The organism is Mycobacterium paraffinicum (assembly GCF_001907675.1).
GTDB classification, from domain to species: domain Bacteria; phylum Actinomycetota; class Actinomycetes; order Mycobacteriales; family Mycobacteriaceae; genus Mycobacterium; species Mycobacterium paraffinicum_A.
This window is the reverse complement of record NZ_MPNT01000002.1, coordinates 224,373-335,501: the sequence shown is the minus strand read 5'-3', so window position 1 is coordinate 335,501 and position 111,129 is coordinate 224,373. Positions and strand designations below refer to the sequence as shown.

116 protein-coding genes, 3 tRNA genes and 3 pseudogenes (2 of these 122 running past the window's edge) are annotated in these 111,129 nt (G+C 69.2%); 63 read left to right on the top strand and 59 right to left on the bottom strand.

The window, feature by feature from the left end:
* Positions 1-1,407, top strand: the 3' portion of a protein-coding gene (glpK, locus tag BRW65_RS04375) for a glycerol kinase GlpK (protein WP_244167983.1). It extends 60 nt beyond the left edge of the window; the window shows 1,407 of its 1,467 coding nt (coding positions 61-1,467); its start codon lies off the left edge, out of view; the stop codon is at positions 1,405-1,407.
* 26 nt (positions 1,408-1,433) lie between these two features.
* Here the strand turns inward: glpK and BRW65_RS04370 are convergent, their stop codons facing one another.
* Entirely contained in the window at positions 1,434-2,141 is a 708-nt protein-coding gene (locus BRW65_RS04370; RefSeq protein WP_073871648.1) for a PadR family transcriptional regulator, read from the bottom strand.
* A 194-nt stretch (positions 2,142-2,335) separates the two neighbouring features.
* Here BRW65_RS04370 and BRW65_RS04365 point away from each other — a divergent pair, with 194 nt between their 5' ends.
* A complete protein-coding gene (locus tag BRW65_RS04365; RefSeq protein WP_073871645.1) occupies positions 2,336-2,737 on the top strand; it encodes a hypothetical protein in 402 nt (133 codons plus the stop codon).
* A gap of 8 nt (positions 2,738-2,745) precedes the next feature.
* Here BRW65_RS04365 and BRW65_RS04360 read toward each other — a convergent pair whose 3' ends face one another.
* Positions 2,746-3,645: an RDD family protein gene (locus tag BRW65_RS04360; protein WP_073871643.1), complete on the bottom strand. Its 900-nt coding sequence runs from the start codon at positions 3,643-3,645 to the stop codon at positions 2,746-2,748.
* 36 nt (positions 3,646-3,681) lie between these two features.
* Between BRW65_RS04360 and BRW65_RS04355 the strand changes: the two genes are divergently transcribed.
* Positions 3,682-4,674, top strand: coding sequence for a stage II sporulation protein M (locus BRW65_RS04355; RefSeq protein ID WP_073871641.1), 993 nt, complete (start codon positions 3,682-3,684; stop codon positions 4,672-4,674).
* Between the two features lie 13 nt (positions 4,675-4,687).
* Here BRW65_RS04355 and BRW65_RS04350 read toward each other — a convergent pair whose 3' ends face one another.
* Genes BRW65_RS04350 through BRW65_RS04330 form a run of 5 tightly spaced genes read right to left on the bottom strand, consistent with a single transcriptional unit; the run spans position 4,688 to position 10,099 of the window.
* The gene (locus tag BRW65_RS04350; RefSeq protein WP_073871638.1) at positions 4,688-6,010 is read right to left on the bottom strand and encodes a DUF58 domain-containing protein; all 1,323 of its coding nucleotides are present in this window, start codon (positions 6,008-6,010) and stop codon (positions 4,688-4,690) included.
* A complete protein-coding gene (locus BRW65_RS04345; protein WP_073871635.1) occupies positions 6,010-6,993 on the bottom strand; it encodes an AAA family ATPase in 984 nt (327 codons plus the stop codon). The genes BRW65_RS04350 and BRW65_RS04345 overlap by 1 nt, the downstream gene beginning before the upstream one ends.
* Positions 6,990-8,135 carry a DUF4350 domain-containing protein gene (locus BRW65_RS04340; protein ID WP_073871782.1) on the bottom strand — a complete coding sequence of 382 codons (1,146 nt, stop codon included), beginning with the start codon at positions 8,133-8,135 and terminating at the stop codon, positions 6,990-6,992. Before BRW65_RS04340 ends, BRW65_RS04345 begins: the two co-directional genes overlap by 4 nt.
* A complete protein-coding gene (locus BRW65_RS04335; protein ID WP_073871632.1) occupies positions 8,135-8,788 on the bottom strand; it encodes a DUF4129 domain-containing protein in 654 nt (217 codons plus the stop codon). Before BRW65_RS04335 ends, BRW65_RS04340 begins: the two co-directional genes overlap by 1 nt.
* Before the next feature lie 9 nt (positions 8,789-8,797).
* Positions 8,798-10,099 (bottom strand): hypothetical protein, encoded by a 1,302-nt coding sequence (locus tag BRW65_RS04330; RefSeq protein WP_208611749.1) that lies wholly within the window; start codon positions 10,097-10,099, stop codon positions 8,798-8,800.
* Here BRW65_RS04330 and BRW65_RS04325 point away from each other — a divergent pair.
* Positions 10,098-10,562 carry a GatB/YqeY domain-containing protein gene (locus BRW65_RS04325; RefSeq protein ID WP_067270850.1) on the top strand — a complete coding sequence of 155 codons (465 nt, stop codon included), beginning with the start codon at positions 10,098-10,100 and terminating at the stop codon, positions 10,560-10,562. The genes BRW65_RS04330 and BRW65_RS04325 overlap by 2 nt on opposite strands.
* Here the strand turns inward: BRW65_RS04325 and BRW65_RS04320 are convergent.
* The 3 genes from BRW65_RS04320 to BRW65_RS04310 all read right to left on the bottom strand — a co-directional run bounded on the left by BRW65_RS04320 (position 10,546) and on the right by BRW65_RS04310 (position 13,636).
* A complete protein-coding gene (locus BRW65_RS04320) occupies positions 10,546-12,255 on the bottom strand; it encodes a SelB C-terminal domain-containing protein (RefSeq protein WP_073871627.1) in 1,710 nt (569 codons plus the stop codon). The genes BRW65_RS04325 and BRW65_RS04320 overlap by 17 nt on opposite strands.
* Entirely contained in the window at positions 12,243-13,523 is a 1,281-nt protein-coding gene (gene selA / locus BRW65_RS04315) for an L-seryl-tRNA(Sec) selenium transferase (protein WP_073871624.1), read from the bottom strand. Before selA ends, BRW65_RS04320 begins: the two co-directional genes overlap by 13 nt.
* Positions 13,524-13,541: 18 nt before the next feature.
* Positions 13,542-13,636: transfer RNA gene (locus BRW65_RS04310), tRNA-Sec, on the bottom strand.
* A 27-nt stretch (positions 13,637-13,663) separates the two neighbouring features.
* Between BRW65_RS04310 and selD the strand changes: the two genes are divergently transcribed.
* The 10 genes from selD (at position 13,664) to BRW65_RS04255 (ending at position 25,027) form a co-directional block, all read left to right on the top strand.
* The gene (gene selD / locus BRW65_RS04305) at positions 13,664-14,656 is read left to right on the top strand and encodes a selenide, water dikinase SelD (protein ID WP_073871621.1); all 993 of its coding nucleotides are present in this window, start codon (positions 13,664-13,666) and stop codon (positions 14,654-14,656) included.
* A gap of 50 nt (positions 14,657-14,706) precedes the next feature.
* The gene (gene fdh / locus BRW65_RS04295; protein ID WP_208611748.1) at positions 14,707-17,994 is read left to right on the top strand and encodes a formate dehydrogenase; all 3,288 of its coding nucleotides are present in this window, start codon (positions 14,707-14,709) and stop codon (positions 17,992-17,994) included.
* Positions 17,987-18,958: a 4Fe-4S dicluster domain-containing protein gene (locus BRW65_RS04290; RefSeq protein ID WP_073871612.1), complete on the top strand. Its 972-nt coding sequence runs from the start codon at positions 17,987-17,989 to the stop codon at positions 18,956-18,958. The genes fdh and BRW65_RS04290 overlap by 8 nt, the downstream gene beginning before the upstream one ends.
* Before the next feature lie 7 nt (positions 18,959-18,965).
* Complete coding sequence (gene nrfD, locus BRW65_RS04285) at positions 18,966-20,051, top strand: NrfD/PsrC family molybdoenzyme membrane anchor subunit (RefSeq protein WP_073871610.1); 1,086 nt, start codon at positions 18,966-18,968, stop codon at positions 20,049-20,051.
* Between the two features lie 89 nt (positions 20,052-20,140).
* Entirely contained in the window at positions 20,141-21,127 is a 987-nt protein-coding gene (locus BRW65_RS04280) for an LLM class F420-dependent oxidoreductase (RefSeq protein WP_073871607.1), read from the top strand.
* A gap of 179 nt (positions 21,128-21,306) precedes the next feature.
* Positions 21,307-22,236 (top strand): SRPBCC family protein, encoded by a 930-nt coding sequence (locus BRW65_RS04275; protein ID WP_073871604.1) that lies wholly within the window; start codon positions 21,307-21,309, stop codon positions 22,234-22,236.
* Positions 22,233-23,405, top strand: coding sequence for a zinc-dependent alcohol dehydrogenase (locus BRW65_RS04270; RefSeq protein WP_073871601.1), 1,173 nt, complete (start codon positions 22,233-22,235; stop codon positions 23,403-23,405). The genes BRW65_RS04275 and BRW65_RS04270 overlap by 4 nt, the downstream gene beginning before the upstream one ends.
* A 34-nt stretch (positions 23,406-23,439) precedes the next feature.
* Positions 23,440-23,994 carry a type 1 glutamine amidotransferase domain-containing protein gene (locus tag BRW65_RS04265; RefSeq protein WP_073871599.1) on the top strand — a complete coding sequence of 185 codons (555 nt, stop codon included), beginning with the start codon at positions 23,440-23,442 and terminating at the stop codon, positions 23,992-23,994.
* Positions 23,995-24,092: 98 nt separating this feature from the next.
* Positions 24,093-24,782 (top strand): HemK2/MTQ2 family protein methyltransferase, encoded by a 690-nt coding sequence (locus tag BRW65_RS04260; RefSeq protein ID WP_073871595.1) that lies wholly within the window; start codon positions 24,093-24,095, stop codon positions 24,780-24,782.
* The gene (locus tag BRW65_RS04255; protein WP_073871593.1) at positions 24,779-25,027 is read left to right on the top strand and encodes a CDGSH iron-sulfur domain-containing protein; all 249 of its coding nucleotides are present in this window, start codon (positions 24,779-24,781) and stop codon (positions 25,025-25,027) included. The genes BRW65_RS04260 and BRW65_RS04255 overlap by 4 nt, the downstream gene beginning before the upstream one ends.
* Here the strand turns inward: BRW65_RS04255 and BRW65_RS04250 are convergent.
* The 6 genes from BRW65_RS04250 to BRW65_RS04225 are packed head-to-tail and all read right to left on the bottom strand — an operon-like array spanning position 24,975 to position 30,590.
* A complete protein-coding gene (locus BRW65_RS04250) occupies positions 24,975-25,994 on the bottom strand; it encodes an iron-containing redox enzyme family protein (RefSeq protein ID WP_073871780.1) in 1,020 nt (339 codons plus the stop codon). The genes BRW65_RS04255 and BRW65_RS04250 overlap by 53 nt on opposite strands.
* Positions 25,995-26,037: 43 nt before the next feature.
* On the bottom strand, positions 26,038-28,260 hold the full coding sequence (locus tag BRW65_RS04245) for a SpoIIE family protein phosphatase (RefSeq protein ID WP_073871590.1): 2,223 nt from the start codon (positions 28,258-28,260) through the stop codon (positions 26,038-26,040).
* The gene (locus BRW65_RS04240; RefSeq protein WP_073871587.1) at positions 28,257-28,883 is read right to left on the bottom strand and encodes a SpoIIE family protein phosphatase; all 627 of its coding nucleotides are present in this window, start codon (positions 28,881-28,883) and stop codon (positions 28,257-28,259) included. The genes BRW65_RS04245 and BRW65_RS04240 overlap by 4 nt, the downstream gene beginning before the upstream one ends.
* The gene (locus BRW65_RS04235; protein ID WP_073871584.1) at positions 28,876-29,286 is read right to left on the bottom strand and encodes an anti-sigma regulatory factor; all 411 of its coding nucleotides are present in this window, start codon (positions 29,284-29,286) and stop codon (positions 28,876-28,878) included. Before BRW65_RS04235 ends, BRW65_RS04240 begins: the two co-directional genes overlap by 8 nt.
* Positions 29,276-29,665 carry an STAS domain-containing protein gene (locus tag BRW65_RS04230; protein WP_073871582.1) on the bottom strand — a complete coding sequence of 130 codons (390 nt, stop codon included), beginning with the start codon at positions 29,663-29,665 and terminating at the stop codon, positions 29,276-29,278. Before BRW65_RS04230 ends, BRW65_RS04235 begins: the two co-directional genes overlap by 11 nt.
* A 22-nt stretch (positions 29,666-29,687) precedes the next feature.
* A complete protein-coding gene (locus BRW65_RS04225; RefSeq protein WP_073871580.1) occupies positions 29,688-30,590 on the bottom strand; it encodes an STAS domain-containing protein in 903 nt (300 codons plus the stop codon).
* A 162-nt stretch (positions 30,591-30,752) separates the two neighbouring features.
* Here BRW65_RS04225 and BRW65_RS04220 point away from each other — a divergent pair, with 162 nt between their 5' ends.
* A complete protein-coding gene (locus BRW65_RS04220) occupies positions 30,753-31,121 on the top strand; it encodes an STAS domain-containing protein (RefSeq protein ID WP_139272856.1) in 369 nt (122 codons plus the stop codon).
* Positions 31,122-31,273: 152 nt separating this feature from the next.
* The gene (locus BRW65_RS04215; RefSeq protein ID WP_073871576.1) at positions 31,274-31,774 is read left to right on the top strand and encodes a DUF6328 family protein; all 501 of its coding nucleotides are present in this window, start codon (positions 31,274-31,276) and stop codon (positions 31,772-31,774) included.
* On the opposite strand, the gene BRW65_RS04210 is transcribed toward BRW65_RS04215, so the two are convergent.
* Complete coding sequence (locus tag BRW65_RS04210; RefSeq protein WP_347876614.1) at positions 31,742-32,434, bottom strand: HAD family hydrolase; 693 nt, start codon at positions 32,432-32,434, stop codon at positions 31,742-31,744. The genes BRW65_RS04215 and BRW65_RS04210 overlap by 33 nt on opposite strands.
* 207 nt (positions 32,435-32,641) lie before the next feature.
* Here BRW65_RS04210 and BRW65_RS32135 point away from each other — a divergent pair, with 207 nt between their 5' ends.
* The 3 genes from BRW65_RS32135 to BRW65_RS04195 all read left to right on the top strand — a co-directional run bounded on the left by BRW65_RS32135 (position 32,642) and on the right by BRW65_RS04195 (position 33,701).
* Complete coding sequence (locus BRW65_RS32135; RefSeq protein WP_073871778.1) at positions 32,642-32,953, top strand: hypothetical protein; 312 nt, start codon at positions 32,642-32,644, stop codon at positions 32,951-32,953.
* A gap of 79 nt (positions 32,954-33,032) precedes the next feature.
* Positions 33,033-33,323 carry a hypothetical protein gene (locus BRW65_RS04200; protein WP_073871574.1) on the top strand — a complete coding sequence of 97 codons (291 nt, stop codon included), beginning with the start codon at positions 33,033-33,035 and terminating at the stop codon, positions 33,321-33,323.
* A gap of 75 nt (positions 33,324-33,398) precedes the next feature.
* Positions 33,399-33,701 (top strand): DUF4193 domain-containing protein, encoded by a 303-nt coding sequence (locus BRW65_RS04195; protein ID WP_073871571.1) that lies wholly within the window; start codon positions 33,399-33,401, stop codon positions 33,699-33,701.
* A 44-nt stretch (positions 33,702-33,745) separates the two neighbouring features.
* Here the strand turns inward: BRW65_RS04195 and BRW65_RS04190 are convergent, their stop codons facing one another.
* The 5 genes from BRW65_RS04190 to ponA2 all read right to left on the bottom strand — a co-directional run bounded on the left by BRW65_RS04190 (position 33,746) and on the right by ponA2 (position 39,168).
* Positions 33,746-34,321, bottom strand: coding sequence for a hypothetical protein (locus BRW65_RS04190; RefSeq protein WP_073871568.1), 576 nt, complete (start codon positions 34,319-34,321; stop codon positions 33,746-33,748).
* A gap of 83 nt (positions 34,322-34,404) precedes the next feature.
* Positions 34,405-34,478: transfer RNA gene (locus BRW65_RS04185), tRNA-Pro, on the bottom strand.
* A 61-nt stretch (positions 34,479-34,539) separates the two neighbouring features.
* On the bottom strand, positions 34,540-35,655 hold the full coding sequence (locus BRW65_RS04180; protein ID WP_073871565.1) for a PLP-dependent cysteine synthase family protein: 1,116 nt from the start codon (positions 35,653-35,655) through the stop codon (positions 34,540-34,542).
* Positions 35,652-36,650, bottom strand: a complete 999-nt coding sequence (locus BRW65_RS04175) for a metallophosphoesterase (RefSeq protein ID WP_084187700.1) — start codon at positions 36,648-36,650, stop codon at positions 35,652-35,654. The genes BRW65_RS04180 and BRW65_RS04175 overlap by 4 nt, the downstream gene beginning before the upstream one ends.
* Before the next feature lie 88 nt (positions 36,651-36,738).
* A complete protein-coding gene (gene ponA2, locus BRW65_RS04170; RefSeq protein ID WP_073871559.1) occupies positions 36,739-39,168 on the bottom strand; it encodes a transglycosylase/D,D-transpeptidase PonA2 in 2,430 nt (809 codons plus the stop codon).
* Between the two features lie 363 nt (positions 39,169-39,531).
* Here ponA2 and BRW65_RS04165 point away from each other — a divergent pair, with 363 nt between their 5' ends.
* Positions 39,532-39,882, top strand: a complete 351-nt coding sequence (locus BRW65_RS04165; protein WP_073871557.1) for a WhiB family transcriptional regulator — start codon at positions 39,532-39,534, stop codon at positions 39,880-39,882.
* A gap of 21 nt (positions 39,883-39,903) precedes the next feature.
* Here BRW65_RS04165 and BRW65_RS04160 read toward each other — a convergent pair whose 3' ends face one another.
* Positions 39,904-41,073 carry an ArsA family ATPase gene (locus BRW65_RS04160; protein WP_073871554.1) on the bottom strand — a complete coding sequence of 390 codons (1,170 nt, stop codon included), beginning with the start codon at positions 41,071-41,073 and terminating at the stop codon, positions 39,904-39,906.
* Positions 41,070-42,092, bottom strand: a complete 1,023-nt coding sequence (locus tag BRW65_RS04155; protein WP_073871551.1) for an ArsA-related P-loop ATPase — start codon at positions 42,090-42,092, stop codon at positions 41,070-41,072. Before BRW65_RS04155 ends, BRW65_RS04160 begins: the two co-directional genes overlap by 4 nt.
* Positions 42,093-42,169: 77 nt before the next feature.
* Between BRW65_RS04155 and BRW65_RS31155 the strand changes: the two genes are divergently transcribed.
* From BRW65_RS31155 to BRW65_RS04140, 3 genes are read left to right on the top strand one after another with little or no spacing between them, the layout of a single operon-like run.
* Positions 42,170-42,331 (top strand): DUF4177 domain-containing protein, encoded by a 162-nt coding sequence (locus BRW65_RS31155; RefSeq protein WP_073871548.1) that lies wholly within the window; start codon positions 42,170-42,172, stop codon positions 42,329-42,331.
* Positions 42,332-42,796, top strand: a complete 465-nt coding sequence (locus tag BRW65_RS04145) for a RidA family protein (protein WP_073871545.1) — start codon at positions 42,332-42,334, stop codon at positions 42,794-42,796.
* Positions 42,793-43,587, top strand: coding sequence for an MBL fold metallo-hydrolase (locus BRW65_RS04140; RefSeq protein ID WP_073871542.1), 795 nt, complete (start codon positions 42,793-42,795; stop codon positions 43,585-43,587). The genes BRW65_RS04145 and BRW65_RS04140 overlap by 4 nt, the downstream gene beginning before the upstream one ends.
* Positions 43,588-43,655: 68 nt before the next feature.
* On the opposite strand, the gene crp is transcribed toward BRW65_RS04140, so the two are convergent.
* Positions 43,656-44,330: a cAMP-activated global transcriptional regulator CRP gene (crp, locus tag BRW65_RS04135; RefSeq protein WP_073871540.1), complete on the bottom strand. Its 675-nt coding sequence runs from the start codon at positions 44,328-44,330 to the stop codon at positions 43,656-43,658.
* A gap of 98 nt (positions 44,331-44,428) precedes the next feature.
* Positions 44,429-44,824 carry a hypothetical protein gene (locus tag BRW65_RS04130; RefSeq protein ID WP_244167982.1) on the bottom strand — a complete coding sequence of 132 codons (396 nt, stop codon included), beginning with the start codon at positions 44,822-44,824 and terminating at the stop codon, positions 44,429-44,431.
* A gap of 173 nt (positions 44,825-44,997) precedes the next feature.
* On the opposite strand from BRW65_RS04130, the gene nth reads away from it, so the two are divergent.
* The 4 genes from nth to marP are packed head-to-tail and all read left to right on the top strand — an operon-like array spanning position 44,998 to position 48,385.
* Positions 44,998-45,678 carry an endonuclease III gene (nth, locus tag BRW65_RS04125; protein WP_046182770.1) on the top strand — a complete coding sequence of 227 codons (681 nt, stop codon included), beginning with the start codon at positions 44,998-45,000 and terminating at the stop codon, positions 45,676-45,678.
* Between the two features lie 9 nt (positions 45,679-45,687).
* Complete coding sequence (locus BRW65_RS04120; protein WP_073871535.1) at positions 45,688-46,335, top strand: TlpA family protein disulfide reductase; 648 nt, start codon at positions 45,688-45,690, stop codon at positions 46,333-46,335.
* Between the two features lie 29 nt (positions 46,336-46,364).
* Positions 46,365-47,180: an NUDIX hydrolase gene (locus tag BRW65_RS04115; RefSeq protein WP_073871533.1), complete on the top strand. Its 816-nt coding sequence runs from the start codon at positions 46,365-46,367 to the stop codon at positions 47,178-47,180.
* An 11-nt stretch (positions 47,181-47,191) separates the two neighbouring features.
* Positions 47,192-48,385, top strand: a complete 1,194-nt coding sequence (marP, locus tag BRW65_RS04110) for an acid resistance serine protease MarP (protein ID WP_139272854.1) — start codon at positions 47,192-47,194, stop codon at positions 48,383-48,385.
* Here marP and BRW65_RS04105 read toward each other — a convergent pair.
* Together BRW65_RS04105 and BRW65_RS04100 are read right to left on the bottom strand one after the other, a co-directional pair.
* Complete coding sequence (locus BRW65_RS04105) at positions 48,378-49,331, bottom strand: alpha/beta fold hydrolase (RefSeq protein ID WP_073871529.1); 954 nt, start codon at positions 49,329-49,331, stop codon at positions 48,378-48,380. The two genes, marP and BRW65_RS04105, sit on opposite strands and share 8 nt — an antisense overlap.
* Positions 49,332-49,859, bottom strand: a complete 528-nt coding sequence (locus BRW65_RS04100; RefSeq protein WP_073871527.1) for a phage holin family protein — start codon at positions 49,857-49,859, stop codon at positions 49,332-49,334. It abuts the gene before it with no gap.
* Positions 49,860-50,180: 321 nt separating this feature from the next.
* Between BRW65_RS04100 and BRW65_RS04095 the strand changes: the two genes are divergently transcribed.
* A complete protein-coding gene (locus BRW65_RS04095; protein ID WP_139272852.1) occupies positions 50,181-50,879 on the top strand; it encodes a serine protease in 699 nt (232 codons plus the stop codon).
* 5 nt (positions 50,880-50,884) lie between these two features.
* Here BRW65_RS04095 and acs read toward each other — a convergent pair whose 3' ends face one another.
* Positions 50,885-52,834, bottom strand: a complete 1,950-nt coding sequence (acs, locus tag BRW65_RS04090; protein WP_073871525.1) for an acetate--CoA ligase — start codon at positions 52,832-52,834, stop codon at positions 50,885-50,887.
* Between the two features lie 114 nt (positions 52,835-52,948).
* Between acs and BRW65_RS04085 the strand changes: the two genes are divergently transcribed.
* On the top strand, positions 52,949-53,491 hold the full coding sequence (locus BRW65_RS04085) for a DUF4232 domain-containing protein (RefSeq protein ID WP_084187699.1): 543 nt from the start codon (positions 52,949-52,951) through the stop codon (positions 53,489-53,491).
* Between the two features lie 6 nt (positions 53,492-53,497).
* Here the strand turns inward: BRW65_RS04085 and BRW65_RS04080 are convergent, their stop codons facing one another.
* Positions 53,498-54,334: an LppU/SCO3897 family protein gene (locus BRW65_RS04080; RefSeq protein ID WP_073871523.1), complete on the bottom strand. Its 837-nt coding sequence runs from the start codon at positions 54,332-54,334 to the stop codon at positions 53,498-53,500.
* Positions 54,335-54,409: 75 nt separating this feature from the next.
* Between BRW65_RS04080 and BRW65_RS04075 the strand changes: the two genes are divergently transcribed.
* The 5 genes from BRW65_RS04075 to BRW65_RS04055 are packed head-to-tail and all read left to right on the top strand — an operon-like array spanning position 54,410 to position 60,207.
* Entirely contained in the window at positions 54,410-56,026 is a 1,617-nt protein-coding gene (locus BRW65_RS04075; RefSeq protein WP_139272850.1) for a peptide ABC transporter substrate-binding protein, read from the top strand.
* 4 nt (positions 56,027-56,030) lie between these two features.
* Entirely contained in the window at positions 56,031-56,957 is a 927-nt protein-coding gene (locus BRW65_RS04070) for an ABC transporter permease (RefSeq protein WP_073871521.1), read from the top strand.
* Positions 56,950-57,813 (top strand): ABC transporter permease, encoded by an 864-nt coding sequence (locus BRW65_RS04065; RefSeq protein WP_073871519.1) that lies wholly within the window; start codon positions 56,950-56,952, stop codon positions 57,811-57,813. Before BRW65_RS04070 ends, BRW65_RS04065 begins: the two co-directional genes overlap by 8 nt.
* Positions 57,801-59,426 (top strand): dipeptide ABC transporter ATP-binding protein, encoded by a 1,626-nt coding sequence (locus BRW65_RS04060; protein WP_073871517.1) that lies wholly within the window; start codon positions 57,801-57,803, stop codon positions 59,424-59,426. The genes BRW65_RS04065 and BRW65_RS04060 overlap by 13 nt, the downstream gene beginning before the upstream one ends.
* Positions 59,427-59,448: 22 nt before the next feature.
* Positions 59,449-60,207 carry an oxidoreductase gene (locus BRW65_RS04055; protein ID WP_073871515.1) on the top strand — a complete coding sequence of 253 codons (759 nt, stop codon included), beginning with the start codon at positions 59,449-59,451 and terminating at the stop codon, positions 60,205-60,207.
* Between the two features lie 437 nt (positions 60,208-60,644).
* Here the strand turns inward: BRW65_RS04055 and BRW65_RS04045 are convergent, their stop codons facing one another.
* Positions 60,645-61,490, bottom strand: coding sequence for an HAD-IB family hydrolase (locus tag BRW65_RS04045; protein WP_073871513.1), 846 nt, complete (start codon positions 61,488-61,490; stop codon positions 60,645-60,647).
* 479 nt (positions 61,491-61,969) lie between these two features.
* On the opposite strand from BRW65_RS04045, the gene ssd reads away from it, so the two are divergent.
* A complete protein-coding gene (gene ssd / locus BRW65_RS04040; protein WP_084187709.1) occupies positions 61,970-63,019 on the top strand; it encodes a septum site-determining protein Ssd in 1,050 nt (349 codons plus the stop codon).
* Positions 63,016-63,618 (top strand): annotated as a pseudogene (locus tag BRW65_RS04035) (ATPase, T2SS/T4P/T4SS family); the annotation flags it as partial. The gene ssd and the pseudogene BRW65_RS04035, both read left to right, overlap by 4 nt.
* Before the next feature lie 22 nt (positions 63,619-63,640).
* Here the strand turns inward: BRW65_RS04035 and BRW65_RS04030 are convergent.
* Positions 63,641-64,357 carry a hypothetical protein gene (locus BRW65_RS04030; RefSeq protein WP_139272848.1) on the bottom strand — a complete coding sequence of 239 codons (717 nt, stop codon included), beginning with the start codon at positions 64,355-64,357 and terminating at the stop codon, positions 63,641-63,643.
* 133 nt (positions 64,358-64,490) lie between these two features.
* On the opposite strand from BRW65_RS04030, the gene BRW65_RS04025 reads away from it, so the two are divergent.
* Positions 64,491-64,784, top strand: a complete 294-nt coding sequence (locus tag BRW65_RS04025) for a hypothetical protein (RefSeq protein WP_073871508.1) — start codon at positions 64,491-64,493, stop codon at positions 64,782-64,784.
* A 121-nt stretch (positions 64,785-64,905) separates the two neighbouring features.
* On the opposite strand, the gene BRW65_RS04020 is transcribed toward BRW65_RS04025, so the two are convergent.
* The 14 genes from BRW65_RS04020 to BRW65_RS03960 all read right to left on the bottom strand — a co-directional run bounded on the left by BRW65_RS04020 (position 64,906) and on the right by BRW65_RS03960 (position 74,479).
* Entirely contained in the window at positions 64,906-65,673 is a 768-nt protein-coding gene (locus BRW65_RS04020; RefSeq protein WP_073871506.1) for a phosphoribosyltransferase, read from the bottom strand.
* A 7-nt stretch (positions 65,674-65,680) separates the two neighbouring features.
* Positions 65,681-66,742 carry a DNA-processing protein DprA gene (locus tag BRW65_RS04015; protein WP_208611747.1) on the bottom strand — a complete coding sequence of 354 codons (1,062 nt, stop codon included), beginning with the start codon at positions 66,740-66,742 and terminating at the stop codon, positions 65,681-65,683.
* A gap of 288 nt (positions 66,743-67,030) precedes the next feature.
* Positions 67,031-67,258, bottom strand: a complete 228-nt coding sequence (locus BRW65_RS04010; protein WP_073871504.1) for a hypothetical protein — start codon at positions 67,256-67,258, stop codon at positions 67,031-67,033.
* Positions 67,255-68,034, bottom strand: a complete 780-nt coding sequence (locus BRW65_RS04005; RefSeq protein ID WP_073871502.1) for a hypothetical protein — start codon at positions 68,032-68,034, stop codon at positions 67,255-67,257. The genes BRW65_RS04010 and BRW65_RS04005 overlap by 4 nt, the downstream gene beginning before the upstream one ends.
* A 25-nt stretch (positions 68,035-68,059) precedes the next feature.
* A complete protein-coding gene (locus tag BRW65_RS04000; protein ID WP_073871500.1) occupies positions 68,060-68,539 on the bottom strand; it encodes a hypothetical protein in 480 nt (159 codons plus the stop codon).
* Between the two features lie 20 nt (positions 68,540-68,559).
* Positions 68,560-69,438, bottom strand: coding sequence for a major capsid protein (locus tag BRW65_RS03995; RefSeq protein ID WP_073871490.1), 879 nt, complete (start codon positions 69,436-69,438; stop codon positions 68,560-68,562).
* 13 nt (positions 69,439-69,451) lie between these two features.
* The gene (locus BRW65_RS03990) at positions 69,452-69,835 is read right to left on the bottom strand and encodes a capsid cement protein (RefSeq protein ID WP_073871488.1); all 384 of its coding nucleotides are present in this window, start codon (positions 69,833-69,835) and stop codon (positions 69,452-69,454) included.
* A gap of 3 nt (positions 69,836-69,838) precedes the next feature.
* Positions 69,839-70,423 (bottom strand): hypothetical protein, encoded by a 585-nt coding sequence (locus BRW65_RS03985; RefSeq protein WP_073871485.1) that lies wholly within the window; start codon positions 70,421-70,423, stop codon positions 69,839-69,841.
* 11 nt (positions 70,424-70,434) lie between these two features.
* Positions 70,435-70,809 (bottom strand): helix-turn-helix domain-containing protein, encoded by a 375-nt coding sequence (locus tag BRW65_RS03980; protein WP_167373992.1) that lies wholly within the window; start codon positions 70,807-70,809, stop codon positions 70,435-70,437.
* 11 nt (positions 70,810-70,820) lie between these two features.
* Positions 70,821-71,183: a hypothetical protein gene (locus tag BRW65_RS03975; RefSeq protein WP_073871480.1), complete on the bottom strand. Its 363-nt coding sequence runs from the start codon at positions 71,181-71,183 to the stop codon at positions 70,821-70,823.
* On the bottom strand, positions 71,180-71,302 hold the full coding sequence (locus BRW65_RS32610; RefSeq protein ID WP_279627642.1) for a hypothetical protein: 123 nt from the start codon (positions 71,300-71,302) through the stop codon (positions 71,180-71,182). Before BRW65_RS32610 ends, BRW65_RS03975 begins: the two co-directional genes overlap by 4 nt.
* Positions 71,299-71,496, bottom strand: coding sequence for a hypothetical protein (locus BRW65_RS03970; protein WP_073871477.1), 198 nt, complete (start codon positions 71,494-71,496; stop codon positions 71,299-71,301). The genes BRW65_RS32610 and BRW65_RS03970 overlap by 4 nt, the downstream gene beginning before the upstream one ends.
* A 1,042-nt stretch (positions 71,497-72,538) precedes the next feature.
* Complete coding sequence (locus BRW65_RS03965; protein ID WP_073871764.1) at positions 72,539-72,742, bottom strand: excisionase family DNA-binding protein; 204 nt, start codon at positions 72,740-72,742, stop codon at positions 72,539-72,541.
* A 300-nt stretch (positions 72,743-73,042) separates the two neighbouring features.
* Positions 73,043-74,479, bottom strand: a complete 1,437-nt coding sequence (locus BRW65_RS03960) for a recombinase family protein (protein WP_073871475.1) — start codon at positions 74,477-74,479, stop codon at positions 73,043-73,045.
* 26 nt (positions 74,480-74,505) lie between these two features.
* On the opposite strand from BRW65_RS03960, the pseudogene BRW65_RS03955 reads away from it, so the two are divergent.
* The 9 genes and pseudogenes from BRW65_RS03955 to BRW65_RS03915 form a co-directional block, all read left to right on the top strand.
* Positions 74,506-75,075 (top strand): annotated as a pseudogene (locus BRW65_RS03955) (ATPase, T2SS/T4P/T4SS family); the annotation flags it as partial.
* Positions 75,072-75,875, top strand: a complete 804-nt coding sequence (locus BRW65_RS03950) for a type II secretion system F family protein (RefSeq protein ID WP_073871473.1) — start codon at positions 75,072-75,074, stop codon at positions 75,873-75,875. The pseudogene BRW65_RS03955 and the gene BRW65_RS03950, both read left to right, overlap by 4 nt.
* Positions 75,872-76,468 carry a type II secretion system F family protein gene (locus BRW65_RS03945; protein ID WP_208611746.1) on the top strand — a complete coding sequence of 199 codons (597 nt, stop codon included), beginning with the start codon at positions 75,872-75,874 and terminating at the stop codon, positions 76,466-76,468. Before BRW65_RS03950 ends, BRW65_RS03945 begins: the two co-directional genes overlap by 4 nt.
* A 15-nt stretch (positions 76,469-76,483) precedes the next feature.
* Positions 76,484-76,687, top strand: coding sequence for a DUF4244 domain-containing protein (locus BRW65_RS03940; RefSeq protein WP_073871471.1), 204 nt, complete (start codon positions 76,484-76,486; stop codon positions 76,685-76,687).
* A gap of 23 nt (positions 76,688-76,710) precedes the next feature.
* Complete coding sequence (locus BRW65_RS03935; RefSeq protein ID WP_139272844.1) at positions 76,711-77,013, top strand: TadE family type IV pilus minor pilin; 303 nt, start codon at positions 76,711-76,713, stop codon at positions 77,011-77,013.
* 31 nt (positions 77,014-77,044) lie between these two features.
* Complete coding sequence (locus BRW65_RS03930) at positions 77,045-77,335, top strand: Rv3654c family TadE-like protein (protein ID WP_347876613.1); 291 nt, start codon at positions 77,045-77,047, stop codon at positions 77,333-77,335.
* Between the two features lie 38 nt (positions 77,336-77,373).
* Positions 77,374-78,159 (top strand): prolipoprotein diacylglyceryl transferase, encoded by a 786-nt coding sequence (locus tag BRW65_RS03925; protein ID WP_073871467.1) that lies wholly within the window; start codon positions 77,374-77,376, stop codon positions 78,157-78,159.
* Complete coding sequence (locus BRW65_RS30865) at positions 78,156-78,596, top strand: hypothetical protein (RefSeq protein ID WP_084187695.1); 441 nt, start codon at positions 78,156-78,158, stop codon at positions 78,594-78,596. The genes BRW65_RS03925 and BRW65_RS30865 overlap by 4 nt, the downstream gene beginning before the upstream one ends.
* 5 nt (positions 78,597-78,601) lie before the next feature.
* A complete protein-coding gene (locus tag BRW65_RS03915) occupies positions 78,602-80,140 on the top strand; it encodes a radical SAM protein (protein ID WP_073871756.1) in 1,539 nt (512 codons plus the stop codon).
* Here BRW65_RS03915 and BRW65_RS03910 read toward each other — a convergent pair.
* Both BRW65_RS03910 and BRW65_RS03905 read right to left on the bottom strand, forming a co-directional pair.
* Entirely contained in the window at positions 80,137-81,174 is a 1,038-nt protein-coding gene (locus BRW65_RS03910; protein ID WP_073871465.1) for a PAS domain-containing protein, read from the bottom strand. The genes BRW65_RS03915 and BRW65_RS03910 overlap by 4 nt on opposite strands.
* Before the next feature lie 306 nt (positions 81,175-81,480).
* Positions 81,481-83,823 carry a DEAD/DEAH box helicase gene (locus tag BRW65_RS03905; protein ID WP_073871754.1) on the bottom strand — a complete coding sequence of 781 codons (2,343 nt, stop codon included), beginning with the start codon at positions 83,821-83,823 and terminating at the stop codon, positions 81,481-81,483.
* A gap of 249 nt (positions 83,824-84,072) precedes the next feature.
* Between BRW65_RS03905 and cspA the strand changes: the two genes are divergently transcribed.
* The 3 genes from cspA (at position 84,073) to topA (ending at position 88,000) form a co-directional block, all read left to right on the top strand.
* The gene (cspA, locus tag BRW65_RS03900) at positions 84,073-84,276 is read left to right on the top strand and encodes a cold shock protein CspA (protein ID WP_007772268.1); all 204 of its coding nucleotides are present in this window, start codon (positions 84,073-84,075) and stop codon (positions 84,274-84,276) included.
* A 147-nt stretch (positions 84,277-84,423) separates the two neighbouring features.
* Complete coding sequence (locus BRW65_RS03895) at positions 84,424-85,014, top strand: hypothetical protein (protein WP_073871463.1); 591 nt, start codon at positions 84,424-84,426, stop codon at positions 85,012-85,014.
* Positions 85,015-85,207: 193 nt separating this feature from the next.
* A complete protein-coding gene (topA, locus tag BRW65_RS03890) occupies positions 85,208-88,000 on the top strand; it encodes a type I DNA topoisomerase (RefSeq protein ID WP_073871461.1) in 2,793 nt (930 codons plus the stop codon).
* A 3-nt stretch (positions 88,001-88,003) separates the two neighbouring features.
* Here topA and BRW65_RS03885 read toward each other — a convergent pair whose 3' ends face one another.
* Positions 88,004-89,713, bottom strand: coding sequence for an adenylate/guanylate cyclase domain-containing protein (locus BRW65_RS03885; protein WP_432206394.1), 1,710 nt, complete (start codon positions 89,711-89,713; stop codon positions 88,004-88,006).
* Positions 89,714-89,783: 70 nt separating this feature from the next.
* On the opposite strand from BRW65_RS03885, the gene BRW65_RS03880 reads away from it, so the two are divergent.
* Complete coding sequence (locus BRW65_RS03880) at positions 89,784-91,001, top strand: DNA polymerase III subunit delta' (RefSeq protein ID WP_073871459.1); 1,218 nt, start codon at positions 89,784-89,786, stop codon at positions 90,999-91,001.
* Positions 91,002-91,055: 54 nt separating this feature from the next.
* A tRNA-Thr gene (locus BRW65_RS03875) sits at positions 91,056-91,131 on the top strand.
* 226 nt (positions 91,132-91,357) lie between these two features.
* Here BRW65_RS03875 and BRW65_RS03870 read toward each other — a convergent pair.
* Positions 91,358-93,166, bottom strand: coding sequence for a hypothetical protein (locus BRW65_RS03870; protein ID WP_167373991.1), 1,809 nt, complete (start codon positions 93,164-93,166; stop codon positions 91,358-91,360).
* Here BRW65_RS03870 and BRW65_RS03865 point away from each other — a divergent pair.
* On the top strand, positions 93,132-94,076 hold the full coding sequence (locus BRW65_RS03865; RefSeq protein ID WP_139272842.1) for an NAD-dependent epimerase/dehydratase family protein: 945 nt from the start codon (positions 93,132-93,134) through the stop codon (positions 94,074-94,076). The genes BRW65_RS03870 and BRW65_RS03865 overlap by 35 nt on opposite strands.
* Positions 94,077-94,090: 14 nt before the next feature.
* On the opposite strand, the gene BRW65_RS03860 is transcribed toward BRW65_RS03865, so the two are convergent.
* From BRW65_RS03860 to BRW65_RS03850, 3 genes are read right to left on the bottom strand one after another with little or no spacing between them, the layout of a single operon-like run.
* Positions 94,091-94,450, bottom strand: a complete 360-nt coding sequence (locus BRW65_RS03860) for a DUF2304 domain-containing protein (protein ID WP_073871457.1) — start codon at positions 94,448-94,450, stop codon at positions 94,091-94,093.
* A complete protein-coding gene (locus tag BRW65_RS03855) occupies positions 94,447-95,148 on the bottom strand; it encodes a glycosyltransferase family 2 protein (RefSeq protein WP_073871455.1) in 702 nt (233 codons plus the stop codon). The genes BRW65_RS03860 and BRW65_RS03855 overlap by 4 nt, the downstream gene beginning before the upstream one ends.
* Before the next feature lie 23 nt (positions 95,149-95,171).
* Positions 95,172-96,449 carry a hypothetical protein gene (locus BRW65_RS03850; protein WP_073871453.1) on the bottom strand — a complete coding sequence of 426 codons (1,278 nt, stop codon included), beginning with the start codon at positions 96,447-96,449 and terminating at the stop codon, positions 95,172-95,174.
* A 76-nt stretch (positions 96,450-96,525) separates the two neighbouring features.
* On the opposite strand from BRW65_RS03850, the gene BRW65_RS03845 reads away from it, so the two are divergent.
* Complete coding sequence (locus tag BRW65_RS03845; RefSeq protein ID WP_432206396.1) at positions 96,526-97,626, top strand: DUF475 domain-containing protein; 1,101 nt, start codon at positions 96,526-96,528, stop codon at positions 97,624-97,626.
* Between the two features lie 60 nt (positions 97,627-97,686).
* Here the strand turns inward: BRW65_RS03845 and BRW65_RS03840 are convergent, their stop codons facing one another.
* Complete coding sequence (locus BRW65_RS03840) at positions 97,687-98,175, bottom strand: inorganic diphosphatase (protein ID WP_073871449.1); 489 nt, start codon at positions 98,173-98,175, stop codon at positions 97,687-97,689.
* Between the two features lie 114 nt (positions 98,176-98,289).
* Here BRW65_RS03840 and dacB point away from each other — a divergent pair, with 114 nt between their 5' ends.
* The 4 genes from dacB to hpt are packed head-to-tail and all read left to right on the top strand — an operon-like array spanning position 98,290 to position 102,318.
* Positions 98,290-99,675 carry a D-alanyl-D-alanine carboxypeptidase/D-alanyl-D-alanine endopeptidase gene (dacB, locus tag BRW65_RS03835; protein WP_073871447.1) on the top strand — a complete coding sequence of 462 codons (1,386 nt, stop codon included), beginning with the start codon at positions 98,290-98,292 and terminating at the stop codon, positions 99,673-99,675.
* Positions 99,672-100,715, top strand: a complete 1,044-nt coding sequence (locus BRW65_RS03830) for a zinc-dependent metalloprotease (RefSeq protein ID WP_073871745.1) — start codon at positions 99,672-99,674, stop codon at positions 100,713-100,715. Before dacB ends, BRW65_RS03830 begins: the two co-directional genes overlap by 4 nt.
* Entirely contained in the window at positions 100,694-101,656 is a 963-nt protein-coding gene (tilS, locus tag BRW65_RS03825) for a tRNA lysidine(34) synthetase TilS (RefSeq protein WP_073871445.1), read from the top strand. Before BRW65_RS03830 ends, tilS begins: the two co-directional genes overlap by 22 nt.
* 50 nt (positions 101,657-101,706) lie before the next feature.
* Entirely contained in the window at positions 101,707-102,318 is a 612-nt protein-coding gene (hpt, locus tag BRW65_RS03820) for a hypoxanthine phosphoribosyltransferase (RefSeq protein ID WP_073871443.1), read from the top strand.
* Between the two features lie 9 nt (positions 102,319-102,327).
* On the opposite strand, the gene BRW65_RS03815 is transcribed toward hpt, so the two are convergent.
* Positions 102,328-103,074, bottom strand: a complete 747-nt coding sequence (locus BRW65_RS03815) for an SIMPL domain-containing protein (RefSeq protein ID WP_073871441.1) — start codon at positions 103,072-103,074, stop codon at positions 102,328-102,330.
* A 419-nt stretch (positions 103,075-103,493) separates the two neighbouring features.
* On the opposite strand from BRW65_RS03815, the gene BRW65_RS03810 reads away from it, so the two are divergent.
* Both BRW65_RS03810 and BRW65_RS03805 read left to right on the top strand, forming a co-directional pair.
* Entirely contained in the window at positions 103,494-103,793 is a 300-nt protein-coding gene (locus BRW65_RS03810) for a PE family protein (protein ID WP_073871439.1), read from the top strand.
* Between the two features lie 11 nt (positions 103,794-103,804).
* Positions 103,805-105,049: a PPE family protein gene (locus BRW65_RS03805; protein ID WP_073871437.1), complete on the top strand. Its 1,245-nt coding sequence runs from the start codon at positions 103,805-103,807 to the stop codon at positions 105,047-105,049.
* Between the two features lie 23 nt (positions 105,050-105,072).
* On the opposite strand, the gene BRW65_RS03800 is transcribed toward BRW65_RS03805, so the two are convergent.
* On the bottom strand, positions 105,073-106,659 hold the full coding sequence (locus BRW65_RS03800; protein ID WP_073871435.1) for an HNH endonuclease signature motif containing protein: 1,587 nt from the start codon (positions 106,657-106,659) through the stop codon (positions 105,073-105,075).
* Between the two features lie 44 nt (positions 106,660-106,703).
* Positions 106,704-107,054 carry a hypothetical protein gene (locus tag BRW65_RS03795; RefSeq protein WP_073871433.1) on the bottom strand — a complete coding sequence of 117 codons (351 nt, stop codon included), beginning with the start codon at positions 107,052-107,054 and terminating at the stop codon, positions 106,704-106,706.
* A 170-nt stretch (positions 107,055-107,224) separates the two neighbouring features.
* On the opposite strand from BRW65_RS03795, the pseudogene BRW65_RS32130 reads away from it, so the two are divergent.
* The 4 genes and pseudogenes from BRW65_RS32130 to BRW65_RS03775 form a co-directional block, all read left to right on the top strand.
* A pseudogene (locus tag BRW65_RS32130) lies at positions 107,225-107,518 on the top strand (PE family protein); the annotation flags it as partial.
* Positions 107,519-108,178: 660 nt separating this feature from the next.
* Positions 108,179-109,297 carry a PPE family protein gene (locus tag BRW65_RS03785; RefSeq protein ID WP_073871429.1) on the top strand — a complete coding sequence of 373 codons (1,119 nt, stop codon included), beginning with the start codon at positions 108,179-108,181 and terminating at the stop codon, positions 109,295-109,297.
* Positions 109,298-109,374: 77 nt separating this feature from the next.
* Positions 109,375-109,671, top strand: a complete 297-nt coding sequence (locus BRW65_RS03780; RefSeq protein ID WP_073871427.1) for a WXG100 family type VII secretion target — start codon at positions 109,375-109,377, stop codon at positions 109,669-109,671.
* Positions 109,672-109,699: 28 nt separating this feature from the next.
* On the top strand, positions 109,700-109,984 hold the full coding sequence (locus tag BRW65_RS03775) for a WXG100 family type VII secretion target (RefSeq protein WP_073871425.1): 285 nt from the start codon (positions 109,700-109,702) through the stop codon (positions 109,982-109,984).
* A 115-nt stretch (positions 109,985-110,099) separates the two neighbouring features.
* Here the strand turns inward: BRW65_RS03775 and BRW65_RS03770 are convergent, their stop codons facing one another.
* A complete protein-coding gene (locus BRW65_RS03770) occupies positions 110,100-111,113 on the bottom strand; it encodes a zinc-binding dehydrogenase (protein WP_073871423.1) in 1,014 nt (337 codons plus the stop codon).
* Positions 111,113-111,129, bottom strand: partial view of an LLM class flavin-dependent oxidoreductase gene (locus BRW65_RS03765; RefSeq protein ID WP_073871421.1) — the 3' portion only. 1,171 nt of this gene lie beyond the right edge of the window; only the last 17 of its 1,188 coding nucleotides appear in the window; the start codon falls outside the window, past its right edge; it ends in the stop codon at positions 111,113-111,115. The genes BRW65_RS03770 and BRW65_RS03765 overlap by 1 nt, the downstream gene beginning before the upstream one ends.

Here is a 111,129-nt window from a genome sequence, read left to right as displayed (position 1 = left end):
CTGCCCCGCGCGGGCTGGGTCGAGCACGACCCGGTCGAAATCTGGGAGCGCACCTCCTCGGTGCTGATGTCGGTGCTGAACCGCGCCAACTTGACCGCCAAAGACATTGCCGCGCTTGGCATCACAAACCAACGCGAAACCACGCTGGTATGGAATCGGCGCACCGGGCGGCCCTATTACAACGCCATCGTCTGGCAGGACACCCGCACCGACCGCATCGCGTCGGCGCTGGAGCGCGACGGCCGCGGAGACGTGATCCGCCGCAGGGCGGGCCTGCCGCCGGCGACCTACTTCTCCGGCGGCAAATTGCAGTGGATCCTGGAGAACGTCGACGGGGTGCGGGCGGCCGCCGAAAGCGGCGACGCCCTGTTCGGCACCCCGGACACCTGGGTGCTGTGGAATCTGACCGGCGGCCCGCGCGGCGGCGTGCACGTAACCGACGTGACCAACGCCAGCCGGACCATGCTGATGGACCTCGAAACCCTCGACTGGGACGACGAGCTGCTGTCGTTCTTCGCCATCCCGCGAGCGATGCTGCCCGCGATCGCGCCGTCGTCGTCGCCTCGGCCGTACGGCGTCTCCGCACAAACCGGGCCGGTCGGTGGCGAGGTGCCAATCACCGGGGTCCTCGGCGACCAGCACGCGGCGATGGTGGGCCAGGTGTGCCTATCGGAGGGCGAGGCGAAAAACACCTACGGCACCGGAAACTTCTTGCTGCTCAACACCGGCGAGACGATCGTGCGATCGAACAACGGGCTGCTGACCACCGTCTGCTACCAGTTCGGCGACGCCAAACCCGTTTACGCGCTTGAGGGTTCGATCGCGGTCACCGGGGCCGCTGTGCAGTGGCTGCGCGACCAGTTGGGCATCATCAGCGGCGCCGCGCAAAGCGAGTCATTGGCGCGTCAGGTCGCCGACAACGGCGGGGTGTACTTCGTCCCGGCATTCTCCGGGCTGTTCGCGCCCTATTGGCGATCCGACGCCCGCGGCGCGATCGTGGGGCTGTCGCGGTTCAACACCAACGCACACCTCGCCCGCGCGACGCTGGAGGCGATCTGCTACCAAAGCCGCGACGTGGTGGACGCGATGGCGGCGGATTCCGGTGTGCGCCTTGAGGTGTTGAAGGTGGACGGCGGGATCACCGCCAACGACCTCTGCATGCAGATTCAGGCCGACGTCCTGGGGGTCGACGTGGTGCGGCCGGTGGTCGCCGAGACGACCGCGCTCGGCGCGGCGTACGCGGCGGGTCTGGCGGTGGGCTTCTGGGCCGATCCGTCCGACCTGCGGGCGAATTGGCATGAGGACAAGCGGTGGACGCCGGCCTGGAGCGACGAACAGCGCGCCGCCGGCTACGAGGGTTGGCGCAAGGCGGTGCAGCGGACCCTGGGCTGGGTCGACGTAACCTGATCCAGGGTCCGCTGTGTGGCCTGGGCTCAGTCTTCGCCCAGGATGCCGTAGACCTCGCGTCGCGCGTTGTTGAGGATCTCGACGATGCGCTGCTGCTGCTCGGCGGTGGCGGTGTGCGCGGACTGCGCGACCGCGCCGAACAGTTGGCCGATGGCCGCCCGCAGGTTCATGTGACCCGGGTCGGCCCCTTCGGCGATCTCGTCCCACGGCGGGGTCTCGACCTTCTCGGCCGCCGCGCGGCCCTCGTCGGTCAGCTCGAACAGCTTTTTGCTGCCCTCGCTCTCGCTCGCGGTGATCAGGCCCTCGTCGGTCAGCAACTGCAGTGTCGGGTAGACCGAACCGGGGCTGGGCTTCCAGAGCCCATTACTGCGTTCGGCGATCTGCTGGATCATCTCGTAGCCGTGCATCGGCCGCTCGGCGAGCAGCGCCAGGATGGCGGCGCGGACATCACCGCGCTTGCCGCGACCGGGGCCGCCGCGCCGCCATCCGCCGCGCCGGCCGCCCGGGCCGAAACCGAAACCCGGACCGAATCCGGGGCCGAAACCCGGGCCGAACCCGGGGCCGAAGCCGGGGTTGAACCCCTGGTCCCCCGCGTGGTCGCGGAGGTGTTCGAAGAAATCGCGCCGGGCCTGGCGCCTGGCGCCGTGCAGGGCGCGCCGTTGCACCGGGCCGGCGCCGAAGCCGAAGCCTTGACCGGCGAACGGTCCGCTGGGTGGCGTGAATGGGTTGCTCATGGTTGTAGTCCTTACGTTCTCGGGAGTCGCGCACCGTCCGTGCGCTACGAAGTATCACGATATATCGGAAACGATCGCGATGCAACGGGTGCGGCCGAACGGGCGGTGTGAACCCCCATGACCTGCGGTTCGGCGGCCGCACCGGCGTGCCCAGTCCGGTTTGCGCGTGACAGGCGGCGGGTAGGAACTCTGGGATGAACGCTGACGACTCCAACCTCGCGGTAGGCGGCGGAACCTCCGGCGCGACCGGCCCCGCGCAGGGCGGCAGCGGTCCCAGAAGTGGCAGCCGCAACGTGTGGCCGTGGGTCAACTGGGCGCTGGCGCTGGCCACGGTGCCCGCTGCCGCCATCGTGATGCTTTTCGCGCTGGGCGCGGTGATGAGCACCGACGGGTGCGCCGACCGCAGTTGCCCCAACCTGGGCCACGGGGGAATCAATTTCGGGGTCGCCTTCTACGGGGCCCCCGCGGTCGCCGTCGTGGTGATCGTCATCTCCCTGTTCACCGCCAAGCTTCGCGGCGGCGTCGCGGTTCCCCTGTTCGGTTGGGCGCTGCTGATCGTCGACGTCCTGCTCATGGCGGCGAGCGTCTCCGGCTAGCGCAACCGTCAGCTCGGCGGCGAGAAACCGCCCGGGGCGGGATTCGATGGGGCCTGCTGCGACGCACCCGGGTCCGGCCGCGGGACGGCCTGTTGGCGTGGCGCCGGCGGCTGTTGGGGTGGCGCCGGCGGCCAGGATGGCCACGGCGCGGGGGCCGGCTGCGGCATTGCCGGACGCAGCCGGGCCAATTCGCGGCGGTGCCGTTCGGCGAGCACGGCGGCGAGCACCAGCTCCGGCGGGGCGCCGGGTGGGGGCGGCGGCGCGATGCGGGACACCACGTCGCCGGCGATGCGGTATGCCATCTGGAGGCGTAGCTGGCGGTCGAGTTGCGTTGCACGCGAAAGAAATTGGCGGGCAACCTCGGCCTGGCCGGGAGACAGGCCGGACAGTTGCAGCGACGATGCCCACCAGGCCAGCGAAGGCGGCATCACCGGCGGCGGACCCAGCCGGGGCCCGCGTTCGTTCACCACCACCGTGCCGGCAAAGATATCGCCGATCCGCTTGGCCTTCGGCGACAGGATGCTGCAGATGACCGCCGGACTCCCGAACAGCATCCAGATCTCCACCACCGCGGCCAAGGCCCGAAACAGGGCCTGCCGGAACCGTTCTGGGCCGCCGTCGTCGGACACCACGCGCAGGCCCAGCGCGATCTTGCCGACCGAGCGCCCGCGCGTTGCCGTTTCGAGCGTCACCGGATAGCCGACGAGCACCAGCACCGTGAAAATGAGCAGCACGGCGGTGCTCAACGCGGAGTCGTACTGGGTCAGCGTGGCGGCCCACAACATCAGTCCGAGCAGATAGCAGACGACCATCACGGCGATATCGATCAGTGCGCTCAACGCCCGCACCGGCAACTGGGCGATTTGCACGTCGAGCACGACCGCGTCGCCGGTCACCACCTCCGACATAACACCGAACGGTACAGGGCGATTAGGCTGCGCAGGGTGGACGTCGACGCATTCGTGCTGGCCCATCGCGGCACCTGGGACCGCCTGGACCGGCTGGTCGGGAAACGTCGGTCGCTGACGGGCGCCGAGGTCGACGAACTGGTGGAGCTGTACCAGCGGGTGTCCACCCACCTGTCGACGTTGCGCTCCGCGTCGTCGGACTCGCTGTTGATCGGTCGGCTCTCGAGCCTGGTCGCGCGCGCCCGCTCCGTGGTGACCGGTGCTCATGCGCCGTTGAGCAGTACCTTCGTGCGGTTTTGGACGGTGTCCTTTCCGGTGGTCGCCTACCGGTCGTGGCGGTGGTGGCTGGGCACCGCGGTGGCGTTCTACGCCGTGGCCGTGGTCATCGGTTTCTGGGTGGCCGGCAATCCGGAGGTGCAGTCGGCCGCTGGAACCCCCAGTGACATCGAACAATTGGTCAACCACGACATCGCCGCCTACTACAGCGAACATCCCGCGGCCGCATTCGCCCTGCAGATCTGGGTCAACAACTCCTGGGTATCGGCGCAGTGCATCGCGTCGTCGGTTCTACTGGGACTGCCGATTCCGTTCGTGCTCTTCCAGAACGCCGCGAACCTGGGCTTGATCTCCGGGCTGATGTTTCAGGCCGGCAAGGGCGGCCTGCTGCTGGGGCTGCTGATACCGCACGGGCTGCTGGAGCTCACGGCGGTGTTCCTGGCGGGGGCCGCCGGCATGCGGCTGGGGTGGTCGGTGATCGCGCCCGGCGACCGGCCACGCGGGCAGGTGCTCGCCGAACAGGGCCGCGCCGTCGTCTCGGTCGCCATCGGGCTGGCCGGCGTGCTGTTGGTCTCGGGGCTGATCGAGGCGCTGGTCACGCCGTCGCCGCTGCCGACTTTCGTTCGGGTCGGCATCGGGGTCATCGCCGAGGCGGCGTTCCTCGCCTACATCGTGTACTTCGGTCGCCGCGCCACGCGGGCCGGTGAGACCGGTGACATCGAGGACGCGCCCGACGTGGTCCCCACCGGCTAAAGCCGATTGCGGGCTAAAGCCGGCCGGTGGCCTTCATCGCCAGGTAGCGGTCGGCCAGGGCGGGCGACAGCTCGGCGGGCGGGGCGTCGACCACCTCCACCCCGCTGCGGCGTAGCCGCGTGGCGATCGCGCGGCGGTCATTGCGCGATCGCTCGGCGGCCGCCGCGTCGTAGACGGCGGCGGGATCCGAACGCCCGGCGGCCATTTGGTCGACACGCGGGTCCGCGACGGCCGCAACAAGCAGGTGGTGTTTCGCCGATAACTGCGGCAGCACCGGCAGCAGGCCCTCGTCGAGGGCGGTCGCGTTGAGGTCGGTCAGCAGCACCACAAGAGAGCGCCGGCGGGCACGCCGCGCGATGGCGGAAACCATTGCGGTCCAATCGGGTTCGAGCAGGGCCGGTTGCAGGGGGGCCATCGCCTCCACGAGGTGCGCGAGCAGCTCGGTGCGCGACGCCCCGAAAACGCCGGCCCGGGTGACCCGGTCGTGGGCGAGGAAGTCGACGTGGTCGCCGGCCCGCGACGCGAGCGCCGCCAGCAGCAGCGCGGCATCCATCGACCAGTCCAGCCGGGGCCAGCCCGCGGGGTCGGCGGCCGTCGGGTCGACGCCCACCCGGCCCGCCGCGGTGCGCCCGGTGTCCAGCACGATCACCACGCGCCGGTCGCGTTCGGGACGCCAGGTGCGGACGACGACGTCGGCTCGCCGCGCGGTGGCGCGCCAGTCGATCGACCGCACGTCGTCACCGACGACATACTCGCGCAGCGAGTCGAATTCGGTCCCCTGCCCGCGGATCAGCGTCGGCAGCAGCCCGTCGATCTCCCGGAGTTTGGCCAGCCGCGCCGGCAGGTGCTTGCGGGACAGGAAGGGCGGCAGCACCCGAAGCAGGCCCGGCACCGCTTGCGACCCCTGACGTCCCGCCAGCCCGAGCGGGCCGATGGAGCGGGCGGTGACCACCGCCGCGCGCTGCTCGCCGCGGCGGACGGGCCGCAGTTGGGACTGGACGTGTTGGTGCTGTCCGGCGGGGATGCTGACGGGATGGATGCGGGGTCGCGCGCCCGCGCTGGGCGGCCAGGCGTCGCGAACCTGGCCGCGCAACCGCCGCCGGCCGTCGTTGTGGATCAGCAGCCCGACGTCGACCTGCTGAGCGAGCCGGGCGGAGCGATCCGGCGACCGGATGTAGCGCAGCTTGCGGGGACTGGCCGCCAGCGCGATGTCCACAGCCACCACGCTCAAGAGCGCGACCAGTAGGACGCCGAAAGTCCTTGCCGGCCAAGGGGAAAGCGCGATGGGCAGGACGCACGTCAGCGCGACCAGCCCAGTGCGTCCGGTCAGGACCACTAGCGGGGCACCGGGACCGAGGCCAGGATGCCGTCGAGGACACCGTCGGGGGTGGCCCCTTCGAGTTCGGCCTCGGGGCGCAGCATCACGCGGTGCCGCAGCGTCGAACGGGCCATGGCCTTCACGTCGTCGGGGGTGACGTAGTTGCGGCCGGACAGCCAGGCCCAGGAACGGGCCGTGCCGAGCAACGCCGTCGCCCCACGCGGCGAGACGCCCAACTGCAGGGCGGGCGACGAACGGGTGGCCCCGACGATGTCGACGATGTAGCCCAGCACCTCGTCGGCGACCAGCACGTGCCGCACGGCGTCGCGCCCGGCCGCCAGTTCCGCCGGCCCGGCCACCGGCTTGATGGCCGACAGGTCGCGCGGATCGAAGCCGTGGGCGTGCCGGCTGAGGATGGCGATCTCCGAATCCCGCGGCGGCAGAGTCACATTCAGTTTCAGCAGGAAACGATCCAGCTGCGCTTCGGGCAGCTGATAGGTGCCCTCGTATTCGACGGGGTTCTGGGTCGCGGCGACGATGAACGGGTCGGGCAGGGGCCGGGCCACGCCTTCCACGCTGACCTGGCGCTCCTCCATGGCCTCGAGCAGCGCGGCCTGCGTTTTCGGCGGGGTGCGGTTGATCTCGTCGGCCAGCAGCAGATTGGTGAACACCGGGCCGGGCCGGAACTCGAACGCGGCGGTGCGCGCGTCGTACACCAGCGAGCCGGTGACGTCGCCGGGCATCAGGTCGGGGGTGAACTGCACCCGCTTGAACTCCAGCTGCAGTGCGGCCGCCAGCGCCCGCACCAGCAGCGTCTTGGCCACGCCCGGAACGCCTTCCAGCAGCACGTGTCCGCGACACAGCAGCGCGATCACCAGGCCGCTGACCACCCCTTCCTGTCCGACGACGGCCTTGGCGAGCTCGCCGCGCAGCGCCAGCAGGGCGTCTCGTGCCGACTCAGCGGTGGGGGTGGTCTCCGCGGGGGAGGGGGTCTGCGTCACGTCCGTGTGACCTGCCTTTCGATGTCGTCGAGCGCACGGGCAAGTTGTAACAGGTCGTTGTCGGTCGCCGGGGGCGGACCGAATAGTTGGTAGGACACGAACGCCGGATCCGCCCCGCTGCGGGCGGCCACCGCGCCCGCCACCGCGGGCGCCGACGCGCCGGTGTTCAGACCGAGCCGGGGCAGCAGCCGCTGCAGTGTGGCGGTGCGCAGCGCCGCCGCGGCGCGGTCGCGCGCCCGGCGGGACCGGTAGAGCCGGCCGCGGCCCTCGACGGTCTCCGACGCGCGCACCACGACGGGCAGTTCCTCGGCGACCAGCGGGCCGGGCCGCCGGCCGCGCCACAGGGCGACCAGCAGCACGACGAGGCACAGTTGCCAGACGATCCACGTCACGCTCTGCGGGACCAGGTCCGCGATCGAGCCGGGCGGCGGCGCTTCGCCCTCGATCCGGTGGGGCGCGTACCAGACGAGCCGGGGCCGGGCGCCCGCGAGGTTCATCGCCAGGGCGGCGTTGCCCGCCTGCAACAGGGCGCCGTTGGTCAGGAAGTCGGTGCTGCCGACCGCGGTGACGGTCCGCCCGCCGTCCCGGAAGCGGACGAGCGCGCCGCCGTAGCAACGGGTTAGCGGTCGGTCGTCGGTGGCGCGGTAGGTGTCGCTGGGGCCGAATCGCACCGGCCCGGCGCGGGTCGCCTCGCGCAGCGTGCAATCGGGGTCGGTGTCGAAGGTGTCGGCCGCCGAGACGCGCAGGCCGGGCATCAGCGCCTCGCGGGTTCGGGAGGTCGGTTCCACCAGCAGCAGATCCCCGGGCGCCCTGGAGAGCCGGTCCAGGAGCGACTCGGTCAGGTATTGGCTTTGCGCCACCAGGATCAGTGCGTCGGGACGCGCCGCCCGTTCGACATCGGCAATGCTGTCGGCGACAACGACGTCGACCCCGCCGCCGCGCAGTAGCGCCACCAGCGCGTGGGCGCCGTCGGGTTCCGTCGACGCCGGATCCATCCGCGCTCCGGGACGCGGCGCGGTCAGATAGGCATCGACGCCGGCGATGACGGCGAGCACGATCAGGGTTAGGATCACCCAGCGCCAGGATCGCCAGCGCTGCAACGCCGTCGGGCTCGCTGGATGGGGGCGCGTGGTGGTTGCCATCACCGCACCTGCGCCCACGAGTCGGCCGCGGCGGGTCGCCCCGGCCCCACGGGAACGGCCGCAGAGCGGGAGCGCAGGTGGTCGTCGAGATCGGCGATCATCTGGTATGCGCTCTGGGTTCCGGGTTGCTCACCGTAGGTCACGTCGTTGAACGCCGTTGCGGCTTGGGCTAATTCGCCTGAGAGATGGGGTAGCGCGGCACCGGCGTCGACGGCCAGTTCGTTGGCGGTTCGGCCGGGAGCCGGGTTCAACACGCCGGTCTCCTCGAGCTGGCGGGCGACCGCTCGCAGCCGGTGCCTAATCGCCGCGGCCCATTCTCCTTGCGCCGCATAGTCTTCGGCCGTCGCACGATGCTGGGCCGCCGTGAGCTGCGCGGCTTCGAACAACTGATAGTCGCCGCCGCGGTTGGTGCGCATGGTGCGCCGCGCGACATGGATGGCGACCGCCAATGCGATCGCCAGCATGATGAAAAGCACCATGGCCGTGAGCCACCCGCCGGGGAAGGAGGCGGTCTTCTGCAGCAGCCGGTAGATGAGCTCGTTGATCCATTCGGCCATCTGATGTCCGGCCGAGCCCTTGGAATACATCGGCTTGTTCAGCTCGTCCTGGGCGGCCTGATGCGCGGCATCGCGGTCGATGTCGATGGAGGGCACTGGCTATCCTCAGACCGGCCGGGTCAGCCAGAGGTTGTCGGTGGAGGCGCCGGCGTACGGCCCGCCGGCGGCGCCGGTCTGCAGCACCAGATCGAATGCCTCGGCCCGCATCCGGCGATCCGTGTACAGCAGCGCGATGACCCCGGCGTTGAACGGGGCGGTGATGATCTCGCCGATCGCGCCGCCCACCGAAGCGATCGCGGTGCTCACCAGGAAGGCGGCGGTGGACGAGGTGATCATGAAGAACTGGCTGACGATGTTGAACGGCACCGCGACCGCCCCGCCGACGACGGAGGTCACCAGGAAGGTGAGCAGCCGGATGCCGAGCACCCGCCAGAAGCCGTTGCGGACCAGCCTGAAGGATCGGGTGATGGCGTCCAGGACGGGCAGCCGCTCCAGCACGATCAGCACGGGCGCGAACGAGACCACGGTGTACAGGTACACCAGCAACGCGATGACGGCCAGCGTCAGCGGCAGACCCAAGACCACCACCGCCGCGGCGCGGCCAATGGCCGCCAGCACCCCGATGATCACCGCCACCAGGCCGGCGATGACCGCCAGCGCGGCCCCCTCCAGCGCCGCAAGACCGAGCAGGGGCAGCAGCCGGCCACGGATCTTGGCCCAGGTTTCCCCCATGGTGATCGGCGTGCCGAACACCGCGCGCCCGACGATGACGGTGAGCATCCCGGACAGCAACATGCCGCCCAGCCAGGCCACCACCGCGCCCGCACCCACCGACGTCAACCACGCGCCGATGACGCCGGTGGTCAGCTGATCGGCCCGATCGGTCGTCAGCTTGCCGTAGGCCGCCAACGGTCCGAAGAAGGCGGCCTTGGTGATGATCTGAATCGCCACCACGACGATGGCGGTCAGCCCCAGCGTCGCTTTCGGATTGGCCCGGACGTAGCCGACCGCGCCGTTGAAGATGTCGCCCAGGGTCAGCGGCCGCAGCGGGATGATGCCGGGCTTGGCCGCGCCGGGAGCAAGTTGCGGCGGGCCGTATTGCGACCCGGGCGGTGGCCCGTATCCCGGCGGCGGACCGTAGCCCGGTGGCGGGCCGTAGCCGGGTGGCGGGCCGTAGCCGGGCGGGGGGCCGTAGCCGGGTGGGGGGCCGTAGCCGGGTGGGGGGCCGTAGCCGGGTGGGGGGCCGTAAGCCGGTGGCGGGCCAACCGGATAGCCAGGGGGCGGCGCGGTCACCGTGTTCCGCGTTGTTTGCGGGCGGGCCCGTCGTTCGTCATGGGCTCCATCCTGTCGGTGGTCCGGGCATTTCTCAATTGTGGCCGGGTGGTCGGCGCGTAGCGTCTCTGGCATGGCCGAACTCAAATCCAGGCTGCGGGCCGACCTGACCGACGCGATGAAGAGCAAGGACAAGCTGCGCACGGCGACGCTGCGCTTACTGCTCGCCGCGATCCAAACCGAGGAAGTCTCCGGCAAACAGGCCAGGGACCTCTCCGACGACGAAGTGATCAAGGTGCTGGCGCGGGAGTCCCGCAAACGTGCCGAATCGGCGGAGATCTACACGCAGAACGGCCGCGGGGAGCTCGCCGCCAACGAGCACGCCGAAGCCCGGATCATCGACGAATATCTGCCCACGCCGCTCACCGAAGCGGAACTGGCCGACGTCGCCGACACCGCGATCGCCCAGGTCGCCGAGGAGATCGGCGAGCGCCCGAGCATGAAGCAGATGGGCTTGGTGATGAAGGCGGCCACCGCGATCGCGGCCGGCAAGGCCGACGGAGCCCGATTGTCGGCGGCGGTCAAGGAGCGGCTGTAGCCAGCACGACCCGGGTGCCGTCCGGGGCTCGCCTGGTCACCCGCCGGGCGTCGAGCTGCTCCAGCAGCGGGATCGCGACCCGGCGGGTGGTGCCGAGCGCGCGGCGCGCGTCGCTGACGGTGAACGGCTGCGGTAGCCCCGCGAGGACGACGGCCGCCCGCTCCAAGGCGCCGGCCCCGAGCACGACGCCGTCGGCGATCCGGGCCAGCCGCCCGGCGCGCACCGCCGCCGCCAGCTCCCGGGGACCGAGCTTGAGCTCGGCCAGTTCGTCGGCCTCCGGCGCCCGAAAGGGCTCGGCGGCCAGCCACTCCTCGACGGTGCGCACGGCCTTGTCGACGCGGGCCGGCAGGCCGGCGCCCGGCGAACGAACCATCCCGTCGGCCACCTGAAGCCCGGTGCCCTCGAGCAGCTTCGGCAACAATTCGGCGGCGGGCAGCCCGGCCCGCTGCCGCAGCGTCTCCAGCGGCATCCCCGCCGCGACGTCGTGGTCGTCCGCCCAGAGCCGCACCGCCGCGGTCGCGCGCTCGCGCCGCCCGGCCCACCATTCGGGATCCACCACCCAGTCGCCCACCCGCTGGCCGGCGAGCGGCAGGCCCATCGCCCGCAACTCGGCCGCCCGCGCGCAGGCGGGCGGCCGAGTTGCGCCGGTCGCCAGCTCCGCGGCCCGCTCGCGCGCGGCGCCCCGGCGGCGCAGCGCCGGCGGCCGGACGTCGAGCACTTCGATGCCGGCGGCGATCCGGTGCTCGCCGGGGTCGCGCAGCAGCCCGACGTCCCCGACGCGCAGCGGCAGGGGCCTCGGTAGCCGCAGCCGGGCCGCGGCCGCCCCGAGCGGACGGACCTGCACCGGCACGGCCGCCGACCCGAGGTGCAGGACCAGCTGCCGGTGCAGCGCCCCCGGCGACCGCAGCGCGACGTCGACCTCCGCCGTATCCAGCCACACACCCGGCGTCCGGACGGTGTCGCCGCGGCCGATGTGCTGGCGGTCGACCCCCCGCAGGTTCAGCGCGACGCGCGCCACCGGGCCGACCGCCGCCTGGTCGCGGCCCAGCGATTGCACCCCGCGGACCGTCACGCGCCGGCCGGCGTGCTCCAGCTCGTCGCCCACCCGTACCGTGCCCGCGGCCAGGGTGCCGGTTACGACGGTGCCCGCGCCCCGGACGGTGAAGCTGCGGTCCACCCACAGCCGCACGTCGGCGGCGGGGTCCGGGACCGGCAGCCGGTCGGTCAGCGCCAGCAGCTCGGCGCGCACCCGGTCGAGGTCGGTGCCGATCGCGACGGGGGCGTCGGCGAGCGACGTGGCCGCGAACCGTTCGCGGGCCTGCTCGATCGCCGGTCCCGGGTCGGCGAGGTCGGCCTTGCTGATCACCAGCAGCGCGTGGCGGACCCCGAGGGCGTCCAGCGCCGCGAGGTGCTCGTCGGACTGCGGCATCCAGCCCTCGGTGGCGGCGACGACGAACAGGACCGCCGGGACCGCGCCGACGCCGGCGAGCATGTTCGCCACGAACCGTTCGTGGCCGGGCACGTCGACGAAAGCCAGCTGCCGGCCGCCGATCTCCGTCCACGCGAAGCCGAGGTCGATCGTCAGGCCGCGGCGGCGCTCCTCCGCCAGCCGGTCGGGCCACATGCCGGTGAGCCGGTGCAGCAGGGTCGACTTGCCGTGGTCGACGTGCCCGGCGGTGGCTAGGACGAACATGCCCGCACCGCCGCCGCCAGCCGCTCGTCGTCCTCCGGCGCCACCGTGCGCAGGTCGAGCAGGCAGCGGCCCGCCTCCAGCCGCCCGACGACGGGCGGGCTGGCGGCGCGCAGGGCGGCGGCGTAGGACTCGGGCAGGCTCACGGCGGCGCTCGGCAGCCGCACGTCCGGGGCGCCGCCCCCGCCGACGGCCGCGACACAATCCACCGCCTCGGCGCCCGGCAGCGCGGCGGCCAGCGCGGCGGCGCGCGCTCGCAACCCGTTCAGGTCGGCGACCAACGCCTCGGCCACCGGCGGCGGCGGGCCCGTCAGGGTGGCTTCCAGCGCGGCGAGGGTGAGTTTGTCGACGCGCAGCGCGCGTGCCGCCGGGTGGCGGCGCAGCCGCTCGATGAGTTCGGCGTCGCCCAGCAGCAGGCCGGCCTGCGGGCCGCCGAGCAGTTTGTCGCCGCTCGCGGTGACCAGGTCCGCGCCGTCGCGCAGCGTCGACGTGGCGTCGGGCTCGTCGGGCAGCACCGGGTGCGGAGACAGCAGCCCGGAACCGATGTCGACCACCACGGGCACACCCAGCTTCGCCAACTCCGCGACGCCGACCGCCGACGTGAACCCGGTGACGTGGAAGTTGGACGGGTGCACCTTCAGGACGAAGCCGGTCTGCGGCCCGATCGCCTCGGCGTAGTCGCGAAGGCTGGTGCGGTTGGTGGTGCCGACCTCGCGCAGCCGCGATCCGGCGGAGGCCAGCAGCTCGGGGATGCGGAACCCGTCGCCGATCTCGACCAGCTCGCCGCGGCTGAGCACGATCTCCTTCCCCGGGGCCAGCGTCAGGGCCGTCAGCAGCAGGGCGGCGGCGTTGTTGTTGACGACGTGCACGGCGCCGGCGGTGGGCACCGCCCGCGACAGCGCGGCCAGGGCGGCCCGGCCCCGGCGGCCGCGGCGGCCCGTCGCGAGGTCCAGCTCGACGTCCGTGGTCCCGGCCGCGGCGACCACCGCGTCTACGGCGGCCCGCGACAGCGGCGCCCGGCCCAGGTTGGTGTGCACCACCACGCCGGTGGCGTTGATGACGGGACGCAGGCTCGACGCGGTGGCCGGAAGGGCGGCGACGGCGTGCTCGGCGACGCTCTCGGGGTCGATCTCCCCGGCGCGGGCCCGCTGCTGCGCCTCGGCGACCACCGATTTGACCAGCGCTCGGCCCAGCACCCGCTGGGCTTCGACCAGGCGAGGGTCGGCGAGCAGGGTGTCGGTGCCCGGCACCCGCCGGCGCGGGTCGCTCATGCCGGGCTCGACGAAGTATGGCGGAGGCGGACGGGAATCGAACCCGCCAGCGGCAGCGTCTGCCGTTCGACGGTTTTGAAGACCGCGCCGGTCACCAGACCGGACACGCCTCCTCGGACCATAGGGACAAGTATGGACGCGTGGCCTATCGACTGACGCAGTACGCCCACGGCGGCGGGTGCGCGTGCAAGATCCCGCCCGGTGAGCTGGAGGACATCGTCCGCGGAGTGGGGGCGAGCGCGCCGCGCGACCCGGTCGGCGAGTTGCTGGTCGGCCTGGACCACGGCGACGACGCGTGCGTGGTGCGCCTCGAGGGCGGCACGGCGCTGATCGCGACGACCGACTTCTTCACGCCCGTGGTGGACGACGCCTACGACTGGGGACGCATCGCCGCCACCAACGCGCTCTCCGACGTCTACGCGATGGGCGGGCGTCCCGTGGTGGCGGTCAACCTGCTGGGCTGGCCGCGCGACGTACTGCCGTTCGAGCTGGCGGCCGAGACGCTGCGCGGCGGCCTGGACGTCTGCGGGCTGGCCGGCTGCCACCTCGCCGGCGGGCACAGCGTCGACGACCCGGAGCCAAAATACGGCCTGGCCGTCACCGGGATCGCGGACCCGAACCGGTTGCTGCGCAACGACTCCGGCAAACCCGGGACGCCGCTGTCGCTGACCAAGCCGCTCGGGGTGGGCGTCCTGAACAGCAGGCACAAGGCCACCGGGGAGCGCTTCGAGCAGGCGATCGACGCGATGACCACCTTGAACGCCGACGCGTCCGCCGCGGCGCTGGCGGCCGGGGTCGAATGCGCCACGGACATAACGGGATTCGGGCTGCTCGGGCACCTGCACAAGCTCGCCCGCGCCAGCGGCGTGACGGCGATCGTCGACGCCGCGGCGGTGCCCTACCTGGACGGCGCGCGGGAGGCGCTGGTGGCCGGCTACGTCAGCGGGGGCACGCGGCGCAACCTCGACTGGGTGGCCCCGCACGTCGACCTGTCCGGCGTCGGCGAGGAGGACGCCCTGCTGCTCGCCGACGCCCAGACCTCGGGCGGGCTGCTGATCGCCGGCGAGATCCCGGGCGCGACCGTGATCGGTGAGCTGGTGCCGCGGGGCGAGCACACGATCGTCGTCCATTGAGGGGTTCCGACGCGGGCGGAGTTTCGGGCGCGCACACTAAGGTAGAGGCCATGGCTATGCGCAAGCTCTTCCTTGAGTGGCCCGTCGTGCGTCAGCTGCGTTCACCGGACAAGCTCGGCCGTGGGTCGGCCGTCACCTCGAAACGGACCCGCGCCGTCACGCCGCGCACGACGACGGCCGACCGCGTGGTCCAGAGCATCTGTCCCTACTGCGCCGTCGGCTGCGGGCAGAAGGTGTATGTCAAGGACGAGCGCGTGGTCCAGATCGAGGGTGACCCGGACTCGCCGATCTCGCGAGGCCGCTTGTGCCCCAAGGGCGCTGCCAGCGAACAGCTGGTCAACTCGCCGGGCCGGCAGCTGCGGGTGCTCTACCGCCCGCCGCGGGCGACCGAATGGCAGCCCCTCGAGCTGGACACCGCCATCGACATGGTGGCCGACCGCTTCGTCGAAGCCCGCCGCCACGCCTGGCAGGACATCGACCAGAAGGGCCATCCGTTGCGGCGCACCATGAAGATCGCCGCACTCGGGGGCGCCACACTGGACAACGAAGAGAATTACGTCATCAAGAAGCTCTTCACCGCCGCCGGCGCCATCCAGATCGAGAATCAAGCCCGTATTTGACACAGCTCCACGGTTCCCGGTCTGGGGGCCTCCTTCGGGCGCGGTGGCGCCACCCAAACACTGCAAGACATGGCCAACGCCGACTGCATCGTCATCCAGGGCTCCAACATGGCCGAGTGTCATCCCGTCGGCTTCCAATGGGTCGAGGAAGCGAAAGCGCGGGGCGCCAAGGTGATTCACGTCGATCCGCGCTTCACCCGCACTTCGGCGGTCTCGGACAAGCAGATCCCGATCAGGGCCGGCTCGGACGTGGTGCTGCTCGGCGCCCTGATCAATTACGTCATCTCTCGCGAGCTGTGGTTCTCCGAGTACGTCCTGGCTTACACCAACGCGGCCACCTTGATAAACGAGAATTACCGCGACACAGAGGATTTGGGTGGCCTGTTCTCCGGTTACGACCCCGAGACCGGACAGTACGACTCATCGACCTGGGCGTACGCCGGACAGGAAGAGGACGAGCGCCGCCAGGAGCGCGGCGCCAGCGCCTCCGCCCGAGCCGCCGGCGATGCGCACGGCAGCGGTGGTCCACCCTTGCCGCACGCTCGCGTGGTTCGCGACGAGACCCTGCAGCATCCCCGAACGGTGTTCCAGATTGTCAAGCGGCACTACGCCCGCTACACGCCCGAGATGGTGCGCGACGTCTGCGGTATCAGCCTCGAGGACTTCGATTACCTGGCGAGAGCTGTCACGGAGAACTCCGGCCGCGAGCGCACCACCTGTTTCGCCTATGCCGTCGGCTGGACGCAGCACACCCTGGGTGCCCAATTCATCCGCACCGCAACGATTCTGCAGCTACTGCTGGGCAACGTCGGCCGCCCGGGCGGCGGCATCATGGCGCTGCGCGGGCACGCCACGATCCAAGGGTCCACCGACATCCCCACGCTGTTCAACCTGCTGCCCGGCTACCTGTCGATGCCCAAGGCCGGCGTCCACGACACCTTCCGCGACTACATGAAGGCCGTCGGGCCGAAGAACCAGAAAGGCTTCTGGGCCGACGCCGACACTTACATGGTCAGCCTGCTCAAGGCATGGTGGGGTGACGCCGCCCGTGCGGACAACGACTGGGCTTACGACTATCTGCCGCGACTGTCCGGGCCGCACGGCACCTATCAGACGGTCATGTCGATGCTCGAGGGCGATGTCGACGGATACTTCCTGCTCGGCCAGAACCCTGCCGTCGGGTCGGCCCACGGCCGGATGCAGCGCATGGGCATGTCGCACCTGAAATGGTTGGTGGTACGCGATCTCAACCTCATCGAGTCGGCCACCTTCTGGAAGGACGGACCGGAGATCGCCTCCGGCGAGCTGAAGACCGAAGAGATCGAGACCGAGGTGTTCTTCTTCCCGGCCGCGACGCACGTCGAGAAGGCCGGCTCCTTCACCCAGACCCAACGCCTCGTCCAGTGGCGGCACAAGGCGGTCGATCCACCCGGCGACTGCCAGAGCGAACTGCAGTTCTTCGTCGAGCTGGGCAATCGAATCCGCCAGCGGCTGGCCGGGTCCACCGACGAGCGCGACCGGCCACTGCTCGATCTGACCTGGGACTATCCCACCGACGAGCACGGCGAACCCGACGCCACCGCGGTGCTGGCCGAGATCAGCGGCTGCTACCTCACCGGCCCCAAAGCCGGCCAGCCAGTGCCGGGATACACCGAGCTGGGTGCCGACGGATCGACATCGTGCGGGTGCTGGATCTACTCGGGCGTGTACGCCGAGGGTGTCAACCAGGCCGCACGCCGAGCGCCACTGGGCGGTCCGAGCCCGAGCCAGTCGGAGTGGGGTTGGGCGTGGCCCGCCGACCGGCGGATCCTGTACAACCGGGCGTCGGCCGACCCGGACGGTAAGCCGTGGAGCGAGCGCAAGCGCTACATCTGGTGGGACGAGCAGCGCGCCCGCTGGGTGGGCGACGACGTGCCCGACTTTCCCGTCGACCGCGCCCCGCACGTCCGGCCGGACCCGGACATCGGCGGCCCGGACGCGTTGGCCGGCGACGACCCGTTCATCATGCAGGCCGACGGCAAGGGCTGGTTGTTCGCGCCGAAGGGTGTGGTCGACGGGCCACTGCCCACGCATTACGAACCGCAGGAGTCGCCCGTCGCGAACGCGTTGTACCCGCAGCAGCGCAATCCGGGGCGAATCACCTTCCCACGCAAGGACAATCTCAGCGCACCCAGCGCCGGCGAGCCCGGGGCCGACGTGTATCCGTACGTGTTCACCACCTACCGGCTCACCGAGCATCACACCGCCGGCGGGATGAGCCGGTGGCTGCCCTACCTGTCGGAGCTGCAGCCGGAGATGTTCTGCGAGGTTTCGCCGGAGCTGGCGGCCGAGCGCGGTCTTGAGCCCTACGGGTGGGCGACGATCATCTCGCCGCGCGCGGCCATCGAGGCCAGGGTGTTGGTCACCAAACGCGTTGCACCGCTGGTGATCAACGGCCACACCGTGCACCAGATCGGGCTGCCGTACCACTGGGGCGTCGGCGGCGACGCCGTGGTCAGCGGGGACGCCGCCAACGACCTGCTCGGCATCACGCTCGACCCCAACGTGCAGATCCAGGAATCGAAGGCCGGCTCGTGCGACATCCGCCCCGGGCGGCGGCCGCAGGGCGAAGACCTGTTGCGCCTGATCGCCGAATATCAGTCCCGCGCGGGTGCCACCACCGAGACGGGCAACGTGCGGATCAGCGACGGCGTCTGGGAGGGGCAAGCCGATGGGTAAGCTAAGCGGACCGACCGACCCGACGCGGGACGCCGGTTGGGTCGAACCCAAGCCGCGCAAGGGATTCTTCACCGACACCTCGATCTGCATCGGCTGCAAGGCCTGCGAGGTCGCCTGCAAGGAGTGGAACCGCAACCCGCGCGACGGCGACCTGGAGCTGCTGGGTTCGTCCTACGACAACACCGGAGCGCTGGGCGCCAGCACCTGGCGCCACGTCGCCTTCGTCGAGCAGGGCCGCGACCGGATCGAGGAGGCACGCGAATCCGGCCGCGCCCTAACCGATTTGGGCATGCCGGCGCTCCCCGGTGCCGCGCCGGCGCCGGACCTCACGCCGCCGGACACTCCGGAATTCCGCTGGCTGATGTCGTCGGACGTGTGCAAGCACTGCACGCACGCCGGCTGCCTTGACGTCTGCCCGACGGGCGCGCTGTTCCGCACCGAATTCGGCACCGTCGTCGTGCAGGACGACGTCTGCAACGGGTGCGGCACCTGCGTCGCGGGTTGCCCGTTCGGCGTGGTGGAGCGTCGCAGCGACGGCACCTACACCACGCCGGCGCAGCGCCCCGATCGTCCGGCCGAGAAACCCGTGACCGGGGTGGCCCAGAAGTGCACCCTCTGTTACGACCGGCTCGTCGAAGACCAGATTCCGGCCTGCGCCAAGACCTGCCCGACGACGTCGATCAAGTTCGGTGACCACGACGACCTGGTGGCCACGGCCCGGGAACGGGTCGCGCGGCTGCACGCCCAGGGCCAGACGGAGGCGCGCCTCTACGGCGCCAACGAGCGCGACGGCGTGGGTGGCACCGGCTCGATCTTCCTGTTGCTTGACGAGCCGGAGGTCTACGGGCTGCCGCCCGACCCGCGGGTGTGCACGGCCGACCTGCCGCAGATGTTCAAGAGGGCGGGCATTGCCGCGGCGGGCATGTTCGCCGCCGCGGCGCTGGCCTTCTGGAAGGATCGGTGAAAGGCCCATGAGCACTTCGGAATACGACAGCCTCCGCCCCCCGGAGCCCGCCGGTGGCAAGCGTCGCAAAGGCAGGCGGGCGGGCCGCCGGGGTGGGGGCGACGGGTCGCGCGAGATGCCGATGGTCCCCGAAGTCGAATTCAGCTCGTACTACGGGCGTCCGGTGGTCAAGCCCGCGCCGTGGGGACACGAGGTCGCCGCCTACCTGTTCTTGGGCGGCGTCGCGGGAGGGTCGGGCCTGCTCGCGGCCGGCGCCCAGCTCACCGGCCGGGACACGTTGCGCCGCAACACGAGACTGTCCGCTCTGATAGCGGTGATGTTGGGCGCGGTCGCGCTGGTGAAAGACCTAGGCCGGCCGGAGCGCTTCGTGAACATGTTGCGGACGGTCAAACTGACCTCGCCGATGAGCATCGGATCGTGGATCCTCAGCTTGTTCAGCCTGGGCATGGGCGTCGCGGCCGCCTCCGAGGTCGACCGGATGACCGGTGAGCGAATCCCGTTGGGCCCGTTGCGGCCCGTTCTGCGCGCCGTCGAGGGACCGGCCGGATTGGAAGCCGCCGTGTTCTCTCCGCCCCTCGCGGTCTACACCGCGGTGCTGCTCACCGACACCGCGACCCCGACGTGGAACGCCGCCTACCGGGACCTGCCGTTCGTGTTCGTCAGCTCGGCGAGCCTGGCCGCGTCGGGACTGGCGATGATCACCACCCCGGTCGCCGAAGCCCGCCCCGCCCGCACGCTGGCCGTCATCGGCGCGGTCGGCGACCTGATCTCCGCCAGGTTCACCGAGTACCGGATGGACCCGGTGACCAGGGAGCCGCTGCACCACGGCAGGCCCGGCCGGCTGTTGGCCTGGAGCGAACGGCTGGCCGCCGTCGGCGGTTTGGGCGCGTTGCTGGGCGGGGGCCATCGCGGTGTCGCCGCCCTGTCCGGCCTGGCGTTGCTATCGGCGTCGGCGATGCTGCGGTTCGGTTTCTTCGAGGCGGGGCTGGAGTCCACGCGCGACCCCCGCTACACGATCGAACCGCAGAAGCGCCGGCTCGAGGCGCGTCGCGCGGCCGGCGTCACGGGGGACTCGATCACCACCGCGGGCTGACCGCTCGCCCGCTCGCGATCCGCGACCCCGTTTCTCCCATTACATCCGGGCGCGGTTTGGGCCCGGCGGACCGGGGTAACTACAGGGGTATGACAAATTTTGGCTACACTTTGATGACCGAGCAGAGTGGACCCAAAGACCTTGTACGGCAAGCCGTTTCGGCCGAAGAGTGCGGTTTCGACTTCGAGGTGTGCAGCGACCACTTCTCCCCCTGGCTGACCTCGCAGGGACATGCGCCCAACGCCTGGACCGTGCTGGGGGCGGTGGCGCACGCCACCGAACGGGTGGACCTCTACACCTACGTGACCTGCCCGGCGATGCGCTATCACCCGGCGATCGTCGCCCAGCAGGCCGCCACCGTGCAGATCCTGTCCGACGGACGGTTCACCCTGGGCCTGGGCAGCGGCGAGAACCTCAACGAGCACATCGTGGGCAAGGGCTGGCCGACCGTCGAGCGCCGGCAGGACATGCTGCGCGAGGCCATCAAGGTCATCCGCGAGCTGTTCGGCGGCCAACTGGTGAACTTCACCGGCGAGTACTTCCACGTCGATTCCGCACGCCTGTGGGACGTGCCCGATGTCCCGGTCGGCATCGCGGTGGCGATGGGCGGCGCCAAGGCCATCGAGAGATTCGCCCGGCTGGCCGACCACTTCGTGGCGGTCGAGCCCGACGGGGAACTCGTCGACGCCTGGCACGCGGCGCGGCAGGCCGCCAATCTGGCCGGCGGCGGCCGTGTGGTCGGACAGATCCCGGTGTGCTGGGACCCCGACCGCGACGCCGCCATCCAACGCGCCCACGACCAGTTCCGTTGGTTCGCCGGCGGCTGGAAGGTCAACGCCGATCTGCCGACGCCGGCGGGCTTCGCCGGCGCGACCCAGTTCGTCCGCCCCGAAGACGTCGCCGAGTCCATCCCCTGCGGGCCGGACCTCGACGCGATCGTCGAGGCCGTCCGGCCCTACTGGGAGGCCGGATTCACCGACGTCGCACTCGTCCAGGTGGGCGGCGAATCGCAGGACCTCTTCCTCTCCAAAGCCGCCGAACCTTTGCTTGAAGCGCTGCGTGACGCGGCAAAGTGATCCCGCGTTTGGGCGGTAGCTGCCCGGGTATCCGGCTTCCATCGCGCGCGTCGGCCGTACGGGTTGCTGTGCCACGCGAACACCGGCAAGCGACGCCGAGTGCCCGCTGACCTGCAAAGCAGCTGTCTTGCAGCGACTTTGCCCGAGATGAGTTCGCCGCAAGGCAGAAAGAGCTGACGATGGGCGATCGAAACGCGAACACCACCTCCGCGTTGGTCAAGGCTCTCAGCGGCGCCAGTTTCGGGCTGGGCTTGAGCGAGTTGGTGGCCCCCGGAAAGGTTGCTGCGCTCGCCGGTGTCGACGACACGGCTCGGTCGCGCCGGGTCATCCGCGCGCTGGGCGCGCGGGAATGCGGCCATGGCGCGGCGCTGCTGGGCGGTTCCGACAAGCTGGTCTGGACCCGGGTGGCCGGCGACGTCCTGGACATGGCGCTGCTGGTGGCCGGAGTGGCCGCCCGCGGCCCGGGACGGCGGCGGCAGGGCACCATCTCGGCCGTCGCGCTCGCCGGCATCGGCGGGCTCGACCTCTACACGGCGCTGCGCACGGTCAACGGCGGCGGCCGGCACGTGACTGGTTCCCGGCATCGCACCCTGCGGGCCGCGGTCACCGTGCGGCGCACGCCCGAGGAGGTGTACCGCTTCTGGCGGGACCTCGAGAACCTGCCCCGCTTCATGCACCACCTGAAGTCGGTGACGCCGACGACCGACGGGCAGTCGCATTGGGTCGCCAACGCCCCGGCCGGCCGCTCGGTGGAGTGGGACGCGCAGATCACCGAGGACGACACGAACAGGCGAATCGCGTGGCAGTCGCTGCCGGGCTCGGTGATCGAGAACGGTGGCAGCGTCGAGTTCACGCCCACCGCCACCGGCGACGGCACCGAAATTCGCGTCAGGATCGGCTACCACATCCCGGGCGGCCTGTTCGGCAAGGCGGCGGCGAGCCTGTTCGGGGAATCCCCCGAGCAGCAAGTCAACGACGACCTGCGCCGCTTCAAGCAAATCCTCGAAACCGGGCAGGTGTTGCGTTCCGACGGGTCTCCCGAGGGCACGGCGGCGGCCCGGCAGATGCATCAGCAGCCCGCGCAACCGAACAAAGGAGCCAGCGCATGAAGGCCACCGTCTGGGCGGGCCGCAACAGTGTCCAAGTGGAGTCGGTCCCGGACCCGAAGATCCTCAACGATCGCGACGCCATCGTGCGCATCACCTCGACGGCGATCTGCGGGTCGGACTTGCACCTCTACGACGGTTACATCCCCACCGTGAAACACGGCGATGTGCTCGGACACGAATTCATGGGCGAAGTGGTCGAAGTCGGCAAGGGGGTCACCAACCTGGCCGTCGGCGACCGGGTGGTGGTTCCGTTCCCGATCGCGTGCGGGGCGTGCTCGGCCTGCCGGCGTGACCTGTACTCGCTGTGCGAGAACTCCAACCCCAACGCCGGCATCGCCGAGAAATTCATGGGCCACTCGCCAGCGGGGCTGTTCGGCTATTCGCACATGCTCGGCGGTTTCGCCGGCGGCCAAGCCGAATACGCGCGGGTGCCATTCGCCGACGTCGGGCCGCTGAAGATCGAAGACGACCTGACCGACGAGCAGGTGCTGTTCCTGTCGGACATCCTGCCGACGGGCTACATGGGCGCGGACATGTGTGACATCACCCCCGGTGACGTCGTGGCGGTGTGGGGCGCCGGACCGGTCGGCCTGTTCGCGATCATGAGCGCCTACCTGCTGGGGGCCTCGAAAGTTATTGTGGTCGACCGGGTTCCATATCGCCTGGAGCTTGCCCAGAAAATCGGCGCCGTGCCGGTCAACTTCGCCGAGACGTCGGTGCTCGAGGAATTGCGCGACCTCACCGCCGGTCGGGGACCCGACCATTGCATCGACGCCGTCGGCATGGAGGCGCGCAGTGGATCCGCCCCCGTGGATGCCTACGACCGGGTCAAGCAGGCCACCCGCCTGGAAACCGAACGCCCGCATGCCATCCGGGAGGCGGCGATGAGCTGCCGCAACGGCGGCACCCTTTCGATCATCGGGGTGTACGGCGGCCTGATGGACAAATTCCCCATCGGGGCGGTCATGAACCGGTCGTTGACCATCAAGACCGGCCAGTGTCACGTGCACCGCTACATGCGCCCGCTATTGGAGCGGATACGCAACGGTGACATCGACCCGACCATTGTTGTCAGCCACCATTTGACCCTCGACCAGGCGCCCCACGGCTACGAAATCTTCAAGAACAAGGAGGATCGCTGCACCAAGGTGATCCTCAACCCGACGTAATGAAAGTTAGTGAAATAACCAGAGGGGAATAGCTATGGCAAATGAATTGCAGGGCAAGAAGGTCGCGATTCTGGCGGCCGACGGCGTGGAGAAGGTCGAACTCGAACAGCCCCGCGCCGCCCTGAAAGAGGCCGGTGCCCAAGTTGAGCTTCTTTCGTTGAAGAGCGGCGAAATCCAGGCCCGTAACCACGACCTCGAGCCGGCCGGAACTTTCAGCGTCGACCGCGCGGTGTCGGACGTTTCGCCGTCTGAATTCGATGGCCTGGTGCTTCCGGGCGGCACGGTGAACCCGGACAAGCTACGCGTGGATAGCTCAGCGGTCTCGTTCGTGCGTGACTTCGTCGCTTCCGGAAAGCCGGTCGCCGCAATCTGTCACGGTCCGTGGACGCTGGTGGAAGCCGGGGTGGCGGAGGGCAGGACGCTCACGTCGTATCCGTCCATTCGCACCGACCTCCGCAACGCGGGTGCGAACGTGGTCGATGAGGAGGTCGTCGTCGACGGTAATTTGATCTCGAGTCGCTCACCGTCGGACCTGCCGGCGTTCTGCGCGACCATCGTCAAGCAATTCGCGCACGCGCCCACCGGTTAGCGGAGATCGCCCTTTCCCCACGCCGTTTGAAGGCAACGGTTTGCGGGCATTACACAGGCCAAGAGTGATCGCCGCGGCGATCTGTCGAAAGGCCAAAGTTGACCACAACATATCCAGGACCCGCTGTCTCGGCTGCTTCGAACGTGTATCAGCCCCAGGACGATTCCCGATTTCTGGTAAATGTGATGCAGGAAAGCGCTCTCATTCCGGGGCGGCGAGTCCTCGACGTATGTACTGGCAGCGGATTCGTGGCGATCGCCGCCGCCGAGATGGGCGGCGCCGACGTGACGGCCTTCGACATCTGCCCGCATGCGGTGGGCTGCACTCGCAGCAACGCGGCCGCTGTCGGCGTGAATGTCGATGTGCGCAAGGGCACCTGGAGCGATGCGCTTGACTGCGCGCCGTTCGACGTCGTGGTGTCGAACCCGCCGTATGTGCCCACCCCGCCGCGCGGCGACACGGAGTACATCGGCCCCAGCGCGGGCCCGTCGTGGGCCTGGAACGCCGGCCCGGATGGCCGGATGGTGTTGGATCCGCTGTGCGAGGCGGCGCCGAAGTTGTTGTGTGACGGCGGCTCCCTGCTGCTCGTGCACTCGGCGCTGGCCGGCGTTCAGCAATCCCTGGATTCCCTGAAGTGGGCGGGGATGGACGCGAGAGTCGTTGCCCGCAAGTGGATACCGTTCGGTCCGGTGATGGCGGCGCGCGCGACGTGGTTGGAAAGCGTCGGCCTGATACCGCGCGGCCTCCGGGAAGAGGAACTGATCGTGATCCGGGCGGACAAGCGGTGACCGCCACCCGCGTCCAGGTGGTTGCCGGCGGGCCGGTGCTGGTGTCCGGCCCGGTGCGCATCGAGATGCCGAACGGGGAGGTCGTCGAGTCCGACCGGTTCATGGTGGCGATTTGCACCTGTCGGCGCAGCGAGAACTATCCCCTGTGCGACACCAGCCATCGGCGATGCCGGAAGCTGGCGCAGCGGACCGCTAGTTCAGCGGCCGCCGCAACGACGTCCGACCCTGCTGCCACGACGCCATAACCGCATCGGCCAAACGGTTTTCGACCGCGGCATGCGCGCGGATCCCGAACACGATGTCGCGATCGAGCTGCGGCTCCCGGGCGACCAGGTCGCCGACCACATCGATGCGCACGACGTGTTCGTGCACCGCGTCGGCCTCGACGTGCTCGGCATAGAACTCGACGCAGGCCGCCGGTGCGCCCACGCGCTGCAGCGCCTGCACCATTCGGCGGGACCCCGGCGGCGAGGTGATCTCGGTCGACGCGAAGTGCCCGATCGCCGCGCCACGCAGCTCGCGGTGCAGCCCGAACAGTGACATGAGGTTGACCGCCGCCAGAGCTTCGGCGGGGACGGCGTCCGCGTAGGCCAGATACGTGGCGTCCAAGTTCGCGGCCGCCATCAAATCGGCGAAAAGCTGCTGGTGCAGCCGGGGGCCCTGACCGGCGCCGTACTCGTCGAATTCGATTGCCACGAAAGCCGCTTTCGCGACACCCGTCAGACGCGGGATCGCCCACGCGTGCGGATCACCCTCCTTGAGGTGATACACCGACCGGTGCACGAAGTATTCGCGCATCTGCTGCCAGGTGCCGCTGTCGCGCAGGTAATACGAGGGTCCGGTGCCGTCGACCGGTTCGACCGAAATGGCGTCCATCTCGGCGGCCGCCGTGTGATCCGATGCGATGGGTCCGACGTCGCGGTGCACACCGGCCAGGAAAACGCGCTCCAGTTCGCCGCGCAGCGCCAGTAGCGCCGGGTTCCACTCCCAGCCGGGGTCCACGCCCGCGAAGCCCCGGTAGTGCAACTCGTAGCACATGCACAGCGCCAGTTGCAGATCCAACCCGTACGGGTTCGAGTCGCGAACGGACGCGCCGATGCGGGTCAGGTGGTCATGCGACGGCGGCCCGGTCAGGGCGCGCCGGACCGCGGTCGACAACGGCCCGTGCGCCGCCGGGAGGGCGGGTTCGATGGAGATGGATGCGCGGGTCACGCCCACGACTACCCGCTATCCGCGGGCCACAAACGGTGCGCCGTCACTCCCGGCCGGGCTCGCTGGGCACGCGAAAGGTGACTGTGGCCGTAGTGCCGGTCGGGGTGCAGTCCATTTCCATCTCGTTGCTGAGCGCCCTCATCAGCAACAGGCCCCGGCCCCCGTTGCCCGGGTCGGCGGCCGGCGTCTTCCACGAGCCTTGGTCGGCGATCCGCGCGCGGATCTCGTCGTTTGCGAGCTCGACGTCGAGGGACATCGTGCCCGACGGTTGTCCGGAGTACGCGTGTTCGACGCAGTTCGTACACGCCTCGTTGACCACGAGCACGATGTCGGCGGCCATTTCGTCGGGCACGTCCGCGCTGTTCAGCCAATCGGCCAATCGATGCCGGATGCCGACCAATCGCTCTGCGCTGGCCTCGGATTCGATCCGCAGGGGGGACTGCTGGTGCCGGTAGATCACCATTGCCACATCGTCGTCATACCCAGCCGGAGGCGCCAACTCACGCAAAACCGCATCGGCGACGGAATCCAGCGGCAGCGTCGTCGTCTTCACCAGGACCGCTGCGGCCCGGTCGATTCCGTCGTCGATGGATTCGTGCTTGCGCTCCACCAACCCGTCGGTGAACAACATCAGGGTGGACCCGGTCGGCAGCACGCGGCTGGCCTGCGGGCGGGGTTCCGGGCGGCGCACGGCCAGCGGCACCGACGCCGCGTCGGTCAACATCGCGGTCGTGCCGGGTTCCGGGCCCACCAGCAGGGCGGGCATGTGGCCGGCGTTGCTGTACTGCAGGACCCCGGATTCGGTGTCCAGGATGGCCAGGAAGACGGTGGTGCAGTACGCGTTCGGGATGAGCGAGGCCGCGGAGTCCAGCTGTTCGAGCAACAGGGCGGGCTCGGCCCCGTTGATCAGCAGCGCCCGCGCCGAGCTGCGCAGCTGACCCATGACCGCGGCCGCCGGCAGGCCACGGCCCACGCAGTCGCCGACCACGATGCCGATGCGGTGGCTGCCGATCGGCAGCACGTCATACCAGTCGCCGCCGATCTCCAACGGCGGGATGGCGGGCTCGTAACGCACGGCGAAGCCCGGCGGTGGCTCCATCGTCGGCAGCAGGGCACGTTGCAAGGTCAGCGACGTCTCGCGGGCGCTCTCGAATTGGCGGACGTGTTGCATCGCCAGGCTGAGGTGTCCGATGAGGACCGTGACCAGCAGCCGGTCTTCGGCGCTGACCCAGCGTGGCGAGCGCAGTTCCAACCACAACGCCAGGTCACCCGCGCCGGATAGCACCGCCACCAAACCCTGTGCCTTGCCCGGATTCTCGGGCCGTTCGACCGTTTTCGCCGTCAGCGGCAATTGATGGCGGGCGTCCTCAAACGTACGGCGCAGCCATGGATCCAGGCTGCGCCAAGGTATTTGGGACGGCTCGCCCGCTACCTGCACGGTCGGTTCACCCTCGCCGGTCGGCCAGGAGATCGCGACCACGCGCTGGACGTCGATTGCCGTGCTGCACTCGTCCAGCGTGATGGACAGCAGCTCATCCACGCTCTTGGCGACCGCCACCGCAGTCGCCAGGCGCAGGACCGCGCTTTCCCTTGCGGCGAAAGCCCTTTCGGCGGTGATGTCACGCATCGTCCCCACAAAGACGTCCTGGTCGCTGCCGCTGCCCTGAACGGCATTGATGCTGACCGTCACCCAGACCAGGTGCCCGTCGCGGTGCCGAATGGGTGTCTCGTAGGCGGTGGCACCGATGCTTTGAACTAGCGCCTGTTGCTGGCTGGCGCCCTTTTGGTCGACCAACCACGGGTGCGGCCACCGGTAGGGCAGACCCTCCGCGGGATAACCCAGAATCTCGATCAGAGCACTGTTCATCTCGATCACGGAGCCCTCGTGATCGGCGACGAAGAATCCCTCCTGCAACGAATTCACCACCGCGGTTCGGAATCTGTCACGGTCGGCCAGCCCCTCGGCGCGGGCGCGCTCGCGGGCGAAGCGCCGGGTGCCGTCCAGGAACCCCCGCGTGGCGATGTCGAGCGGGACCAGCATCTGCAACAAGAACTCCAGCGCTATCGGCGCGTCGACCTGGATGTCCTTGGCCAGCTGGAGGATCAGCTGGACGTGACGCTCGATGATCGCGAGCAGGCTGACTTCCTCTTGCAGGGCCCGGCGGCCGAGCTCATACGCGGCGGCCAGGCTGTCCTCGTCCCGCGCCCGCAGGTAGGCGCGCAACGCCGCGGCGTACTGGGCGTGGAAGTCGTCGCTGTCGGTCACGTCGAGACCCCCCGATGGCGAGCGGTCAGCACCATCGCATCGTCGGTTTCCTTGGCGTCCTTGCCGAGCAGTTCCTCGGCGATGACGACCGCGGTGGTCGAGAAGTCGATGTGGTCCAGGTAATTCTCGGCGATCCCGTCCGTACTTATCACGAGAAGGTCGCCTGGACGGATCGAAATGACTTGCGCCGGCCTGATTTCCGGTATGCGGTAGCCGACGATTCCCGCGGTCAGCCGCGCGCTGGATCGGATCTGCACGCCGGTCGGGGACTTGACCACCAGGTCGGCGGTGACATTGCCGACGCCGGTCCAGGTCAGTGTGTTGGCCGCAAAGTCCACCCGCGCCAGGGTCATCGCGACCCCCCTGGTGCCCTCGAGCAGGCGGTGACACAGCTGGATTAGCACCTCCAGGCGCTCGGCGCTGGAGTGCTTGATGGCGTCCACGGCGCGCAGCGCGGCGGCTGCGGCATCCGGGCCGTGGCCGAGGCCGTCCACCACGCCGAACAGGGCGGCGGTGCCGTCGATGTCGACGGCGAGACTCCGGTCGCCCGAGGTGTATTCGCTGGGCAGGGGTCGCCCCGCCCTCGCCCACTCGATGGGGCCGAACCGGCCGTTCTCATGCATGGGGCGGCACCCATTTCCACATCTCGACGATCGTTCCCTTGCCGAGTGCCGATTCCACGAGCAACCTGTCCATCAGCCGGCGGGAGCCGGGCAGCCCCATCCCGAGCCCGCGACCGGTCGAGTATCCGTCCTCCATCGCCCGCTCGATGTCGGCGATGCCCGGCCCCTCATCCTCGGCGCGCACCACCAGGGCCTTGCGCCCATCCCGGTCGGCCACGAACACTCGCACGGTGCCCCGGCCGGCATAGCTGGTGATGTTGCGCGCGATCTCGGAGATCGCCGTGGCGATCATCGTGACGTCGGTGAGGGAGAATCCCAGATCGAGGGCGAGTTGGTGTCCGGCTTTGCGAGCTTCCACGATGTCGTCGGAATTGTCGATGTCGACGACGATATCAGCCGCCACCGTCGCGCCCGATCGCCGGTTTCCGTTGCGCCAGTTGGCGGTTCAGCAGTGCCAAGCCCTCTTCAAGGTCGAGCGCGGTGTTCATGTCGTCGAACGCCAATCCCAGTTGGACCATGGCGAAGGCCACTTCCGGCTGCAGTCCGACGATCACCGTGTCCGCGCCGCGCAACCGGGTCATGTGCGCGATCGTGCGCAGCGACCGGGCCGCGAAGGAATCCATCACATCGATGGCGGTGACGTCGACGATGATGCCCTGCGCGCGGAACCGGCTGACGCGCTCCATCAGGTCATAGCGGAGCCGCTCGGCGTCGGAATCGCTGAGCGCGGCCTGCACCGAGGCGATGAGGATCGCACCCTGTTTCAGAATCGGTACCGGCATGGGGCGCTCGCGTTCCTGACGGCTAGCCCGGCTGCTCGCCGGTGCGGGAGACCTCGTAGCCCAGCAGGCGCTCGGCTTCCTCGATGCCGCCCTGCAGGTCGCCGACCGCGTTCATCTTGGACAGGTCCAGGCCGATCGTCACCAGGGTCAAGGCGATTTCGGAGGAGAGGCCGGTGATGATGACGCTGGCGCCCATCAGGCCGGAAGCGTCGACCGTCTGCACCAGGTGGTTGGCCACCGTGGAGTCGATGGTCGGCACACCGGTGATGTCGATGACCACCACTTTCGCGCGGTTCGCGCGGATGGCTCTCAGCAGCTGCTCGGTGACCTGGCGGGCGCGCTGGGAATCGAGCACACCGATGATCGGCAGAATCAGCAGCTGTTCACGCACCTGCAGCACCGGCGTCGACAGCTCGCGGATCGCCTCCTGCTGCTGGCGGATGATGCGCTCGCGTTCCTGCACGAAGCTGACGGCCACCGTGTTGGCGATGCGGTTGGCCGCCGGTTCGTAGGCGTCCAGCACCCGGTTGAGCATCTCGAATTCGGCCTGGTACTTCTCGAACAAGGAGCGTGCCAGCACGTCACGTAGCAACAACACGATGCCGACGACCTCGTCGGTTTCCACGCCCCGAGGAATGATGCGCTCCGAGAGGTCGCGCGCGTACGCCTGCAGCGCCTCGACGCTACCGGTCTCGAGCACCTCCACATAGTTGTCGTAGACGGCGGTCGCCTCGGAGAACAGCTCCTCGGGCGTCATCGCGGTGAGCAGCTCGGCCTCGGTGATCCTGCGCGCCCATTCCTCGCGCAGCACCGTTCGGTTCTGCCGCAGGTGCTGGACGAGCTGGGGTAGCAGGCCCTCGCTGGAAATGCTGACGGCCTGGGCGGTGGCGCTCGCGCTGCCGAACTCCGACGGCGAATCTGACATGTGGCCTCCCGAGTACCGGTCCGTGCCCCGCCGTGTGCAGGCTCGATTTTGCGAGACTAGCGTGGGTTGTCGCGGGGCAAGTGTTGAGGGCATATTCTTCTCGCAGTTCGCAACGCAGGCTAGGCTTGCACCACACTTGAGGCCCAGGACAAAGGATCGCCATTGTCAGCTCCTGATTCGATTACTACGTTGGTTGAGGACCACGAGGGCGTGTCCGTGGTCAGTGTCAGCGGCGAAATCGATTTGGTCACGGCGCCCGCCCTGGAGCAGGCCATCGGCGCGGTGGTGGCGGAGAACCCGACGGCACTGGTCATCGATCTTTCGGCCGTGGAGTTCCTCGGTTCGGTGGGGCTGAAGATCCTGGCAGCAACGTACGAGAAGCTGGGCAAGGCGACGGGGTTCGGGGTCGTCGCACGCGGTCCCGCGACCAGGCGGCCGATTCATCTGACCGGGTTGGACAAGACCTTCCCGCTGCACCCGACGCTGGACGACGCCCTGACAGCGGTCCGGGACGACAACATCAGCCGCTAGGCGCTTCGGTATCGCCGCCGCTTGCGGGACAACGTATTTGGTGGAATTGGACTGCAAATAGGCGGACCGCCGAATGCAATTCGAATTCAACACCCTTGATTCTCTGCCGCGAAACGGCGCTGGCGCATACGACAGGTGCGATGATCACGGCTATGGACGTCGATCACCCGCAAGACGACCAGCACTGGGACAGCCGCGAGCGTGGCGAAACAGAAATCCAACGGCTGGACCGCAATTGGAACAGCCTCTTGCAGGAGCTGCGCGTGGTGCAGACCGGGGTGCAGCTGCTGACCGGCTTCCTGTTGACACTGCCGTTCCAGCAGCGGTTCGACGTGCTGGCGCCCGCCCTGCGCGACGCCTACCTCGCCACGGTGGGTTGTTCGGTGGGCGCAACGGTCCTGCTGATCGCCCCGGTCGGCATGCACAGGATGCTGTTCCGCCGACACCGCCTGCAGGTTCTGGTGTCGGCCGCCCACCGGTGCGCCTACGCCGGCCTGGCGCTGCTCGGCCTCGCGCTGACCGGGGTGACTGTCATCGTGTTCGCTGCCGTGGCCGGGAGCAGCCCGGCCCTGATCGCGGGAGCATGTGCGCTGACCCTGTTTACGTTCTTCTGGTGGCTGCTACCGCTGTTGCTGCGCACCCGCGGCATGTAGCGCAAGTTCGTGGATTCGGGTGGAGTCAAGCCGGTTGAGCAGGTCTTGGGGGTCGGCGAAGATCGGTGACGCGCCGGCCGCCTGCAGCTCCTCGCGGGCGATGCCGCCGCTGAGCAGCCCGATGCACGGCAATCTGGCGCCGCCGGCGGCATGCGCATCCCAGACGGCATCCCCGACGAACACGGCGTGCTCGGCGTCCACCCCGGCGCGGTCGAGTGCGACCTGCACGATGCCCGGGTTGGGTTTGGCGGTGTCGACGTCACGCGACGACGTGGTCTCCGAGATGACCTCCTCGCAATCGAGGACCTTGCGCAAGATCTCCAATTCGTCGTCGGGCGCCGAACTCGCCAGCACCACCTGTAGGCGCAGGTCGGCGACCCGCCGCAGCAGCGCCTGGGCGCCGGGTAGGGGCGCGAGCAAGTGGCTGCTCTCCCGGTAATAACGGCTGTGCCCGTCGCTGAGCCGCTCCCGAACCTCGTCCGGCGCGTCATCGGAGAGGGTTCGGACCAATGTGGAGCCGTCCATCCCGATACAGCGGTGGATCTGCCAGGCGGCTACGGGGAGTCCCTCGTCGTCGAAGGCGCGCAGCCACGCGTAGACGTGCAGATAGTTGGAGTCGACCAGGCTTCCGTCGACGTCGAACAGAACGGCGGGCTTCATCTGCGCGGCATACCCACGTCGGGACCGGCTGACACCCATGCGCGGCGCGGTTTGGGACGGGGTGCGGCGGGTAACCGCCGTGGATGATCCCGCGAAGCGGTTGCGGCTATTCGGCCGCGGGATGGCCGCCACGGGTGCCAGCCCGATCGGCGAATCGAATGCCGTGCGAATCGCCCTGAGGCACAAGCTTTCTCGCGAGGAGGCGAGTTGAATTCGGACAACCGTGACCCGATCGATCACCAGCGGACCTTCCGTCAGCACGCCGGTGAAACCGTCACCAACGGCGCCAACGCGCCCGGCCTGGCCGGCTCGGCCGTCGCGGTGCTCGCCCTGATCGTGGGTCTGTTCGCGTTGGCGACCCGGCACTTGTCGGCGGGCCTGACCGCCGTGGTTCTCGCCGCCCTGCTGGGTGCGGCGAGCGCGGTGTGGCTGGCGCGCACGCATCGCCAGGTGCGCGACGCCGAACTCGCCTGGCACGCCGCGAATTCCGATGAGCCCGCCCCGCCACCGACCAGCTGATCCTGTGAGCTGACCAACACCGACCCGCTCGGGACCGACCGGACGTTTGACCGCGGCAGCGACCGGGTAGAAGCCGATCATGGTCGCGCCCGTCCCACTGCGAGCAGCAAACTATCCGGTCGAGTACCGGCGGGACTCTCCGCTGCTCGGCCTCGCTGCCGTGGCGGTCTGGGCGGTCAGCCTGGCGATCGGCTTGTTCGAGCTGCTGGCGGGGCACGAAGGAGTGGCCATCGGGGCGCTGATCGTGTCGGTCGTCGCGCCGTGGCTGGGCCTGGCGCTGGCACACTACCCCGCAGCCGCCCGGCGCCTGAGACAGCTCAAGTTCCGCCGGCGCAACTTTTTCGAGACGGTCGGTGTAACTCGCGCCTGAATGGGGTACAGCCTGCGCCACGGGATGAGTACAGGACAGTGCGTCAACCCGGCTCATTAGCAGGAAGGAACTGCCATGCCGACCGCAAGCGACTATGACGCACGCCGGGTCTCCGACATGGAAACCCAGGACAAGTCCGAGATACGCGAGCTAGCACCGACCTTGCAGGGATCCGCCACCGCGGTGGTCGATGAGGATCCCAACGACGTCCACTTCTTCGAGCTGCCCGGCGCCGACCTGTCCGGTGAAGAGCTGTCGGTGACGGTGATTCCCCAGCGGTCCGATGAGTTCACCTGCTCGAGTTGCTTTTTGGTGCAGCACCGCAGCCGCCTGCGCAGCACGAGTGCGGGCCTGCAGATCTGCGCCGACTGCGCTTAGCGACGCCACCCTGGCAGGGTTGCACCGTTGGCGCGCAACCGATTTCAGGACTGAGCCCATTCGCGTTCACATACGGCGCAGTGCCGGATGACCATCGCCCAGTGGGGTTCGTCCTTGCCGGGCTCGCGGATCAGGTGCGCGGAGGTGTCACCGCAGCCGGGGCAGGCGCAGATCGCGCGGTAGTGCTCCACCGGTTGGGCCGCCATCAGCCGCAGGTTCTCCGCGCGGGTGAAGGGCACGATTACCAGCGATTCCGGGCGGGGGAGCGGGTGCGGATTGTCGAACCACAACAGGCCACACGTCACCGTGGCCACCGCCGTGAAGATGGCCAGGATCATCGTCGGAATGTCCCACGGCCAATTCGGCGGGAGCGGGGTCAGCACGAGAACCACCAGCACGGCGGAGACCAGCGTGCCGATGATGGTGCCCGGTTTGGCGAACCGGTAGCCGCCGACGTTCAACGCTTCCCACGCCTGGATCTCCTGCTGCCGCCGCGCGATCTCCGCCAGGGACGGGTGGCCGGGAGCCCCGGCCGGCGACGCGACATCAGCAAATCGCGTGCCCGGTCGGCCAACCTCAGGTCGCCGCCCTCGCTCGGGCGACCGGCTCACCAGCGCCATGCGGGTCGAGCTTAATGGCAAAGCCGAATGAGCGCAGTATCGGACGCTGTGTCCGGCTATCCTGCCAGCTAACACGAACTGGGTCGGGGTGGCGGGATTTGAACCCACGGCCTCTTCGTCCCGAACGAAGCGCGCTACCAAGCTGCGCCACACCCCGCTTGAAGCTCCGACAGCCTATCGCACCCGCCCATCGGCTGGCCAAACCGCGGTGCGCCGGGTCACTGCCACCGGCAGGAACGCTCGAACTCCACCAGGGCCGCGGCCGGGCCGCTGGGATCGAGTCCCTGCGCGCTGACCCACTCGTCGTCGAAGTAGGTGTCGTGATAGCGGTCGCCGCTGTCGGCGAGCAGCGTGACCACCGAGCCGCTGCGCCGCTCGGCGACCATCTCGGCGACCAGGCCGAAGGCGCCCCACAGGTTGGTGCCCGTCGAGGGCCCCACCCGGCGGCCCAGGACGGCGCTGACGTGGCGGGCGGCGGCGATGGACGCCGCGTCGGGCACCGCGACCATGCGGTCGACCACGCCGGGCAGAAACGACGGCTCGACCCGTGGCCGGCCGATGCCCTCGATGCGGGACGAGGCGGGCATTACGAGGTCGTAGCGGTCCTCGGCGTAGGCGGGAAAGAACGCGGAGTTCTCCGGGTCGACGACGCACAGCCGGGTCTCGTGCCGCCGGTAGCGGAGGTAGCGGCCGATGGTCGCGCTGGTGCCGCCGGTGCCCGCGCCGACGACGATCCACTCCGGAATCGGATGTGCCTCCTCGCCCATCTGCTCGAAGATCGACTCGGCGATGTTGTTGTTACCCCGCCAGTCGGTGGCGCGTTCTGCGTTGGTGAACTGGTCCAGGTAATGCCCGCCGGTCTCGCGGGCGACGCGTTCGGCTTCGGCGTACACCTCGCTCGACTTCTGCACGAAATGGCAACGGCCGCCCTGAGCTTCGATCAGAGCCACCTTGGAGGGGCTGGTCGACGCCGGCATCACCGCGACGAACGGCAGACCCAGCAGGGCGGCAAAGTAGGCCTCCGACACCGCCGTCGATCCCGACGACGCCTCGACCACCGTGGTGCTCTCGTCGATCCACCCGTTGCAGAGGGCGTAGAGAAACAACGAGCGCGCCAGCCGGTGTTTCAGGCTGCCGGTGATGTGGGTGGTCTCGTCCTTGAGGTACAGCGCCAAATCGGCGCCTCGGCCGTGTCCAGCCCATGCCTCCGGCAGCGGGTAGCGCAGCAGGTGCGTGTCCGCGCTGCGGCGGGCGTCGGCCTGGATCAGCCGGACCGCGTTGTCCGTCCAGCGCCGGGAGTGGCTGCGGACCGCGATCCGGGTCCGCTCGGTCAACGCACCGAAGCTGTTGGCTGCGAACGGCTAAGGTCACTGGCCGAGTCGCGGCCGCCCATCGGCGTGGCGATCAAAGTCAGCAGGGTGGCCTCGGGCCGGCAGCAGAACCGCACCGGCGCGAACGGGGAGGTGCCGATGCCGGCGGAGACGTGCAGCTGCATGTTCGCTCCCCACCGGGACGGCCCCTTGGCGCGCGACCGGTCCAGGCCGCAGTTGGTCACCAGCGCGCCGTAGAGCGGTAGGCAGACCTGCCCGCCGTGGGTGTGGCCGGACATCACCAGCTGGTAGCCGTCGGCGGCGAAGCGGTCCAGGACCCGCGGCTCCGGGGAATGGGTCAGCCCGAGGCGCAGGTTGGCGGCCGGACTGGCCGGGCCGGCGATCGTCTCGTAACGGTCTCGGTCGATGTGCGGGTCGTCCACCCCGGCGGCGGCGACGTGCAGGCCGGCCACCTCGAACTCGCGCCGCGTGTGGGTCAGGTCCAGCCAGCCGCGCTCGGTGAAGGCCGCCCTCAGGTCCTGCCAGGGCAGCGGCTCACCGCGGACCCGGTGCGACGGGTTGGTCACGTAGTTCAGCGGGTTCTTCAGGCGCGGCCCGAAGTAGTCGTTGCTGCCGAAGACGAAGACCCCGGGCCGCGACAGCAGATCGCCCAGGGCCTGCACCACCGCGGGCACCGCCTTGGGGTGCGCCAGGTTGTCGCCGGTGTTGACCACCAGGTCGGGTTCCCAGTTGCTCAGCTCCCGCAGCCAGGCCTGTTTGCGGCGCTGGTTGGGCAGCATGTGCAGATCGCTGATATGCAGCACCCGCAGCGGCGTGGAGCCCGGCGTCAGGACGGGCATGGTGATCTCGCGCAGCACGAAGGCGTTGCGCTCCACGACGGCGGCGTAACCGATGCCGGCGACGGCCGAACCGAGCGCGAGGGCACCGGTGCGAATCAGCGTGGGCAGCGCCCCGCGACGATGCGGTCCGCGCAGCGGACCGCCGAGGAGCGGGACCATTGAGCTTGCATCAGCCATGCTGGCAGCCTACTGCCGGTTGCGCTTTGGCAACGTATAGCTTGCGCCGCGGCGTCACGGGTCGCCCGGTCTACGGGGGCGGCTGCCCGGGCGGCGGAGGCGGCGGCGCCAGGAGCGGAATGGTGATCGGGGGCAGCCCCGGGATCTCCACCACCTGCGAGCCCACCGGCACCGGCGCGCCCTCCGGCGGCGGCGGGGGTGCCGGCGGGATGCCGTTGCTGACCTGGATGGTGATGATCGACCCGGGGATCGTCGCGCCGCTTGGCGAGGTCCCGACCACCTCGCCCTGCTTGGCGGAGCTGTTGACGAAGTTGTTCTGGTCGGCGACCTGGAAGCCGGCTTCCTTCAGGCGGGAGCGCGCGGCGTCGATGTCCAGGCCGGCGACGCTGGGCACTCGCGACCCGGGTGAACCGTCGACGTAGCGGGGATCGGTAGGCGGCAGCTGCACCGGGCCGAAGTTGGTGGCGATCGGCTTCATCGCCGTGAACCAGGTGCGGGCCGGCTCGTTACCGCCGTACAAGTCGCCCTCGCCGCAATGGCGCAGCGGCGACGAGCACAGGTCCGTCGGCGAGGGTGAGTCGTCGTAGATGTAGTTGGCCGCGGCGTAGTGGTTGGTGAAGCCGACGAAGCCGGAGGAACGGTGCGCCTCGGTGGTGCCGGTCTTGCCGGACATCGGCAGCGTCCACCCCGCGGCACCGGCGGAACCGGAGGCCGTGCCGCCGCCCACCGCGTCCTTGCTCATCGCGTTGGCCAGGGTGTTGGCCAGGCCTTCGGGCACCACTTGGTCGCAGGTCTCGGTGGTCACGGCGACCTCGTTGCCGTGCCGGTCGATCAGCTTGTCGATCGGGTTGGGCGGGCACCACGTGCCGCCCGAGGCCAGCGTGGCCGCGACGTTGGACAGCTCGAGCGCGTTGACCTCGATGGGGCCCAGCGTGAACGAGCCGATGTTCTGCCTCTTGACGAAGTCGGCCAGGCTCTCGTTGCTGTCGGGGTTGTAGTCGCGCGCGGTTCCGGGATCGGCATAGGACCGCAGGCCCAGCTTGATCGCCATGTCCACGGTGCGGGTGACCCCGACCTGCTGAATCAGCTTGGCGAACGCGGTGTTCGGCGAGGTGGCCAGCGCCTCGGTCACGTTCATCGACCCGCGGTAGTTGCCGGCGTTGACCACGCACCAGTTGTCCTTGGGGCAGCCCTTGGCCCCACCGCTACCCATGCCCTTGGTCTGGAAGCGCGGCGGCACGTCGAGCGTGGCGTTGATGCCCATGCCCATGTCCAGGGCGGCGGCCGTCGTGAAGATCTTGAACACCGAGCCCGCGCCGTCGCCGACCAGCGAGAAGGGCTGCGGGCGCATGGTCTGCCCGGCGTCGCTGTCCAGCCCGTAGGTCCGGTTGCTGGCCATCGCCATCACCTTGTGCGAGGTCTTGCCCGGCTGAATCACGCTCATCACGCTGGAGATGCCCGGCAGGGTCGGGCTCGCGAACTGGTCGATCGCCGACTTGACCGGGGCCTGCACGTCGGGGTCCAGCGTGGTGCGGATCAGGTAGCCGCCGCGGGCCACCTGTTCTTTGCTGATCCCGGCGCGCGACAGGTACTCCTGGACGTAGTCGCAGAAGAACGCGCGATCGCCGGCGGCGATGCAACCCCGGGGTAGCTCGTTGGGCTGGGGCAGCACGCCCAGCGGGGTGGCCTTGGCGGCGCGCAGCGCGTCGGCCTCCTGCGGGATGTTCTCGATCATGGTGTCCAGCACCAGGTTTCGCCGGGCCAGCGCCCCCTCGGGATTGGTGTAGGGGTTGAGCGCGCTGGTCGACTGCACCATGCCCGCCAGCAGCGCCGCCTGCTGCCAGTTCAGGTCCGAGGCGTTGATGCCGAAGTAGGTCTGTGCCGCGTCCTGCACGCCGAACGAGCCGTTGCCGAACGACACCAGGTTCAGGTAGCGGGTGAGGATCTCGGGCTTGGTGAAGGTCTTGTCCAGCGTGAGCGCCATCCGGATCTCGCGCAGCTTGCGCGCCGGGGTGGTTTCCACGGCGGCGCGCTTCTCGGCGTCGGTTTTGGCGGTCACCAGCAACTGGTAGTTCTTGATGTACTGCTGCTCGATGGTCGAACCGCCGCGGGTGTCGACGTCGCCGCGGGCGTAGCCGGCGAGCCCGGTCAGCGTGCCCTTCCAGTCCACTCCGTTGTGGTCGGCGAACCGCTTGTCCTCGATGGACACGATCGCCAGCTTCATGGTGTTGGCGATCTTGTCGCTGGGCACCTCGAAGCGCCGCTGGGAGTACAGCCAGGCGATGGTGTTGCCCTTGGCGTCGACCATCGTCGACACCGCGGGTATCTCTCCCTCGAGGAGTTGGGCCGAGCCGTTGGCGACGACCTCGGAGGCCCGGTTCGACACCAGTCCCAATCCGCCCGCGAACGGAAACATCAGCGCCGTGGCGACGACACCGGCCAGCAAGCAGCACCCCGCAAGCTTGAGGATGGTGAGAAAGGCCTGGGGGCGGTCTGACATGGCTACTACAGTAGCGGCCGCTAGTCACGCCGCCACGCTGCGAGTTCACCCACTTTTTCGCGCTGTCATTGACCAGCGCTTTACGGTCACGGCCGGGATAAAATTTACGCACGCGTCAGTAAGCGGACCCCGGAAGCGACGTGTCCAAGATCACTTCTTCGCCTATCCTTTTGGGCGAGACGGCACGCCCGTCCCAAAAAAAGCGTTATCGGACTGTTGCGCAATTGGTGGCTGACCACCTAACTTAGACACACGGTGAGATTCAGGTAACACCGATGTACACAGTGTGGCGTAGATCGCAGGAGCGGATCTGCACCCCAGGAGGTCGGCCGTGAGAGCGGTCGGTAGGGAAGGGAACAGTTCGTGTCAGGAACACGGCCTGCGGCGCGTAGGACAAACATTGCGGCCGCACAAGGGGTACTCCGCAGCGTTGATGCCGAAGAACGGATCGCCTGGGTTTCCAAAGCACTGTGTCGAACCACCGATCCGGACGAGCTTTTCGTCCGTGGGGCCGCGCAGCGCAAAGCGGCCGTTATTTGCCGGCACTGCCCGGTGATGCAGGAGTGCGGAGCCGACGCGCTCGACAACAAGGTTGAGTTCGGCGTCTGGGGCGGCATGACCGAACGTCAGCGCCGCGCCCTGCTCAAGCAGCACCCCGAGGTGGTCTCCTGGGCGGACTTCTTCGACAAGAGGCGGACCCGCAGCGTCAGCTGACCCGCGGATCGACCGCCGCTGCTAGCGCAGGGGCCCTTGCGCCGCGGCACGGATCGCGTCATCGCCAACCGGTGCGATCTGATCGGCGAGGGCGCGCAACGCTTCCAGATCCGAGACGTCGAAGGGTAGCGACGGAACCCCGATGACGGGCACGTGCGGATTGGCCCCGGTGAACCGCGACAGCAACCTGATTTCCCGTTTGGCGGCCTGCGCGCGGTCGGCGTGAATCCTGAGCACGGCCGCGGCCAACGCCGCCGCCTCGGAGTCCCTCTCGGCCTCAAGCGTTTCCGTCCCATCGATCGCCCGCTCGGCGGGCAGCGAGCACAACGTCGGGTGGGTGCGGTTGAGGACCAGCCCGGCCAGCGGCATACCTTCGGTGGACAGCCGGTCGACGAAGAAGGAGGCCTCGCGCAGCGCATCTGGTTCGGCCGCCGACACCACGACGAATTGCGTGCCCTTCCGCTTCAGCAGCGCGTAGGTGCGGTCGGCCTTCTCCCGGAAACCACCGAAGGTGGCGTCCAGCGATTGCACGAAGGCGGCCGCGTCGCTCAACATCTGTGAGCCGAGCACGGTAGACATCGCCTTCATCGCCAAACCCATTGCGCCGGTTACCAATCGGCCGATGCCCCGGCCCGGGGCGAGCAGCAGTCGCCACAGCCTGCTGTCCATGAAGCTGCCCAGCCGTTTCGGCGCGTCCAGGAAGTCCAGCGCGTTGCGCGATGGGGGAGTGTCCACCACCACCAGGTCCCAGCGGTCCTCGGCCAGCAGTTGGCCGAGCTTCTCCATCGCCATGTACTCCTGTGTGCCGGCGAGCGAACTGGCGACCGTTTGATAGAACTGGTTGTCCAGAATCGCTTGCGCGCGACCGGTTCCCGAGTATTGCACCACCATTTCGTCAAACGTGCGGCGCATGTCGAGCATCATCGCGTGCAGCTCGCCGGGAACCTCGGGCGCCAGGGGTACGCGTTGCGGGGTGTTGCCCAGGTCGTTGACCCCGAGTGCCTGCGCCAGCCGCTTGGCCGGGTCGATCGTCAACACGCAGACGTTGCGGCCGTATTCGGCAGCGCGCAACGCCATCGCGGCCGCGGTGGTGGTCTTGCCCACCCCACCGGCGCCGCAGCACACCACCACCCGGTTGGTCGTATCGGCCAGGATCGCAGCCATATCAAGCCTGTTCGGCGTCGTACTCATCGAACCCCCTGCTGCGCAAGCACTTCCGACAGCTCATAGAGGCTGCCCAGGTCGACGCCGTCGGAGATCGTCGGCAGTTCCAGCCGCGGCACCTGCAACGCGTCCAGCTGTTGCGCGATCTCGGCGCGCGCGGCGATGACCGTCGCGTGTTCGATGGTTTCGGTCAGCAGGCCCGCGAACTCGGTGTCGGTCAGCTTGATACCCGCCATCTCCAGCCCGGTCCGCACCGAGTCCGCGTCGACGTGCCCCTCGGCGGCCTTGGCCAGGTCGGCGGGCTGCAGGTGCGACGCGATGTTGCGATTCACGATCACGCTGCCGATCGGCAGCTCCATCTCGGCGAGTTCCTCGATGGCCTCGAGCGTTTCCTGCACCGGCAGCGCCTCCAGGAGGGTGACGAGGTGGATGGCGGTCTGCTCGGAGTGCAGCAGCTTGACCACGCCCTCGCTCTGCGAGTGCACCGGACCGCCCTTGGCCAGATCCGACACGGCCTTGGTGACGTCCAGGAAGCGGGCGATCCGACCCGTCGGCGGTGCGTCGACCACGACCGCGTCGTAAACCGGGTTCTTGGTCCCCTTGTTCAGCCGCACCACCGATTCCTTGATCTTTCCGGTCAGCAGCACGTCGCGCAGGCCGGGTGCGATCGTCGTCGCGAACTCGATGGCGCCGATGCGGCGCATCGCCCGCCCGGCGATACCGAGGTTGTAGAACATGTCCAGGTATTCCAGGAAGGCCGCCTCGATGTCGATCGCCAGGGCGTTGACCTGCCCGCCGCGTTCGGCGGTCGCGATCTTGACCTCCTGATAGGGCAGCGGCGGCACGTCGAAGAGTTGGGCAATGCCTTGCCGCCCTTCGACTTCCACGAGGAGGACCTTGCGTCCCCCGGCTGCCAGGGTCAGCGCCAGCGCGGCCGCTATCGTCGACTTGCCCGTGCCGCCTTTGCCGGTGACGAAATGCAGGCGGGCCTTCGACAACCGCGCCGGCCAGCCGACGGCGCCACCGCCGCTCGATGTGTTTGCCACCTTCGCATGCTAGCCCGGCCGCGGTGCGGCCCAAGGGCAGGCCAGAGTCCTTTACACCCGACCGATAAGCTCGCGCCATGAGCCAACCGATCGCATGGGAATACGTCACGGTCCCGCTGCTGACGCACGCCACCAAACAGATCCTCGACCAGTGGGGTGCCGACGGTTGGGAACTGGTGTCCGTGCTGCCCGGACCAACCGGCGAGCAACACGTCGCATATCTGAAGCGCCCGAAGTAGATGACGGCGTCGGCACGGCTCTCCGAACTCGGTGTCACGTTGCCGGAGGTGGTGACCCCGCTGGCCGCCTACGTGCCCGCGGTGCGGACGGGTGACCTGGTCTACACCGCGGGTCAGCTGCCGATGCAGGCCGGACAGCTGGCCGGGACGGGCAAGGTGGGGGCCCACGTGAGCCCGGAAGAGGGCAGGGCGCTGGCGCGGATGTGCGCGCTCAACGCCCTGGCCGCCATCGATTCGCTGGTGGGCATCGACGCGGTCACGCGGGTGGTCAAGGTCGTCGGCTTCGTCGCGTCCGCCCCCGGTTTCAACGGCCAGCCCAGCGTCGTCAACGGGGCCTCCGAGCTGCTGGCCGAGGTGTTCGGCGACGCCGGCGCGCACGCGCGGTCGGCGGTCGGCGTGTCCGAGCTGCCGCTGGATGCGCCGGTGGAAGTCGAGCTGATCGTGGAGGTCGGCTCACGACCGTGACCGCCGCGCCCGAGTCGCTGAGCCACCCCGCCTACGGCAGGCTGAGGCCGGTCACCGAGACCGCCTCGGTCCTGCTGGCCGACAACCCCGGACTGCTGACGCTCGAGGGGACCAACACCTGGGTGCTGCGCGGCAGGGGCAGCGACGAGCTGGTCGTTGTGGATCCCGGCCCGGACGACGACGAGCACATCGCCCGGGTAGCCGGGCTGGGCCGGATCACGCTGGTGCTGATCAGCCACCGGCACGGCGATCACACCGATGGCATCGACAAGCTGGTCGAGCGCACCGGCGCGACGGTGCGGTCGGCGGGCAGCGGATTCCTGCGCGGCCTCGGCGGTCACCTGACCGACGGCGAGGTGATCGACGCGGCGGGCCTGAAGATCAAGGTGATGGCCACCCCCGGTCACACCGCTGACTCGCTGTCGTTTCTGGTCGACGACGCGGTGCTCACCGCGGACAGCGTGCTGGGCCGCGGCACCACCGTCATAGATTCCGAAGACGGCAGCCTGGCCGACTACCTGGAATCGCTGCGGCGGCTGCGCGGCCTCGGGCCGCGTACGGTGCTGCCCGGTCACGGGCCGGACCTCGCCGACCTGGAGGCCGTCGCGTCGGGTTACCTCACGCACCGGCACGAGCGCCTGGAACAGGTGCGCGCGGCGCTGCGTGATCTCGGCGAGGACGCCACCGCGCGTCAGGTCGTCGAACACGTCTATGTGGACGTCGACGAGAAACTCTGGGACGCGGCCGAATGGTCCGTTCAGGCGCAGCTGGACTATTTGCAGCGAGACTGAAAATCTGCAGGAGAAGTGCGTAAAAGGGCCTGCGGAATTACCGGCTCGACGCAAAATTCGGCGCCTCGCTACCTCGCTCTGCGGGCCAGCCTTTCGGAGTCCGAAATCAGCACGCTCTTGCCCTCCAGACGGATCCAGCCGCGGTGGGCGAAGTCGGCCAGCGCCTTGTTCACCGTCTCCCGCGAGGCGCCCACCAGCTGGGCGATCTCCTCCTGCGTCAGGTCGTGGGCGACCCGCATGGCGCCACCCTCCTGGGTGCCGAACCGCTGGGCGAGCTGCAGCAGCTGCTTGGCCACCCGGCCGGGCACGTCGGTGAAAATGAGGTCGGCCAGGTTGTTGTTGGTGCGGCGCAGCCGCCGGGCCAGCACCCGCAACAGCTGCTCGGCGATCTCGGGGCGGTCGGCGATCCACGCGCGCAGCGCGTCACGGTCCATCGACACCGCGCGCACCTCGGTGATGGTGGTCGCGCTGGAGGTCCGCGGGCCCGGGTCGAAAATCGACAATTCGCCGAACATGTCCGACGGGCCCATGATCGTCAGCAGGTTCTCCCGGCCATCGGGTGAGCGACGGCCGATCTTCACCTTCCCGGAGACGATGATGTAGAGCCGATCGCCCGGCTCGCCTTCGGCGAAGACCGTGTGCCCACGGGGAAAGTCGACGGGTTGCAGCTGCTTGGTCAGCGCGGCGACCGCGCCCGGCTCAACCCCTTGGAAGATTCCTGCCCTTGCCAGGATCTCGTCCACATTGCCTCTTCAAATTTTCAATGTTTGTGATACGGCCAGGTTAATCCCGTGCTCGCGTGATGAGTCTAGCGGTAGGACATTTTGTCCAACGTGCAACGCTACACACGATTGACGGGTCGAGTGGCCTTAAACTGCGGATTGACACGCGAATGCGCGTGTATTCGCGTCGGCAATGTCAGTTCGGCATGGTCGATGAAGCTGGCGGCAAACGACGGCGCCGCGTGCCGGGGCGCGGCGGTCAGCCCGGCCAGCGCGGCGTCGGCGAGTTCGCGAGCCTCGCGGCGATGCAGGAATTCCAGCGCCTCGGGCATGCCCTCCCGCGCCAGCGTGCGCAGGTCTACGAGCTCCGCGTGCTCGAAAAGCTCGGTGACCGCGATCATCGCGACGTCCGCACGGGCCAGCCCCCGTTCGAGCCGTCCCAATCCGAGCGCCGCGAGCATGAGCAGCCCAGGAACGCAGGCCACCAGCAACCATGACACAAGGAGAGTAAACAGGGCCTTCAATCAACACGAGGTCTCGGCGAGATTACGAAATCAGTACTCTGTCGTAGGTGACAGCGGCAAAGTCGTCCGGACGCTCGAAGTCGACACCTGCCCCGGCGGGCGGCGACGCCGCGCGGCGCTGGGCTGAGGAGACCCGGGTCGGCCTGGTGCGACGGGCCCGGCGGATGAATCGGGCGCTGGCGCAGGCGTTTCCGGACGCGCACTGCGAGCTGGACTTCACGACACCGCTGGAGCTCACGGTCGCCACCATCTTGTCCGCGCAGAGCACCGACAAACGGGTGAATCTGACGACGCCGGCGCTGTTCAAGCGGTACCCCTCGGCGCTGGACTACGCGCAGGCGGACCGCGACGAACTGGAAACGCTGATCCGCCCGACGGGGTTCTTCCGGAACAAGGCGACCTCGCTCATCGGCCTCGGTCAGGCCCTGGTCGAGCGGTTCGACGGCGAGGTGCCGTCCACCATGGAAGAACTGGTCACGCTGCCCGGGGTGGGCCGCAAGACCGCCAACGTCATCCTGGGCAACGCTTTTGGGGTTCCCGGCATTACCGTCGACACCCATTTCGCGCGGCTGCTGCACCGATGGCGCTGGACCGCCGACAAGGACCCGGTGAAGATCGAGCGCGCGGCGGGCGAGCTGATCGAACGCAGCGAGTGGACCATGTTGAGCCACCGCGTGATCTTCCACGGCCGCCGGGTGTGTCACGCGCGCAAGCCGGCCTGCGGGGTGTGCGTGGTGGCCAAGGACTGCCCGTCCTTCGGCCTCGGTCCCACGGAGCCGCTGCTGGCCGCGCCCCTGGTGCGCGGGCCGGAGACCGAGCACCTGCTGGCGCTGGCCGGCCTGTAGAGCACGGCCTTGACGCGGACCACGCGCTGGACGATCGCGATCCTCGCGGTGGCGGCGGCGTTGGTCGCGGCCCTGGTGGCCGAGCTGCGTGACCAGTCCGACACGACGACTCGGCCCGGTGCCGCGGTCAACGCGCCGGACCGCGAACACCGCGACGCCGACACCCCGGCGGCGCTGGCCGGCCCGCGCCAGCGGGCCAACCTGCCGCCGTGTCCCGCCGCCGGCGACGGCCCCGGCCCGCCGGCGCTGCGGGGCATCACGGTCGAATGCGCCGCGGACGGCTCGGTTGTCGACGTCGCCCGCGCGCTGGCCGGGCGTCGGGTGGTCCTCAACCTGTGGGCGTATTGGTGCGCGCCGTGCGCGGCGGAACTGCCCGCGATGGCCGAGTATCAACGACGAGCCGGGCCCGACGTGACGGTGGTGACGGTGCATCAGGACGAGAACGAGACGGCCGCGTTGCTGCGGCTGGCTGAACTGGGCGTTCGGCTGCCCACCCTGCAGGATGGCCGCCGTCGCCTCGCGGCGGCCCTGGGTGTCGCAAACGTCATGCCCGCGACGGTAGTTCTGCGGCCGGACGGTAGCGTTGCGCAGATGCTGCCGCGGGCTTTCGACAGTGCCGACGAGATCGCCGCCGCGGTCGGAAAAGACAAGGGATAAGCCGAAAATTGGACCGACTGGAGCGCCCGGTGAGTGTTGGGGGCACGCCCCCGCCCGCGGGCGGTAGGGCGCCGGATCCCGCGCGCGCGGCGGTTCCCCTGACGCCCGACGCCTCCCCGCCGTGGCTGCGCCCCCTGGTCGATAACGTCGAGCGGATGCCGGAGGCGTACCGGCGGCGGCTGCCGGCCGATGTACTGGCGATGATCACCGGGAAGGCGGTCTCGGCGTTGCGTGGCGGCGGCCGGGAAGCCGCCGTCCTGGTGTTGTTCTCCGGGCCGGAGTCCGCGCCGGGCGACGGCGGCGTCCCGGACGACGCCGACTTGCTGGTCACCGTGCGGGCTTCCACGCTGCGCCACCACGCGGGCCAGGCCGCGTTTCCCGGCGGGGCCTCCGATCCGACCGACGACGGTCCGGTGGCCACCGCCTTGCGGGAAGCACGGGAGGAGACCGGAATCGACGTCTCCCGGTTGCGCCCTCTGGTCACGATGGAGCGAACGTTCATCGCGCCGTCGCGGTTTCACGTCGTCCCGGTGCTGGCCTATTCGCCCGATCCCGGACCGGTGGCCGTCGTCAACGAGGCCGAGACCGCGATCGTCGCGCGAGTTCCGTTGCGGGCCTTCATCAATCCGGCCAACCGGTTGATGGTGTACCGGGGCGACCTCGGGCGCCGGTGGGCCGGACCGGCGTTTCTGCTGAACGAGATGCTGGTTTGGGGATTCACTGGCCAGGTGATTTGTGCGATGCTCGACGTCGCCGGCTGGGCCCAGCCCTGGGACACCACCGACGTCCGCGAATTGGACGCGGCGATGGCGCTGGTCGGCGACCAGGGTGGTGCCCACCGATGAACATGAACTCGATGACCCCGTCCCAGTGGCTGGACATCGCCGTGCTGTCGGTCGCTTTCATCGCGGCCGTCTCGGGCTGGCGTTCCGGCGCGGTGGGGTCGCTGTTCTCGTTCGTCGGTGTGTTGCTGGGCGCGATCGCGGGCGTACTGCTGGCGCCACACCTCGTCAGCCACATAGCCGCGCCCCGGGCCAAGTTGTTCGCCGCCCTGTTCCTGATCCTTGCCCTGGTGGTCATCGGCGAGGTCGCCGGCGTGGTGCTGGGCCGGGCGGTGCGCGGCGCGATCCGCAGCCGCACCATCCGCACGGTCGACTCCTTCATCGGGGTGGGCGTCCAGCTGGTGGTGGTCCTGACCGCGGCATGGCTGTTGGCCACCCCGCTGACACAGTCCAAGGACCAGCCGGAGCTGGCCGCCGCGGTCCGCGGCTCGCGGGTGCTGGCCCAGGTCAACGAGGTCGCCCCGCCGTGGCTGAAGACGGTGCCCAAACGGCTTTCGGCCCTGCTGAACACCTCGGGGCTGCCCGCGGTGCTCGAGCCGTTCAGCCGCACCCCGGTGATTCCGGTCGCCTCGCCGGACCCCGCGCTGGCCAACAACCCGGTGGTGCAGTCCACCGCGCCCAGCGTCGTCAAGGTGCGCAGCCTGGCGCCGAGTTGCCAGAAAGTGTTGGAGGGCAGCGGATTTGTGATCGCCCCCGACCGGGTGATGACCAACGCCCACGTGGTCGCAGGGTCCAACAGTGTGCAGATCTACGCCAGCGGAAGCCCGCTGGACGCGACCGTCGTCTCCTACGACCCGTCGGTCGACATCGCCATCCTCGCCGTCCCCAACCTGCCGCCCCCGCCGTTGGCGTTCGCCCAGACCGAGGCGAAAACGGGTACCAGCGTTGTGGTGCTCGGTTATCCCGGCGGCGGTAACTTCACCGCGACCCCGGCCCGCATTCGCGAGGTCATCAAACTCAGCGGCCCCGACATCTACCGCGACCCCGCGCCGGTCACCCGCGACGTCTACACCATCAGAGCCAATGTGGAGCAAGGGAATTCAGGCGGGCCGTTGATCGACCTGAACGGTCAGGTGCTCGGCGTGGTGTTCGGTGCGGCCGTCGACGACCCCGACACCGGGTTCGTGTTGACGGCCGACGAGGTGAGCAGTCAGCTGGCCAAGATCGGTGACACCCAACAGGTCACCACCGGCGCCTGCGTCAGCTGACCACCGAGTCCAGGAACCGCATCAAGTGCCGGTTGATTTCCTCTGGCGCCTCTTCGTGGCTGAAATGCCCTGCGCCGGCGACGGATACGTAACGCCCCTGCGGAGCGAAACGTTGCGTCCGGTCGACCGGGTCGGCCAGCACGTAGGGGTCGGCCTCGCCGCGCAGGTGTAGCAGCGGCACGCTGAGTTGCTGACTCATCGACTTCATGAATCGCCGGCCCTCGTCGCGCAGTTGGCTGCGCACCGCCCAGCGCTGATATTCCAGCGCGCAGTGCGCCGCCGAGGGAATCTGGATCGCCAGCCGCTGGTAACTGATCGCTTCGGAAAAGTCCTCTGAGGCAAGCCATTTGGCGCAGCTGCGGCTGCGGACGAGGCGCTCGATCTCGGCCCCGTTGTCGCGGGTCAGCAACCGTTCCGGCCACACGGGCACCTGGTAGCGCAGCAGCGTCGCCAACAGTGCGTAACCCTGGTCGCGGCGGGTCAGCGTGGACCGGCGCAGCGCCGCCGGGTGCGGGGAACTGACCAGCGCGATGGCCGACACCAACCGCGCGTGCAGCAGCGCGGTGGCCCAGCATGCCAGCCCACCGTCGGCGTGGCCGACCAGCGTCGCCGAGGAGTGTCCCAGCGCGCGAATGAGGCCTGCGGTGTCGCCGGCCAGCGTCCAGCCGTCGTAGCCGCGGGGTGGCTTGTCGCTGCCGCCGTAGCCGCGCAGGTCGACCGCGACCACCCGGGCTCCGGTCAGTCCCCGCAACTGGTGACGCCACGACCACCAGAAGGAACCGAAACCATGCAGCAGCATCACCAGCGGTCGGGCCGTGGGCGGCGCGGTCGGGTCAGCGTCGGCGGGCAGCGCTTCCACGACATGGAATCGGATGCCGTTGGCGTGCACGTTCAAATGCCGCCACGGCCCGTCGATGCGGGTGACCGACGGGTCCGGCGGGGCCATTTACCAACCCGATGGATCGGTTTCGGGCTTCTCGTGCTTCCCGCGCTCCTCGAGCTGCGCGGCCGCGCCGTGCGCCTTGTCATGGCCCGGGGTGAGCGCGGTGCGCGTCTCCTTGACCGATTCGATGGTCTCCCGCGGCCCGCGGATCCGGCGGACCTTGAGGAAGCCCAGCAGGGCCAGCAGGGCCCCGACCACGACCTGGATCCCGAACACGATCAGGAAGGCCACCCAGCGCCACAGCCAGGTGTCGAGCAGCTCGGCCACGAAGAAGAAGAAAAAGAACGTGGAGTAGAACAGCACCACCAGTGCGGCGATGAAGAAAACGCTGCCGGTCAGCCCCTTCTTGACGTCCCGGGTGATCTCCGCCCGGGCCAGCTCGACCTCGGCGCGCACCAGCGTGGAGACCTGTGTGGTCGCGTCCTTGATCAGGTCACCGATCGACGGTTCCGCGGGGCGGGCGTGCGGGTCGGTCAGGGGGATCGTGGTCAGGGTGCTGGGCACACCGTTCTTGCCATCGGCTTTGCTCACGGACGGTCCCCTCTTTCGTCACTGCCCGGCTCGCTGTCGTCGCGGTTCATGTTGCCATGCGCCGCCGGGCCAGACGAGGCCAGCCGAAGGCGGCCGGCTCCGAATCCGCGTGGACCAGTCCGATCTGCGGCCCGTCGAGCGACTGATACCCGATCAGCGCGCCCCGAACCAGGCGCTTTGCCCGAGCCGGAGCGTCCGGGCGGGCGCCGGTGCGTCCGGTAGGACGCGGAGGAAGGCCACGCCGGGCACGGCGGGCGAGACCCCCGGCCGACTAGACTGGCCAAGCCGGTCCGGGTCCGGCCTGTCGATGGGAGTGGTGCTGTGCAGACGGCGCACCGGTGCTTCGTGGCGGCAATGGGAGCGGCGCTTCTGGTCCTCCTGGGCTACCCCGTGCGCGCCGCGGCAGCCGATGTCAGGATCCCGATGGGCGGCGGCGCCGGCATTGTCATCAACGGGGACACCATGTGCACCCTGACGACCATCGGGGGCGACTCCGCCGGTGACCTGATCGGCTTCACCTCGGCGCACTGCGGCGGCCCGGGCGCGCAGGTCGCGGCCGAGGGCGCGGAGAACGCGGGCATCCTGGGCACCATGGTGGCCGGCAACGACAACCTCGACTACGCGGTCATCAAGTTCGACCCGGCAAAGGTGACACCGACGGCCAACTACAACGGTTTCGCGATCAACGGCCTGGGCCCAGACCCCGCCTTCGGCGAGATCGCCTGCAAGCAGGGCCGCACCACCGGAAACTCGTGCGGCGTCACCTGGGGCCCGGGACAGGACCCCGGCACCATCGTCATGCAGGTGTGCGGGCAGCCGGGCGACTCCGGGGCGCCGGTGACCGTGAACAACATGCTGGTCGGCATGATCCACGGGGCGTTCTCCGACAACCTGCCGACCTGCATCATCAAGTACATCCCGCTGCACACGCCGGCCGTGGTGCAGTCGTTCAACGCGATCCTGGCCGACGTCAACACCAAGCACCGGCCGGGTGCGGGGTTCACCCCCCTACCGGCCTGAACCGGCTACTTCGAGGCCTGGATCGCGTCGAAAACGCTGGGGTCCAACAGCGTCGACGTGTCTCCGAGCTCCCGCTTGTCGGCGATGTCACGCAAGAGCCTACGCATGATCTTGCCGCTGCGAGTCTTGGGCAGTTCGGGCACCACATGGATCTCACGCGGCTTGGCGATCGGTGAGATCTCCCGGGCCACCTCGGCGCGCAGCTCGTCGACGATTCCGTCGTGCACCTCGTACTCGGCGCACAAGACCACGAACGCGCAGACCGCCTGGCCCGTGGTCTCGTCGGCCTTCGCGACCACCGCGGCCTCGGCCACTCCGTGGTGGCCGACGAGCGCCGACTCCAATTCGGCGCTCGAAAGCCGGTGCCCCGACACGTTCATCACGTCGTCGATGCGGCCCACCACCCAGATGGCGCCGTCGCGGTCGTAATAGGCGCTGTCCCCGGCGAAGTACCAGCCATGTTCGGCGAATCGAGACCAGTAGGTCTCGACGTAGCGCTCCGGGTCGCCCCAGATGCCGCGCAGCATGGACGGCCACGGCTGGTCCAAGACGAGGTAGCCGGTGACGTGTTCGCCGTGATGGACGGTAGGCGTCAGGTGATCGCCGTGGTCGTCGACGATGCTGGCGGAGATGCCCGGCAACGCCCTCATCGCCGAACCCGGTTTGGCCGCGGCGACCCCGGGCAGCGGGGAGATCATCGCGGCGCCCGTTTCCGTCTGCCACCAGGTGTCCACGATCGGGAGGCGCTCGGCGCCAATGACCTTGCGGTACCAGCGCCACGCCTCGGGGTTGATCGGCTCGCCCACCGTGCCCAGCAGTCGCAGGCTGGACAGGTCGTGCGAGTCGGGGATCTCGCGCCCCCACTTCATGAACGTCCGGATCAGCGTGGGCGCGGTGTAATAGATTGTGACGCCGTACTTTTCGATGATCTCGAAGTGCCGGTGCTGGGTCGGCGAGTCGGGCGTGCCCTCGTAGAGCACCTCGGTGACCCCGTTGGACAGCGGACCGTAGACACCGTAGGTGTGGCCGGTGACCCAGCCGATGTCCGCGGTGCACCAGAACACGTCGCGTTCGGGCTTGATGTCGAAGATGTAGTAGTGCGTGTAGGAAGACTGGGTCAGGTAGCCGCCGCTGGTGTGCACGATGCCCTTGGGTTTGCCGGTGGTGCCGGAGGTGTACAGCAGGAACAGCGGCTGCTCCGCGTCGAAGGGCTCCGGGGTGTGTTCGGACGACGCGGCGTCGACGACGTCGTGCCACCATAGGTCGCGATCGTCGTTCCACGACACGTCGATCCCGGTGCGCCGCACCACCAGGATGTGCTCGACGGGGCTCTCGGGATCATCGACGGCCTCGTCGGCCGCGTCCTTCAGCGGTGCCGGCTTGCCGCGGCGGTATTGCCCGTCGCTGGTGATCACCAACTTGGCCTGGGCATCGGCGATCCGGGCCCGTAGCGCCTTGGCGGTGAAGCCGGCGAACACGACGCTGTGCATGATGCCCAGCCGGGCGCAGGCGAGCATCGAGATCACCGCTTCGGGGATCAACGGCAGATAGATCGCGACGCGATCGCCGGCGACCAGGCCCAGGCCGGTCAGCGCGTTGGCCGCCTTGCACACCTCGGCCTGCAGCTCGGAATAGGTCAGGCTGCGGCTGTCGCCGGGCTCGCCCTCCCAGTGGATGGCGACGCGGTCGCCGAGGCCGGCTTCCACGTGGCGGTCCACGCAGTTGTAGGCGACGTTGAGCTTGCCGTCGGCGAACCACTTCGCGAACGGCGCCTGCGACCAGTCGAGCACCTCGGTGAACGGCGTCGACCAGGACAAGCGGTTCGCCTGTTTGGCCCAAAAGGCCAGCCGGTCCTCTTCGGCCTCGCGATACAACTCCTCGCCCGCGTTGGCCTGCTCGGCGAACGCCGGGGGCGGGGGGTACGACGACGGGCCTACGGCGTCGGTCGCGGTCACTGGCTTCCTCCTAGTGTCGAGGCTCGTCAACCGTCAGAGCCTAACGCCGCAAGGTGAAAAGGGAAGCTCCAAATTCTCCGTCGAACCGCCGCCCCATGGCGGATAATCACCGGTGTGCCCGGCCAGGGGCGGCGCATCCGCCGACTAGTTCCCAGCTTCGCCGCGGCCGCAACGAGTTACGCGGCCACCGCCCTGCTGGGGTCACCGGCGTGGGCGGTGCCCATCGACACCGCCGACGCGCCGACCCCGTGCTGGTCGGACCAGATCGCCGTCACCGCCTCGCCGACCCAGGCCGCCGTGGGGCATCGCGCGGCCACGCTGGTGTTCAGCCTCGCCGGCGGCGCGGAGCCCTGCACGCTGACCGGATACCCCGGCGTCGACTCGGGATCCGGCGGCCCGCTGATCCACGCCCAGCCCACCCTGCGCGGCTACATGGGTGGCCTGCCCGGCGGCGCCGAGGTGCCGCCCACCGTGATCCTGTCCTTGTCCACCCAGGCGCAGGCCGTCGTGGAGGGGGTGGCCGTCGACGCCAACGGCGAGCAGTGCCCGACCTATACCGACCTGCTGGTCAACCCGCCGGATACGACCGTGGTGCTGAGCGTGCCGGCCACCATCGACGCCTGCGCGTTGCAGGTGCACCCGGTTACGCCCGTCTGAGCGACGTTACGACGCGGCCTGCGCCAAGCAGTAGACCCGCGGCGGCGTGGGATACGCGTTGGCCGTTGTCCCCGGCGGACACTGCGTTTCGTCGGCGCTGCCGTCGATGCGCTTGTCGACCTGTAATTTCGCGTAGCGTGCTTCACCGCAATCGGCCGGTGTCCACGTCGTCGTCTCACGCTGGCCCGTCCTCAGGTAGCAAAGCCCTTGTTTGAGGTTGGGGACAAAACACAGTGTGTGGGATTCGTTGGTGAGGCGCGCGTAGACAGAGTCGCCGCGCTTGTTGTCGGGGCACGTCGCCGTCGGCCCGCCTATCGCGGCGAGCTCATAGGTCGCCACGGGATCACCGCAGTCGGTCGGTTGGTTGAGCGAACCCATCCGGACCTCGAATTCAGTGAAGCACTGGCCGATTTCGGGCATCGCGGCTCCGGCCGTCGGGGTTGACTGTGCGGTCGTGCGCGAGCCACGATCGGCGCTCGACACGGCGCGCGCCGCGTGGACGAGGATGTTCAGCCCGCCCAGCCCCAGCAGGACGGCGCCGACGGTGATAAGTGTGGTGGCCGACTTGCTCGTCGGCCGCCGCGGCGGCACGGCGGGCGGATAGCCCGGGAAGGGCGGCGGAGCGGGGTACGGGCCCGGATAGCCCATCGGCGGTGGCGGTGGATACGGATGGCCGGCGTTGTACGGCGGCGGGACGGGAGGGGACTGTCGACGGCTGCGCGAGCGCTCCAGCAAGCCGGCGATCAGACACACCAACCCGATCGCGGGAACGCCGAGCACGAACATCAGACGACCCGCGTGCTCAAAGCCGGATTCATCGGATGCCAGCTGCGCGACGATCACGGCGAGAGCTTAATTGGCTTAACCGCGCCGGGCACTTCACCGCGGGCGCGGCGGCAGGCCCTAGGGTCGGGTGTCATGCACCGGATGCGCGCCCTGCTCGGTCTAGTCGTGGCGCTCGCCGCGCTGACGGGTTGCGGCGGCGGTGCACTGACCCCCGACCTGGTGGTGGTCAACGGCGGGGAACCGCCGAACCCGCTGGTTCCGACCGGCACGAACGACAGCCTCGGAGGGCGGATCCTGGATCGGTTGTTCGCCGGTTTGGTGTCCTATGACGCCGAAGGCAAACCGTCGCCGGAAGTGGCGCAGTCGGTCGAGACCACCGACAACGTCAACTACCGGATCGTCCTCAAGCCCGGCTGGAAGTTCACCGATGGCTCGCCGGTGACCGCCCATTCGTTCGTCGACGCCTGGAATTACGGGGCGCTGAGTACCAATGCCCAACTGCAACAGAGCTTTTTCAGCCCGATCGTCGGCTACGACGAGGTCGCCGGCCTGACCGGAGACGGGAAGCCCGCCCGGACCACCATGTCCGGGCTGCACGTGGTCAACGATCTCGAGTTCGACGTGCGACTCAAGGCGCCCACCGTCGACTTCACGTTGCGGCTGGGACACAATGCGTTCTACCCGTTGCCGGACAGGGCTTTTCGTGACATGGCCGCGTTCGGCCGCAGCCCGGTCGGCAACGGCCCGTACGAGTTGGCGGACGGCCCCGACGGGCCGGCCTGGGAACACAACGTCAAGATCGACTTGAAGCCCAACCCCGACTACCACGGCAACCGCAAACCCCACAACAAGGGCCTGCGATTCGAGTTCTACGCCAACCTGGACACCGCCTACGCCGACCTGCTGTCCGGCAATCTCGATGTGCTGGACACGATTCCGTCCAGCGCGCTGACGATCTACAAACGTGACCTGGGCGGCAACGCGGCCAGTGGACCCGTCGCGGTCAGCCAATCGCTCGACACGCCGCTGCGGCTGCCGCATTTCGGCGGCGAAGAAGGTCGACTGCGCCGCTTGGCGTTGTCGGCGGCCATCAACCGGCCGCAGATCTGCCAGCAGATCTTCAACGGCACCCGCAGCCCGGCCCGGGACTTCACCGCCAGCTCGTTGCCCGGATTCGATCCGCACATCCCGGGTAACGACGTACTGGACTTCAATCCCGAACGGGCACGCCAACTCTGGGCGCAAGCCAACGCGATCTCGCCCTGGAGCGGGCGGTACTCCATCGCATACAACGCCGACAGCGGCCACCAGGAGTGGGTCGACGCCGTGGCCAACAGCATCAAGAACGTGTTGGGCATCGACGCCGTGGGCGCGCCGCACCCCACGTTCGCGGGTTTCCGCACCCAGATCACCAACCGCACCATCGACACCGCGTTCCGCGCGGGCTGGATCGGCGACTACCCGTCGATGATCGAGTTCCTGGCTCCGCTGTACGCCACCGGAGCGGGATCCAACGACGTCGGATACTCGAACCGAGACTTCGACGCCGGCCTGGCCGCCGCCGAGGCCGCGCCCAACCTGCAGCAGGCGGACGTGCTGGTCAACCAGGCCCAACGGATCCTGTTGCGCGACATGCCCGCCGTGCCGCTGTGGTACTACATCGCGGTGGTCGGATGGTCGTCACGAATGAGCGGCGTCAAGCTCGCCTGGAACGGTCTGCCCGACTACGAGAACCTGGTCAAGGCGTAACGACATGGGCTGGTACATCGCGCGCCGGATCGCCGTCATGGTGCCCGTCTTCCTCGGCGCCACGCTGCTCATCTACGGCATGGTGTTTCTGTTGCCCGGCGACCCGGTGGCCGCGATCGCCGGGGACCGTCCGCTGACGCCCGAGGTTGCCGCGCAGCTGCGGGCGCGCTATCACCTCGACGATCCGTTCACCGTGCAGTACCTGCGTTACCTCGGCGGCGTCCTGCATGGCGACTTGGGCCGGTCCTACTCCGGGCTGCCGGTGAGTGACGTGCTGGCACATGCCTTTCCGGTGACGCTACGGCTGGCGCTGATCGCCCTGGTCGTCGAAGCGGTGCTGGGCATCGGCTTCGGGGTGATCGCCGGCCTGCGCACCGGTGGGATTTTCGACGCGACCGTGCTGATCGCGGGGCTCGTCATCATCGCGATCCCGATCTTCGTGCTGGGATTTCTCGCCCAGTTCGTGTTCGGGGTGAAGCTGGGCCTCGCGCCGGTCACGGTGGGCGAGAGGTCGACCATCGGGCGTCTGCTGCTACCTGGCGTCGTGCTGGGCTCGGTGTCGTTCGCCTACGTGGTGCGGTTGACCCGGTCGGCGGTGGCCGCCAACGCGCACGCCGACCACGTCCGCACCGCCACCGCCAAGGGGCTGTCCCGGCCGCGCGTCGTGACGGTGCACATCCTGCGCAATTCGCTGATCCCGGTGGTGACCTTCCTGGGGGCGGACCTCGGGGCCCTGATGGGCGGGGCCATTGTGACGGAAGGCATTTTCAACATCCACGGCGTCGGCGGTGTCTTGTATCAGGCAGTCACCCGGCAGGAGGCGCCGACCGTGGTGTCGATCGTGACGGTGCTGGTGCTGATCTACCTGATCACCAATCTCGCGGTGGACCTGCTGTACGCCGCGCTGGACCCGAGGATCCGGTATGGCTGAGCGCAGCGGCTTTTGGCGCGACACCTGGCGCGGGCTGCGCGGCCGGCCGAAGTTCGTCTTCGCCGGCCTGCTGATCCTGTTCATCGTCGCGGTGGCGATGTTTCCCGCGGTGTTCACCGGGGCCGACCCCAGCTATGCCGATCCCAGCCAGAGCCTGCTTGGACCGTCGGGCGCGCACTGGTTCGGCACCGACCTGCAGGGGCACGACGTCTATGCCCGCACCGTCTATGGCGCGCGAGCATCCGTCACCGTCGGTTTGGGGGCCGCCGCGGTGGTGTTCGTCGTCGGCGGCGCGCTCGGCGCGCTGGCCGGCTTCTACGGCGGTTGGGTCGACGCGCTGGTCTCCCGCGTCAGCGACGTGTTCTTCGGCCTGCCCCTGCTGCTGGCGGCCATCGTGCTGATGCAGGTCATGCACCACCGCACAGTGTGGACCGTGATCGCCATCCTCGCCTTGTTCGGCTGGCCGCAGGTGGCCCGCATCGCGCGGGGATCGGTGCTCGCGGTGCGCGCCAGCGATTACGTGCTCGCCGCGAAAGCATTGGGGCTGAGCCGCTTTCAAATCTTGCTGCGCCACGCGCTGCCGAACGCACTGGGCCCGGTGATCGCGGTGGCAACCATCGCCCTGGGCATCTTCATCGTCACCGAAGCCACGCTGTCCTACCTGGGTGTCGGCCTGCCGCCGACGGTGGTCTCCTGGGGTGGCGACATCAACCTCGCCCAGACGCGGCTGCGGGCGGGTTCGCCGATTCTGTTCTACCCGGCCGGCGCGCTGGCGATCACGGTACTGGCCTTCATGACGATGGGTGACGCGCTGCGCGACGCCCTGGACCCGGCGTCCCGAGCGTGGCGGCCGTGACCGGCGCACCGCTGCTGGCCGTCGAAGGCCTCAAAGTCAGCTTCGGCGATCACGCCGCCGTGCGGGGCGTGGACCTCACCGTCCTGCCCGGCCGCACCGTCGCGGTCGTGGGCGAGTCGGGATCGGGGAAATCCACCACGGCTGCCGCGATCCTGGGGCTGCTTCCCCCAGGCGGGCGGATCACGGCCGGCCGCATCGTCTTCGACGGATCCGACATCGCAGGCGCCGACCGTCGGACGCTGCGCGCGATCCGGGGCCGCGAGATCGGCTACATTCCGCAGGACCCGATGAGCAACCTCAACCCCGTCTGGAAGGTCGGCTTCCAGGTCTCGGAAGCGCTGCGGGCCAACACTTCCGACGGCCGTGCGCGGCGGCGTGCGATCGAGCTGCTCGGTCAGGCCGGCATGCCCGACCCGGCGAAACAAGCGGGCCGCTACCCGCACCAACTGTCCGGCGGCATGTGTCAGCGCGCGCTGATCGCGATCGGGTTGGCGGGCCGCCCACGGCTGCTGATCGCCGACGAGCCGACGTCCGCGCTGGACGTCACCGTGCAGCGTCAGGTACTCGACCACCTGCAGGGGCTTGCCGCGGAACTCGGCACCGCGCTGCTGCTGATCACCCACGACCTGGCGCTGGCCGCCGAACGCGCCGAGTCCGTCGTGGTGATGCGCGACGGCGTCGTGGTGGAATCCGGTGCGGCGCGGTCGATCTTGCGTGACCCGCAGCACGAGTACAGCCGCCGGCTGGTGGCCGCTGCGCCGTCGCTGACGGCGCAGAGCCCCACCCGGCCCCGTCCGGCGGACCACGGCGCGTCCGACGACATCCTGGTCGCCTCGGACCTGAGCAAGGTCTACCGCGAGTCGCGCGGAGCCCCCTGGCGACGCGCGGAGTTCCGCGCCGTGGACGGGGTTTCGTTCCGGCTGCGGCGGGCCAGCACCCTGGCGATCGCCGGGGAGTCGGGTTCGGGCAAGTCGACGCTGGCGCAGATGGTGCTCGGCCTGCTGGCACCGAGCTCGGGCACCGTCGTTTTCGGCGGCACCCGCATCGATGCCGCGCTGAGCCGGGACCAGCAACTGGCCTTCCGGCGGCGGGTGCAGCCGATCTTTCAAAACCCCTATAGCAGCCTGGATCCCATGTACACGGTGTTCCGCGCCATCGAGGAACCGCTGCGCATCCACGGCGTCGGCGACCGCCGGCAGCGGGAGCGTGCGGTGCGCGACCTGGTCGACCAGGTCGCGCTGCCATCGTCGGTACTGGGGCGGCTGCCCCGCGAGCTCTCGGGTGGTCAACGGCAGCGGGTGGCGATCGCCCGGGCGCTGGCTCTGCGACCCGAGGTGTTGGTCTGCGACGAGGCGGTCTCCGCGCTCGACGTCCTGGTGCAGGCGCAGATATTGGATCTGCTGGCCGATCTGCAATCCGAGCTGGGCCTCACCTACCTGTTTATCAGCCACGACCTGGCGGTGATCCGGCACATCGCCGATGAGGTCTTGGTGATGCGCGCCGGCCGAGTGGTGGAGCGGGGCGCCACCGAGGAGTTGTTCAGCCGGCCCCGGCACGAATACACCCGCCTGCTGTTGGAGGCCATCCCGAAGGTGCCGGCATCCGATCGTTGAAGCCGGGATAGGTTGGCAACCTGTGACCGCAGATCCGCTGGCTCCGCTGATGGAGTTGCCGGGCGTCGCCGAGGCCAGTGACCGGGCCCGCGACGCCCTAGGTCGCGCCCACCGCCACAAGGCGAACCTGCGTGGTTGGCCGGTGACGGCCGCCGAGGCGGCGTTGCGGGCCGCCCGCGCCTCGTCGGTGCTGGACGGCGGACCCGTGCGGCTGGAAGACCTCGCCGATTCGGCGATCGTCAGCGATCCGGTGTTCGGCGGGGCGCTGCGGGTGGCCCAGGAGCTGGAGGGGGGCGAGGGGCCGCTGGTCGGGATTTGGCGGCGGGCCCCGCTGCAGGCGCTCGCTCGGCTGCACATGCTGGCGGCGGCCGACCAGGTCGCCGAGGACCGGCTGGGCCGGCCCCGCGCCGACGCCGGCGTCGGCCCACGGCTGGAGTTGCTGGCGGAGCTGGTGAGCGGCGGCACCCACGCGCCGGCACCGGTGGTCGCCGCGGTCGCCCACGGCGAGCTGCTGACGCTGCGGCCGTTCGGCAGCGCGGACGGCGTGGTGGCCCGCGCGGTGTCGCGGTTGGTGACCATCGCCAGCGGGCTGGATCCACACGGTCTGGGTGTGCCGGAGGTGAGTTGGATGCGCCAGCCCGCGGACTATCGCGATGCGGCCCAGGGCTTTGCGGACGGAACGCCGGCCGGGGTGGGAGCCTGGCTGGTGCTCTGTTGCCGGGCGATGCGAGCCGGTGCGCAGGAGGCGTTGACGATCGCGGAGTCGGTGTCGAGCCGATAGCTGAATCGGTACCCGGCGCCCCGCGAAAACCTCCCCGGACAATGCAAAGCGGGCGACGTCCCGAAGGATTCGGTCCGCCGCCCGCTAACACGGGACTCGGTTACCATGCGTGCATTTCGGGGCTGCGTGGGTTGGCCTCGGCGATCTTGCGCTACTTCCGGTTGCAACCCCACCCAAAGGGCCGTCGACGCCGTCCATATTTCGCAATTACGCAGGCCCGCAACACTTCTGCCATTATCGCGGCTATGACTCCGCGTGGGTGCCGAGCACCGTGCTGGGCGCCCGGATCGGGAGATCGAACCTTCTCTTCCGGATCGACCTAGGCCTCACCGGGCTTCCGTGGTTCCTTTGTACTACTAGACCCTTAGCGCAGCAAGGCCCAATTTTGTTCGCAATTGCGAAGCGATGCGGAAATGTGTTTGCTGCGAAATACGGGGCTAGAACGCGAAGCGGCGCAGCAGCGAATAGGTGACCGCACCGGCGGCCAGCGCACTGACGCCCACCGCGGCGGTCGTCGCGATGGCGGCGCCCGACGGCGCCGGGATGCGGTCGCGCAGCGACACCGGCCGGGAGAACGACAGCACCGGCCACCCGCGCTCGACGGCTTCCCGCCGGAGTCCACGGTCGGGATTCACCACGCTGGGGTGGCCGACGGATTCGAGCATCGGCAGATCGGTGATCGAGTCGGAGTAGGCGTAGCAATGCTCCAGCGGGTAACCCTCGCGGGCGGCCAGCTCGTGGATCGCTTGCACCTTGCCCTCGCCGTAGCAGTAGAAGGCGATCTCTCCGGTGTACTTGCCGTCCTCGACGACCATCCGCGTCGCCATCGCGTGGGTGGCGCCAAGCGCGCGGGAGATGGGCGCCACGATCTCCTCGCCCGACGCCGAGACCACGACGACGTCGCGGCCGCACAGTTTGTGCGCGGCGATGAGGTCCGCGGCTTCGGCGAACACGAGCGGCGTCACGATGTCGTGCAGCGTCTCGTTGACGATCGACTTGACCTGCTCCACGTCCCAGCCGGCGACCATGTTCATCATGTGGATGCGCATCCGGTCCATCTGGTCATGATCGGCACCGGAGAGCAGGTAGATGAACTGGGCGTAGCTGGACTTGAGCACGGCGCGGCGATTGAGCAGTCCCTGGTTAAAGAAGGGTTTGCTGAACGCAAGAGTGCTGGACTTGGCGATGATCGTCTTGTCCAGATCGAAGAAGGCCGCTGTGCGGGCGCGGGGAGCGGCGGTTGCCGACGTCTGCTGCTCCGCGGCCGGGTCAAAGACGGTCACCGCCCCAGCATAGGTGGGTCGCCCGGCGAGGCTGCGGTTCTGGCCGGAAATGGCCGCTCAGCAAAGTGGGACCGGTGGTAACGCCAGTGTTTTTGCGGCTCAACGTGTTCTTTCATAGAAAGAGCTATTGCGTTACCGCGGCTAGTCATGTGTATAGTAAGCATTACTCGGCCTGAGCCGAGGGTGTATCAGCCCGACCCCCCGGGGCTGATGCACGACGACCCTCGCCTCCTCCCCCCCTGGCGGGGGTCGTCCCTTTTCTGGGGTCAGTTCGCCCGCACCGCACCGTGTCGTGTGCCTATGCAATTGGTTGCGGGCTTTCCGCGTCCCGTGTGCTGGCCGACGTGTCTGTGCACAGTTGCGTCTGTCTCCACAAATCCGCAGTTTGGGACTGGTGTCCAATATCGCGGGCCCGCAGAGTGGGCCGCGTGACGAGCACTTCGCAGGCCGACGCGCCGGCCCCCGCGGGCGTGCTGGCGGTGCTCGCGGACCCGGAACTGCGCCGGGAGGTGGAGCGCGTGGCGGCGGCCGTCGGCGTCCGGGTGGTCCACGCCGGCGGCGCCGTGAGCCGCAAGTCGTGGTCGGCTGCCGCGGCCGTCGTGCTGGACGAGGCGGCGGCCGAGCGGTGCGGGCGGGCGGCGCTACCCCGTCGCACTCACGTGACCGTGCTGACGACGGCCGACCCGGCGACCGCAACGTGGGCGGCGGCCGTCGGGGTCGGCGCCGAGCACGTGCTGCGGCTGCCCGAACGCGAGCGCGACATGGTCCGCGTTCTCGCCGAGGCGGTGGAATCGTCGCGCGACGACGGGACGCGCGGCGCGGTCGTCGCCGTCATCGGTGGGTGCGGCGGGGCCGGTGCGTCGACGCTGGCGGTCGGCCTGGCGCACGCGGCCGCGGAAGCGCTGCTGGTGGATCTCGACTCATGGGGCGGCGGGATCGACCTACGGTTGGGCGCCGAGAACGCCCCGGGCCTGCGCTGGCCGGACCTGGCGCTGCAGGACGGCCGGCTCACCTGGTCGGCGGTGCGGGATGCGTTGCCCCGACACCGGGCGATCAGCGTGCTCTCGGGCACCCGGCGCGGATGCGAGTTGGCGGCCGGGCCCGTGCACGCCGTCGTCGACGCCGGCCGCCGCGGCGCGGTGACGGTGGTCTGCGACCTGCCGCGCCGCCTGACCGACGCGGCGCACGCCGCGCTGGATGCCGCCGACCTCGTCGTCGTGGTCAGCCGCTGCGATGTGCCCGCGTGCGCCGCGACGGGCGCGCTGGCGCCGGTGCTCGCCGCGGTCAATCCCAACGTGGGATTGGTGGTGCGGGGCCCGTCACCGGGAGGGTTGCGGGCCTCCGAGATCGCCGATATCACCGGGCTGCCGTTGCTGGCGTCCGTCAAAGCGCAACCCTGGGTGGCCGAGCAGCAGGAGCGTGGCGGCCTGCGGCTGGGGCGGCGTTCTGCGCTCGCGGCGGCGGCCCGGCAGGTGCTGGCGGTGCTGCCGCGCGCGTCCGGGCCCGCACGAAAAGGCAGGGCCGCGTGAGTGGTTCGTTGATCGACCGGGTGCGCGAGCGGCTGGCCGCCGAATCCGCGCCGCTGGGGCCCAACGTCGTGGCCGCCGCGATCCGGGCCGAGGCCGGCGGCATGCTGGGTGACACCGAGGTGCTGGCCAACTTGCGGGTGCTGCAGACGGAGCTGACCGGCGCCGGGATCCTCGAGCCGTTGTTGTGCGCGCACGGCACCACCGACGTGTTGGTCACCGCGCCCGACGCGGTGTGGGTCGACGACGGAAATGGCTTGCGGCGCACACAGGTTCGGTTCGCCGACGAGGCGGCGGTGCGGCGCCTGGCGCAGCGGCTGGCCCTGGCGGCCGGTCGCCGGCTGGACGACGCGCAGCCGTGGGTGGATGGCCAGCTCACCGGGATCGGCGCCGGGTTCGCGGTGCGATTGCATGCCGTGCTGCCGCCGGTGGCGGCCGCGGGGACGTGCCTGTCGCTGCGGGTGCTGCGGCCCGCCACTCAGGACCTGGCCGCGCTCATCGAATCGGGCGCGTTGGCGCCCGAGGCCGCCGCACTGGTCGCCGACATCATCGCGGCCCGGTTGGCGTTCCTGGTATGCGGCGGAACTGGAGCGGGCAATACGGGAATGCAACTGTGGCACCCAGTCACCGGGGTCGGTCCTTGGCGGACAGCGGCCGCGAGTTGATCGGGCTCTGGCCCGGTTTGAGATCGCGGCCGGGGACTCGACGCCACTCTCCGACTCGGTGCGGTCGGCTCAGCACGCGCCGGGCCCACCGCCAGCGCCGGCGCGCACCCCATTCCTCGACCCACTGAATTAACCGGAAGGATCGGAACCATCGCCAGCGTTCGAGCTCGTGAGGCGGAGCGAGCGGACGGCGGACCGCGTCCGTGCGTAGTCCCGGCCCGTACGGAGCGGCCCAAGAAAGCACGCACCACAGGTCTTTGGCGTCGTCGGCGCGGAGGTTGAATTCCCAAGTGAGCGGTTCGTCTTCGCAGGTCAAGCGGCGCAACGTTTCCGGTGTCTCGTCGAGGTAGCCCGCATCGCCGAACTCGAGTTGCTGGCCGTCACGTTCGAGGTGGATCGCTACCTCGTACAAATCATTTCCGGCGAGGTTGACCAGGACGAAGTAGTCATCTGAGACGACGAGCTCGCCGCGGATGCGGTCCTCTCTGTGGATGGGGCGGTGGACCTCGAAAATGATGCCTCGACCGCCGGCGGCGTCACGCTGCAAAACCAGTTGCCACCATGCGATCACCATCGCCGTGCCTGACACCACGAACGCCAGCACCGAGACCAGCAACGCCCATCCGTCCATGCGCCCAACTGTCTCGCGCCAGGTGCGTAGGGCGATGTCGGACACGCCGCGACATTTTGCAGAGGCAGGTGCTTCCGTGCATCACACAACCATTGTGCGTTGCCCAAACACGCCGTAAATGCAGGATTTCTCTTGTGAGCCTTGCTATTTCGGACTTTCTCCGTGTTAGCTGAGCAGCATGACGAACACAATCACACCGCCGGCCGATGCCCGGCGCGTCTACCCCTGGGAATTCGACAGTACCGGCCGGTCGCGGTGGTTCGACGGCAGTGCGTGCACCGCCGGCCCCGCCACCATGACCATCACCGGTCGGCAATACGACGACGGCACCGTGCTCCGCGGTGTGACATTGCAACTTGGCGACGCCGAGCTCCTCGACGCCGACGAGGCCCGCTGCCTTGCCGGGGTGTTACTGGCGGCCGCCGGCGAGCTCGACCGTCTCACGCCGTCACCGGGAACCGATCGGCGTTGATCTGCGTCCGATCTATTGTCGGGTCCGCCACCCGCTCTCTCGGTAGCGGGCCCGACCTACGCGCTAGTCACGCCAGGCGCTGGGCCCATCGGTATTTGTGGAGGTGACGTTTCAGCGATGCTTAGGGACAGTCGCCGCCAGTGACTGGGCAGATGTATGGGTCGTAATCCCGGCGTAGACGCTCTTTGATGAACTTGGCGTTCTCGTCGTAGCTGGGTTTGAGGTAGCGGCTGACGACCATGACGCTGACGTACTTCGCGCCATAGCGGCGCAATGCCAGTGCTGCAGACTGCGTGCGTGAGCCCCTCGTCCAGGTGTCGTCGAGAATCAGGACGTGCTCGCCGGTGAGATCGGTCTCGGGGGCGAGGTTGAACTGAGAAGCCGACACGATGCGAGCGCTCGACGCGCCGGGCGCCGGCACCAGAAGCGGGCTCGGGCCGGTTGCGTGCATGTTCGTCGTCATCTCTATGAACGGGTGAACGCCGCTGCGGCCGCTAAGCGAGGGAACGGCGAGCCGCCGGTCGACCGGCTGTCCGATCTTCCTCTCGATGCACGGCTCATGCATGACAATGCCAAGGAACAGCAGCCGATTCATGACAACGGTCAGACGCTGGCGGACTGCTGCGTCCTGGTCGTCCTTGTAATGGCGAACCAGAAAGTGCGACTGCTCGCCCTCGATGCCGTAGGTCAGTGGCACTACGAGATCGGCGATTCCGAACGTCGTGTGAAGCTGGTTGCACGGGTAGCAGCGGTCGTAGCCGTTGACCGGTGTCGTGCAGGTTCGGCAGGTCGCGGACTGCTCACGGATCGGGTTGCGTAGGTATCCGCCTGCCGAGACCGCGAGCGCCCGCCTAATCTCGGCGACGCGATCGACTTTGTCGTCGCTCAATCGACCGTCAGGCCGGCGCGGGGCCGGTGTTCAGCACGGCGAGGTCGCGGCTCCGGCTGTCCGCGATGAGAAGCTCGACGATGCCCATTACGTCAGCTGTGCTCCCAGCGACGTACACGCCAGGGCGGCCTTCCAGCGCCTTGCCCCACTTTGTCTCGTTCACCACGTGGTCGGTCAGGATCACCGGCCGCCCGTGCTCGACCGCTACGCGCGCCTGAATCCGTGCGCCGCTGTGCTCGCCAGCTTCCACAATGACCGATGCTCGACCGAGCCCGGACATGGTGACATTCCGCATGGGGAAGGAGTACTTCGTCGGCGGCGCGTCCGGGAAGAACTGTGAGACCAGCGCGCCGGCGGCGGCGACCCGCTCGTGCAGGCTGCGGTGACTCGCCGGATACACGCGCCGGATACCCGTTCCAATTACCCCGATCGGCCGTCCGCCAGCTTCGAGTGTCGCCTCGTGCGCGGCGCCGTCGATGCCCTCGGCGAGCCCTGAAATGACCGAGACGCCTCGGTCTGCAAGTCCCTGTGCCACGTTCGCGGCAATCGAGAGCCCAAACGCGCTCGCCTTCCGTGAGCCGACGACCGACACTCCGTCCTCGTCGGCCCGCAGGTCGCCCTTCACGAACAGCATCGGCGGCGTCTGGTGAATCTCACGCAGTGCAACGGGATACGCGGCGTCAAGCACGGTGAGCAATTCAAATTCACCGGACGACTCCCACTCGCGGACTGTCTCCCACGACTGCTTAAACAGCAGCTCCGCTTCGCCGCCAATCGCAGGAATCAAGGAGTCATCGAGATCTAGCGCCGGTGGGTGCAGTTCCTCCCAGAGAGCAAGGGCGGATCCACGGACAGCGACCTCCGACGCGATCGTCGACCATGCTGTCTTACCTGCGCGTTCGCCCATGAGCGACGGACGTTCCTCCATCAGCGCAAGCAGCGCAGCGCGTTCCTCGGCTCTGTCGCTCATACGCCGTAGCTTAGAGCGGCAGCAGAGATGCGACAGCGCTTCGATGTGCAATAGGCGGCTGACATAGTTCGTCACCTCGTTTCCCCGGCTCGAACTCATGCTCTGATGGTATTTCCCCATACCGACAGGGCTATGCGTCGGCGGCGCGCCGTAGAGCTCAGCGGTTTTGCGGCCGCGAGCTGACCAGTGGGAACCCAATTTCTGTGATTCTGGCCGCTGCCAGCCCCGCGGCCATCCGCCGAGGATCCCTTTACCGAACAATCCCGCTGCTTTTCGCGGGGTCGCTGTAAAAAAAATTCTGACTCACCTCGGCGAGTCAGTTACCGGGGTACCCCTTAGAAAAATGGGGTTGAACTGCGTATCTGTCGGATTCCAGCTAACACATGCTCAGAACCGCAGCTCGGGAAGCTCGCGGGTCGATGCGCCTTTTTGGCCGCTCGACAGCAGTTGGGCGGGCCCGAGCGGGCATGTGTTGGCGTGGTCGTCGCGGTCGAACGATGGTGTGTTGCAGGTGCACCGAGCGAGCTCGCGGGGGAAGTGCCCGAGTTGTTGCGTGATGACCTCGCGGTGCCGCTCCTCGCGGGTTCGTCTGTCGGCCTCGTAGTCGGTGGTCACTGGCCGTCCCATCGGCCGACGTGGCCGCCCCACACGGTTTCGCCGGGCGTTGGTATCGGTGCGCGGAACGGGATGCGCGGGTGCGGCCGGTCGCCGCCGACGAGGGGCTCGTATTCGTCGTCGAGCAGTCCGTCGGGCCCGCCGCGCCGGTACCAGTCGGGCAGGGATTGCCAGTCGTCGAGGGTGTAACCGGGGTAACCGACGACGGCCGGGACACCGAGCGTCGCGCGGAGCCGCTCGGCCAGGCGCTCGGCGCGCTTGTGGTCGACGAGCTGGGCTGCGAGGTAGAGCTGCTCGATACGCGCGACGCCAGCCCGCATTTCGGGTGAGGTGCACTTGAGGTCGGACCAGGGCACGGCACGGTTGATCCAGCGAACGCGGGTGAGGTGGACGTGGGCGAGCACGGGGATGGTGTCAGGCGCGACGCGAGTGGGGCGGAACAGGCTCGTGGTGCCGGTCGCGATGTTGGCGGTGATGACGCACAGCCGGTAGAGGGCGTCGATGACGTTCTCGACGGCGTAGACGCCACAGGCGCAATCATGTTCCGGCGGTTGGTGATCGACGTGCACGCTGCACTCCGCGCGCACCGCCGGCGCGGTGACGAGCGGCGCATCGCCGTAGGGCGCTCGTAGCGCCGGCCGCTCGTCGACGAGCCTGACGTGCCAGATGCGCCAGCCGGTCGCGCTGTCGATGAGCTTGTCGAGCTCGGCATCAGTGGTGCGGTACCGGCCGCCGGAGGCATTGGCGGCCGGCACCGCGGTCGCGCTCACGGCCATGCCAGTGATCCGCGAGCGGCGACGATCAGTAGAACCACGCCGGCTTATCGGCGCGGTCGTCGGCGGGGTCGATGCTGTGCCCGAGTTCGTTTATTGGCACGGCGGTTTCGTTGGGCACCGAGGCGAGGACCTCGAGCATCTTCTCGTCGTGCGTGCACAGCGTCACCCAGTGCTGTTTGCGCGCCGCGGTGATCTTGCCGGTGCTGACGGCCTCGTCGACGGCGGCCTCGATTTTCTGCGCCTTGGCGGCGGCAGCGATCTTTCGGCCCTCGGCGGCGTCGTGGCGCAGGGCGGCGAGCGTCTGGGTGTCCATCACCTCGAGGTCGTGTTTCTTCGCGGCGGCGGCGATCTGAGACGGCGGCGTGTCCGCCATTAGCGGGGCGCCGCGCAGGGCGTCCTTGAGGGTGTCCAGGACCAGCTCCGTGTCGGTTGTGTCCTCGGGCAGGCCGAGGCGGTCGAGCAGCACAGCGGCTTCGGCGTCGTCAAACTCGAGTGTCAGTGCCATCGTGTTGTCTCCCTCGGGGTTTAGGCGGCGAGGCCGATGATCTTCTTCGCCGCATACGGTCGGTCGACGGCGAACGCGGGCACGGCGTAGGCCTGCACCCACGTCGAGCGGGTTTTGCGCTCGTCAATGACGTCGACGGTGAGCGCGGCCTCGAATCCGACGGTGCCGACCATGCCGCCCTGGCAGACGTAGGCGGTCCCGGCCGGGATGCGCGGGTTGGAGAACATCGTGAGGCCGGCCGATTCGAGCATGGCGCCGAGGTTCTCGGCGTAAGCCTCGCGCAGTGCCCGCGCCTGGCTGGGGTGCACGAGCAGCGTGTCGTGCACGACGCCGAGCTCCTCGAGGTCGGCGAGCTCCTGGGCCTGTGCGAAGTGGCTCGTCGGCCGGTCAGGTCCGGGTGTCAGGTTGGCGTCGGGGCCCACGAAGGTCAGGTTGTCCCACGGGTTTGAGACGGCCACGGTGGCAATGGCGGCGGCCTCGAGGGCGGCGACGGCGCGGGTGTCCAGCTTGCGCGCGATGGTGTTTGCCAGCTGGGTTGTCTGCTGGTCGATGTAGGAGATGTTGTTTCGGGTGCGCTGCTCGTCGGTGACTTGGAAAGTCCCGCCCCAGTCCTCGACGACTGCGAGCTTGGACTCAGGATCGACGCCCTCGACAACGCGGTATTCGGCGCCGGGCGCGCGCTTCTCGACGTCGCTGGTGAAAAAGTCGCTGGCCGCGATGACGCTATAAAGCAAGCCGCCGCCCTGGATTTGGGCGCCGAACGGCCGGAACACCTTCGGTAGCAGGATCTGGTCGTCGGCGAGCTTCGCGATCTGGTCGCGGATGCGTGACGGCTCCTTGAGGGCGACGTCGACGGTGAGACGGCGGCCGTTCAGTTCGGGGATAAGCGCGTTGGGCATTGGTCAAGTCCTCTCAGTAGAGCGAGATTTCGGCGTCGGTGGCGTCGACGGCGCCGGTGACGGCGTAGCCGACCGCGATGCCGGCGGCTTTGGTCGTGGCGGTGCCGTTCGCGCCGACCTGGACCTCAGCGCCGGCGGCGATCGCACCCGAGGCGGTCACCTTCACGACGCGGGAGTTGCCGCGCACGACGCGCACGAGCTCGCCGATCGCTGCGTCGTTGCCGGCCACGCCGCACGCGCGGACGCCGGCCGCGGCCGGCGCGACCGCGATATTGCCGCCACCGGTGCGGTTACCGGACACGGCGAGGAATCGGCGGGCGGTCACCGCCGCGGTGGCCTCGGCGGTGATATCGGCGCCGGGGTCATAGACCGACACCTGGGAAATCGTTGTCGACATTCGTCAGACTCCAATCGTTCGGATTGTTCGCCGCCGGCGGGCAGCGGCAACTTGCACTGCGCGCCGGCGGCGCGCCTCGAGGTCTTCGGGATGAAACGCGCTCGCGGCCACGATCACTCGCCGGCCTGATGCAGCGGCGACGTCGTAGAGGTCGGCGACGTCTTGCAGCGATTCGAGCGTGGACACTGCCGGCGCGCTGGCGCCCAACAGTGCGAGCGCCAAGAGGACACATGGCCACACCCGGCCGGTGACGGGGTCCTCGTACTCGAGCTCGAGCTCGACGCTTCTGTCGGGCCACGCATGCGGCAGCAGGGTTGCGATCGCTTTCGGGACGCCGGCGAGGTCGCCGACGAGCGTGTGCCCGCCGTCGGTCAGCCGCAGCCGGTTGACGAATCCGAGCGCCGGCGACGCGTCGCCCAGACCGGTGTGCCCGATCTTGACCACCGGCTTGCGGATGGCGCCGGTCTCGTGGAACTCGACGATCGACCGCAGATGCTCGGGGCCGACCTCGAAGTCACCATTCACGGCGGACCAGCGGCCGGTCTTGAGTAGCTCGAGGCCCAGCACGCGGTGAACATCAACGGGCACGGCGGCCTCGCTTACCCGGTGCGTTTGGCGGCCCGGCGCTCGGCGCGGGCCTCGACGATGCGCAGTGGATAGAGCCAGCGGGTGCCGGTGTGGTGCCCGGCGAGGACGCCGCGCCGGCGAAGGTCGCGAACACCGTGGGCACTGATGCCCAAGATTCGCGCCGCTTCGCCCGACGTGACCAGGTCATAGGCACAGTGTTGGTCCGAATCGCCTTGAACACCAAACAATCTGACGGTTTTCGTGGTTGAACCGTCAGTGTTTGCAACAACTTTGCGCAATTTCGCCACGATCAGGCCGAGCCGACCCGAAGGCTGCCGACCAGTACGTCGGCATAGATCCTCGATTGCGGCGGCGAGCACTGCCGCCTCCGATACGTCGAGCAACACACCTCGGCGCATCACGCCTCGCCGCCCTGCTCATCGAAGAACTTGCGCAGCGCGTCATCGAGATAACCGGTGTCGTCGACGCCGTGGCGGCGGTCGCGTTCCTCGTCGTCGGCGGCCAACAGCGCGGCATTTCGCCCCACGAGCTCCCCGAGCTGGTGCTGTAGTGCCGCGGCCACGTCGGCGCGCACCTGATCGTCCAGGCTGTCAACGACCAGACTCGAAGCCCGCAGCAGCATTGCAAGCGCGTTGGCTGCACCGCGCAGCCCGGCGCGCGCGTAGGCGTCAGACATGCCCACCGAGTGCTGTTTGAGGGCGGCGATGACCCACAACAGCGCGGCGTGGTCACGCAAAATCTCGGCGTCGTGGTCGTTCATTTGCGTGTCCCGTCGGCGGCGAGCACGTCGGCGTAGGTTCGCGGGTCGTCGGTGCGGGCGTGGTCCCACTCGCTGAGCTTCGCGACCGCGCAACGCCATTCCTCGGCATCCTCGGTCATTGGCCGGCCTCCTTCGCGCCGCGGTGGCGTCGATGGTGCTCGATTGCATCGACCAGTCGGTTCGAGAGCCGCAACCCCTCGCTCTCGGTGAGCGTGAATTGCAGTGGGCCGATACTCAGTTGCAGCAGCGCGGCGTCTGCGTTGTCGCGCGCCTTGACGGCGAAATCCATGTTGCCGATGCCGTTTAGCCTCATCGGGCCTCCTCGGGGTCGTCGAGCTGGTGTAGCGGTTCGCTGAATGACCGCGTTGGCGCAGCGGTCTCGTCGGTTAGGGGCGGGCCTGGCGGACATCGCCGGACGCAAGGAACACGCCGAACGCGGCGCACACCGGTGTCGTCGGGGCGTGTGCAGTACTCGCCGGCCGCGGCGCGGCATGTCGGACACGGACGGTCGATCGCTTCGCGGTAAGCATCGGGAACAGGCCTCCCCATCACGCCACCGCTTCGGCGAGCTCGTGACAGCGGGTGCATTCGGACGGCGGATGCTCGAGGTGTGCGTGTCGTCGGCATCGCGGCCCGTAGGGTCCGCGGACGAATGCGGGAGCGCCCGCTGGCGGCCCGGGGGGCGCCGCCGGCGGACCCCCGTCAATTGAACCGTCAATAGAACCGTCAAGTACGCCATCCATGGGTGGCGCAACCACATCGCCATTTGGCGCAAGCACATTCGGATTTGGCGTAAGCACATGCGCGTTGGTTGCGCCATCTTGGGTGGCGTAAGCACCAACGTTGGTTGCGCCATTCTGGGTGGCGTAAGCGTCGCCTGTTGGTTGCGCCATCTTGGGTGGCGTAAGCACCGAGAGTTCATAGATGCTTGCTCGCGCCGTCCCGTGAGACTTATAGCCGCGCTTGGTAACCCGAATGAGCCCGCGGTCCTTCAACTGTTCGAGCGTGCGCACTGCGGTCCTCTGCGATCTACCGATCGCAGCTTGAATATGGGACAGCCTGACCGACCCCTGCCGGCTGTCGGCATGACATTTCTCAGCGATGGCTACCAGTGCGAGGGTCTGCGCTTGCGACAAATCGGCCAGATGCCCCGCCCGAGCAGTGAGGACCTCGCCGACGAGTTGACCGCTCATGTGCCGCCGCCGGTCACGAGCCAGGAACTCGCCCGCTACCACGCAAGATCGCGAGTATGACGTCGCGCTGAGCGTCGCTGAGGGGCGGCGCCTCTGCGATTACGCGCTCGACGTGTGCGGCGATACTTGCGTGGGCGACGTTCCCGCGGTCAGTCGCGGCGGTCATGCTTGGACCGCGGCGCTTCGGTCCAATGGCCGCATGGCGGCGTCGACCTCGTTGAGGTCGAGGCGAATGAGCCGGGGGCCGCTGCGGTACGCGGTTAGCCGGCCGTCGGCGATCATTTGCCGAACGGTCTTTGTGGTGATGCCGAGGTGTTCGGCGGTGTCCGCGATAGACACCCAGCGGCGCACAACGGTGGTAGGCATCGCGAAATAAACCCTTCTGTGGTGTATCTCGGATGCCTTGGTCCGAACTTCGCGCCCGAATGCGTTGTCGGTCACCGCGACACGCAAATTCATCGGCCGCGGCTAACGGGAAGGCCCCCCGGCGCTATTCTCCTCGCGGTCCCTCTAGCTCGCCGGGCGTCCCGCCTGACCGAGCCCCATCGCGGTGTGCCGCACGGGTTGTCCTCGCTCCTACGGGCTCGCTGCCCACGCGAGCCGAGCTTAACTCCATGAGACGACAACTAAGTGCACAGCGGTTTGTCAGTCGGCTTGTAGCGGGCCTCACTGTGCCGCCTTCCAATCGATCTGCACGTAATCGGGATCGAAGTGGTACAGGCGTCGGCGCGGTGCCGGCAGGACGGTGACCGTCATCAGCAGATCGAGGATCGCGCGACGCTGGCCGAGCGAGAGCCCGTCGGAACGGTCCTCTCGGGTGCCGAACCACAGCGATCGCAGGTCCTTCGCACCGGCGAGGATCTGCATCGGGTTGCGCTGCCCGGCTGACCCGAGAGCCTTGGCGATCGCATCCTCTTTCGCGGTTAACTGCTCAGTGCCGATCGCGAGTTGACGCGCGGTGATCTGGCCCGCCGCGAATAGGCCGGCGAGCTCGTCCTGACGCTCACGCACGGCGACGAGCTCGACGCGCTGCGCCGTTGCGTCTTGGTCGGCGTCCGCGGCGACGAGTTGATCGAGGAGACCAGGCTCGGAAAGTCTGCCCACGATCACCTCCTCGACGTAGCCGTCCAGCGACCTCGCTTCGCGGGTGACGTGACCTCCGCCGTCGCTGACGTAGCGGTTGCCGCACCGGTAGGTATGCCGCTTCACGCTTCCTCCGGTGCCGACGCGCAGCTTCGCCTCGCCGCACACACCGCACACGTACAGGCCCGAGCCGAGCCAGCGGATCGTGCCACCGCGTCCGCCGTTGGTGCGGCGCGCCGGGTCGGACAAGATCGCGCACGCCGCCCGCCATGTGTTCTCGGGGACGATGGGCGGCCACACTGCCGCCCCGACGATCTCGCCGCGGTAGGACGAGAGCCCGGCCGTGCGGGGACGCATGATGGTGTCTTTCAACGCGACCGAGGTCCACGGGCCGCGGCCGGTCGTGGTTGGTATGCCGCGCTCGTTGAGGTCTCGCACGAGCGATCGCAGTGATACACCGCTCACGACCGCCTCGGTGGCCTTCGCGATTTCGGCCGCCTCGGCGGGCCGGATGGTGACACCGTCTTTCTCGAAACCGTAGGGCCGGATGCCGCCGTGCCACCCGCCGGACTTCGCTTGCTGCTGACGCGCCCGCCGGATGCGCTCACCCTTGTGCTCCGACTCGTAGCGCGCCCACGCGCCCAGCGTGCGTGCGACGGCCCTACCAGACGGCGTCGACAAGTCCCACGTGCCGGCCTGCACCGTGTGGGTCTGAATGCCGAACTTCTCCGACAGGTCGATATAGGTCTCGAGCTCGAGCGGTGAGCGGTGCAGCCGGTCAGGGTGCCACGCGATGACGCCGTCGAGCCCACCGGCCTCGATATCAGCGAGCAACGACTGATACTCCGGTCGCCGCTTGCCGCTGTACGCCGAGATGTCGTTGTCGACGTAGACGCGTCGGACCTGCCAGCCGAGCCGCTTCGCGAGCTTCCGACAGTCCTGTTCCTGGCGCTCGACGCCGAGGCGGGTGCCGTCTCGATCCTGGCTAATCCGCACGTAAATCGCTGCTCGAAGTCCCACGCCGCTAAGTGTGCCATAGGTTGAGTGTCGGTAAGACGACGCTGCTAGCCGCGATGCTCGGTGCGGTCGCACCCACCGAGCGGATCGTGTGCGTCGAGGATGCCGCCGAGCTGGCGCCCCGGCATCCGCACCTGGTGAAGCTCGTGGCGCGGTGCGCGAATGTCGAAGGCGTCGGCGAAGTTCCGGTGCGCCAACTCGTTCGCCAGGCCCTGCGGATGCGCCCCGACCGCATCGTGGTCGGCGAGGTGCGGGGTGCCGAGGTGGTCGATCTGCTCGCGGCGTTGAACACGGGCCACGACGGGGGAGCGGGCACGGTGCACGCGAACAACCCGGCCGAGGTCCCCGCCCGGCTGGAGGCCCTCGGCGCGCTGGGCGGTCTCGATCGCGCGGCGCTGCACAGTCAACTCGCCGCGGCCGTCCAGGTGCTGTTGCACGTCGCGCGCGACCGCAGCGGGCGGCGCAGGCTCGGCGAGGTCGCCGTGCTGCGCCGGATCGCGGGCGGGGTGCGGGCGGTCACCGTGTGGCGTGCCGGCGAAGGCATGACCGACGACGCCGAGCTCCTGCATCGCCTGCTGCGCAGCCGGATGCCGGCATGAACGGCCCAGTCACCGCTGCACTGCTGCTGGCGGTCGCGCTCTTGGTCCTCCCGCCGTCACCGCGGCGCCGCCTGGCGACGGTGGCGTCCTATCGCCGGTGGCACCCGCTCGCCGGGCCACGCGGTGCGGCCTGCCTTGCCGCGGGCGTCGTCTGCTCGACCGCGGTGCTACTGCCGCTGACAACGGTGCTCGCCGTCGCGGTCGTGGGCGCGACCGCGAACCTGCGCTATCGCCGCCGCCGCCGCATCCGGTGCGCCCGGCGCGAGGGGCAGGCGCTCGAAGGCGCGCTCGACGTGCTCGTCGGTGAGTTGCGTGTCGGCTCCCACCCGGTGCGCGCGTTCGAGGTGGCCGCCGGCGAAACCGTCGGTGCGGTTGCGGAGTCGTTCCGTGCCGTCGCGGCCCGGGCCAGGTTGGGGGCCGACGTCGCGGCCGGCCTGCGCGCCGCGGCGAACGCGTCGGCCCTGCCCGCGCATTGGGATCGCCTCGCGCTGTGCTGGCAACTGGCCAGCGAGCACGGCCTGGCGATAGCCACCCTGATGCGCGCCGCGCAGCGCGATATCGCAGAGCGGCAACGATTTTCGGTGCGGGTGACGTCGAACATGGCGGGGGCGCGCGCAACCGCGACGATCCTGGCGGGCCTGCCGACACTCGGCGTGCTGCTGGGCCAGCTGATCGGCGCGCGACCGCTGGCCTTCCTGCTCAATGGGCGCGCGGGTGGCTGGCTGTTGGTCGTGGGTTCGATGCTGGCGTGCGGCGGCCTGCTGTGGGCCGACCGCATCACCGATCGGCTCGAGACGTGACCACGGCGGCGGTCCTGCTCGCGATGGCCGCGTGGATCGGCCCCGGCCCGGCGCTGGTGCGGGCGCGGGTGCGGGCACCCGGCCGCGAGCATCGGCCCCGCCCGGGCCGCGGGCCGGCGAACGGCCCCGACCCGTTGGCCATCGCGTCTTGTCTCGACGTGCTGGCCGTGTGCCTTGGCGCCGGCATGGCCGTGGCTAGCGCCGCGTCCGCCGCCGCGGCGTCCGCCCCGCCCACGCTGGCCCGTATCCTGCGGCGCGCCGCGGACCTGCTGGCGCTGGGGGCCGATCCCGTTGTCGCTTGGACCATTACGCCGGATCTGCGGGCGCATGAGGCGGCCCCGCAGGTCGAGGCGCTGCTGCGGCTGGCCCGGCGTTCGGCGGCCTCGGGGTCGGCGCTGGGCGAGGGTGTCGCCGAGTTGGCCGAGGACTCGCGGCACGACGCCGCGCAGGCGGCCACCGCCGCCGCCGAGCGGGCGGGGGTGCTTATCGCCGGACCGCTCGGGTTGTGCTTCCTGCCGGCGTTCGTGTGCCTGGGGATCGTGCCGGTGGTGGCCGGGCTGGCCGGGGAAGTCTTGCAATCGGGATTATGGTGAAGGGGAAGAAAGACAATGCGGCACAACATCTTTCGAGGACTGATCGCGCGCGTGCTGGTCGTGGTGTCCGACGAATCGGGCATGTCGACGGTCGAATACGCCATCGGCACCGTGGCGGCGGCGGCCTTCGGCGCGATCCTGTACACCGTGGTCACCGGGGACTCCATCGTGTCGGCGCTGACCAACATCATCGGTCGCGCGCTCAACACCAAGGTCTAACCGGCAGTGCCGGCGCCAGCACCGTGGAGGCGGCCCTGGGCGTCGCCACGCTGGCGGTCGTGCTGGTGCTGTGTCTGGCCGGCGTCACCGCGATCTCGATGCAGGTTCGCTGCGTGGACGCCGCCCGCGAGGCCGCGAGGCTCGCCGCACGCGGCGACGAACGCTCGGCCCTCAGCGCGGCCCGCCGCATCGCCCCCGGCGGGGCGAGGGTCGAGGTGCACCACGACGGCGAGTTCCTGGTGGCCAATGTCGTCGCGCACTCGGAGTTGTTGCCGGCGCTCGACATCGCGGCCACAGCGGTCGCGGCGGCCGAGCCGTCGGGATGACCGGGGCTCGGCCACGCTGGTCGCGGCCTGGATGGTGGCGGTGTTGCTCTGCGCCACGGGGGCCGGCGCCTACCTCGGTGCGGTGGTGGTGGCGCGTCACCGCGCGCAGGCGGCGGCCGATCTGGCCGCGCTCGCCGCCGCGGCCCGGCTGCCGTCCGGGGCCGAATCGGCCTGCGCCCGCGCGACGGCGGTGGCCCGGCGAATGCGGGCCGACGACACCGGGTGTGCGGTGGACGGCCTCGACGTCGTCGTCACGGTGCGCATGGCGGTCTTCGGCGGCGCGGCGAGCGCCGCCGCACGGGCGGGCCCGGCCCGCGGCTGACGTGGGCCCGCGCTGACCGGACGTAATAGTCTGTCGGCGTGGTGCCCCAGTGGCGGATCGGCCCGGTGATGCTGCCGGTGCACGGTGTCTTCGTGGCGCTCGGCGTCCTAGCCGCCGCGGTCGTGTTCATCATCGAAGCCCGCCGGCGTGGAGCCGTCAACGAGCAATCGCTGGTGGCGGTGACCGGCGCCCTCGTGGGCGGCGCGGTGGGAATGCGCCTGTCCGGCTGGGCGGAGCATCTGGACGTCCGCCTCAACCCGACATTGCTGCAGGCGTGGGAATTCGGATCGCGCAGCATCCTGGGCGGCCTGCTCGGCGCCTACCTCGGCGTGCTGATCGCCAAGCGGATCGGCGGTTACACCGGCAAGACCGGCGACCTGTTCGCTCCCGCGGTCGCCCTCGGCATGGCGATCGGACGGGTGGGCTGTCACCTCACCGAAGCCCCCGGACGCCCGACCAACCTGCCATGGGGGGTGCATGCCCCCGCCGGCGTGCCCAAGTGCCCGGGCTGCCTCACCGGCGCGGCGATGCACCCGTCGTTCCTCTACGAAATCGCTTTCCAGCTGGCCGCATTCGTCGTGCTGCTGTGGCTGCGGAACCGGGTGAGCCACCCGGGTGAGCTGTTCGTCCTCTATGTGGCGGGATACGCGGTGTTCCGGTTTGTCGTCGAGTTCGTCCGGGCCAACGAGACGGTGTGGCTGGGCCTGACCCGGCCGCAGTGGTTCCTGCTGCCCTCGCTGCTCGTCATCGCCGTCAGGCTGCGCGCGGGATATCGGCGGGGCCATTACGACGCCGTGTTGCGGCGGGAGGCGGTTGCCACATGACGAACCCACCGCCCGGCCCGCCCCCGCCGGAGGGCTGGCGGCCCCCCGAGTGGCCCCCTCCCGGCTATCCCTATCACCCGAACCAGCCATACCCGGCCTGGCAACCGCAACCGCCGCAGCGCAAGCCGAGCAGCGGGGAGGTCTTCGGCGCGGCCATCGCCGGGATAGCCCTGTACGTCGGGATCAACGTGGTCGTCGGCCCGCTGGTGTTGTTCGGGCTCGCCAACACGATCGCGCCGAAGGCCGCCTTCGCGACCGGAGCCGTCATGCTCGGGCTCATCGCCTTCGGCGGCGGGGGAGCGCTGTTGTTCGTCAAGGGAAGCGCGTGGGCGAGGGGGATCGGCATGGGATTGATGATCGGCTGGGCGCTCAGCTCCATTTTCACCGTCGGCATCTGCACCGGATTGAACCCGGTGCTGTACCACATCACCCGATGAGCGGCATGGAACTGCGCGGTGACCGAATCCACCGCTACGTGAACGCCTTTTGCCCCCAATGTCACGCCGAACGACCCGATCGCCCGTTGGGCGAGGTGGCACGGCTCAGCGGCTGGCTCGCCGTGCGAGACGACCAGGTCTGGCTCGAACGTGGCTGTCCCAGGCACGGACTCGTTCGGACGCTGTACGACGAGGACCCCGAAATCCTTGCCTACCTCGAGGAGTGGACCGCTCCCACCAAGGCCCACGTCCCCGATGCCCCGGATAACTTCGACCCGATCCCGTCGGCCTACTTGCGCGGCCTGCCACCAATGCAGACCCAGCACACCTGCATCCTGCTGGAGGACGTCGCCGCGACCTGCAACCTGCGCTGCCCGACGTGCTTCGCCGACTCCTCGCCGGACCTGCGCGACGTCGTCGCGGTCGGCGATGTGCTGGCCAACGTCGACCAGCGGATCGAACGCGAGAACGGCCGCCTCGACGTGGTGATGCTCAGCGGTGGCGAACCCAGCCTGCATCCGCAGCTGCCGGAGTTGCTCACCGAGCTGAGTTCGCGGCCGATCACGCGAATCCTGTTGAACACCAACGGCGTCCGGATAGCCCAGGATGACGGGCTGCTCGACCTGCTCACCGAGCACCGCGAACGCGCCGAGGTCTACCTGCAATACGATGGCCTCTCGCCGGCCGCGCACCGCCACCACCGTGGCGGTGACCTGTCCCGCGTCAAGCGGACGGCGTTGCTCCGGCTCTCCGAGCGCGAAATCTTCACCACACTGGTGATGACGGCGGCCCTTGATGTCAACGACGACGAGATCGGCGATGTCGTCAAGCTCGCGCTGGACACGCCGTACGTCGGAGGCGTCTGCATCCAGCCGCAATTCGCCTCCGGGCGTTCCGATCTCATCGACCCGGGCAGGCGGCTCACCCATACCGGCGTGCTGAAGCGGTTGGGCCCGCAGACCGGTGGCCTGATCACCTGGCGGGACCTGACCGCGCTGCCGTGCTCGCATCCGCACTGCTGTTCGGTCGGCTACGTGCTCCGCGACGACAACGGGCAATGGCGTTCGCTGGTCGCACTGATAGGCCACGACAACCTCAAGGACAAGCTCGGGCTGGTCGCCAACCGGATCGCCGACTCCGACATCCCCCGGGAGTTGCGCCTGGCCGTGCGGGAGTCGCTGATGGGCTTGCTGTCGGAGCAGTCCTCGCTGTCGCATCCGCAGATGTCGGACGTGTGGCGCATGATCTGCCAGAACTGCGACCTCGGCATGGCGACGTTGCTGACCGTGGCGTCCGCCGCGCTGCCCGGCCGGCGGCGCCAACTGCGGCGGATGCTGGGCGAGCGGGTCGTGCGCATCACGGTCAAACCGTTCATGGACATGTCGACGATGATCGAAGAGCGGCTGGTGCAGTGCTGCGTGCACGTCGGCACTCGTTCGTCGCAGGACCAGTGCGCGCCGTTCTGCGCGGTGCAGGCCTGGCCGCAGCTCGCCGGCCAGCGTCTCTCGGTGGCCGCCGAGCGCCTGCTGCCCGTGGTCGGTTAGCCGGCCGACCCGGGGCCGCCCGCGAGCCCCGAAGCGGCGAGTTCCTCCTCGGAGGGCAACCGCAGCGACACCAGGCCGGCGTAGGTATCCGGTTCGAGCTCCACCCTGTTGACCGTGACGTGTACCGGCACCCAGTCCTCGTGATTGCCCGGCATGCGCAGCACCCGGCTCGTGGGACCGTGAGCGAATTCCTCCGTCATCGACGCCACCAGGTGTTGATCGTCGGGATGGACCTTCGGTTTGCCCGTCTCACTGCCCCGCCAGTCGTAGAAGGTGCAGGGCTCGTCCAGCCATTTCAGCAGCGCCCAGTTCTTGAGGTCGATGAGCGCCCGGTGCACGCCTGCCTGGGCCAGTCCGCTCAGGATCCGTTGCGCCAGATCGTCGGTCGACACCGCAGGGCCCTTGAGCTCGGCGCGCCAATTGATCGCCCGGGCGACCAGATGATCCCGGCTGTCGGGCCCCTCTTCCAAGCCGGTCCGCGCGACGAAGCCGATCCGCATGGGATTGCCCTGCCAGTCGGTGAGATCCCAAGTGCTGCATATGGTTTGGTCCGGCTTGGCCTTGACGGCCATGGCGAGGACCTTGGTCTCGTTGGGATTGAGGTCCCGAGAGGGAAGATCTTCGGCGAACGCCCTGCCGAAGGTGACCTCGACCTCGGGATTCTTTCCGCTGTTCACCAACGACTCCCGGGTATCGGTGGCGACGCCCTGGGTCAGGTCCCACTTCAGCGGACCGGGGATCGGGCGCTCCGGCGGTTCGACGTCGGCGGGGCCGGTCCACACGTGCACCCCGTGGATGTAGCCGTCGGACATCACCACCGGCTCGGTGCGAATCACGCGGTCACGCTTGGGCGTGATGCTGGTCAAGCTCTGCCCCGTCTGCACCGTCTCGGCGATCGCCGTCCGGACCGCGGAGAGATAGGGACTGCGGCGCAAGAAGGTGGTGATGGGCACGAGGTTCTTGAGTTGGCGCCCCTGCGCCACCACGGTGGGTTCACCCCCCAGCGTCTCCACGAGCAACCAGTCGTGGCCCATGAGGGCGATTTTACGGCGAGGGCCCGAGTCGCGGAGAGTTCGGGCCTACCGGCAGCCCCGGAACCGGGCGCTGAAAACGCTATCGTTCTCTGCGCCAACGCCTTCGGGCCACAACACCGATGCCGATGAAGTTGCCATGTCGCCGCGGCCTTGATAGTTTGCTGCTGCGCCCGCGTGGCCGGGCCGCCAACCGCTCACCGGTGAGCGTTCGTTTGATCGTGCGACAGCACGCCGCCATTTCTTAAGCAGCAGGAAACGCGGTAGGACAGAGCATATCCGCGGGGTCGACCGTCGAGGGGTCGGTCGTCATCCGCCGGGTTGCTCGGTGCGCGGCAGCTGCGCCAGGACGAGTTCCAGCACCCGCACCGCACCCGCCTTGTCGAGCGGGTCGTTGCCGTTGCCGCACTTGGGGGACTGCACGCACGACGGACATCCCCGCGGGCACTCGCACGCCTCGATGGCGGCGGCGGTGGCGCTCAGCCACGTGCCCACCTTGCGATAGCCACGCTCGGCGAACCCGGCGCCGCCCGGATAGCCGTCGTACACGAAGACGCTGGGCAGACCGGCCGGATCCGGCCCCACCGCCGTGGACAGGCCGCCGATGTCGCCACGATCGCAGCTGGCCACCAACGGCAGCAGGCCGATCGCCGCGTGCTCCGCGGCATGTAACGACCCGGGGATTCGAGGCGCATCAATACCTTTGCGCAGCAACGCTTCTGCGGTGATGGTGTACATCACCGCGGTGGTCGCCAGCGTCTGTTCCGGCATGTCCAACTCGATGAAGTCGATCACTTCCCCGGAGAGCCGCCGGCGCAGGTAGCCCACCACCTGGTGGGTGACGGTGACCGGCACCAGCCCCAGGGTGACGGGGCCGAACTGCGCGCGTTCGCCCGTACCGGTGACGGCGATGTCGGTGATTTCGCGCGCGAATGTGGCGTAACCGGGGTCCTCGGCGTGCACGAAGGCGATCGCGTCGTCGAGGTCAAGCGAGTCGACGACGTAGCTCTCGCCCTGATGCAAGTAGACCGCGCCCGGGTGGACCGACGCCGGGGCCTGTCCGACGCCGGTGCTGCCCAGGAGCCGCCCGGTGTCGGCCTCCACGATGACGATCTGGCCGCCCGCCGATCCCCGGATGTCCACGGCGGCATGCGGTTCTAGGCCGGGCGCGGGGAAGTACTTGCCGCTACGGCGGCGCAGTAGGCCGTCGTCGAGCAGGGCCTCGGCCACCTCGGTGGCACCGAAGTCACGCACTTCCGCTTCGTCGAGCGGCATTTCGGTTGCGGCGCAAAGCAGTTGGGGACCCAGGAGGTAAGGGTTGCCGGGATCGATCACCACCCGCTCGACGGGTTTGTCCAGCAGCGCCGCGGGGTTGTGGACCAGGTAGGTGTCGAGCGGGTCGTCGCGAGCGATCAGCACGACCAGCGCGCCCTGCCCGCGCCGGCCCGACCGGCCGGCCTGCTGCCAGAACGAGGCGACGGTCCCGGGGAACCCGGCGAGCACCACCGCGTCCAGCCCCGCGATGTCGACACCCAACTCCAGGGCGTTGGTGGTGGCCAGGCCCCGCAACCGGCCCTCCGCGAGGGCGCGTTCCAGGGCGGTGCGGTCCTCGGCGAGATAGCCGGCCCGATAGGAGGCCACCTTGCCGGAGAGCTCCGGGGCGATGTCGTCCAGTCGCGCCTGGGTGCCCAGCGCGGTCAATTCCGCGGCGCGGCGTGACCGCACGAACGTCAGCGTCTGCGCCCCCTCGGCGATCAGGTCGGCCATCACCCGCGCCGCCTCCGCACCGGCGGAGCGGCGCACCGGCGCCCCGTTCTCGCCGAGCAGATCGGGCCGCAGCGCCGGTTCCCACAACGCCACCGTCCGGGCGCCCTGGGGCGAACCGTCCTCGGTGACCTCCTCGACCGGATGCCCGATGAGTTCGGCAGCCGTCGCGCCCGGCGCGTCCGTCGTCGCGCTGGCGAAGATCACCGTGGGCCCGGAACCCGGAAGAGCCGAGTACCGCGCGCACAACCGCAGCAACCGGCGCAGCACCATCGCCACGTTGGAACCGAAAACCCCACGGTAGTAATGGCATTCGTCGACGATAACGAACCGCAGGCCCCGCAGCAGCACCGCCCAGCGGGCGTGGTTGCGCAGGATCGACAGATGGATCATGTCGGGATTGGAAAACAGCCATCGGGAACGCTCGCGCGCAAAGCGCCGGACTTCCGGCGGGCTGTCGCCGTCGTAGGCGGTCGGCGCGACGTCATGGCACCGCGGGACGGCGGCCGTCAGCGCATGCGCGGCCCGCAACTGGTCGTGCCCCAGCGCCTTCGTCGGCGACAGATACAGCACCCGGGCGCGCGGATCGGTGGCCAGCGCGTTGAGGACGGGAAGCTGATAGGCCAGCGATTTGCCCGACGCGGTGCCCGTGCTCACCACCACATGGCGGCCGTCGTGAGCCAGTTCCGCCGCAGCCGACTGGTGTGACCAGGGCGAACTGACGCCTCGGTCGGTGAAGGCGCGAATCACGTCGGGCTCGGCCCACGCCGGCCAGCTGTGCGGGCGGCCGCTTCGCGGCGGCAGCTCGGCGACGTGACGCAACGGGTGCTCGTCGGTGGCGGTACCGGCGAGCGCGGCGGCGAGCAGCTCGCTGCCGAAACTCGCCAAGTTCACACCCTCCTTACACGCCCCGACGGCGCAAGTCTGTCGCCGAAGCGATGAACATGGTTGACTATTTGCGGTCGCAGCTTCTGTGTTCGTGTCAAACTTTCGCAGGATCGACGTTGCGGCCGCGGTTCCTGCGAGGTTAATCGGTCGGGTGAAGTTCCGGCGACTGAGCGAGGTATGGCGGTCGTACCAGGCCCGGGGCATCGAAAAGCGATGCCCCGCACCCAGAAGAAAAGGAAAGATCGAGAGATGCCACAGGGAACTGTGAAGTGGTTCAACGCGGAGAAGGGCTTCGGGTTCATTGCCCCCGAAGACGGCTCCGCCGACGTGTTTGTCCACTACACGGAGATCCAGGGTTCGGGCTTCCGCACCCTCGAAGAAAACCAGAAGGTCGAGTTCGAAATCGGCCACAGCCCTAAGGGCCCCCAGGCCACCGGAGTCCGCTCCCTGTAAAGGACGAGCCGAATCTCCACGAACCCCCCGTGCAGTCCCGCCTAGCGGGCCCGCCGGGGGGTTTTCGTATTTGGGCTGGTTTGCGAAACCGCCGCCGCGCCGGTCACCTCAAGACGCGGATGGCGGACCTGGCCTACTGTCGGTGGCGTGAGCCAGCTTTCCTTCTTCACGGCGGAGTCGGTGCCCCCCGCGGTCGCCGATCTCTCCGGGGTGCTGGCGGCCTCCGGTCAGATCGTGATGGTCGGCGGCCCGGAGGGGCAGGGCGCGCGACTTTCCGTGGTGGTGGATCAGGCCTGGCGCGCGGCCGCGTTGGCCGAGATGATCCGCGAGGCGGGGCTGGAACCCGAGATCTGCCGGACCGACGAGGACACCCCGCTGGTGCGGACGGCGGTGACCCCGGCATTGGTGAGCCTGGCCGCCGAATGGACGCGCGGGGCGGTCAAGACGGTTCCGCCGCGCTGGCTGCCCGGCCCGCGTGAATTGCGGGCCTGGACGCTGGCGGCCGGTCACCCGGAGGGCGACCATTACCTGTTGGGTCTCGATCCCCACGCGCCCGATACCCATTCCCCGCTGGCGTCGGCTTTGATGCGGGTCGGAATCGCGCCGACATTGATTGGCACCCGCGGCGGCCGCCCGGCGCTGCGGATCAGCGGTCGTCGTCGGCTGTCGCGCCTGGTAGAGAACGTGGGCGAAGCCCCCGACGGCGTGGATGCGTCAGCCGTCTGGCCGCGGGTATAACCGCGGAAAAAGATTTGTGTTGTGGGCGGTCGGTTTGCGAAGTCGCGCCCAAGGGTGCGAAATTGTCAGGTGCCCGAAGGCGAAGGAACGCTGGCGTATCTGAATTTCCGCGGAATTTCTGACGCTCGCCTGTCATTCTTCTGCGGGGCGGCCTCGCAGGGGGGCCGAGATCAAGGATGGAGCGTAAGCGTAGTTGGCCGACCCGAATCTCAAGGACCGCGAAAGCGGCCGGGCTGGGAGCCGTAGGCGACTCGTCATCGTCGAGTCGCCCACCAAGGCCCGCAAATTGGCCGGCTACCTGGGCTCCAACTACATAGTGGAGTCCTCCCGCGGCCACATCCGGGACCTGCCCCGCGCCGCGGCCGACGTGCCCGCGAAGTACAAGTCGGAGCCGTGGGCGCGGCTCGGCGTCAACGTCGACCACGACTTCGAGCCGCTCTACATCATCAGCCCGGAGAAGAAGAGCACCGTCAGCGAACTGAAGGGCCTGCTCAAAGGCGTCGACGAGCTCTATCTGGCCACGGATGGTGACCGCGAGGGCGAAGCCATCGCCTGGCACTTGCTGGAAACCCTGAAGCCGAACATCCCGGTCAAGCGGATGGTGTTCCACGAAATCACCGAGCCGGCCATCCTCGAGGCCGCCGAAAACCCCCGCGACCTCGACATCGACCTGGTCGACGCGCAGGAGACCCGCCGCATCCTGGACCGGCTGTACGGCTACGAGGTCAGCCCGGTCCTGTGGAAGAAGGTCGCGCCCAAGCTGTCGGCCGGCCGGGTCCAGTCGGTGGCCACCCGCATCATCGTGCAGCGGGAACGCGACCGGATGGCGTTCCGCAGCGCCTCCTACTGGGACATCCTGGCCCGGCTGGACGCCAGCGTGTCCGACCCGCAGGCCGCACCGCCCACCTTCACGGCCCGGCTGGCAGGCGTCGACGGCCTGCGGGTGGCCACCGGCCGCGACTTCGACTCGCTGGGCCAGCTGCGCAAGGCCGACGAGGTGACCGTGCTGAACGAGGCCCAGGCGACCGAGCTGGCCGCCGGGCTGCGCGGCGCCCAGCTGTCGGTCGCCTCGGTGGAGGAGAAGCCGTACACCCGCCGGCCCTACGCGCCGTTCATGACATCGACGCTGCAGCAGGAGGCGGGCCGCAAGCTGCGGTTCTCGTCCGAGCGCACCATGAGCATCGCGCAGCGGCTCTACGAGAACGGCTACATCACCTATATGCGTACCGACTCGACGACGCTGTCGCAGTCGGCGATCAACGCCGCGCGCACCCAGGCGCGTCAGCTCTACGGCGAGGAGTACGTCTCGCCGTCGCCGCGGCAGTACACCCGCAAGGTGAAGAACGCCCAGGAGGCGCACGAGGCCATCCGGCCCGCCGGTGAGGCGTTCGCCACCCCGGACGCGGTGCGCCGCGAGCTCGACGGCGACGAATTCCGGCTCTACGAGCTGATCTGGCAGCGCACCGTGGCCTCGCAGATGGCCGACGCGCGCGGGACGACGCTGAGCCTGCGCATCAACGGTAATTCCGGGGGGCGCGACGTGGTGTTCTCGGCCAGCGGGCGCACCATCACCTTCGCCGGCTTTTTGAAGGCCTACGTGGAGACCGTCGACGAACTGGCCGGCGGGGAGGCAGATGACGCCGAAAGCCGGTTGCCGCAGCTGACGCAGGGCCAGCGGCTGGACGCCATCGAGCTCACCCCCGACGGCCACGCCACCAACCCCCCGGCGCGCTACACCGAGGCATCGCTGGTGAAGGCGCTCGAGGAGCTGGGCATCGGCCGGCCGTCGACGTACTCGTCGATCATCAAGACCATCCAGGACCGCGGTTACGTGCACAAGAAGGGCAGCGCACTGGTGCCCTCCTGGGTCGCGTTCGCCGTAACCGGTTTGCTGGAACAGCATTTCGGCCGGCTCGTCGACTACGGCTTTACCGCCGCGATGGAAGACGAGCTGGACGCGATCGCCTCTGGGCAGGAGCGGCGCACCGACTGGCTCAACCGCTTTTACTTCGGCGGCGACCACGGGGTGGCCGATTCGGTGGCGCGCTCCGGCGGCCTCAAGAAACTCGTCGGCGTCAACCTCGAAGGCATCGACGCGCGAGAAGTCAACTCCATCAAGCTTTTTGACGACGAGCAGGGTCGGCCCGTGTATGTCCGCGTGGGCAAGAACGGCCCTTACCTCGAGCGCATGGTGGCGGGCGACGACGGCGAGCTGGTGCCGCAACGGGCCAACCTCAACGACTCGCTGACGCCCGACGAGCTGACGCTCGAGGTGGCCGAGCAGCTGTTCGCCACGCCGCAAGAGGGACGCACGTTGGGCGTCGACCCGGAGACGGGCCATGAGATCGTCGCCAAGGACGGTCGTTACGGGCCGTACGTGACCGAGGTCCTGCCACCACCGCCCGACGAGGAGGGCGGCGCCCCGGCGAAGAAGGGGAAGAAGCCCACCGGGCCCAAGCCGCGCACCGGTTCGCTGTTGCGCAGCATGGACCTGCAGACCGTCACCCTCGAGGACGCGCTGAAGTTGCTGTCGCTGCCCCGGGTGGTCGGCGTCGACCCGCAGACCGGTGAGGAGATCACCGCGCAGAATGGCCGCTACGGCCCATACCTGAAGCGCGGCACCGATTCTCGTTCGCTGGCAACCGAGGAGCAGATCTTCGAGATCACGTTGGAGGAGGCGCTGAAGATCTACGCCGAGCCCAAGCGTCGCGGCAGGCAGGGGGCCGCCGCGCCGCCGTTGCGGGAACTGGGCGCCGACCCGGCGACCGGCAAGCCGATGGTGATCAAGGACGGCCGGTTCGGGCCCTACGTCACCGACGGCGAGACCAACGCGAGCCTGCGCAAGGGCGACGACGTCCTGTCGATCACCGACGAGCGCGCCGCCGAACTGCTGGCCGACCGGCGGGCGCGGGGCCCGGTGAAGCGGCCCGCGAAGAAGGCGGCCCGCAAGAAGCCGCCGGCCAAGAAGGCCGCCAAGCGCGACTAGGTGTTAGTAGCCGGGGCCGATCGACTCGCTGTGCAGCTCGTCGGCGGACCGTACGGGTTGGGAGTCCGTGGATCCGGCCAGCTTCACCGGCCGGGCCAGCTGGGTGGGGGCGGTGCGGCCACGCAGCTCGACCACCTCGCCGACGTCCCAGCACAAGGCCTCGGCGTCCAGCGCGCCGCTGACCGCGATCGCCGACGCCAGCACATGGCCGGACTCCAGCTTGGCCAGCTCGGTCAGCCGGGCGGCCTCGTTGACCGGGTCGCCGATCACCGTGTACTCGAAGCGGGCCTGCGCGCCGATGTGCCCGGCGATCGCCCTGCCCGCCGACACCCCGATCCCGAATTCCGCCGACCCGATCACGGGGAGGAGCTCGTCGTGCAGCTCGCGGGCGGCGGCGAGCGCACCGCCCGAAGCGTCGGGATGTTCGATCGGCGCACCGAAGATGGCCAGCGCGGCGTCGCCCTGGAACTTGTTGACGAAACCGCCGTGCCGGCCGACGGTCTCTACCACCACCCGGAAGAACTCGTTGAGCAGGTGGACCACCTCGGCGGGCGGTCGGGTCGCGGCGAGCTGGGTGGAGCCGACCAGGTCGACGAACAGGACCGCGACGTGGCGCTCCTGGCCGCCCAATTCGGTGCCGCGCTCGAGGGCCCGGCGGGCCACGTCTTCGCCGACGTAGCGACCGAACAGGTCACGCAGCCGCTGCCGCTCGGACAGGTCGCGCACCATGTCGTTGAAGCCGGCCTGCAGCAGGCCCAGCTCGCTGGCGTCGTAAATCTGCATGTGCGCGTTGTAATTTCCGCGCTGAACCTCCGACAGCGCCCACCGCAGCTGGCGCAGCGGGTCGGCGATCGACATGGCCACCAGCAGGGTGCTGACGAAGCCGATGCCCAGCGCCGCCAGCGCCAGCAACAGGATCGGCGTGAACAGCTTCTCCGGGGTGGCGTGCAGCAGGGACGCCTTGTCCGCCACCACCGCCAGCACGATGGCCAGTACCGGCACGGCGGTGGACAGCATCCACGTCAGGATCTGCCGCAGGATGACACCCGGCGCCTGGACGTTCTCGGGGACGCCGCTGCGCAGGGCGGCCACGGCAACCGGCCGCAGCACCCGCTCGGACTGCAGGTAGCCGATGATGGCGGTCGCCGCCGCGCCGAGCCCGGTGGCGACCGCCACGACGGGCGCCGAGTACCGGGACACCGACCAGCTGGCGATGATGAACACCACCCCGCCGATGCACCAGGCCACCATGCTGATCAGCGTGCGGTAGAAGGGCATTCGCAGGGCGCGGCTGCGGGCCAGCTCGGTGGCGGTGGGGTCGGACTCGGCCAGCAGGTTGTCGCGGCGCTGCCAGCGGAACACCGGCATCAGCAGCTTCAGGTTCACCATCCAGCCGGCCAGGAAGAGCACCACCAGCGCGGTCCCGAAGACCGCCAGGTTGCGCACGGGCAGATCCTGCAGCTGGATGCGATCTTCGGGTGGCAGCGCATAGCGCAGGAAGCCGAGCACGAAGAGGGCGCCGATGATGTCGGCCTGCAGCATGCTCAGCGAGAAGAGCGGCCACGGGGTGCGCACCACCCACCGGACGAATCCGCTGATCCGCCCGGGCAGTGCTGCCGGTGTCGCCACGATCCCACCGTATCGGTCAGCAGGGACTTGTCGGAAACTTACAACGAACTCGACGCGTCCCCATCTGGGCCGAAAAGCGGGCAAATGTAACGGGATTGTCGCGATACGGTGGCCGATCGGTATATGTCGGCGGTGGTGGCTACTGTTACCGGTGATGTCCGGGGTGTTTACGCGGCTGGTAGGCCAGGATGTGGTCACGGCCGAATTGCTCGCCGCCGCCAGGGCGGCCCGTGGTGACCTGGTTCACAGCGACGCGGGCGGCGGGACTATGACACATGCCTGGCTGATCACGGGTCCCCCCGGGTCGGGGCGCTCGGTCGCGGCGCTGTGCTTCGCCGCCGCGTTGCAGTGCACCTCCGCCGGTGAAGACGGGGAGCCCGGGTGCGGTCAGTGCCGGGCCTGCACGACGACGATGGCCGGCACCCACTCCGACGTTCGCCGGGTGATCCCGGAGGGGCTGTCCATCGGCGTGGACGACATGCGGGCCATCGTGCAGATCGCGTCGCGGCGTCCGGCCACCGGGCACTGGCAGATCGTGGTGGTCGAGGACGCCGACCGCCTCACCGAGGGCGCCGCCAACGCGCTGCTCAAGGTCGTCGAGGAGCCGCCGCCGTCGACGGTGTTCCTGTTGTGCGCGCCGTCGGTGGATCCCGAGGACATCGCCATCACGCTGCGTTCCCGCTGCCGGCACGTCGCGCTGGTCACCCCGCCGACCGAGGCGATCGCCCGCGTGCTGGTGGAGAGGGACGGCCTGAGCCCCGAAACGGCGGACTGGGCGGCGTCGGTCAGCGGTGGCCACGTGGGCCGGGCGCGCCGGCTGGCCACCGATCCGGAGGCCCGGGACCGCCGCGAGCGGGCGCTGGCACTGGTGCGTGACGCCGCGACGCCGTCGCGGGCCTATGCCGCCGCCGAGGAGCTGGTGGCCGCGGCGGAAGCCGAGGCGGTGGTACTCACCGCGGACCGCGCGGAGGCCGAGACCGAGGAGCTGCGGACGGCCCTGGGCGCCGGTGGCACCGGCAAGGGCACCGCCGGGGCGATGCGAGGTGCGGCGGGCGCGATGAAAGACCTCGAGCGGCGGCAGAAGTCGCGTCAGACCCGCGCCTCGCGCGACGCACTGGATCGGGCGCTGATCGACCTGGCGACCTACTTCCGCGATGCGCTGATGGTCTCGGCGGGCGCCGGGTCGGTGCGGCACAACCACCCGGACATGGCCGACCGGGTATCGGCGCTGGCGGCGCATGCCTCGCCCGAGCGGCTGCTGCGCTGCATCGAGGCGGTCCTGGAGTGCCGCGAGGCGTTGGCGATCAACGTCAAACCCAAGTTCGCCGTCGACGCCATGGTGGCCACCTTTGGCCAGGAACTACGCGACTAACTTGGGCGGGCCCGCCCGCCTGCCGTAGACTCGTGCCGCCCGGCGTGCGGGTGTGCCGCCTTAGCTCAGTCGGTAGAGCGATTCACTCGTAATGAATAGGTCGGGGGTTCGATTCCCCCAGGCGGCTCCAAATTTTCCTCGAACGCGTCCGGCGCACGTGGGCGCGCTGCGCGATGGGCGATCCCGTTTCCGGCCCCGCCGACCCGGGTAGGTACACGCAAACACCCCGCCCGGACGGAGAATCGCGTGACCACCGCCGAACAGCCGCCACCAGAAGGCGACCAACAGCCCCCGCAAGCTACCGAGGGCGACGACGAAAAACCCACCACCGAGCGCGACGACGACGCGTCGTCCGGCTAGGCGGGCGCGAGGAAACCCACCGGGCCCGACGCGATGCACAACGCCAGCGCGGTGGTGTTGGCACGCACGGTGATCGCATCCCCGGCGCCCGGCAGGCGGGCGAAGACGCGGTTGAGTCCCGGATGTACGGGCACCTTGGCCTCGGGGCCCTGCGTCAGCGCCAGCGTCATAGTCCCCTCGCTGTTGGCCAAGTAGTTGAGCTCGACGCTCCAGTCCGCGGGCAACAGCGGCCCGTCGAGGACCAGGCGCGCGGGCTTGTCCGGCTGCGCGAAATACCCGCACCGCGGCATGGGTCCCGGCACGATCGTCCGCACCCAGGTCACCCGCGCCTTGACCAGTCGGCCCGAGCTGTCCAGCATCCGCAATCGCGTTGTCGCCGAAGCGAATTCGGGCCTATCCCGCAGCAGGGCGAACAGGTGGCTGGCCAGGTTCTCCGGCGCCGCCACCCGCTGCAGCACCAGCGGATCGACCTCCTGGTCCAGCAACGGCGCCGTCGAGGCCGCGTGCGCCGCGGCCAGATCGGCCCGAGCGTTCTGCAGATACGGCTGGGCCGGGTTGTCGCGCCAACTGGCCAAAAACGTCGCCGTCGAATACAGGCTGCTGGCCACGAACAACGCCGCCAAGCCCAGCGTCACCGCCGCGCGCTTGGGCGAGGCGTTGAGCCAGCGCGGCGCGGCGGGCCGGTTCGGCGCGCACAACGCGACGGCTGCCAGCAGCGCCAGCACGAACACGAGATCCGGGAAATACCGCAGGGTTTGTGCGAGTTCGAGCGCGGTCTGCTTCGACGAGCGCATCAGGTAGATCGGCACCTGGCAGGCGACGGCGTAGCCGGCCGCGGTCACCCAGACCGGCCCGATGCGCTGCTTGCGCAGTAGTGAAACCGCGAGGGTGCCGGCCAGCACCAGCCAGCCGAGCGCCATCACCGACGGCGGGGGCGTCGCCCACGGCGAGGCCGGCGCCCACCGGTCCCAGTGCCACGGCCCGCCGGCCAGCCCGGGCACGATGCCGTGCGTGATCGATCGCGCCAGCAGCTTCGAGGTCATCGCCAGGTCCGAACTCCACCGCCGCTGGTTCACCACCGCCAGATACAGCGCGATCCAGCCAACGGTCAAAGACAGCGTCGCGATCCACAACCGCAGCCCGGCCCGCCACACCGTCCGCAGCGCCGCCCGATCCCCCTGGACGTGGCGCAGCAGCGCGGCCACCGCGAACGCGACGAACGGGATCACCGCGGCCTTCTCGAAGAACAACAGCCCGCCGAAGTAGACCAGCGTCCCGGTCACGGCGTAGCGCGGGCGGCCCGTGCGGACCAGCAGGATCGCGTCAGCGCAGACCCACGCCAACGCCGCCAGCATCGGCAGCGAGTTCAGTGCCGCCGCCCACCACGCGAACCCCGGCACGGCCAGCGGGGTGAACAGCGCGAACGTCAGCGGGATCAGCAGCACCGGTCGCCAGCCCAGCGTGACGTGCAGGGCGCGCAGCAGCGCCAGCGAGGCCAGCAGCTGCAGCACCAGCAGGCTGATCGCCGGACCCGTCCAGTTCAGCGGGGCCAGCCGGATGATGGCGCCGCCGACCAGGAAGGCGCCCGGCATGACGTGGCCGTCGTGGTCGTCGAACAGGTACGCCGGTGACAGCAGATTGTGGGTGCCGGCCTTCCCGATGAGGATCAGGTCGTCCCAATAGAAGTAGCCCCCGAACGCCAGCGCCGCGCGTATGCCCAGCGCAATGGCGATCAGCGCGACGGCCACGGCCGCTATGTATGGTGGGCCGGTGCGCGCACTGGTTACCGGGGCAGCCGGATTCATCGGGTCGACGCTAGTCGACCGCCTCCTGGCCGACGGCCACGCGGTCGTGGGGCTGGACAACTTCGCCACCGGCCGCGCGACCAACCTCGAGCACCTGGCCGACAACCCCTCGCACGTCTTCGTCGAGGCCGACATCGTCACCGCCGATCTGCGGGCGATCCTCGACGAGCACCGGCCCGAGGTGGTGTTCCACCTGGCGGCCCAGATCGACGTGCGGCACTCGGTGGCCGACCCGCAGTTCGACGCCTCGGTCAACGTCGTCGGGACGGTGCGCCTGGCCGAGGCGGCGCGGCAGACGGGGGTGCGCAAAGTCGTGCACACCTCGTCGGGCGGATCCATCTACGGCACCCCGGCGGTGTATCCGACACCCGAATCGGTGCAGCCCGACCCGGCCTCGCCGTACGCCGCCGGGAAGGTGGCCGGCGAGATCTACCTCAACACCTTCCGCCACCTCTACGGCCTGGACTGCTCGCACATCGCGCCGGCCAACGTGTACGGCCCCCGCCAGGACCCGCACGGGGAGGCGGGCGTGGTGGCGATCTTCGCCCAGGCGCTGCTGTCCGGCAAGCCCACCAAGGTGTTCGGCGACGGCGGAAACACCCGCGACTACGTGTTCGTCGACGACGTGGTGGACGCCTTCGTCAAGGCTGCCGGCGAGGCCGGTGGCGGTCAGCGCTTCAACGTAGGCACCGGCGTGGAAACCTCGGACCGGCAACTACATTCGGCGGTGGCCGCCGCGGTCGGCGCGCCCGACGACCCGGAGTTTCACCCGCCGCGCCTGGGCGACCTGAGGCGGTCGTGCCTCGACATCGGTTTGGCCGAACGGGTTTTGGGTTGGCGTCCGCAGGTCGGGCTCGACGATGGCGTGCGTCGCACGGTCGAGTACTTCCGCCAGACACACACTCGTTGACCTTGCGCGGCGGCCTACCCGTTCGACGCGGGTTGAGCGGCGTCGGGCTGCTGAGCGCCCTCCAGCGCCACCGCCCGGGCGAGGCGGGCGTAGCGCAGTTCCAGGTCCTTGAAACGCATGTAGGTGCTGAGCGTGGTGAAGCAGAACGCCATGACGAGCGCATAAAGCATCAGGTCGGTGCCGCGGCGCACCCCGAACCAGTTCGCGACGACCGTGGTGTCGTCGGGCCGCAGCACGGCGTAGACACCGGCCAGCACGAAGACGACGTAGCCGACCTTGACCCAGGCGCGAGACCGCGCGTTCCTGCGGGACCGCAGCAGGTAGACCAGCAGCGCGATGATCGTCCCGATCAGCAGCACCTGGATCCAGTTCATCGTGAAGTCCTCCCTCGCAGGAACCCGTCGAAGATGATGTTGACGCCGTTGAGGAGCGGCTGGCCCTTCGACTTCGAATAATCGGTGTAGAGCACTTCGACCGGTTGTTCGACCACGTGCCAATGGTTTTCGGCGATCAGCATGATGAACTCGTTGGCGTGGCTCATGCCGCTCATGGTGATGTCGAGCGCGTCGGCGACCTTCTTGTTGAAGACACGCAGCCCATTGTTGGTGTCGGTCAGGCCGAGTCGGCGACCGCGCCGGCTCAGCCGCGCGGCGGTCTGCAACACCAGCCGCTTCACGAACGGCGGCCGGGCACCTACCCGGGCGCCGAACCGCGTCCCGATCACGACGTCGACGTCCTCCGCGCACAGCCGGTCGACCATCGCGGCCAGATCCTTGACCCGGTGCTGCCCGTCGCCGTCGAACGTGGCGAAGACCTGCGCGCCAGGCTGTTTGCGCGCGTATTCGACGCCGGTCTGGATGGCCGCACCCTGTCCCAGGTTGATCGGGTGGCGCACCAGGTGGGCACCGGCCCGCCTCGCGATCTCGCCCGTCCCGTCGGTGCTGCCGTCATCCACGCACACGACATTGTCGAAGACCGAACGCACATCGGCGACCACCTCGCCGATGACGGCGGCTTCGTTGAAGGCGGGGATGACGATCCAGGCGCCCGAGTATTTGGCTGCAGTAACCATCTAGCCCACCAGGTTAGCCAGGATCAGCCGGCTAAGCGGTCGGCGCGCGCCAGCGCGACCAGATGAACGCCGATTCCGACCAGCGGGCCGCACAACAAGCCGACCACGGTGCGTGTTTGCAACGCCAGCGGCAGGAGCAGCAGCAGTCCGGATGCCACCGTCGCACCCACCCAGCCCAGCGCGTACGCCCGGTGCAGCGCGGCCGCCACGGCGCCGGCACCGGTGAGTGTCAACATGGCGATCGCCACCGCGGCCGCCGTCAGCCACGCCAGCAGCGCTCCGCTGGCTTGGTACTGCGGCCCGAAAGCGACCCGCAGCAGCCACGGACCTACCGCCCCGGCCGCCAGCACCCCGACCGCGCCGATGCCGCCGATGATCCCGGCCGGGGCGATCAGCGCACGGGTGCGGTCGCTGCGCGCGTCGACGAAATGCGCGATCAGGTTGCCCTGCATGGCCGTCAGCGGCACCAACAGCGGTGCCCGCGTCAACGTCACGGCGAGGATGATCACCCCGCCCTCGGCGCCGAGCTCGGTGCTGGTCAGCTTCAGCAGCACCGGAAACCCCATGACCAGGATCGCGCTGGCGCCCGCCGCGGTGATCGAGTGGGCGGCCCCGCGCAGGAAGGTCTGGGCCCCGCCGGGCGTCAGCAGCCGGGACGCCGCGCGGGCCGACGGCGAGGCGGCCAGCATGATCAGCCACGCGACCGCGCCCGCCACCGTCGCCCACAGGAAGCCGACCAGCCGCCAGCCGAGCACGACGGTCGCGGCCGCGACCGCCACCCGAATGACGGCGTCGGTCACCATCAGCGCCCCGTAGCCGGTCCACCGATCGGTGCCGGCCAGCATGCCCAGCAGGGTGGCGTGCACGCAGAACCCGGCCAGCCCGACACTGAGCAGCGCCACCGACAGCCAGCGTTGCTCGACGAAGACCCGCCCGCTCCACAGCGGCGAACTGCCGGCGATCACGGCGGCGGCGCCCACGCCGACCAGCATGGCGACCCGCAGCGGGTGGGTCCGCGGTTCGCCGGCAACCGGCAAGACCGCGGGGAGGTGGCGGGTCGAGCGGACCTCCCGGGTGGTCTCTTGCAGCAACCCGTTAGCGGCGCCGGTGACGAGGCCGAACGCCCCCCAAAACACGCCGAACACCGAAAAGCCGCCGGGCGCCAGGTTACGGGCGGCAAGGTAGATCACCGCATAACCGCACAGGGCGGTCAGCGCCGTCGCGGTGGCGACCCGGGCCACGCTGCCGCGCGTGATCGGACCGGCACCGGTCGAGGCTTGGGTACCGCCGACTTCGGGCATCGCCACAATATTGAAAATAGTAAGTGGCCGTGGATGCAGGTCTGCGGCGGCGACCGCGGTTCGCTATCGTGGGCGGCTGTCGGAAAGGACCTCGGCCGCCTTGCGCATCTTCGCGATCTCCCTGTTGGTCACCGTGGCGGCCCTCGCGGTCGGATATGCCCACGGCGGCCTGAAGGACCTCTTCCTGCTGCTGGTGCTGGCCACCCTCGAGGTGTCGCTGTCGTTCGACAACGCGATCATCAACGCCGCGATCCTCAAGCAGATGAGCCCGTTCTGGCGGCAGATGTTCCTGACGGTCGGGATTCTCGTCGCCGTGTTCGGGATGCGGTTGCTCTTTCCGCTGCTGATCGTGTGGGCGACCGCGGGCCTCGACCCGGTTCGCGCGATGGAATTGGCGCTGCATCCGCCGCCGCACGGCGCGCTGGAATTCCCCGACGGCTCGCCCAGCTACGAAAAGCTGATCACCGCCGCGCATCCACAGATCGCGGCGTTCGGCGGGACGTTCCTGTTGATGCTGTTTCTGGACTTCGTCTTCCACGACCGAGACATCAAGTGGCTCAAGTGGATCGAGATCCCGTTCGCCCGAATCGGGCGGCTGGGCCAGGTGTCGGTGGCGGTGGCTCTCGTCGTACTGATCCTCGTCGGCACCGGGTTGGCGCACACCGGCGACGAGCGCGCGACGGTGCTGACCGCCGGGCTGTTGGGCCTGGTGACGTACCTGGTCGTCAACGGTCTGAGCCGGGCGTTTCGGCCGCCGGACATCGAGGCGGCGTCGGCGGGGAAGGCGGCCGGCAAGGCCGGCCTGACCATGTTCCTCTATCTCGAGGTGCTCGACGCGGCGTTCTCGTTCGACGGGGTCACCGGCGCCTTCGCGATCACCTCGGACCCGATCGTCATCGCGTTGGGTCTCGGGCTGGTGGGCTCGATGTTCGTCCGGTCCATCACCATCTTCCTGGTGAAGCAGGACGCGCTGGACCGCTACGTGTACCTGGAGCACGGCGCGCACTGGGCGATCGGGGTGCTGGCGGTGATCATGCTGCTGTCCATCGAACCCCGATTCGAGGTTCCCGACGCGGTCACCGCCTCGGTCGGCGTGGTGTTCATCGGGGCCGCGCTTAGCTGGAGCGTGCTGCGCAACCGACGTCAGGCCAGGGCCGCCGCGTCGGCGGCGGTCTAGGCCTCGAATCTGAAATCGGCGTGCGGTTGCGCCATGAGCGTCACCGCACCTCTTCGGGCGTCAGTGCCCGTTCGACTTGAACCGCTCCACCGAACGCTGCACCTCGGCCTCGGCGTCCGAGCGGCCGACCCAGTCGGCGGCCTTGACGAACTTGCCCGGCTCCAGGTCCTTGTAGTGCACGAAGAAGTGCTTGATCACGTCCAGCTCGAACTCGGGCACGTCGCCGATGTCCTGGATGTGGTCCCAGCGGTGGTCGCCGGCCGGCACGCACAGCACCTTGTCGTCGCCGCCCTTTTCGTCGGTCATCCGGAACATGCCCACCGGGCGCGCCTCGACGATGACTCCCGGGAAGACCGACTGCGGCAGCAGCACCATCGCGTCCAGCGGGTCGCCGTCCTCGCCGAGGGTGTCCTCGATGAAGCCGTAGTCGGTCGGATAGCCCATCGAGGTGTACAGGTAGCGGTCCAGGCGCACCCGCCCGGTCTCGTGGTCGATCTCGTACTTGTTCCGCTGGCCTTTGAGGATCTCGATGGTCACATCGAATTGCACTGTGCGCTCCTTAGATCTGGGCGTTTCGCGGTAGTCCCGTCGCGTCGGGGATCACCCTAGTCGAGGCCTTTGCGGCGGATTCGGCAGAATGGGCGGGAGACAGTCAGGAGAGCGATGGGTCCCACTCGCTGGCAAAAATCCACCCATGTGTTCGTCGGGTTGGCCGTGCTGGCGTTTGTCGCCGCCGTGGTGGCGGCGGCAACGTTTTTCACCTCGGCGGGGCACGGCGGCAACAATTCGCACGCCCCGATACCGGCCCCGCACGCGCCGACCGTCAAGCCGGGAATGGTCCCGGTCAGCGACACCGCCGAGACGCCAAGCCCCGCCGGGGTGGCGGCCGTGCTGGGGGCCGTGGCGGCCGATCCCAACCTGGGCAGGTTGGGGGCCCGGGTCACCGACGCCCTGAGCGGAAAAGAGCTCTGGCAGGTGGCCGGCGACATGCCGCTGGTGCCGGCGTCGACGAACAAGGTCCTGACGGCGGCCGCCGCCCTGCTCACCCTGGACCATCAGGCCCGGATCAGCACGCGGGTGGTGGCCGGGAGCCAGAACGCGCAGGGGCCCGTCGTACTCGTCGGGTCCGGTGATCCCGTGCTGTCGGCGGCGCCGCCGGGGGTCGAGACCTGGTACCGCGGATCGGCCCGGATCAGCGACCTCGTCGAGCAGATCCGCCGCAGCGGCGTGACGCCGACCGCGGTGCAGGTGGACACCTCGGCGTTCAGCGGGCCGACGATGGCGCAGGGCTGGGACGGGGCCGACGTCGACAACGGGGACATCGCGCCGATCGAGTCGGTGATGATCGACGCCGGGCGCATCCAGCCGACCACCGTCAACTCCCGGCGCTCCCGCACCCCGGCGCTGGACGCCGGACGGGAGCTCGCCAAGGCGCTGGGCCTGGACCCCGCCGCGGTGACGGTCGCGACGGCGCCCTCGGGAGCGCGGCAGCTCGCCGTCGTGCAGTCCGCGCCGTTGATCCAGCGGTTGTCGGAGATGATGGACCACTCCGACAACGTGATGGCCGAGTGCATCGCCCGCGAGGTGGCGGCCGCGATCAACCGGCCGCGCAGCTTCGCCGGCGCCGCCGACGCGGTGTCCAACCGGTTGGGCACCGCGCACGTCGACACCGCGGGCATCACGCTGATGGATTCCAGCGGGCTTTCGGTCGACGACCGGTTGACCGCCAAGACGCTTGACGGCGTGCTGCAGGCCGCCGCCGGACCCGACCAGCCGGCGCTGCGGGCGTTGCTGGACCTGCTTCCGATCGCCGCAGGCAGCGGCACGCTCGCCGACCGCTTCACCGATGCCGCCTCCAACCAGGGCCCGGCCGGTTGGCTACGGGCCAAGACCGGATCGCTGACCGCCATCAACGCCTTGGCCGGGGTGCTCACCGACCGCAGCGGACGGGTGCTGACGTTCGCCTTCATCTCCAACGCCGCCGGCCCGAACGGCCGCAACGTGGTGGACGCCCTGGCCACCAAACTGTGGTCCTGCGGGTGCTCATGAGCCCGCCCTCGGAGCTGACGCTCGGCACCGCCGTCGACTGGGGCTTCGCCGCCACCGTCGGCCAGCGGTTGGCCCGCCCCGGCCCGCCGTCCAGCGACTACACGCGTCGACAGGTGATCGACGAGCTGACCAGCTCGGCGGCCAAGGCCGAACCGCCGGTGCGTGAGGTCACGGGCCTGGTCACCCAGGGCGCGGTGCCCGCCGCCCGCATCGTCGACCGTCCGCAGTGGATCGGCGCGGCCGCCGAGTCGATGCGGGTGATGATGAACGGGGCCGAGAAGCCGCGGGGCTTCTTCACCGGCCGCGTCACGGGCGCACAGACCGGCGCCGTGCTGGCGTTCGTGTCGTCCGGGATCCTCGGCCAGTACGACCCGTTCGCCGCCGCGAAACAGGGCTGCCTGCTGCTGGTGTATCCGAACGTCATCGCCGTCGAGCGGCAACTGCGCGTCGAGCCCTCCGACTTCCGGCTGTGGGTGTGCCTGCATGAGGTGACGCACCGGGTGCAGTTCACCGCCAATCCGTGGCTGTCCGAGCACATGTCGCGGGCGCTGGCGCTGTTGACGCGCGACGCTGGGGAAGACATCGGGCAGGTGGCGGGCCGGCTCGCGGAATACGTGCGCACCCGCGGCGAGGGGGCGCCGGACAGCCCGTCGGGGATCGTCGGCCTGGTGCGCGCGGTGCAGTCCGAGCCGCAGCGGCAGGCCCTCGATCAGCTGCTGGTGCTGGGCACGTTGCTGGAGGGCCACGCCGACCACGTGATGGACGCCGTCGGGCCGATGGTGGTGCCGTCGGTGACCACCATCCGCCGCCGATTCGACGACCGCCGCAACCGCAAGCAACCGCCGCTGCAGCGCCTGCTTCGCGCGCTGCTGGGGCTCGACGCCAAGCTCAGCCAGTACACGCGCGGCAAGGCGTTCGTCGACCACGTGGTGGGCAAAGTCGGGATGGAGCGGTTCAACGCCATTTGGACCGGACCCGAGACGCTGCCCCTGCCCGCCGAGATCGAGGAACCCGAACGATGGATCGACAGGGTGCTGTAGGGCAGCTGCGCGCGGCTGTCGAGGCGTTCGTGAAAACCCACGTCGCCACCGTCGAACAGTGGTGCGTGGCGCTGTCCGGTGGTCCCGATTCGCTCGCGCTCACCGCGGTGGCCGCCCAGCTGCGGCCCACCACCGCCGTGATCGTCGACCACGGCCTGCAACCCGACTCCGCCGGTGTCGCCGAAACCGCCCGGGCGCAAGCCGTCGGCTTGGGATGCGTTGCGGCGCAAGTGGTTCGCGTGCACGTGGGCAATGAGGGCGGCCCCGAGGCCGCGGCCCGAGCCGCGCGTTATGCGGCGCTGAGCGCGTACCACGACGGGCCGGTGCTGCTGGGCCACACGCTCGACGATCAGGCGGAGACCGTGCTGCTGGGGTTGGGTCGCGGGTCGGGTGTGCGGTCGATCGCCGGGATGCGGCCGTACGACCGGCCGTGGGGCCGGCCATTGTTGGGCGTGCGGCGCGCCGTGACCCACGCCGCGTGCCATGAGCTGGGTTTGGCGGCCTGGCAGGATCCGCACAACACCGACCGCCGCTTCACCCGGACCCGGTTGCGCCTCGAGGTGCTGCCGCTGTTGGAGGACGTGCTGGGCGGCGGGGTGGCCGAGGCGCTGGCCCGCACCGCCACCGCGCTGCGCGAGGACACCGAGCTGATCGACACGCTCGCCGCCCAGGCGTTGCCCGACGCGAAGGCCGGCGCGGGGTTGCAGGCGCAGGCGCTGGCCGCGTTGCCCGCCGCGGTGCGGCGCCGGGTGATCCGGGGCTGGTTGCTGGCGGGCGGCGCAACGGGCTTGACGGACAAGCAGATCCGCGGCGTCGACGCCCTCGTCACCGCCTGGCGCGGGCAGGGCGGGGTGGCGGTCGGGTCCGCGCTGCGCGAGGAGCGGTTGATCGCGGGGCGGCGCGACGGCGTCCTGACCCTGTGGCGGGAGCCGGTCCGATAGGCGCAATACCCGGGTCGCCGTTGGTTATTCGGCCCTTGGCGTGGCACTCTGTGGGCGTGGCCCAGATCTCCTCGGCGATCACCCCCGCGCAGCCCGTGGAGCTGTACCCGGGGGACATCAAGTCAGTCCTGCTCACCACCGAGCAGATCCAGGCCCGAATCGGCGAACTCGGCGAGGAGATCGGCGGGCACTACAGCAACGTCATGGCCGAGACCGGCCAGGATCTGCTGCTGATCACCGTGCTCAAGGGCGCTGTGATCTTCGTCACCGACCTGGCGCGGGCGATTCCGGTGCCCACCCAGTTCGAGTTCATGGCCGTCAGCTCCTACGGGTCCTCGACGTCGTCATCCGGTGTGGTCCGGATCCTCAAGGACTTGGACCGCGACATCCAGGGCCGCGACGTGCTGATCGTGGAGGACGTCGTCGACTCGGGCCTGACCCTGTCCTGGCTGCTGCGTAACCTCACCAGCCGCCATCCGCGGTCGCTGCGAGTGTGCACGCTGCTGCGCAAGCCCGACGCGAAGGGCGCCAACGTCGACATCGCCTATGTGGGCTTTGACATCCCCAACGACTTCGTCGTCGGCTACGGCCTGGACTACGACGAGCGTTACCGCGACCTGTCGTACATCGGCACCCTGGATCCCCGGGTCTACCAGCAGTAGACCCGGGGTCTAGTCCAGCTCCCACACCGCGGTCACCGAGAAGCTCACCGTCTGCTGGCCAGGCTCCAGCGGGACAGCGCTCGGCATGGCCCTGGGCGGGGCGGGCGGCCCACCCGTCGTCGGTTCGGTCGCCTCCGAGATGGACAGCACCCTGCCCAGCCGGAGTCCGGACAGCTGGGCGTACTGCTCGGCGCGGTTCTTGGCGTCGTTGAACGCTCGCGCGCGGGCGTCCTTGACCAGCTGTGAGTCATCGGCAATGGAGTAGCTCACCGACTTGATCCGGGTGGCGTCGCCACCCGTGCCGACAATGAGGGCCAGCATCCGGGACGCGGCGTCGGGCGGGTGGAGCTTGACCGTGATGGCGTTGGTGGCCCGGTAGCCGGTGATGGTGGCGGTGCCGTTGGGCCCCGGGTTGTTGAACTGCGGCTGCAGCGTCACCTCGGTGGTGCTGATGTCTTTACGGTCGACGCCCGCGCCCGCGAGCGCGTTGATGACCGCTTGCTGGCGGTCGTTGGTCTGGTTCATCGCCGAGGTCACATCGGGTGCGGTGAACTCGATACCGACGTCGGCGGTCAGCGTGTCCGGAACGCCCTGGACTTGGCCCGACCCGATGACGGTGACCTGCCGGGGGTTGACGCCGGGCGCGGGCGCCGAAGGCGGGGAATCGCAGGCCGACACCGCGACGGTAGCTAGCCCGGCGACGGCCAGGGCGATCAACTTGCGGGCAAACCTCGGGGCATTCGTTGCGACCGGCATGACTGGCACCCTAGCCGTCGGGGCAGGCCGAGGCCACGAGTGCCCGGCACCGGGCGAGTCCGCCGGTTCGTATGCACGAACGTTGCTGTCCGGCAACGGTGTTTGTTCTCGAATTGGAATGTCGCCGGCGTTGCGGCACGGCCGGGCCGGTCGCGGGCAAACGGTCCCAGCAAATCTAGCAACCACATATATGAACCTATATGATTCCAAACATATTGGTTTGTAATGACTTTCATGCTGAACACAAAAGTTGCAGCTTCTCCTGCCAGCTAAGTGAACAGTTATCGACTCGGCCATGAATTGCCAGGCCAAGGGCTGTCATTCCGGGACGTGACTCCCCTAACGTGTCCAGACGTCCGATTCGGTGCCCGACGGCGGCGCTGAAAGGTATTGAGTGCAAGGTGATTTGAGGAGGGGATATGCCTTTTGTGCTGGCGCAGCCGGAGATGATCGAGGCGGCCGCGGGGGAGCTGCATGGCATCAACGCGGCCGTGCGGGAGGGGAATTCGGCCGCAGCCGTCCCGACGACCGGGGTGGTTCCCGCCGCCGCCGATGTGGTGTCGCTGTTGACCGCGGCGCAGTTCTCCTGGCACGCGCGGCTCTTCCAGGAGGTCAGTGCCCAGGCCGCCGCGGTTCGAGAGCAGCTTGCGACGACGCTTGGCATCAGCGCGGGTTCGTACGCCGCCACCGAGCTCGCCAACGCCGCTGCGGTCGGTTAGGCCGGGACGCGATGCTGGATTTCGCGCAGTTACCGCCGGAGGTCAACTCCGCGCTGATGTATTCGGGACCCGGCTCGGGGCCGCTACTGACCGCCGCGGCGGCCTGGGACGGGCTGGCCGCCGAGCTGCAGTCCGCGGCGTCCGCCTACGGGTCGGTGATCGCGGGCCTTGGCGACGGGCCGTGGCAGGGGCCGGCCGCAGAGGCCATGCTGGCGGCGGCCGCGCCGCAATTGGCGTGGCTCCAGGGCACGGCCGGGCATGCGGAACAGGCCGCCACCCAAGCCATGGCGGCAGCGGGCGCCTACGAGTCGGCGTTCGCCGAGACGGTGCCGCCGCCGGTGATCGCGGCGAACCGGGCGTTGTTGATCGAGCTGATGGCGACGAACGTCCTCGGACAGAACACCGCCGCGATCGCGGCCACCGAGGCGCAATACGGCGAGATGTGGGCTCAGGACGCCGCCGCGATGTACGGCTATGCCGGCACGTCGGCCGCGGCGGCGACCTTGCCGCCATTCGAGCCGGCGGCACCCACCACCAACCCGGCCGGGGTTGCGGGTCAGGCCGCGGCGGTCGCCCAAGCGGTCGGCACCAGCGAAAGTAACAGCGCCCAGGCCCTGGACGCGGTCCCCCAAACGCTGTCGTCGCTGGCCGGTTCGACGAACAATTCCGCGGCTGCCAATCCCGCGTTTTCCCTGGGCGGAATCGGGCTGAACCCGGAGGGCGATGGGCTCGTCATCGGTGGCCCGCTGGGTGATGTGTTGGAGGGTCTGACCGGTTCGCAGACCTTGGATGCCAGCACGCCCTTCGACGCGTTCATCCGATTGATCTCGCCGACACGGCTTTTCACGACATCGTTCAAGGACATTCAGGGCATCGCTCAGGGCATGATGCCCGCCGCGAAGTCCGCCACCGAGGGCGCCGCCAAGGCCGCCGAGGCGGCTCTGCCCGCCGCGGTATCGGGCGGCGCAGGCCTGGGATCGATCGGGTCGATCGGCGGCGCGGTTGGTAAGGCGGCGTCGATCGGTGGTTTGTCGGTGCCGGCAGGATGGGCGAGCACTACGCCCACGCCACCACCGGTCACCGTGGCGTTCAACGGCCTCTCTGCCGCATCGGCTGCCGAACCGGCCACGAACGCGGTGGGCGGCGTGCCGATGACGCCGCTTGGCGGGATGGGCCGCGGCGCTGCGGCACATTTTGTCGCACCCCGATATGGGTTCAAGCCCACGGTCATCGCTCAACCCCCCGCGGGCGGCTGAGAATCGGAGCTGGGCTGCGTGTGTCAGAAGGGCGGATCGTCGGGCAGTGACCTCAGCGGCGGCTCGTCGGGAGTCCAATCCGGCGGGAGTTCCTCCGGTTCTTTGGGATCGTTCACCCAGGTGCAGAACGGGCTGGTACTCGGTGTGCCCTTGAACAGATAGAGCATGTCGCGCATGTGATTTCGGAACTTGCGTGCTGTGATCTCCTGCTGACGCGCCTCCTCTAACGCCCGACGCGCTTCGTTGATCGGCCTCTGCACGCGGTTATGGTTGCGCGCGCGCGTGATTCGCGCGTTGCGCTGCTGCGATCTGCTTCTCCTGTTGGGAACCGGCGGCGCGCAGGCCGGTCCGCGAGGCTGCGGGAAGAGGTCGGCGCCGGCGGGGAAGGTGCGATAGGTCCGCCCGCTGGGTGACAGCCAGACGACTGTGCCGTCGGCCAGTTGCGTGTCGCGCCACCCACCGAAGGTCTTAAGTCGATGATGTTGGCGGCAAAGGCATTTCAGATTCCCCGCAACGGTATGCCCGCCAGCCGCCGGATTTTGGTGGTTGAACGGAATGGTGTGGTCGAGATCGCAGACGACGGCCGGACGGCTGCAGCCGGGAAAGCGGCAGGTGAGGTCCCGGCACCGCACCGCCCGCTCCAGCGCCGCGGGCGGTTGATATCGCAGCGCCTCGACGGGGCTTGTCACCGGATTGGCGACGAGGAGGGCTGCGGCGGCTGCCAATCGGCGCACCTGCTCGGCGTCGATCACGCCGTAGCCCTCCAGATAGCCCGGCTCGGCGCCATCACCGTAGACCGTATGGTCGCTGGCCACCACGTTGATCACTACCCGCGCTTCGGCATCACGGTCGGGGGCGGCGTCGCCGACCCGGCGGGGGCACTCCGGTTGCCCGCAGGCACAGGACAACCCGTGGCCCTCGGCCAGTGCTGCCAGTGCGTCGGCCCGGCGCTGATCGATTGTTCGCGGGTCGGCAGGGCACACCTGCTTGGCAAGTTGCGAGAGCCGTCGGTCAAACGCCGTTGCGGCCGTTGCGGCGACCGACCCGTAGATCTCGGCCATCCCATCGCCGGTGGCGCTGATTCCTACGTGGCGGTCGCGCTCGGCGGCGAGGCGACGCTCGCGGACGGCGTCGGGGTCGGTGGTGCGCACGGCGGCGTCGGCGGCGTTGATGATCCGCTGCCTTGACCAGCCGTGCCAATTGCCGATGCGCTCGGCCAGCGACTGGTCGATCTTGGCGATCAGCTGCTCATCAGTGACCAGGTCGGTCCTGCCGATGATCAAGCGCACGGTGCGCCAATCCGTCCGGCCCTCCGCGAGCAGGGCCGCGATCTTGGGCAACCTGATGTCCAGCGCCTCCGCGTGTGACACCAGGTAACTGGCCCCCACGGGGGAGAGGTTCATGGCGGCGGCGACCTCGGCCGCGGTCTGCTCGAAACCGTCGATTTCCGCGTATTCGCGCGGGCGCTCGGGCCGCTCGGCGGCGGCGGTCCGATGTCGCAATAGCGCAGCCACCGCTGCCATTCGGCGAGCGACCAGCATGGATTCCTGCCGGTGGGTCACCTCGATCAGCTCCACAAGGGAGGCGGGATCAACCGGTACTTCGAACATGTGTTCGATTGTATGGGGCGCCACCGACAACCAGAACGGCGAACTCAGTCGCGCGAGCCCTCCGCGGAGGGATTCGGCATCAGCACTCGCTGTCGGGTCGTGACACGGAACGGATCCGGCGACTGTCCGTCGCCAAGGACCGCGTGCACGTCCTCGGGCGTGATCAGTCCCAGTTCTATCTGTAGCCAGGTAGCGCTGAGCCCGAACGCGTGCGCGGCACGCCTGGCCTCCTCGGCATCGGGAAAGTCGTCTGCGTTGGCGCGCCCGCCGGCCCCGTACCAGCGCCCCTTCGTCACGCCACAGGCGTCGCGCAACTGCTCGATGGTGATGTCGCGGTTCAGCGTCGCTTCGAGCAGGCGCTTCAGCCCCCAACCTGCGGCATTCGTTCGTGGCATCCACCCAGAGTAACCCGCTGCCGAAACGCGGGCAAAGTGTCTCCACCTGCGAGTCTTAGGACTGAATTCAGAAGTCAATACCCAAGACTAGACAGAGATTCATAATTCATGACATAGTGTCCGCAAGCACGACAAGAGAAGCCGAAATCAGGCATCACGAGGAGAAGCACATGTCGTTCCTGACCACCCAGCCGGACCTGCTGCTAGCCGCGGCGGGGCAGCTCCAATCGATCGGCTCGGCTGTGACCGCCGCCAATTCGACGGCCGCCTTCGCGATCACGGGAGTCGTTCCGGCGGCGGCCGACGAAGTCTCCGTGGTCACCGCGGCCACCTTCGCCGGCTATGGCCAGCAATATCAGGCGATCAGCGCCGAGGCCGGCATGATCCACGAGCAGTTCGTCAGCGCGCTGGGGCTCAGTGCCGATTCGTATGCGGCGACCGAGGCCGCCAATGCGACGCAAGCCGCGGGCGGCCACTTCATGCCCGCCATGCCGGTCCGTATGGTTCCCGCCGGGCCGGCCCGCCTGACGCCGGCCATGCCCACTCGCGTCGCGCCCGCCGCGCCCAACCGCGTGGCCCCGGCGGCGCCTGCCCGGCCGGCCGCTCCGCCGGCCAGGCCGATGCCCGCCGCGCCGAGCCCGGCGCCCGCCACATCCGCCGCCCCGGGGTGGCACGGCGGCGGTTATGGCTACGCCACACCACAGAACGGCGGCTATGCCGGCTATGGAGCTGCCAATTATGGCCGTCACCAAACGCCGTACGGGGGCGGGAATTACGGCGGACACCCGGCCCCGCGCGTCGAGCACGTCGCACCCGCACACATGGCGCCCGCCCAGCACGTCGAGCACGTCGCGCCCGCGCATGCGATGCCCCTCGAGCACGTCGCCCGCGCTGACGTGGCGCCCCAGCACGTCTCACCCGCCGAGCTGGCGCCCACCGCTCCGGTCCACCGGGAGTCCCTCGCGGCCGCCATACCCGCAGAGAAGGTGCTGCCCATGCACCTGCCGGCCGGCACGCCCACCGAGCACGTCATTCAGGCGCACGCCGCCTTCAAAGCCGCCGCCGGTCCAAAGCCATTGCCGGCGCTGGCATAGCGAAAACGACCACAAGAGAGGAATGCAGTCATGGATTTCGGTGCGATGCCTCCGGAGATCAACTCGGGCCTGATGTATGCGGGGCCGGGACCAGGTTCGATGCTCGCGGCGGCGATGGCCTGGGAGGGCCTGGCCGCGGAGCTGCGCGCGGCTGCGACGAGCTACGGGTCGGTGATCCTGAACCTCACCGACGCCGGCTGGCAGGGCCCGTCGTCGGCGGCCATGGCGGCCGCCGCAGCGCCCTACGTGGCTTGGATGCACGCGACCGCCGCGCAGGCCGAGCAGGCCGGCATGCAGGCGACGGCCGCCGCGGTCGCTCATGAGGCGGCGTTCGCGGCTACTGTGCCGCCGCCGATGATCGCCGCTAACCGCTCGTTACTGATGATGTTGGTCGCGACCAACTTCCTGGGGATAAACGCCGCGGCGATCGCGGCAACTGAGGCGCAGTACGCCGAGATGTGGGCCCAAGATGCGGCGGCCATGTACGCCTACGCCGGCTCGTCGGCCGCGGCGGCGATGCTGGCCCCGATGGCGGTTGCCCCGCCGACCACCAACCCCGGAGGTGCGGCGGGTAGCACCGTGGCGGCGGGTGGGGCCAGCATGCAGGGCGCCGCGCAGGGGTTGGCGATGGGAGTGCCGTCCGCACTCAATTCTTCCGCGTCGTCGTTGGTGAGCAGCTTCCCTTCGGCCGTCAGCAGTTTCACCGGCTTGCTCGGCACGCCGTTCGGAGGACAGGGAGCCGGAACGGCCACATCGGGAATGGGTGGGTTGACGGCGTCAAACGCCGGTCTTGCGACCGCCATGCTCGGACCCGGCGTGGTCTCGCGCGTCGGAATGCCCGGAATGGAGCACCTGGCTCCTGCCTCGCCGTCCCTGCGCGCGCCGGAGATGCTCGCTCCCGCGCGGCTGATGCCGTCGGCGGCGATGGGCCAGGCGGCTCCTGTTGGAGGTTTGTCGGTGCCGCCGAGCTGGCAAGCGGCGACGCCCGAGGCCGCCGCCCCGGCGGCCAGCACGCCCTTGGGCAGCGCCGGCGCCCCGATGCTGGCTCCCCGCGGTATTCCGGCGGGGCAAGTGGGCGGCATGGAGGTGCGCGGATTCGGTGCTGCGGCGCCGGCTCGCGTCAGCGTATTGCCCCAGCTGGTCGGATGACGAAAGGGGGAGAGGATACCTCGACGCGCTAGAGACCAAAGTTCAGTATTCACAATCATTTTCGAAGGAGAAATGCAATGACAGCACGATTCATGACCGACCCGCACGAAATGCGGGCGATGGCGGGCCGCTTCGAGACGCACGCCCAGACGGTGGAGGACGAGGCACGCAAGATGTGGGCATCGTCGATGAACATCGCCGGCGCCGGGTGGAGCGGTCAGGCGCAGGCGGCCTCGTACGACACCATGGACCAGACCAATCAGGCGTTCCGCAACATCGTCAACATGCTGCACGGCGTGCGCGACGGCCTGGTTCGAGACGCTAACAACTACGAACAGCAAGAGCAGGCTTCACAGCAAATCCTGGGCAGCTAGCCCACTAACAAATAGGAGACGAGCAACGATGACAATCAACTACCAGTTCGGCGATGTCGACGCCCACGGCGCCACCATTCGCGCGCAGGCCGCGTCACTGGAGGCCGAGCACCAGGCCATCGTGCGCGATGTGCTTGCGGCCGGGGACTTTTGGGGCGGCGCCGGGTCGGCGGCGTGCCAGGAGTTCATCATCCAGCTTGGCCGCAACTTCCAGGTGATCTATGAGCAGGCCAACGCTCACGGGCAGAACGTGCAAACTGCCGGCAGCAACATGGCGGGCACCGACAGCGCCGTCGGGTCCAGCTGGGTCTAGTGGCGATCGCAAGCGCGGCGTGGCCGGGCGCGGCGGGTCGCCACCGTGGGTCTAGTGGCGATCGCAAGCGCGGCGTGGCCGGGCGCGGCGGGTCGCCACCGTGGGTCTAGTGGCCCTAAGGGGTGACCAGAACCTTGCAGTGTCGCTCGGGGTCGGCGAGGTCGTCGAAGGCCGCGCCGACCCTGTCCAGGCCGACTTCCCCGGTGATCAGCGGGCTGACATCGATATCGCCTTCGGCCAGCGCGCGCAGCGAGTCGGTGAACTCCTCAGGGCTGTAGGCAAGCACGAACTGGACGTTGATCTCTTTGGCGATCGCGAAGAACGGATGCACGGTGTCTGGCTGCATGCAAACCCCTGCGACCACCAGACGAGTGCCGGGCCGAGCCCGGAGCAACACGTCGTCGATGATCCCGGGCACGCCGACCGCCTCGAACACCACGGCTGGTTTGACCGAGTCGAACGGCGAGCCCTGCGCCGCGTCCAGCGCCTGATGGGCGCCCATGGCGGTGGCCAGTTCCCGCCGTTTTGGCGAAAAGTCCGATGCCACAATGCTTTCCACGCCACGGGCGCGCAGGGCCGCGATGATCGCGATGCCGATCGGGCCGCAACCGATGACCAGGGCTGTCTCACCGGCGGTGACGTTGGACTTGTTGACGGCGTGCAAGCCCACCGCCATGGGTTCGGTCAGGGCGGCATGTTTGAAGTCCAGTCCGTTGGGGACGGGCAGCAGCAGCGGCGCCGACAGCAGCATGCGTTCGGCGTAGCCGCCGATTGTGCTGTTGCTGTACACGATTGGCTCGGCACCCTTGGCCGACAGCAGCACCGGCAGCGAGGTGACCAGCGTCCCGGGCGGGTGGGTCTCGGTGTCGGGGCCTGCCTCGAGCACCTCGGCGCTGAACTCGTGCCCCATGAAAATGTCGTGGTCGAGGTCGACGTGCATGCCGCCCCGGCCGCCGGCCACCCGATCGGTCATCTCGAGCACCTGCGCGCCGTGTGCGGCGAAATGCAAGTCCGAGCCGCAGATCCCGCACGCGCGCACGCCGACGAGCACCTGCCCTGCCCGCGGCACGGGATCCGGCACATCGTCCCGGCAGACCATCCGGCCGTTCCGCAACACCGCGGCGCGCATCAGCTTTTCACGGCCT

Excerpts from the sequence above, each read along its gene's own strand:
- BRW65_RS04240 (WP_073871587.1), bottom strand. The coding sequence starts at position 28,883 with ATGCATGAGAACGGCCGGTTCGGCCCCATCGAGTGGGCGAGGGCGGGG.
- BRW65_RS04190 (WP_073871568.1), bottom strand. The coding sequence starts at position 34,321 with ATGGCGCTGGTGAGCCGGTCGCCCGAGCGAGGGCGGCGACCTGAGGTT.
- BRW65_RS03930 (WP_347876613.1), top strand. The coding sequence starts at position 77,045 with ATGGTGGCGGTGTTGCTCTGCGCCACGGGGGCCGGCGCCTACCTCGGT.
- BRW65_RS04200 (WP_073871574.1), top strand. The coding sequence starts at position 33,033 with ATGGTCGCGCCCGTCCCACTGCGAGCAGCAAACTATCCGGTCGAGTAC.
- BRW65_RS03810 (WP_073871439.1), top strand. The coding sequence starts at position 103,494 with ATGCCTTTTGTGCTGGCGCAGCCGGAGATGATCGAGGCGGCCGCGGGG.
- BRW65_RS04075 (WP_139272850.1), top strand. The coding sequence starts at position 54,410 with ATGCACCGGATGCGCGCCCTGCTCGGTCTAGTCGTGGCGCTCGCCGCG.
- BRW65_RS32610 (WP_279627642.1), bottom strand. The coding sequence starts at position 71,302 with ATGACCGAGGATGCCGAGGAATGGCGTTGCGCGGTCGCGAAGCTCAGC.
- BRW65_RS03800 (WP_073871435.1), bottom strand. The coding sequence starts at position 106,659 with ATGTTCGAAGTACCGGTTGATCCCGCCTCCCTTGTGGAGCTGATCGAG.
- BRW65_RS30865 (WP_084187695.1), top strand. The coding sequence starts at position 78,156 with ATGACGAACCCACCGCCCGGCCCGCCCCCGCCGGAGGGCTGGCGGCCC.
- BRW65_RS04195 (WP_073871571.1), top strand. The coding sequence starts at position 33,399 with ATGCCGACCGCAAGCGACTATGACGCACGCCGGGTCTCCGACATGGAA.
- BRW65_RS03990 (WP_073871488.1), bottom strand. The coding sequence starts at position 69,835 with ATGTCGACAACGATTTCCCAGGTGTCGGTCTATGACCCCGGCGCCGAT.
- BRW65_RS03780 (WP_073871427.1), top strand. The coding sequence starts at position 109,375 with ATGACAGCACGATTCATGACCGACCCGCACGAAATGCGGGCGATGGCG.
- BRW65_RS03880 (WP_073871459.1), top strand. The coding sequence starts at position 89,784 with ATGTCCGGGGTGTTTACGCGGCTGGTAGGCCAGGATGTGGTCACGGCC.
- BRW65_RS03860 (WP_073871457.1), bottom strand. The coding sequence starts at position 94,450 with ATGAACTGGATCCAGGTGCTGCTGATCGGGACGATCATCGCGCTGCTG.
- BRW65_RS04265 (WP_073871599.1), top strand. The coding sequence starts at position 23,440 with ATGGCAAATGAATTGCAGGGCAAGAAGGTCGCGATTCTGGCGGCCGAC.
- BRW65_RS04000 (WP_073871500.1), bottom strand. The coding sequence starts at position 68,539 with ATGGCACTGACACTCGAGTTTGACGACGCCGAAGCCGCTGTGCTGCTC.
- nth (WP_046182770.1), top strand. The coding sequence starts at position 44,998 with ATGAATCGGGCGCTGGCGCAGGCGTTTCCGGACGCGCACTGCGAGCTG.
- BRW65_RS04015 (WP_208611747.1), bottom strand. The coding sequence starts at position 66,742 with ATGAGTTCGAGCCGGGGAAACGAGGTGACGAACTATGTCAGCCGCCTA.
- BRW65_RS03870 (WP_167373991.1), bottom strand. The coding sequence starts at position 93,166 with ATGAATCCGGCTGCCCCGGTAACCAGTGCGCGCACCGGCCCACCATAC.
- BRW65_RS03855 (WP_073871455.1), bottom strand. The coding sequence starts at position 95,148 with ATGGTTACTGCAGCCAAATACTCGGGCGCCTGGATCGTCATCCCCGCC.
- BRW65_RS03970 (WP_073871477.1), bottom strand. The coding sequence starts at position 71,496 with ATGAGGCTAAACGGCATCGGCAACATGGATTTCGCCGTCAAGGCGCGC.
- BRW65_RS03830 (WP_073871745.1), top strand. The coding sequence starts at position 99,672 with ATGAGCCCGCCCTCGGAGCTGACGCTCGGCACCGCCGTCGACTGGGGC.
- BRW65_RS03805 (WP_073871437.1), top strand. The coding sequence starts at position 103,805 with ATGCTGGATTTCGCGCAGTTACCGCCGGAGGTCAACTCCGCGCTGATG.
- BRW65_RS04370 (WP_073871648.1), bottom strand. The coding sequence starts at position 2,141 with ATGAGCAACCCATTCACGCCACCCAGCGGACCGTTCGCCGGTCAAGGC.
- ponA2 (WP_073871559.1), bottom strand. The coding sequence starts at position 39,168 with ATGTCAGACCGCCCCCAGGCCTTTCTCACCATCCTCAAGCTTGCGGGG.
- BRW65_RS04340 (WP_073871782.1), bottom strand. The coding sequence starts at position 8,135 with ATGGCAACCACCACGCGCCCCCATCCAGCGAGCCCGACGGCGTTGCAG.
- BRW65_RS03950 (WP_073871473.1), top strand. The coding sequence starts at position 75,072 with ATGAACGGCCCAGTCACCGCTGCACTGCTGCTGGCGGTCGCGCTCTTG.
- BRW65_RS04330 (WP_208611749.1), bottom strand. The coding sequence starts at position 10,099 with ATGCCAGAGACGCTACGCGCCGACCACCCGGCCACAATTGAGAAATGC.
- BRW65_RS03770 (WP_073871423.1), bottom strand. The coding sequence starts at position 111,113 with ATGCGCGCCGCGGTGTTGCGGAACGGCCGGATGGTCTGCCGGGACGAT.
- BRW65_RS03965 (WP_073871764.1), bottom strand. The coding sequence starts at position 72,742 with ATGCCTACCACCGTTGTGCGCCGCTGGGTGTCTATCGCGGACACCGCC.
- BRW65_RS03915 (WP_073871756.1), top strand. The coding sequence starts at position 78,602 with ATGGAACTGCGCGGTGACCGAATCCACCGCTACGTGAACGCCTTTTGC.
- BRW65_RS04025 (WP_073871508.1), top strand. The coding sequence starts at position 64,491 with ATGACGAACACAATCACACCGCCGGCCGATGCCCGGCGCGTCTACCCC.
- BRW65_RS04325 (WP_067270850.1), top strand. The coding sequence starts at position 10,098 with ATGGCCGAACTCAAATCCAGGCTGCGGGCCGACCTGACCGACGCGATG.
- BRW65_RS04175 (WP_084187700.1), bottom strand. The coding sequence starts at position 36,650 with ATGGTCCCGCTCCTCGGCGGTCCGCTGCGCGGACCGCATCGTCGCGGG.
- BRW65_RS03995 (WP_073871490.1), bottom strand. The coding sequence starts at position 69,438 with ATGCCCAACGCGCTTATCCCCGAACTGAACGGCCGCCGTCTCACCGTC.
- BRW65_RS04320 (WP_073871627.1), bottom strand. The coding sequence starts at position 12,255 with ATGTTCGTCCTAGCCACCGCCGGGCACGTCGACCACGGCAAGTCGACC.
- BRW65_RS03910 (WP_073871465.1), bottom strand. The coding sequence starts at position 81,174 with ATGGGCCACGACTGGTTGCTCGTGGAGACGCTGGGGGGTGAACCCACC.
- BRW65_RS04005 (WP_073871502.1), bottom strand. The coding sequence starts at position 68,034 with ATGGCCGTGAGCGCGACCGCGGTGCCGGCCGCCAATGCCTCCGGCGGC.
- BRW65_RS04230 (WP_073871582.1), bottom strand. The coding sequence starts at position 29,665 with ATGCCGGTACCGATTCTGAAACAGGGTGCGATCCTCATCGCCTCGGTG.
- BRW65_RS04290 (WP_073871612.1), top strand. The coding sequence starts at position 17,987 with ATGGGTAAGCTAAGCGGACCGACCGACCCGACGCGGGACGCCGGTTGG.
- nrfD (WP_073871610.1), top strand. The coding sequence starts at position 18,966 with ATGAGCACTTCGGAATACGACAGCCTCCGCCCCCCGGAGCCCGCCGGT.
- BRW65_RS04280 (WP_073871607.1), top strand. The coding sequence starts at position 20,141 with ATGACAAATTTTGGCTACACTTTGATGACCGAGCAGAGTGGACCCAAA.
- BRW65_RS04105 (WP_073871529.1), bottom strand. The coding sequence starts at position 49,331 with ATGGCCCCGCCGGACCCGTCGGTCACCCGCATCGACGGGCCGTGGCGG.
- BRW65_RS03815 (WP_073871441.1), bottom strand. The coding sequence starts at position 103,074 with ATGCCGGTCGCAACGAATGCCCCGAGGTTTGCCCGCAAGTTGATCGCC.
- BRW65_RS03785 (WP_073871429.1), top strand. The coding sequence starts at position 108,179 with ATGGATTTCGGTGCGATGCCTCCGGAGATCAACTCGGGCCTGATGTAT.
- BRW65_RS04145 (WP_073871545.1), top strand. The coding sequence starts at position 42,332 with ATGACGGCGTCGGCACGGCTCTCCGAACTCGGTGTCACGTTGCCGGAG.
- BRW65_RS03975 (WP_073871480.1), bottom strand. The coding sequence starts at position 71,183 with ATGAACGACCACGACGCCGAGATTTTGCGTGACCACGCCGCGCTGTTG.
- tilS (WP_073871445.1), top strand. The coding sequence starts at position 100,694 with ATGGATCGACAGGGTGCTGTAGGGCAGCTGCGCGCGGCTGTCGAGGCG.
- selA (WP_073871624.1), bottom strand. The coding sequence starts at position 13,523 with ATGAGCGACCCGCGCCGGCGGGTGCCGGGCACCGACACCCTGCTCGCC.
- BRW65_RS04070 (WP_073871521.1), top strand. The coding sequence starts at position 56,031 with ATGGGCTGGTACATCGCGCGCCGGATCGCCGTCATGGTGCCCGTCTTC.
- BRW65_RS03795 (WP_073871433.1), bottom strand. The coding sequence starts at position 107,054 with ATGCCACGAACGAATGCCGCAGGTTGGGGGCTGAAGCGCCTGCTCGAA.
- BRW65_RS31155 (WP_073871548.1), top strand. The coding sequence starts at position 42,170 with ATGAGCCAACCGATCGCATGGGAATACGTCACGGTCCCGCTGCTGACG.
- cspA (WP_007772268.1), top strand. The coding sequence starts at position 84,073 with ATGCCACAGGGAACTGTGAAGTGGTTCAACGCGGAGAAGGGCTTCGGG.
- BRW65_RS04365 (WP_073871645.1), top strand. The coding sequence starts at position 2,336 with ATGAACGCTGACGACTCCAACCTCGCGGTAGGCGGCGGAACCTCCGGC.
- BRW65_RS03775 (WP_073871425.1), top strand. The coding sequence starts at position 109,700 with ATGACAATCAACTACCAGTTCGGCGATGTCGACGCCCACGGCGCCACC.
- BRW65_RS04360 (WP_073871643.1), bottom strand. The coding sequence starts at position 3,645 with ATGTCGGAGGTGGTGACCGGCGACGCGGTCGTGCTCGACGTGCAAATC.
- BRW65_RS03850 (WP_073871453.1), bottom strand. The coding sequence starts at position 96,449 with ATGCCCGAAGTCGGCGGTACCCAAGCCTCGACCGGTGCCGGTCCGATC.
- BRW65_RS04275 (WP_073871604.1), top strand. The coding sequence starts at position 21,307 with ATGGGCGATCGAAACGCGAACACCACCTCCGCGTTGGTCAAGGCTCTC.
- BRW65_RS04215 (WP_073871576.1), top strand. The coding sequence starts at position 31,274 with ATGGACGTCGATCACCCGCAAGACGACCAGCACTGGGACAGCCGCGAG.
- dacB (WP_073871447.1), top strand. The coding sequence starts at position 98,290 with ATGGGTCCCACTCGCTGGCAAAAATCCACCCATGTGTTCGTCGGGTTG.
- BRW65_RS04210 (WP_347876614.1), bottom strand. The coding sequence starts at position 32,434 with ATGAAGCCCGCCGTTCTGTTCGACGTCGACGGAAGCCTGGTCGACTCC.
- BRW65_RS03940 (WP_073871471.1), top strand. The coding sequence starts at position 76,484 with ATGCGGCACAACATCTTTCGAGGACTGATCGCGCGCGTGCTGGTCGTG.
- BRW65_RS04160 (WP_073871554.1), bottom strand. The coding sequence starts at position 41,073 with ATGAGTACGACGCCGAACAGGCTTGATATGGCTGCGATCCTGGCCGAT.
- BRW65_RS04270 (WP_073871601.1), top strand. The coding sequence starts at position 22,233 with ATGAAGGCCACCGTCTGGGCGGGCCGCAACAGTGTCCAAGTGGAGTCG.
- marP (WP_139272854.1), top strand. The coding sequence starts at position 47,192 with ATGACCCCGTCCCAGTGGCTGGACATCGCCGTGCTGTCGGTCGCTTTC.
- BRW65_RS04065 (WP_073871519.1), top strand. The coding sequence starts at position 56,950 with ATGGCTGAGCGCAGCGGCTTTTGGCGCGACACCTGGCGCGGGCTGCGC.
- BRW65_RS04225 (WP_073871580.1), bottom strand. The coding sequence starts at position 30,590 with ATGTCAGATTCGCCGTCGGAGTTCGGCAGCGCGAGCGCCACCGCCCAG.